Annotated in this window: 131 protein-coding genes (1 of these 131 running past the window's edge); 24 read left to right on the plus strand and 107 right to left on the minus strand. The window is 44.6% G+C overall.

The features are described from left to right. Positions 1-194: 194 nt before the first annotated feature. Both GCA01S_RS00005 and GCA01S_RS00010 read left to right on the plus strand, forming a co-directional pair. Positions 195-890: a helix-turn-helix transcriptional regulator gene (locus GCA01S_RS00005; RefSeq protein WP_042406218.1), complete on the plus strand. Its 696-nt coding sequence runs from the start codon at positions 195-197 to the stop codon at positions 888-890. Positions 891-1,155: 265 nt separating this feature from the next. Continuing rightward, positions 1,156-1,398 carry a DUF2626 domain-containing protein gene (locus GCA01S_RS00010; RefSeq protein WP_017435099.1) on the plus strand — a complete coding sequence of 81 codons (243 nt, stop codon included), beginning with the start codon at positions 1,156-1,158 and terminating at the stop codon, positions 1,396-1,398. A gap of 47 nt (positions 1,399-1,445) precedes the next feature. On the opposite strand, the gene GCA01S_RS00015 is transcribed toward GCA01S_RS00010, so the two are convergent. Continuing rightward, positions 1,446-2,582, minus strand: coding sequence for a class I SAM-dependent methyltransferase (locus GCA01S_RS00015; RefSeq protein ID WP_042406222.1), 1,137 nt, complete (start codon positions 2,580-2,582; stop codon positions 1,446-1,448). A gap of 223 nt (positions 2,583-2,805) precedes the next feature. After that, on the minus strand, positions 2,806-3,438 hold the full coding sequence (locus GCA01S_RS00020) for an MBL fold metallo-hydrolase (protein WP_017435097.1): 633 nt from the start codon (positions 3,436-3,438) through the stop codon (positions 2,806-2,808). Between the two features lie 446 nt (positions 3,439-3,884). Between GCA01S_RS00020 and GCA01S_RS19090 the strand changes: the two genes are divergently transcribed. Next, positions 3,885-4,061, plus strand: coding sequence for a DUF2759 domain-containing protein (locus GCA01S_RS19090; protein ID WP_017435096.1), 177 nt, complete (start codon positions 3,885-3,887; stop codon positions 4,059-4,061). Positions 4,062-4,108: 47 nt separating this feature from the next. Here GCA01S_RS19090 and GCA01S_RS00030 read toward each other — a convergent pair whose 3' ends face one another. From GCA01S_RS00030 to GCA01S_RS00045, 4 genes are all read right to left on the minus strand, one after another. After that, positions 4,109-5,272 (minus strand): M14 family metallopeptidase, encoded by a 1,164-nt coding sequence (locus tag GCA01S_RS00030; protein ID WP_017435095.1) that lies wholly within the window; start codon positions 5,270-5,272, stop codon positions 4,109-4,111. A 126-nt stretch (positions 5,273-5,398) separates the two neighbouring features. Then, positions 5,399-6,355, minus strand: coding sequence for an ROK family glucokinase (locus GCA01S_RS00035; RefSeq protein ID WP_017435094.1), 957 nt, complete (start codon positions 6,353-6,355; stop codon positions 5,399-5,401). Positions 6,356-6,362: 7 nt separating this feature from the next. Next, complete coding sequence (locus GCA01S_RS00040; protein ID WP_017435093.1) at positions 6,363-6,575, minus strand: YqgQ family protein; 213 nt, start codon at positions 6,573-6,575, stop codon at positions 6,363-6,365. A gap of 115 nt (positions 6,576-6,690) precedes the next feature. Further along, positions 6,691-8,154, minus strand: a complete 1,464-nt coding sequence (locus GCA01S_RS00045; RefSeq protein ID WP_017435092.1) for a spore germination protein — start codon at positions 8,152-8,154, stop codon at positions 6,691-6,693. Positions 8,155-8,283: 129 nt separating this feature from the next. Here GCA01S_RS00045 and GCA01S_RS00050 point away from each other — a divergent pair, with 129 nt between their 5' ends. Next, positions 8,284-9,156 carry a hypothetical protein gene (locus tag GCA01S_RS00050; protein WP_017435091.1) on the plus strand — a complete coding sequence of 291 codons (873 nt, stop codon included), beginning with the start codon at positions 8,284-8,286 and terminating at the stop codon, positions 9,154-9,156. On the opposite strand, the gene GCA01S_RS00055 is transcribed toward GCA01S_RS00050, so the two are convergent. From GCA01S_RS00055 to rpmG, 6 genes are all read right to left on the minus strand, one after another. Continuing rightward, on the minus strand, positions 9,153-10,328 hold the full coding sequence (locus GCA01S_RS00055; RefSeq protein WP_042406225.1) for a rhomboid family intramembrane serine protease: 1,176 nt from the start codon (positions 10,326-10,328) through the stop codon (positions 9,153-9,155). The two genes, GCA01S_RS00050 and GCA01S_RS00055, sit on opposite strands and share 4 nt — an antisense overlap. Beyond that, on the minus strand, positions 10,325-11,068 hold the full coding sequence (locus GCA01S_RS00060; protein ID WP_042406227.1) for an HAD family hydrolase: 744 nt from the start codon (positions 11,066-11,068) through the stop codon (positions 10,325-10,327). Before GCA01S_RS00060 ends, GCA01S_RS00055 begins: the two co-directional genes overlap by 4 nt. 10 nt (positions 11,069-11,078) lie before the next feature. Beyond that, a complete protein-coding gene (locus tag GCA01S_RS20445; protein WP_017435088.1) occupies positions 11,079-11,255 on the minus strand; it encodes a hypothetical protein in 177 nt (58 codons plus the stop codon). A gap of 156 nt (positions 11,256-11,411) precedes the next feature. Further along, positions 11,412-12,185 (minus strand): DUF92 domain-containing protein, encoded by a 774-nt coding sequence (locus tag GCA01S_RS00065; protein WP_017435087.1) that lies wholly within the window; start codon positions 12,183-12,185, stop codon positions 11,412-11,414. Further along, the gene (locus tag GCA01S_RS00070) at positions 12,178-12,747 is read right to left on the minus strand and encodes a 5-formyltetrahydrofolate cyclo-ligase (protein WP_042406230.1); all 570 of its coding nucleotides are present in this window, start codon (positions 12,745-12,747) and stop codon (positions 12,178-12,180) included. Before GCA01S_RS00070 ends, GCA01S_RS00065 begins: the two co-directional genes overlap by 8 nt. A gap of 81 nt (positions 12,748-12,828) precedes the next feature. Beyond that, positions 12,829-12,978, minus strand: a complete 150-nt coding sequence (rpmG, locus tag GCA01S_RS19095) for a 50S ribosomal protein L33 (protein WP_071532933.1) — start codon at positions 12,976-12,978, stop codon at positions 12,829-12,831. A 166-nt stretch (positions 12,979-13,144) separates the two neighbouring features. Between rpmG and GCA01S_RS00075 the strand changes: the two genes are divergently transcribed. Together GCA01S_RS00075 and GCA01S_RS00080 are read left to right on the plus strand one after the other, a co-directional pair. Next, on the plus strand, positions 13,145-13,501 hold the full coding sequence (locus GCA01S_RS00075) for a hypothetical protein (protein WP_017435085.1): 357 nt from the start codon (positions 13,145-13,147) through the stop codon (positions 13,499-13,501). Then, positions 13,498-13,965, plus strand: a complete 468-nt coding sequence (locus GCA01S_RS00080; RefSeq protein ID WP_174407464.1) for an endolytic transglycosylase MltG — start codon at positions 13,498-13,500, stop codon at positions 13,963-13,965. Before GCA01S_RS00075 ends, GCA01S_RS00080 begins: the two co-directional genes overlap by 4 nt. A gap of 28 nt (positions 13,966-13,993) precedes the next feature. On the opposite strand, the gene pstB is transcribed toward GCA01S_RS00080, so the two are convergent. From pstB to sodA, 4 genes are all read right to left on the minus strand, one after another. After that, on the minus strand, positions 13,994-14,809 hold the full coding sequence (gene pstB, locus GCA01S_RS00085; RefSeq protein ID WP_017435083.1) for a phosphate ABC transporter ATP-binding protein PstB: 816 nt from the start codon (positions 14,807-14,809) through the stop codon (positions 13,994-13,996). 218 nt (positions 14,810-15,027) lie between these two features. Beyond that, on the minus strand, positions 15,028-17,163 hold the full coding sequence (locus GCA01S_RS00090; RefSeq protein ID WP_017435082.1) for a peptidoglycan D,D-transpeptidase FtsI family protein: 2,136 nt from the start codon (positions 17,161-17,163) through the stop codon (positions 15,028-15,030). 93 nt (positions 17,164-17,256) lie between these two features. After that, positions 17,257-18,543 (minus strand): MFS transporter, encoded by a 1,287-nt coding sequence (locus GCA01S_RS00095; protein WP_017435081.1) that lies wholly within the window; start codon positions 18,541-18,543, stop codon positions 17,257-17,259. Between the two features lie 151 nt (positions 18,544-18,694). After that, positions 18,695-19,309: a superoxide dismutase SodA gene (gene sodA, locus GCA01S_RS00100; protein ID WP_017435080.1), complete on the minus strand. Its 615-nt coding sequence runs from the start codon at positions 19,307-19,309 to the stop codon at positions 18,695-18,697. A gap of 224 nt (positions 19,310-19,533) precedes the next feature. On the opposite strand from sodA, the gene GCA01S_RS00105 reads away from it, so the two are divergent. Together GCA01S_RS00105 and GCA01S_RS00110 are read left to right on the plus strand one after the other, a co-directional pair. Next, positions 19,534-21,264, plus strand: coding sequence for a methyl-accepting chemotaxis protein (locus GCA01S_RS00105; protein ID WP_042406234.1), 1,731 nt, complete (start codon positions 19,534-19,536; stop codon positions 21,262-21,264). Between the two features lie 122 nt (positions 21,265-21,386). After that, a complete protein-coding gene (locus GCA01S_RS00110) occupies positions 21,387-22,163 on the plus strand; it encodes a DUF1189 domain-containing protein (RefSeq protein WP_017435078.1) in 777 nt (258 codons plus the stop codon). 28 nt (positions 22,164-22,191) lie between these two features. On the opposite strand, the gene pstA is transcribed toward GCA01S_RS00110, so the two are convergent. Genes pstA through GCA01S_RS00125 form a run of 3 tightly spaced genes read right to left on the minus strand, consistent with a single transcriptional unit; the run spans position 22,192 to position 24,961 of the window. Continuing rightward, positions 22,192-23,112 (minus strand): phosphate ABC transporter permease PstA, encoded by a 921-nt coding sequence (gene pstA / locus GCA01S_RS00115; RefSeq protein WP_042406238.1) that lies wholly within the window; start codon positions 23,110-23,112, stop codon positions 22,192-22,194. Between the two features lies 1 nt (position 23,113). Next, entirely contained in the window at positions 23,114-24,004 is an 891-nt protein-coding gene (gene pstC / locus GCA01S_RS00120; RefSeq protein WP_017435076.1) for a phosphate ABC transporter permease subunit PstC, read from the minus strand. Between the two features lie 60 nt (positions 24,005-24,064). Continuing rightward, positions 24,065-24,961 (minus strand): phosphate ABC transporter substrate-binding protein PstS family protein, encoded by an 897-nt coding sequence (locus tag GCA01S_RS00125; protein ID WP_017435075.1) that lies wholly within the window; start codon positions 24,959-24,961, stop codon positions 24,065-24,067. Positions 24,962-25,137: 176 nt separating this feature from the next. Between GCA01S_RS00125 and GCA01S_RS00130 the strand changes: the two genes are divergently transcribed. Both GCA01S_RS00130 and ispG read left to right on the plus strand, forming a co-directional pair. Next, entirely contained in the window at positions 25,138-25,467 is a 330-nt protein-coding gene (locus GCA01S_RS00130) for a LysM peptidoglycan-binding domain-containing protein (RefSeq protein ID WP_017435074.1), read from the plus strand. Positions 25,468-25,677: 210 nt separating this feature from the next. Beyond that, the gene (ispG, locus tag GCA01S_RS00135; RefSeq protein WP_017435073.1) at positions 25,678-26,775 is read left to right on the plus strand and encodes a flavodoxin-dependent (E)-4-hydroxy-3-methylbut-2-enyl-diphosphate synthase; all 1,098 of its coding nucleotides are present in this window, start codon (positions 25,678-25,680) and stop codon (positions 26,773-26,775) included. A gap of 24 nt (positions 26,776-26,799) precedes the next feature. Here the strand turns inward: ispG and GCA01S_RS00140 are convergent, their stop codons facing one another. Then, the gene (locus GCA01S_RS00140; RefSeq protein WP_017435072.1) at positions 26,800-27,147 is read right to left on the minus strand and encodes a hypothetical protein; all 348 of its coding nucleotides are present in this window, start codon (positions 27,145-27,147) and stop codon (positions 26,800-26,802) included. 203 nt (positions 27,148-27,350) lie between these two features. On the opposite strand from GCA01S_RS00140, the gene GCA01S_RS00145 reads away from it, so the two are divergent. Further along, positions 27,351-27,917, plus strand: coding sequence for a nucleotidase (locus tag GCA01S_RS00145; RefSeq protein ID WP_017435071.1), 567 nt, complete (start codon positions 27,351-27,353; stop codon positions 27,915-27,917). Between the two features lie 18 nt (positions 27,918-27,935). Here GCA01S_RS00145 and GCA01S_RS00150 read toward each other — a convergent pair whose 3' ends face one another. The 4 genes from GCA01S_RS00150 to GCA01S_RS19990 all read right to left on the minus strand — a co-directional run bounded on the left by GCA01S_RS00150 (position 27,936) and on the right by GCA01S_RS19990 (position 30,232). Further along, the gene (locus GCA01S_RS00150; RefSeq protein ID WP_042406244.1) at positions 27,936-28,361 is read right to left on the minus strand and encodes a Fur family transcriptional regulator; all 426 of its coding nucleotides are present in this window, start codon (positions 28,359-28,361) and stop codon (positions 27,936-27,938) included. Between the two features lie 6 nt (positions 28,362-28,367). Next, the gene (locus GCA01S_RS00155; protein WP_017435069.1) at positions 28,368-29,201 is read right to left on the minus strand and encodes a metal ABC transporter permease; all 834 of its coding nucleotides are present in this window, start codon (positions 29,199-29,201) and stop codon (positions 28,368-28,370) included. 15 nt (positions 29,202-29,216) lie between these two features. Continuing rightward, positions 29,217-29,975: a metal ABC transporter ATP-binding protein gene (locus tag GCA01S_RS00160; protein WP_017435068.1), complete on the minus strand. Its 759-nt coding sequence runs from the start codon at positions 29,973-29,975 to the stop codon at positions 29,217-29,219. A gap of 80 nt (positions 29,976-30,055) precedes the next feature. Continuing rightward, positions 30,056-30,232 (minus strand): hypothetical protein, encoded by a 177-nt coding sequence (locus tag GCA01S_RS19990; RefSeq protein WP_155835547.1) that lies wholly within the window; start codon positions 30,230-30,232, stop codon positions 30,056-30,058. Between the two features lie 52 nt (positions 30,233-30,284). Between GCA01S_RS19990 and GCA01S_RS00165 the strand changes: the two genes are divergently transcribed. Next, positions 30,285-30,545: a DUF2624 domain-containing protein gene (locus tag GCA01S_RS00165; protein WP_042406247.1), complete on the plus strand. Its 261-nt coding sequence runs from the start codon at positions 30,285-30,287 to the stop codon at positions 30,543-30,545. A gap of 21 nt (positions 30,546-30,566) precedes the next feature. On the opposite strand, the gene GCA01S_RS00170 is transcribed toward GCA01S_RS00165, so the two are convergent. From GCA01S_RS00170 to GCA01S_RS21430, 3 genes are all read right to left on the minus strand, one after another. Then, positions 30,567-31,463: a deoxyribonuclease IV gene (locus tag GCA01S_RS00170; RefSeq protein WP_017435654.1), complete on the minus strand. Its 897-nt coding sequence runs from the start codon at positions 31,461-31,463 to the stop codon at positions 30,567-30,569. A 26-nt stretch (positions 31,464-31,489) separates the two neighbouring features. Then, positions 31,490-32,797, minus strand: coding sequence for a DEAD/DEAH box helicase (locus tag GCA01S_RS00175; protein WP_017435653.1), 1,308 nt, complete (start codon positions 32,795-32,797; stop codon positions 31,490-31,492). A gap of 190 nt (positions 32,798-32,987) precedes the next feature. Beyond that, a complete protein-coding gene (locus GCA01S_RS21430) occupies positions 32,988-33,209 on the minus strand; it encodes a hypothetical protein (protein WP_017435652.1) in 222 nt (73 codons plus the stop codon). Here GCA01S_RS21430 and vrrA point away from each other — a divergent pair. Together vrrA and GCA01S_RS00185 are read left to right on the plus strand one after the other, a co-directional pair. Further along, entirely contained in the window at positions 33,157-33,519 is a 363-nt protein-coding gene (vrrA, locus tag GCA01S_RS00180) for a VrrA/YqfQ family protein (protein WP_303620915.1), read from the plus strand. The genes GCA01S_RS21430 and vrrA overlap by 53 nt on opposite strands. A 90-nt stretch (positions 33,520-33,609) precedes the next feature. Next, positions 33,610-34,566: a 4-hydroxy-3-methylbut-2-enyl diphosphate reductase gene (locus GCA01S_RS00185; protein ID WP_017435650.1), complete on the plus strand. Its 957-nt coding sequence runs from the start codon at positions 33,610-33,612 to the stop codon at positions 34,564-34,566. Between the two features lie 41 nt (positions 34,567-34,607). On the opposite strand, the gene GCA01S_RS00190 is transcribed toward GCA01S_RS00185, so the two are convergent. The 21 genes from GCA01S_RS00190 to rpsU all read right to left on the minus strand — a co-directional run bounded on the left by GCA01S_RS00190 (position 34,608) and on the right by rpsU (position 51,746). After that, positions 34,608-35,729: a Nif3-like dinuclear metal center hexameric protein gene (locus GCA01S_RS00190; protein WP_042406253.1), complete on the minus strand. Its 1,122-nt coding sequence runs from the start codon at positions 35,727-35,729 to the stop codon at positions 34,608-34,610. Beyond that, entirely contained in the window at positions 35,726-36,430 is a 705-nt protein-coding gene (locus GCA01S_RS00195; RefSeq protein ID WP_042406256.1) for a tRNA (adenine(22)-N(1))-methyltransferase, read from the minus strand. The genes GCA01S_RS00190 and GCA01S_RS00195 overlap by 4 nt, the downstream gene beginning before the upstream one ends. Positions 36,431-36,512: 82 nt before the next feature. Beyond that, a complete protein-coding gene (cccA, locus tag GCA01S_RS00200) occupies positions 36,513-36,875 on the minus strand; it encodes a cytochrome c550 (RefSeq protein WP_042406260.1) in 363 nt (120 codons plus the stop codon). A 136-nt stretch (positions 36,876-37,011) separates the two neighbouring features. Next, positions 37,012-37,551, minus strand: coding sequence for a hypothetical protein (locus GCA01S_RS00205; RefSeq protein WP_042406262.1), 540 nt, complete (start codon positions 37,549-37,551; stop codon positions 37,012-37,014). A gap of 88 nt (positions 37,552-37,639) precedes the next feature. After that, the gene (rpoD, locus tag GCA01S_RS00210; RefSeq protein WP_017435645.1) at positions 37,640-38,767 is read right to left on the minus strand and encodes an RNA polymerase sigma factor RpoD; all 1,128 of its coding nucleotides are present in this window, start codon (positions 38,765-38,767) and stop codon (positions 37,640-37,642) included. Positions 38,768-38,801: 34 nt separating this feature from the next. Next, positions 38,802-40,604, minus strand: a complete 1,803-nt coding sequence (gene dnaG / locus GCA01S_RS00215; RefSeq protein WP_042406265.1) for a DNA primase — start codon at positions 40,602-40,604, stop codon at positions 38,802-38,804. 38 nt (positions 40,605-40,642) lie between these two features. Further along, positions 40,643-41,092, minus strand: coding sequence for a YaiI/YqxD family protein (locus tag GCA01S_RS00220; RefSeq protein WP_042406269.1), 450 nt, complete (start codon positions 41,090-41,092; stop codon positions 40,643-40,645). A gap of 309 nt (positions 41,093-41,401) precedes the next feature. Beyond that, on the minus strand, positions 41,402-42,202 hold the full coding sequence (locus GCA01S_RS00225) for a pyruvate, water dikinase regulatory protein (protein ID WP_042406273.1): 801 nt from the start codon (positions 42,200-42,202) through the stop codon (positions 41,402-41,404). A gap of 19 nt (positions 42,203-42,221) precedes the next feature. Continuing rightward, positions 42,222-42,851: a helix-turn-helix transcriptional regulator gene (locus GCA01S_RS00230; RefSeq protein ID WP_255212249.1), complete on the minus strand. Its 630-nt coding sequence runs from the start codon at positions 42,849-42,851 to the stop codon at positions 42,222-42,224. Between the two features lie 207 nt (positions 42,852-43,058). Then, positions 43,059-43,868, minus strand: a complete 810-nt coding sequence (gene recO / locus GCA01S_RS00235; RefSeq protein ID WP_042406278.1) for a DNA repair protein RecO — start codon at positions 43,866-43,868, stop codon at positions 43,059-43,061. Positions 43,869-43,897: 29 nt separating this feature from the next. Continuing rightward, the gene (locus GCA01S_RS19100; RefSeq protein ID WP_017435639.1) at positions 43,898-44,041 is read right to left on the minus strand and encodes a YqzL family protein; all 144 of its coding nucleotides are present in this window, start codon (positions 44,039-44,041) and stop codon (positions 43,898-43,900) included. 97 nt (positions 44,042-44,138) lie between these two features. Beyond that, on the minus strand, positions 44,139-45,047 hold the full coding sequence (gene era / locus GCA01S_RS00240) for a GTPase Era (RefSeq protein ID WP_017435638.1): 909 nt from the start codon (positions 45,045-45,047) through the stop codon (positions 44,139-44,141). Then, positions 45,040-45,438 carry a cytidine deaminase gene (locus GCA01S_RS00245; RefSeq protein WP_017435637.1) on the minus strand — a complete coding sequence of 133 codons (399 nt, stop codon included), beginning with the start codon at positions 45,436-45,438 and terminating at the stop codon, positions 45,040-45,042. The genes era and GCA01S_RS00245 overlap by 8 nt, the downstream gene beginning before the upstream one ends. A 115-nt stretch (positions 45,439-45,553) precedes the next feature. Next, entirely contained in the window at positions 45,554-45,913 is a 360-nt protein-coding gene (locus GCA01S_RS00250) for a diacylglycerol kinase family protein (RefSeq protein ID WP_017435636.1), read from the minus strand. 2 nt (positions 45,914-45,915) lie between these two features. Next, positions 45,916-46,386 (minus strand): rRNA maturation RNase YbeY, encoded by a 471-nt coding sequence (gene ybeY, locus GCA01S_RS00255; protein ID WP_042406284.1) that lies wholly within the window; start codon positions 46,384-46,386, stop codon positions 45,916-45,918. Further along, complete coding sequence (locus GCA01S_RS00260) at positions 46,383-48,488, minus strand: HD family phosphohydrolase (protein WP_042406287.1); 2,106 nt, start codon at positions 48,486-48,488, stop codon at positions 46,383-46,385. Before GCA01S_RS00260 ends, ybeY begins: the two co-directional genes overlap by 4 nt. A 55-nt stretch (positions 48,489-48,543) precedes the next feature. After that, positions 48,544-49,506 carry a PhoH family protein gene (locus tag GCA01S_RS00265; protein ID WP_017435633.1) on the minus strand — a complete coding sequence of 321 codons (963 nt, stop codon included), beginning with the start codon at positions 49,504-49,506 and terminating at the stop codon, positions 48,544-48,546. A gap of 2 nt (positions 49,507-49,508) precedes the next feature. Then, positions 49,509-50,696 carry a sporulation protein YqfD gene (gene yqfD, locus GCA01S_RS00270; RefSeq protein WP_042406289.1) on the minus strand — a complete coding sequence of 396 codons (1,188 nt, stop codon included), beginning with the start codon at positions 50,694-50,696 and terminating at the stop codon, positions 49,509-49,511. A 21-nt stretch (positions 50,697-50,717) separates the two neighbouring features. Continuing rightward, complete coding sequence (gene yqfC, locus GCA01S_RS00275) at positions 50,718-51,002, minus strand: sporulation protein YqfC (protein WP_017435631.1); 285 nt, start codon at positions 51,000-51,002, stop codon at positions 50,718-50,720. Positions 51,003-51,102: 100 nt separating this feature from the next. Then, positions 51,103-51,558, minus strand: coding sequence for a GatB/YqeY domain-containing protein (locus tag GCA01S_RS00280; protein ID WP_042406293.1), 456 nt, complete (start codon positions 51,556-51,558; stop codon positions 51,103-51,105). Between the two features lie 14 nt (positions 51,559-51,572). Next, positions 51,573-51,746, minus strand: a complete 174-nt coding sequence (gene rpsU / locus GCA01S_RS00285) for a 30S ribosomal protein S21 (protein WP_008879912.1) — start codon at positions 51,744-51,746, stop codon at positions 51,573-51,575. Between the two features lie 152 nt (positions 51,747-51,898). Between rpsU and GCA01S_RS00290 the strand changes: the two genes are divergently transcribed. Further along, entirely contained in the window at positions 51,899-52,831 is a 933-nt protein-coding gene (locus tag GCA01S_RS00290; RefSeq protein ID WP_042406296.1) for a Na/Pi symporter, read from the plus strand. Here the strand turns inward: GCA01S_RS00290 and deoC are convergent. From deoC to gpr, 13 genes are all read right to left on the minus strand, one after another. Further along, a complete protein-coding gene (deoC, locus tag GCA01S_RS00295) occupies positions 52,828-53,499 on the minus strand; it encodes a deoxyribose-phosphate aldolase (RefSeq protein ID WP_017435628.1) in 672 nt (223 codons plus the stop codon). The genes GCA01S_RS00290 and deoC overlap by 4 nt on opposite strands. Before the next feature lie 123 nt (positions 53,500-53,622). Then, positions 53,623-54,978 (minus strand): tRNA (N(6)-L-threonylcarbamoyladenosine(37)-C(2))-methylthiotransferase MtaB, encoded by a 1,356-nt coding sequence (mtaB, locus tag GCA01S_RS00300; RefSeq protein WP_042406301.1) that lies wholly within the window; start codon positions 54,976-54,978, stop codon positions 53,623-53,625. Positions 54,979-54,989: 11 nt separating this feature from the next. After that, a complete protein-coding gene (locus tag GCA01S_RS00305) occupies positions 54,990-55,739 on the minus strand; it encodes a 16S rRNA (uracil(1498)-N(3))-methyltransferase (protein WP_017435626.1) in 750 nt (249 codons plus the stop codon). 18 nt (positions 55,740-55,757) lie between these two features. Next, positions 55,758-56,693: a 50S ribosomal protein L11 methyltransferase gene (gene prmA, locus GCA01S_RS00310; protein ID WP_042406413.1), complete on the minus strand. Its 936-nt coding sequence runs from the start codon at positions 56,691-56,693 to the stop codon at positions 55,758-55,760. A 5-nt stretch (positions 56,694-56,698) separates the two neighbouring features. Then, entirely contained in the window at positions 56,699-57,841 is a 1,143-nt protein-coding gene (gene dnaJ / locus GCA01S_RS00315; protein WP_017435624.1) for a molecular chaperone DnaJ, read from the minus strand. 146 nt (positions 57,842-57,987) lie between these two features. Then, complete coding sequence (gene dnaK, locus GCA01S_RS00320; protein WP_042406306.1) at positions 57,988-59,814, minus strand: molecular chaperone DnaK; 1,827 nt, start codon at positions 59,812-59,814, stop codon at positions 57,988-57,990. Positions 59,815-59,838: 24 nt separating this feature from the next. Further along, positions 59,839-60,507 carry a nucleotide exchange factor GrpE gene (grpE, locus tag GCA01S_RS00325; RefSeq protein WP_017435622.1) on the minus strand — a complete coding sequence of 223 codons (669 nt, stop codon included), beginning with the start codon at positions 60,505-60,507 and terminating at the stop codon, positions 59,839-59,841. A gap of 97 nt (positions 60,508-60,604) precedes the next feature. Continuing rightward, positions 60,605-61,639 carry a heat-inducible transcriptional repressor HrcA gene (gene hrcA / locus GCA01S_RS00330; protein ID WP_042406309.1) on the minus strand — a complete coding sequence of 345 codons (1,035 nt, stop codon included), beginning with the start codon at positions 61,637-61,639 and terminating at the stop codon, positions 60,605-60,607. 83 nt (positions 61,640-61,722) lie between these two features. Continuing rightward, the gene (hemW, locus tag GCA01S_RS00335) at positions 61,723-62,865 is read right to left on the minus strand and encodes a radical SAM family heme chaperone HemW (protein WP_081160190.1); all 1,143 of its coding nucleotides are present in this window, start codon (positions 62,863-62,865) and stop codon (positions 61,723-61,725) included. Positions 62,866-62,935: 70 nt separating this feature from the next. Further along, on the minus strand, positions 62,936-64,765 hold the full coding sequence (gene lepA / locus GCA01S_RS00340) for a translation elongation factor 4 (protein ID WP_017435619.1): 1,830 nt from the start codon (positions 64,763-64,765) through the stop codon (positions 62,936-62,938). Between the two features lie 162 nt (positions 64,766-64,927). Further along, positions 64,928-65,269 carry a YqxA family protein gene (locus GCA01S_RS00345; protein WP_042406314.1) on the minus strand — a complete coding sequence of 114 codons (342 nt, stop codon included), beginning with the start codon at positions 65,267-65,269 and terminating at the stop codon, positions 64,928-64,930. Between the two features lie 14 nt (positions 65,270-65,283). Further along, entirely contained in the window at positions 65,284-66,483 is a 1,200-nt protein-coding gene (gene spoIIP, locus GCA01S_RS00350) for a stage II sporulation protein P (RefSeq protein ID WP_017435617.1), read from the minus strand. A gap of 77 nt (positions 66,484-66,560) precedes the next feature. Further along, positions 66,561-67,679: a GPR endopeptidase gene (gene gpr / locus GCA01S_RS00355; protein WP_042406315.1), complete on the minus strand. Its 1,119-nt coding sequence runs from the start codon at positions 67,677-67,679 to the stop codon at positions 66,561-66,563. A 207-nt stretch (positions 67,680-67,886) separates the two neighbouring features. On the opposite strand from gpr, the gene rpsT reads away from it, so the two are divergent. Further along, positions 67,887-68,156, plus strand: coding sequence for a 30S ribosomal protein S20 (rpsT, locus tag GCA01S_RS00360; protein ID WP_042406317.1), 270 nt, complete (start codon positions 67,887-67,889; stop codon positions 68,154-68,156). Between the two features lie 49 nt (positions 68,157-68,205). On the opposite strand, the gene holA is transcribed toward rpsT, so the two are convergent. Next, positions 68,206-69,240: a DNA polymerase III subunit delta gene (gene holA, locus GCA01S_RS00365; protein WP_017435614.1), complete on the minus strand. Its 1,035-nt coding sequence runs from the start codon at positions 69,238-69,240 to the stop codon at positions 68,206-68,208. A gap of 286 nt (positions 69,241-69,526) precedes the next feature. Here holA and GCA01S_RS19105 point away from each other — a divergent pair, with 286 nt between their 5' ends. Next, positions 69,527-69,661: a YqzM family protein gene (locus GCA01S_RS19105; RefSeq protein ID WP_017435613.1), complete on the plus strand. Its 135-nt coding sequence runs from the start codon at positions 69,527-69,529 to the stop codon at positions 69,659-69,661. A 46-nt stretch (positions 69,662-69,707) separates the two neighbouring features. Here GCA01S_RS19105 and GCA01S_RS00375 read toward each other — a convergent pair whose 3' ends face one another. The 3 genes from GCA01S_RS00375 to GCA01S_RS00385 form a co-directional block, all read right to left on the minus strand. Continuing rightward, entirely contained in the window at positions 69,708-71,993 is a 2,286-nt protein-coding gene (locus tag GCA01S_RS00375; protein ID WP_042406320.1) for a DNA internalization-related competence protein ComEC/Rec2, read from the minus strand. Between the two features lie 34 nt (positions 71,994-72,027). Then, on the minus strand, positions 72,028-72,483 hold the full coding sequence (locus GCA01S_RS00380; RefSeq protein WP_017435611.1) for a ComE operon protein 2: 456 nt from the start codon (positions 72,481-72,483) through the stop codon (positions 72,028-72,030). Positions 72,484-72,587: 104 nt separating this feature from the next. Beyond that, on the minus strand, positions 72,588-73,193 hold the full coding sequence (locus tag GCA01S_RS00385; protein WP_042406322.1) for a helix-hairpin-helix domain-containing protein: 606 nt from the start codon (positions 73,191-73,193) through the stop codon (positions 72,588-72,590). 98 nt (positions 73,194-73,291) lie between these two features. On the opposite strand from GCA01S_RS00385, the gene comER reads away from it, so the two are divergent. Beyond that, positions 73,292-74,113 carry a late competence protein ComER gene (gene comER, locus GCA01S_RS00390; RefSeq protein ID WP_017435609.1) on the plus strand — a complete coding sequence of 274 codons (822 nt, stop codon included), beginning with the start codon at positions 73,292-73,294 and terminating at the stop codon, positions 74,111-74,113. A gap of 185 nt (positions 74,114-74,298) precedes the next feature. Here the strand turns inward: comER and GCA01S_RS00395 are convergent, their stop codons facing one another. From GCA01S_RS00395 to GCA01S_RS00430, 8 genes are read right to left on the minus strand one after another with little or no spacing between them, the layout of a single operon-like run. After that, complete coding sequence (locus tag GCA01S_RS00395) at positions 74,299-75,042, minus strand: class I SAM-dependent DNA methyltransferase (protein ID WP_042406324.1); 744 nt, start codon at positions 75,040-75,042, stop codon at positions 74,299-74,301. Then, positions 75,039-75,395: a ribosome silencing factor gene (gene rsfS / locus GCA01S_RS00400; protein WP_017435607.1), complete on the minus strand. Its 357-nt coding sequence runs from the start codon at positions 75,393-75,395 to the stop codon at positions 75,039-75,041. The genes GCA01S_RS00395 and rsfS overlap by 4 nt, the downstream gene beginning before the upstream one ends. Further along, entirely contained in the window at positions 75,392-75,970 is a 579-nt protein-coding gene (yqeK, locus tag GCA01S_RS00405; protein ID WP_017435606.1) for a bis(5'-nucleosyl)-tetraphosphatase (symmetrical) YqeK, read from the minus strand. Before yqeK ends, rsfS begins: the two co-directional genes overlap by 4 nt. Next, the gene (locus tag GCA01S_RS00410) at positions 75,939-76,529 is read right to left on the minus strand and encodes a nicotinate-nucleotide adenylyltransferase (protein ID WP_017435605.1); all 591 of its coding nucleotides are present in this window, start codon (positions 76,527-76,529) and stop codon (positions 75,939-75,941) included. The genes yqeK and GCA01S_RS00410 overlap by 32 nt, the downstream gene beginning before the upstream one ends. Positions 76,530-76,568: 39 nt before the next feature. After that, positions 76,569-76,862 carry a ribosome assembly RNA-binding protein YhbY gene (gene yhbY / locus GCA01S_RS00415; RefSeq protein WP_042406328.1) on the minus strand — a complete coding sequence of 98 codons (294 nt, stop codon included), beginning with the start codon at positions 76,860-76,862 and terminating at the stop codon, positions 76,569-76,571. Positions 76,863-76,866: 4 nt separating this feature from the next. Beyond that, entirely contained in the window at positions 76,867-77,700 is an 834-nt protein-coding gene (aroE, locus tag GCA01S_RS00420; protein ID WP_017435603.1) for a shikimate dehydrogenase, read from the minus strand. Between the two features lie 36 nt (positions 77,701-77,736). Further along, entirely contained in the window at positions 77,737-78,843 is a 1,107-nt protein-coding gene (yqeH, locus tag GCA01S_RS00425) for a ribosome biogenesis GTPase YqeH (protein ID WP_221198210.1), read from the minus strand. After that, entirely contained in the window at positions 78,843-79,358 is a 516-nt protein-coding gene (locus GCA01S_RS00430; protein ID WP_017435601.1) for a YqeG family HAD IIIA-type phosphatase, read from the minus strand. Before GCA01S_RS00430 ends, yqeH begins: the two co-directional genes overlap by 1 nt. A gap of 338 nt (positions 79,359-79,696) precedes the next feature. Between GCA01S_RS00430 and GCA01S_RS00435 the strand changes: the two genes are divergently transcribed. After that, positions 79,697-79,837, plus strand: a complete 141-nt coding sequence (locus GCA01S_RS00435; RefSeq protein WP_017435600.1) for a sporulation histidine kinase inhibitor Sda — start codon at positions 79,697-79,699, stop codon at positions 79,835-79,837. A gap of 21 nt (positions 79,838-79,858) precedes the next feature. On the opposite strand, the gene GCA01S_RS00440 is transcribed toward GCA01S_RS00435, so the two are convergent. Beyond that, positions 79,859-80,638, minus strand: coding sequence for a phosphatidylserine decarboxylase (locus GCA01S_RS00440; protein WP_042406329.1), 780 nt, complete (start codon positions 80,636-80,638; stop codon positions 79,859-79,861). Between the two features lie 123 nt (positions 80,639-80,761). Here GCA01S_RS00440 and pssA point away from each other — a divergent pair, with 123 nt between their 5' ends. The 3 genes from pssA to motB all read left to right on the plus strand — a co-directional run bounded on the left by pssA (position 80,762) and on the right by motB (position 83,024). Beyond that, positions 80,762-81,301: a CDP-diacylglycerol--serine O-phosphatidyltransferase gene (gene pssA, locus GCA01S_RS00445; protein ID WP_042406331.1), complete on the plus strand. Its 540-nt coding sequence runs from the start codon at positions 80,762-80,764 to the stop codon at positions 81,299-81,301. A 177-nt stretch (positions 81,302-81,478) separates the two neighbouring features. After that, complete coding sequence (motA, locus tag GCA01S_RS00450; protein ID WP_017435597.1) at positions 81,479-82,270, plus strand: flagellar motor stator protein MotA; 792 nt, start codon at positions 81,479-81,481, stop codon at positions 82,268-82,270. Then, positions 82,263-83,024, plus strand: coding sequence for a flagellar motor protein MotB (gene motB, locus GCA01S_RS00455; RefSeq protein WP_017435596.1), 762 nt, complete (start codon positions 82,263-82,265; stop codon positions 83,022-83,024). Before motA ends, motB begins: the two co-directional genes overlap by 8 nt. A gap of 61 nt (positions 83,025-83,085) precedes the next feature. On the opposite strand, the gene ytvI is transcribed toward motB, so the two are convergent. From ytvI to gltP, 3 genes are all read right to left on the minus strand, one after another. Further along, positions 83,086-84,111 (minus strand): sporulation integral membrane protein YtvI, encoded by a 1,026-nt coding sequence (gene ytvI / locus GCA01S_RS00460; RefSeq protein WP_017435595.1) that lies wholly within the window; start codon positions 84,109-84,111, stop codon positions 83,086-83,088. Positions 84,112-84,230: 119 nt separating this feature from the next. After that, positions 84,231-84,824 carry a DedA family protein gene (locus GCA01S_RS00465; protein WP_017435594.1) on the minus strand — a complete coding sequence of 198 codons (594 nt, stop codon included), beginning with the start codon at positions 84,822-84,824 and terminating at the stop codon, positions 84,231-84,233. Between the two features lie 144 nt (positions 84,825-84,968). Next, a complete protein-coding gene (gene gltP / locus GCA01S_RS00470) occupies positions 84,969-86,234 on the minus strand; it encodes a glutamate/aspartate:proton symporter GltP (RefSeq protein ID WP_042406334.1) in 1,266 nt (421 codons plus the stop codon). Positions 86,235-86,427: 193 nt separating this feature from the next. Here gltP and sigK point away from each other — a divergent pair, with 193 nt between their 5' ends. Then, entirely contained in the window at positions 86,428-87,138 is a 711-nt protein-coding gene (gene sigK, locus GCA01S_RS00475) for an RNA polymerase sporulation sigma factor SigK (RefSeq protein WP_017435592.1), read from the plus strand. A gap of 330 nt (positions 87,139-87,468) precedes the next feature. Here sigK and GCA01S_RS00480 read toward each other — a convergent pair whose 3' ends face one another. From GCA01S_RS00480 to GCA01S_RS00500, 5 genes are all read right to left on the minus strand, one after another. After that, positions 87,469-87,699: a YrhC family protein gene (locus GCA01S_RS00480; RefSeq protein ID WP_042406337.1), complete on the minus strand. Its 231-nt coding sequence runs from the start codon at positions 87,697-87,699 to the stop codon at positions 87,469-87,471. Positions 87,700-87,762: 63 nt separating this feature from the next. Then, positions 87,763-88,899 (minus strand): bifunctional cystathionine gamma-lyase/homocysteine desulfhydrase, encoded by a 1,137-nt coding sequence (locus GCA01S_RS00485; protein WP_042406340.1) that lies wholly within the window; start codon positions 88,897-88,899, stop codon positions 87,763-87,765. Between the two features lie 2 nt (positions 88,900-88,901). Then, the gene (locus GCA01S_RS00490; protein WP_042406342.1) at positions 88,902-89,825 is read right to left on the minus strand and encodes a PLP-dependent cysteine synthase family protein; all 924 of its coding nucleotides are present in this window, start codon (positions 89,823-89,825) and stop codon (positions 88,902-88,904) included. A 64-nt stretch (positions 89,826-89,889) separates the two neighbouring features. After that, positions 89,890-90,588 carry a 5'-methylthioadenosine/S-adenosylhomocysteine nucleosidase gene (gene mtnN, locus GCA01S_RS00495; protein WP_042406345.1) on the minus strand — a complete coding sequence of 233 codons (699 nt, stop codon included), beginning with the start codon at positions 90,586-90,588 and terminating at the stop codon, positions 89,890-89,892. A gap of 15 nt (positions 90,589-90,603) precedes the next feature. Beyond that, positions 90,604-91,251: a class I SAM-dependent methyltransferase gene (locus tag GCA01S_RS00500; protein ID WP_042406348.1), complete on the minus strand. Its 648-nt coding sequence runs from the start codon at positions 91,249-91,251 to the stop codon at positions 90,604-90,606. A gap of 243 nt (positions 91,252-91,494) precedes the next feature. On the opposite strand from GCA01S_RS00500, the gene GCA01S_RS00505 reads away from it, so the two are divergent. Continuing rightward, positions 91,495-91,701: a YrzA family protein gene (locus tag GCA01S_RS00505; RefSeq protein WP_013400339.1), complete on the plus strand. Its 207-nt coding sequence runs from the start codon at positions 91,495-91,497 to the stop codon at positions 91,699-91,701. Between the two features lie 36 nt (positions 91,702-91,737). On the opposite strand, the gene GCA01S_RS00510 is transcribed toward GCA01S_RS00505, so the two are convergent. The 25 genes from GCA01S_RS00510 to GCA01S_RS00625 all read right to left on the minus strand — a co-directional run. Continuing rightward, complete coding sequence (locus tag GCA01S_RS00510) at positions 91,738-92,373, minus strand: YrrS family protein (protein ID WP_042406350.1); 636 nt, start codon at positions 92,371-92,373, stop codon at positions 91,738-91,740. Positions 92,374-92,445: 72 nt separating this feature from the next. Continuing rightward, entirely contained in the window at positions 92,446-94,224 is a 1,779-nt protein-coding gene (locus GCA01S_RS00515) for a peptidoglycan D,D-transpeptidase FtsI family protein (RefSeq protein WP_017435585.1), read from the minus strand. Positions 94,225-94,273: 49 nt separating this feature from the next. After that, positions 94,274-94,750 carry a transcription elongation factor GreA gene (gene greA, locus GCA01S_RS00520; RefSeq protein ID WP_017435584.1) on the minus strand — a complete coding sequence of 159 codons (477 nt, stop codon included), beginning with the start codon at positions 94,748-94,750 and terminating at the stop codon, positions 94,274-94,276. Positions 94,751-94,877: 127 nt separating this feature from the next. After that, a complete protein-coding gene (udk, locus tag GCA01S_RS00525) occupies positions 94,878-95,513 on the minus strand; it encodes a uridine kinase (protein WP_017435583.1) in 636 nt (211 codons plus the stop codon). Between the two features lies 1 nt (position 95,514). Then, positions 95,515-96,783 carry a peptidase U32 family protein gene (locus GCA01S_RS00530; RefSeq protein WP_017435582.1) on the minus strand — a complete coding sequence of 423 codons (1,269 nt, stop codon included), beginning with the start codon at positions 96,781-96,783 and terminating at the stop codon, positions 95,515-95,517. A gap of 60 nt (positions 96,784-96,843) precedes the next feature. Next, complete coding sequence (locus GCA01S_RS00535) at positions 96,844-97,773, minus strand: peptidase U32 family protein (RefSeq protein ID WP_042406353.1); 930 nt, start codon at positions 97,771-97,773, stop codon at positions 96,844-96,846. After that, complete coding sequence (locus GCA01S_RS00540; protein ID WP_017435580.1) at positions 97,770-98,423, minus strand: O-methyltransferase; 654 nt, start codon at positions 98,421-98,423, stop codon at positions 97,770-97,772. Before GCA01S_RS00540 ends, GCA01S_RS00535 begins: the two co-directional genes overlap by 4 nt. Before the next feature lie 139 nt (positions 98,424-98,562). Next, complete coding sequence (mltG, locus tag GCA01S_RS00545) at positions 98,563-99,657, minus strand: endolytic transglycosylase MltG (RefSeq protein WP_042406356.1); 1,095 nt, start codon at positions 99,655-99,657, stop codon at positions 98,563-98,565. Between the two features lie 124 nt (positions 99,658-99,781). Continuing rightward, on the minus strand, positions 99,782-100,069 hold the full coding sequence (locus GCA01S_RS00550; protein WP_017435578.1) for a DUF1292 domain-containing protein: 288 nt from the start codon (positions 100,067-100,069) through the stop codon (positions 99,782-99,784). Between the two features lie 16 nt (positions 100,070-100,085). Next, positions 100,086-100,502 (minus strand): Holliday junction resolvase RuvX, encoded by a 417-nt coding sequence (ruvX, locus tag GCA01S_RS00555; RefSeq protein ID WP_017435577.1) that lies wholly within the window; start codon positions 100,500-100,502, stop codon positions 100,086-100,088. Between the two features lie 3 nt (positions 100,503-100,505). Next, the gene (locus GCA01S_RS00560) at positions 100,506-100,772 is read right to left on the minus strand and encodes an IreB family regulatory phosphoprotein (protein WP_017435576.1); all 267 of its coding nucleotides are present in this window, start codon (positions 100,770-100,772) and stop codon (positions 100,506-100,508) included. Positions 100,773-100,842: 70 nt separating this feature from the next. Further along, entirely contained in the window at positions 100,843-103,476 is a 2,634-nt protein-coding gene (gene alaS / locus GCA01S_RS00565; protein WP_017435575.1) for an alanine--tRNA ligase, read from the minus strand. Between the two features lie 318 nt (positions 103,477-103,794). Continuing rightward, positions 103,795-104,856, minus strand: coding sequence for an AI-2E family transporter (locus tag GCA01S_RS00570; protein ID WP_017435574.1), 1,062 nt, complete (start codon positions 104,854-104,856; stop codon positions 103,795-103,797). A gap of 96 nt (positions 104,857-104,952) precedes the next feature. Further along, positions 104,953-105,087 (minus strand): YrzQ family protein, encoded by a 135-nt coding sequence (locus GCA01S_RS19115; protein ID WP_017435573.1) that lies wholly within the window; start codon positions 105,085-105,087, stop codon positions 104,953-104,955. 12 nt (positions 105,088-105,099) lie between these two features. Then, on the minus strand, positions 105,100-105,291 hold the full coding sequence (locus tag GCA01S_RS00575) for a hypothetical protein (RefSeq protein WP_015864601.1): 192 nt from the start codon (positions 105,289-105,291) through the stop codon (positions 105,100-105,102). 16 nt (positions 105,292-105,307) lie between these two features. Next, positions 105,308-105,781, minus strand: coding sequence for a PRC-barrel domain-containing protein (locus GCA01S_RS00580; RefSeq protein WP_042406361.1), 474 nt, complete (start codon positions 105,779-105,781; stop codon positions 105,308-105,310). 35 nt (positions 105,782-105,816) lie between these two features. Beyond that, positions 105,817-108,171: an SF1B family DNA helicase RecD2 gene (gene recD2 / locus GCA01S_RS00585; RefSeq protein ID WP_017435571.1), complete on the minus strand. Its 2,355-nt coding sequence runs from the start codon at positions 108,169-108,171 to the stop codon at positions 105,817-105,819. 18 nt (positions 108,172-108,189) lie between these two features. Beyond that, a complete protein-coding gene (locus GCA01S_RS00590) occupies positions 108,190-108,852 on the minus strand; it encodes a tetratricopeptide repeat protein (protein WP_017435570.1) in 663 nt (220 codons plus the stop codon). Between the two features lie 145 nt (positions 108,853-108,997). Beyond that, a complete protein-coding gene (gene mnmA / locus GCA01S_RS00595) occupies positions 108,998-110,113 on the minus strand; it encodes a tRNA 2-thiouridine(34) synthase MnmA (protein WP_042406364.1) in 1,116 nt (371 codons plus the stop codon). Positions 110,114-110,129: 16 nt separating this feature from the next. Then, positions 110,130-111,272, minus strand: coding sequence for a cysteine desulfurase family protein (locus GCA01S_RS00600; RefSeq protein WP_017435568.1), 1,143 nt, complete (start codon positions 111,270-111,272; stop codon positions 110,130-110,132). Positions 111,273-111,290: 18 nt separating this feature from the next. Further along, positions 111,291-111,707: a cysteine metabolism transcriptional regulator CymR gene (cymR, locus tag GCA01S_RS00605; RefSeq protein ID WP_042406365.1), complete on the minus strand. Its 417-nt coding sequence runs from the start codon at positions 111,705-111,707 to the stop codon at positions 111,291-111,293. Between the two features lie 10 nt (positions 111,708-111,717). Next, positions 111,718-112,377, minus strand: coding sequence for a YczE/YyaS/YitT family protein (locus GCA01S_RS00610; RefSeq protein ID WP_017435566.1), 660 nt, complete (start codon positions 112,375-112,377; stop codon positions 111,718-111,720). A gap of 48 nt (positions 112,378-112,425) precedes the next feature. Continuing rightward, entirely contained in the window at positions 112,426-113,736 is a 1,311-nt protein-coding gene (locus tag GCA01S_RS00615) for a replication-associated recombination protein A (protein WP_017435565.1), read from the minus strand. A gap of 38 nt (positions 113,737-113,774) precedes the next feature. Further along, a complete protein-coding gene (locus GCA01S_RS00620; protein WP_042406367.1) occupies positions 113,775-114,668 on the minus strand; it encodes a TetR/AcrR family transcriptional regulator in 894 nt (297 codons plus the stop codon). Between the two features lie 110 nt (positions 114,669-114,778). Beyond that, positions 114,779-115,343, minus strand: partial view of an efflux RND transporter permease subunit gene (locus tag GCA01S_RS00625; protein ID WP_042406369.1) — the 3' end only. The gene runs 2,486 nt beyond the window's last position; 565 of the gene's 3,051 nt are visible here — the last part of the coding sequence; its start codon lies beyond the right edge, outside the window; it ends in the stop codon at positions 114,779-114,781.

Genomic DNA, 115,343 nt, shown 5'->3' on the forward strand with positions numbered 1-115,343 from the left:
CAGGAATGCTCCTTTCACTGTATTGCTACATATTTCGACTTGCTCTCGCCTTTTTCCTGCATTACAAATAAAAAAATTTCATGAACATTTTATGAAATTTTTACGATATTTATGTTGGTAGTGATAAATATCATTCCTTGCCGAAAATCATTTTATTATAATGACCATAGGAATATTATTTAGGAGGAACCGTTATGGAACAAACATTAAAAATTACAAACGTATTGGCTGACCCGACGCGCTATCATATTTACGAGTATATCGCCAAAAAACATAAGGAAGTATCTGTTCAAGAAATTGCTGACGTATTTAACATCCACCCGAATGTCGCCCGTCTTCATTTAACAAAGCTGGAAGATGTCCATATGATTGTTTCCGAAACGCAAAAAACCGGAAAAGGCGGACGGCCAAGCCGCCTTTACCGTCTATCGGATGAAGTCATTCAGCTTCATTTTCCGTTTCGCGATTATCAGCTCCTTGCCAAAATCGCGATTCAAGCGATGATGAAGCTTGGTGATGCGGGCAAACAGGCGCTTTACGAAACAGGAAAAAACTTTGGCAAAGAACTTGTCGTCCAGCGCATTCCACATGATCAATCCCCACAGCAGCTAACGTTTGCCGAAAAAGCAGCCATCGTGAAGGAAGCAGCAGAAACGGCAGGATTTTACCCGACGTTTGAATATAATGAAAAAGAAGAAAAAATATATTTACAAATTTTTAACTGTCCGTTTAAAGAAATCGCCCTTCAAACGCCGGAAGCCGTTTGCCAAATGCATCGCGCGTTTTTGCAAGGAATGTTTGAAGTGCTTTTCCCAAACATAGAACTAGTAGAAATGGAGAACATGACAAACGGCTGCGATTATTGCTTGTATCGGGCAAGTTTGACCTAATAAAACAAGGACATGATGCACCGCTTTTCTGTCAGTATCGGCAGAAAAGCGCTTTTATGTTCTATATAGTTGCAGCCTAATGGTTCGCCTTTTGTACCTTTTACAGAATCATGAGGCTGCCGGATGTAAGTCTGCGCCTTGTCGCTGCCGGCAACACAACGGCACAATATGAGGGCAGATAGGGAAAGCGTTATTTACATTTGCCATTATTGTACATTATAATAAGTAAAGATGGGGATTTGCACTTAAAAAGGAGGGATACATAATGGATCGCATGTTCCGTGTCCTAGCATTTTGGACGGGAATTTTCGCAGTCATGTTTTATCTTGGGCATATGCACCAAACATCGCTTATTTTCTTTGGTCAAACCGTATTTTTCCTCTTTCTCGGTTATTTAAAATTAACAGAAAGAATGTACATTTATATTTTCGGGGCATACTTAACCATTTTCTTCGCGGCCTTTACGTATTGGACAACATTTATGATGATCCCGGGAATGGGAGAATGAAGAACGAGCAGGAGTCTGTTTCTCCTGCTCACTCTCTTTGCCTTTCATTAGGAAAACAGCAAAAACTCTTGCTGCACCCATATATCATCCCAGCAAAGCTGCATACCTTTTTGTTGGATCATCACATGAAAGGCGCTGCTTATTCCTTCGTCCATGATCAAGGACCGAAGCGCCCGGTTTTGTCGGTTTTTAGAAGAAAATGGATTGGTGTCATCGTGTGTTACTAAATATTCCAATATTCCAGCCGCAAGCAAAAAGCGGTCCTGCCTGACGAGCGCAACATACTCCCATCCCGCCTGTTCCCCGTACATTCGCAGCGCGTCCCACTGCACGTGCGCTGTTATATCCATCTCCCCAGGATACATAAGCGGATCGGTGATGAGACGGTGGCGATAATATCCGCGCAAGCTTCCCTGCTGTCTTGCTGGCCATTGCAACTCCTTGTCCGTATAGCCGTAATCAATCGTTATCATTACACTATTCTGAAAAAACGCAGAGGTTTGCAAAAGAAACTGTTTTATCGCAAGCGGTACTTCTAAACGCTGCCCGTTCGCTAAATAAAGCTGCCGCTCATGTAAATATTGAAAAATATCTTCATTATCTAGCGGGTATTTTTCCTCGATCAGCTTGCCGTCGTTCACGGTGACAAAACATTCATATATTTTTCCATTTTCCTTTGCGATTACGTGCACCGGAAACGCATCAAAAAATTCGTTGCTAAAAACGATTCCCGTAAACGAAGGCATATGTTGTTTGAGTTCCTTTAGATCTTTATACTGCATCACTTTTTCTGCAACATCGCCAAGCGTTTGCAGCTGCTTTGCCCGCTGGAAAGGACTTGTTTCGACAATGATATAAGATAGTTGCTTGTATGTGTGCGGACTTTTTCTCTTCCATTCCTCTAAGACCGCGCGCGCAAATTTGCCGTCTCCGCCTCCAAACTCGCAAATATGCGGCAACACGCCTCCTTTTTCTACTAAACGAAGAAAAAAAGAAGCAAACAGCTTGCCAAATAGGTCGGAAACATAGCTGTTCGTAAAAAAGTCTCCATCTTTTCCAATTTTCGTTCTTTCGCTCATATAATACCCGCACCGTTCATCATATAAAGCAAGCCTCATGTAGTCGGCATACGAGATGCGCCCAAGCGGCGAGGCATAGATCGCTTCATAAATCGCCTTTGCCATATCTATTTCCTTTCCCGTTTTTTGTTTTTTACTATTGACATAGTAAAAACGCTGTTATATTGTTATAGTAGTAGCTTAACTATATCCCCTCCCATTATATGGATAGAACATCCCCCAAAAAACCCTTCTTTATCGAAGAAGGGTTTTTTGTTTGCGGAAAAGCAAACGTGTCATTTGCCAACCGCGGCCGGCACGTTTGCTTTTTTGTGGCATTGGTTTCCTTTTAAAATCCATGCAAAAACGGATTTGTATCCATTTCCGCTCCGATTGTTGTCTCCCGCCCATGTCCGGATAATACTACTGTTTCCTCTGGCAATGTAAGCAGCTTATCGTGGATGCTGCGCAATAGCTGTTCATGGTTTCCTCCCGGCAAATCGGTGCGTCCAATACTTCCAGCAAAAAGTACATCTCCGGAAAACACCGCTTCAATCTCTTTGCAATAGTAAGAAATGCTGCCCGGCGAATGTCCAGGTGTTTCCAGTAAATCAAAGGCAAACGCTCCGATTTGCAACGTTTGTTCTCCCGTTATGCATGTCGGTTCACATCGGACGATGACTTGACCTCCGCCGAAATATGCCGACCCGTTTAAAGCAGGATCGGTTAGCCACTCTTTTTCTCTCTCATGGATATAAATTGGAAGCTCCCATCGCGCTCTCACTTCATGAATGCCGCCGATATGGTCGAAATGAGCATGGGTTAATAAAATCGCCAGCGGAGTGAGCTGCTGTTTTTCAATATACCCGACAATTTTATCCCCCTCTGCGCCCGGATCAAAGATGACACAAGTACCATCCGTATGGGATAGTATGTAGGCGTTGGCCTGAATCGGTCCGACTGGAATGCGCTCCCACTTCATGATTATTCCTCCTCCATTTGTTGGCACTATATCGTTTCTACTATGCCGGCAAAAACGTCACTATCTCCTAGACGTATCTTTCCAAATCGCTATACCGCTAATTACTATTATTTTATCGCAACATGGCCAAGTTTGTCATTTCGCTCATGTCCTTTACCAAACCATTCTAAATAAGAACAGAATAATATAGAAGAAAGTGGGACACAATGATGATAAATGCAAGAACGCTTCCGCCTCTTCTCCCGTCCTGGAAAAGCACATAACCAAACATGATGGTAGAACTGTCCGTTATTTCGAACCGCCTAAAAAATTGCCGATGCATATCGTATGTTGATTCCTATTTTTGACCTCGACAAATAAATAAAAAAAGATTACAATGAAAAAGAATTAGTCGGTTTCTTACATAAATTTTATCACAAGGATTTATTTCACAAGGGGGTAAGACAATGGGAACAGTCATTATTTTTGCATTAGTAGCGCTGTTGGCGCTTTACGGAATTGTGCGCACCTTGCGCGAGAAAAATATACTTGGGTTTCTTTTCGGACTTGGCGCCTTCGCCGTATTCGGCTGGTTTACCGTTATGACAATATTGCATCACGGTTTTCCAACAGGCACGCATTAAAGCGCAAGAGGCATTTCCAAAGCCTCTTGCGTTTTTATTTCTTTGCTTCATGCCATATACAACGCCGCCAGAAAAATGCCGAGACTATCTTCATAAATCTCAGTAAATTGGGAAATTGGCAACGGATTTACTCCTTCTCCTAGTTCCACCGTGTATCCTCTTCGTCTCCATGTTTGAATAAACCAGTCGCGATACCCAGCATGGCTGTCGATATACCGTACGGCTCGATAGCCGCTTGCTTTGGCAAACTCATTCACGGTTTCTTCCGCTTCCGGCGGTTCCAGTCCTTCGTACCCCCAATATATTTCTTTTCCTTGTGTGTGAAAGGCTAAAATCATGGAAAAATCGCTTTCCTCGGTCAATGCGGCCATCGCTTTTGTTTCCGGTTCTGTGAGCGGCGCGAACCCTGGAAAATCGCGAGGCGCCGGTGCTTTTGGAACTTTGCGGGCCTGCTCCACCTCCCATTTGGCCGGAAATTGATTATTTAAATCAATGCCGCGGATATTTGCCTTCCACTGTGAAAAATCATAAGATCCTTCGTTCATGCAGATCACTTCGCTCCGATATGGCTCTTGTTCCGGCGGTCCGTGCAAAACAAGGTTCACTCCATCAGGATTGACCATCGGCACAACGGAAAGCGTCACCTTGTTATAATAGTCTAGCATTCGATGGCCGCGCAGCGTTTGATCGTTTGTCACTGCCAGCAAATATTCATTCAAAAAGGTCATAATTACCGCCGTTGTAATCCATTCATTGGCATGAAAAGACCCATTGAAATGGACGCGGATCGGCCCGCGGCCAATCTGCAGCTCGATTAATGGCAATCCGAGCACACTATATCCAATCGTTCGTGTTCGCACAAACGGAAAATAGCGGCAAAGTGTCTTGATATCCTGCTGCAGCGTGGAAAAATCGTACGCTTTTTGCCCTTGAACCACGCGGGAAACGATCCGCTTGGGCAGCTGCACTTCCCCGCTTGTGATCTTCGTTGTACCTTTCATGCGCTGCAATGCCATTTCGTGTACGGAAAAAAAGCCGGCCAGCTCTTCCCATGATTGGACCGCATCATATCCCGGAATGCAAACAACCTCTCCCAGCTTCAAATGTTCGTTTTTGATATGCGGGTTGGCGTCCACCAATAACTCGTAAGGCACAGAAAACCATTCGCTGTACATGGCCAGCGTATCGCCCAAGGAAGCATATATATTCAAACGCCGTCTCTCCTTCCTTCTATTCTACCTTCAACATATGAGACAGAACGACGAAAAATGAAAAATAAAAAACGATTCATCGAATAATCAGCCTTTCGATGAACCGTTTTAGACATAGATATCCTTTTATGCTGGCAATGACGTTTTGGCCAGCCATGCGCTGCCGATAACTCCCGCATCATTGCCAAGCGTCGCCAATACAATCGCTGCGCCTTCAGCAACGCGCGGAAACGCAAAGCGGCGGAAATGGGTGGTGACACGTTCTACTAATATATTCCCCGCCTTCGAAACCCCGCCGCCAATGACAATTTTCTCCGGATTGGAAACATTGGCAGCATTCGCTAACGCTAAGCCAAGATAGAACGTTACTTCTTCGACAATTTCTAAAGCCAATGCATCTTCTGCTTTCGCGGCGTCAAATACTGCCTTAGCCGTTACAGCGTCAGGGCGAAGCAGCGTCTGCCGGTCCGATGTTGCTAATTTTTCTTTTGCGATCCTTACAATTCCCGTGGCCGAAGCGATGGTTTCCAAACAGCCGCTTTTTCCGCAATTGCACGGTGCCCCGCCGCTTGGAATCATCGTCATATGGCCGATTTCGCCGCCGGCGCCATTGACGCCATGCACAATTTGGCCGTTGGCAATCACTCCGCCCCCGACACCAGTGCCAAGCGTAACGCAAATCAAATCGCGCGCTCCACTGCCAGCCCCCTTCCACATTTCGCCAAGAGCAGCGATATTCGCATCATTATCTACCGCGACAGGAAGAGACATTTCCCTCTCTAATTCTTCTTTCAACGGGTAATTTTTCCAGCCTAGGTTCACTGCTTCATAAAGCATTCCCGTTTCCATATGCACCGGTCCCGGCGCACCGATGCCAATGGCTAAAAGCCGGTCTTTGTTTTCCCCTAAACGATGCAATGTTTCTTGCAGTGATCGGGAGATATGTTTGACAATGTTTTTTCCTTGATTCGAAAGATCAGTATCAATTTCCCATTTATGTACAATATCCCCGTCTGTCGTTACAAAGGCCATTTTTGTCGTTGTGCCGCCCAAGTCGACGCCAACAAGCCATTTTTCTGCCATCGTCTCTTCATTCCTTTTTCATTCGTTTTTCTCTTTCGATCTGCGCCTCATGCCGCAAAATAAAAAGCGCCATTTGAAAATCTTTTACGTCAATCAATTGCGATTGGTATAACTCTTTTAACTCTTCTTCCATCAACTCTAAGTCGGCTAGACGGTCTCCTACATAGATGATCGTCCCAAACCGTTTTAAAAGCTGCTGTACGTCATAGACCGTTTTCATTATTTTCACCTGCACCTCTTTTTACCCAATATAAATGTATAAACAAACCACTGCTTCCGTCAAGCAGGAAAAAAGAAAAACAGGCTGCTTGAGCAAAACGCTCGCATAGCCTGTTTCACCGGTCCGGATCGCGCGGATGCAGCACGGTCGGCCGCCGGTTTTTCAGCGGCATCGGGGAGCGGATGAGCACATCGCGCATCGCCCGATAGGAAAAAGGAATAAACGGCCATAAATACGGCACGCCGAACGAGTTCATGCGCGCAAGGCCAATGATCCACATCGCAATGCCAACCACATAGCCGTATAGATCCAATACTCCGCTCAAAACTAACAACCCAATTCTAACAAGACGATTGGCAAGCCCCATTTCATAGCTTGGTGTCGCGAAACTCCCAATAGCAGCAATCGAAAAATATAAAATTACTTCGTTCGAAAACAGACCGACTTCTACCGCAATTCCGCCGATCATCAGCGCGGCGACCAACCCCAGTGCCGTCGCTAAAGATGAAGGGGTATGGATCGCCGCCATCCTCAGCATATCAAGGCCAATTTCAATCATGATAATTTGCGCAAATAACGGAATATCACCCAGTTTTGCCTTCGCTAAAAAAGAGAGGGACGACGGCAATAACTGCGGTTCTGTCATCATTAAATACCAAAGCGGCAATAGAAAAATAGAAGCCCAAACCGCTAAAAAGCGCACAAGCCGCAAATAGGCGCCAACAATCGGCTTGTTGCGGTATTCCTCGGCGTGCTGGAGATGGTGCCAAAACGTCGCAGGCGTAATTAACACACTTGGCGAACCATCGACAATGACGAGCACATGACCTTCATATAAATGCGCCGCCGCCGTATCCGGACGTTCCGTATAGCGGACTACTGGATACGGATTCCAATGCCTTCCTGAAATAAACTCTTCCACTGTTTTCTCCGCCATTACCAGCCCATCAGTATCAATTTTGGCAATCGATTGTTTCACACGCTCGACTAATTCCGGATCGGCGATTTCTTCAATATAGCAAATGCAAATATCGGTCCTCGAGCGGCGTGCCACTTGCAAATATTCCATGCGCAAAGATGGGTCGCGGACGCGGCGGCGAATCAGCGCCGTATTGAATACAAGCGTTTCAACAAAGCCATCGCGCGCCCCGCGCACGACCCGTTCATTATCCGGCTCTTGCGGACCGCGAACCGGATATGTACGCGCATCAATCAAAATAATATAATCGACGCCGTCTACCACCAACGCAGTCGGCCCGGCGAGCACCGCACCGACCGCTTCTTCCAGATCATTGGTTTTGCTTAACTCTACGTACGGAATATACGTTTTTAATAGTTGTTCAAGCGGATGTATCTGCAATTCTTCTTTTTCGAGAAACGATAATCTTCTCATTAAATAATGTAAAATATCGTCTTTGACAAACCCATCGATCATAAAAAACGACATTGCCCTTCCCGCATACTCGACGTCAAGCTGTATGACATCAAAACTCTTCCCGACGCCAAGCCTTTGCTGCAAATAGGCAATATTGTCTTGTATGTTCCGGGAAACGAACCGTTTGTTTCTGCTTTTTTCCAATGTGATCCCACCTGCATTTCCTTGCAATCTTGATACCATTCATCTTTGACAGCCGCAAACAAATTCATACATAAATTTGCCTTTGTAAGCATATATTGGTGAAAACCTTGTCCATCGTGGGGGGGTTCTATGAGAAAATGGACCATTCCAATCATGACGATCGCAGCAGCGTTTTTATGTTTGATTCCGTTATTTTCCCTTTATTCCCACAATTCAACAAAAGAAACGATTATCTTTTTCCCGATCCACCCGCAAGCTACATTTAAGGAAGCAAAAACGACGTTGCAGCTGCAGCCGCAAAAACGGAGGGGAAAATATTCACTGCTTTGGTCAACGTCCTCTTCCTTAGACAGAACCGCCTATTTACGCCAGGATATTTCTTTGCTTTTTGCGGATGGCCGTCTTATCGACCGTCTTTCTAAATGGGAGAGTCATAGGAAAACGTTAACACAGCGAAAGAAAGTAACAGCCAAAGATAGCCGTTTTTTTCAAACGATTTCGTTTCACTATGGCGAACTCCATGAAGGAAATGCCATTACGAGCAGCCAGACGATGACAAGCGATTATTTATATGTCATCGATTCGCCGTACCACCCGCTCACGTCGTTTCGCCGAGCGACAACAGAAGAGGAGAAAGAGTGGCAACGAATATTAAACAAAACAACAAACGGATATCTTCAGCATAAAGCCCAATCGCTTTTATCACACTTTTCCATCCAAGCGCAGCAATATTATTCATTATATTTACCTGACTTAATTATGTATAATGAACAGCCGTTGCCAGACCTTTCGATGAAAAAAACACAAGAAATCATCGGGAAGCTTTGGGAAGGAATGTATAAATCTTATTTCCTCGGCATAAAAAAAGAGGATGGTTCCATCCTCTCGCCAATCGGCAGCACCGTACCGCTTATTTTAATAAGCAAAGACTACTCCCACTTAATTGTACTGATCGAGGCGGAAAACGGGGAGAAATTTCAGTTAATCCAAAAAATAACCTAAAGGCGGAATCCGATCAATAAACCTAAAGCAGCAATGCTTACCGTGACAAATAAGGAACGAGCTTGCCGCTTCCAAGCAACATGATTGGGCAAATGGACGATACCGGCGGCAAGAAATCCGCCAATCAACCCGCCAATATGGCCGGCATTATCAATTCCGGGAACAACGATTCCAAATAACAGATTGATAATAATCAGGCTGATAATATTCGTCCCGATCGTTTGGAAAAAAAGATGCCGATATACCGTCCCAAAGTAAAGCAAGGCTCCAAATAAGCCAAAAATGGCGCCAGATGCCCCCGCGGAAAGGGACGACGTGAACAAAAAGCTGCCAAGCGTCCCAAAAAAACCGGCAATCATATAGATGCAGAAAAAGCGCCACGATCCGTAAAGACGTTCCACCATCATGCCTAAATAGTAAAGCGCAAACGTATTCATCAATAAATGCAAAAACCCGATGTGCAAAAAAATCGGTGTAAAAAAGCGCCACCATTCCCCTTCCCAAATAAGGGGATTAAATTTTGCCCCATATCGAATCAACACTTCGGGATTCGTGCTGCCGCCGCTCCATTCCATCAACAGAAACAACGCTACTTGCAAAACGATAAAAATATAGGTAAAAACAGGCTTGCCGTATTCAAACAACCTTCTTTCTCGTTCCTGTTGTTCCCTTACTTCCTGGAAAATACGGTGTTTCAGCCGCTCCGCTTCGAAAAATGGATCGCTGTCATCACTGATAGGAGAAAGAACAATAGGCGTTTCGATCGTGTCTGTTAGCTGTTGCAGCGAATGCTCGATGTTCCCCGAGTGGATCAAAAGCGTCCGGAATACGCCGTTCCGCCGCTGCGGAAGCGGAAGCGGCTTTGCGATCAAAAATTCCCAATCATCAACAGGAGGATAGGTGGAAATATAAATATTCACCACTTGGTCCGCTTTACCAATTTTCCGCCTCGGTAGTTGCCCGACAACACGCCAAGCATATTCCATATCCCGTTTCAGCTGTTGTCCCCAATCGATATCATCACGCACGATGCGGACGAGCGGAACACGCCGATTCTCCAGTGACTCCAGCCAAATTTCATTCACGCGGTGGGATAGTTGGACAATCCGGTAACGCTGTTTTATAAAAAAATAAATGAGCTGCCAAAATAGCCATTCCATTTTCCCATTCAACGTCTCCTCCCCCTTTTTTCCATAACATGAGGCTCCCCCAGCAATATGGAAGCTAACTGTTCCACACTAAGGCAGATGACGGCAGATGGCGCCGAAACGGCGGAAACAGGTTGCTGCTGGAAATAAATCGCCCGCCATCCAGCATGAAGCGCTCCCATCACATCCAGCTCCCAAGAATCACCGATATATACCGGCTGTTTTCCAAACGGCAATCGACGTTGGGCGCAGCGGAAAATCGCCACATCAGGCTTTTCACATCCAACCTCCTCGGAAATAACCACTGCGTCGTCGGAGAAAAAGCGGCGCAACCCGGCGTACGCAATTTTCTCACGCTGAATGGCACTTTCTCCATTGGTTATAATACCAAGCGGAAGCGAAAGGCTTTGCAACCGTTCGAGCAGCGAAATAATTCCTGGCAGCGCAATTGCAAAACGGCCGACTACTTCATCAAAATAGGCGTGAAACTCATCTGCCGTTTTCACACTTATCTTTATATGAAAAACACGCATCGTCTCAAGGAAGCGAAGGCGGCGATACTCCTTTCTCGTCAAGCGCCCTCCCGCATAATCCGGCCAATAGCGATCGCAGTATGCTTTAAATACACGAAACCATGGCAAAAAAGAAACAGCTTGGTTTGGGAAAAACGTTGTAAAGCAATGGTAAATGGCCGTGCGGAATGTCCGCTCATAGTCAATAAGCGTATCGTCAAGATCAAACCAAATGGCATCCCACTGTTTCATTGTACCACACTTAGCGTAATATCTGGGAAATCATTGCATTGCGGACAAACGGAACACTCATGGATGAGCGGACAAACCACTTCTGCAAAATTCGGACACTTAATAAAGCGTTTACCACTCGATAGCGGTAGCGGTATATCACTATGCCGGCTATAATCGCCAATAACAGATAGACAAACTTGTTCATCGTTCCACTCCCTCTATTATACAAATTCCTCTTTATTCTTTTTCCCATTCATTGATAAATTATGAAATAATAGCAACAGCTAAAAAAGAAAAAACGGACCAAAAATGGGCCGTTTTTAGCAAAAAACTTCCGTCGTTCATATATCATCTGCCTTTTTCAGAAAATGGATAAAACGACGTAAATCAATGTGGAACAGGCAATAGATAAAACATTCACCACATCATTGTTGACAAAACGGTACCCTTTCATATGCACCGTTTTTTGTCCACAATGTTCCTTTCGTTCCGTTTGCATCCCGCATATCGGACAGCGGTGCACCGCCTGCCAGACCGCACCAAACCATGTATCAAACAAGCTGCCAAGCCACCCGAAAAAGGCGATCGTCATAACAGAAATGTTTTCCCATTGAACAGCGCCTGCAGCAGCGATAAAAGCAGCCCCGAAAAAGGCGGCAGCCGTGCCGAGCAATGTCACCGCCCCCGATGTTCCTGCTTCCACTTTTTTGAAATTTGTCAATAATCTTGGCGGCTGTTTGCTTAAACTGCCGATTTCCGATGCCCATGTATCCGCGTTGGCGGCAGCAACGGAAATAAGAAACAAAGGGAGCCAGGACGGTGATGGGTGGAATAAGGAAAGGAAGCTGATCAAGGCAGGAATCCCCCCGTTTGCGAACACTTGTATATAGTCGCGGCACTCCCCTTTTTCTACTTTTTCCATTAGCTTTTTTTTCTTGTTTTTGCCGATTTTGCTCCACATGCTGGAACTGACAAAAAATAATCCTAACAGTATTAATCCGTTCCATGAAAATCCGATTCCAACAATCGTGCCAACAATGATAGTCGCGATTGCTCCGGAAATGGAAAGCGAACGGATAAACCACCCTCCGAGCGCCACAATAGCGGAAACGATGATATATTGCCATTCATTCATTACATTGTATAACCCCTTCGTTTGTAATAATCATTTGCACAGGAACGTCATGTTCTTCTATAGGCAGAGAGTCGACGACTTGGAAAGAATAGGCCAATGAAATCGTCGGCACTGATACATGCCGCAAATAGCGGTCATAATATCCTCCGCCATATCCAATTCGATAACCATTCTTGGAAAAGCATATTCCCGGAACGATGATGATATTCATATCGCTTTTTTTTACTTCGTTCGTCAACGTTTCGATTGGCTCGCGCAGACCGAAATATACCGACTCAAGCTGGGAAAAAGATACGATCTTCCGGAATACCATCGTCTTTGTTGCCGGATCGCATTTTGGCACGCTCACCGTTTTCCCTTCTTGCCAGGCCCGTTCAATGATGGGAATGGTGTCGACTTCTTTTCCTTTCGAAATCGTGATGCCAATGACGCGGGCATTTTTCCACTGCGGCAGTTCATATAGCTTTTCTGCGATTTGTTTATCATATGCTTGTTTTTCCTCATCGGTTAATTGCTCCAGCTTTGCTTGCATCCGTTTGCGGATTTGCCTTTTTTCCTCCATTTTCCTTTTCCTCCCTTATCCACATTCCGCCTAAGTCCACCATAAAAAGACAAAAAGCAGCAGGAACTTATTTCCTACTGCTTACTTCGTTTCACGATGAAGTAATGTCTTTTTACATCTTGGGCAATATTTTCTTAATTCAAGACGATCTGGATTGTTGCGTTTATTTTTGGACGTAATATAGTTACGTTCACCGCATTCTGTACAAGCCAATGTAATGTTCACGCGCATGTATCTTCCCTCCAAACTACTTTAGTTGAACTTATTATAATCAGACCTTTCTATGATAGCATTTTTTTATGGCGATTTCCACATCTAAATTGCATCTTTTTCGCTTGATCAATGAAGTATTTCTTGAATAAACGAGCTATGGTATAGTGAAGTAGGGTGATAAATGATGATCGAATATGTGATGATCGCTTTGGCCGTCCTATCTATTTTTCTCTTTATTGTTTCTTTTTTTGGCAAAGATGAAATAAACCGTCTTGAAGAACAAATCGACCATCTCACCATTTCGCTGGCGCAGGAAACCTATCAAATCAAAAAACGGCTGCAAGTGTTGGAAGAAGAATTGCTTATTCCGCATGAGAATGGATCGAACGCCATGCCTATCCGCCATGATGGGCTGCTTTCTTCTTCCCAAAAGCGCGTGCTGTTTCTTTACAAACAAGGACTCTCTCATGAACAAATCGCCCGCGAAACCGCCCTTACAACGGAAGAAGTACGCATGATTTTAAGGGGATTGGCACGATGATGACGAAGCAAACGATACGCTCCATCGCTCTTGGAATGCTATTTGCTACTTCCGTCATTGGCGCTGCTTACTACATGGAATCCGACACGTTAACAACGACAAAACTTCATGAGTCACTGAAAAAAGAAGGGCTGATTGCGATAAGTGAATCAGAATATAAAAAGTTAAAAGAAGCAGCTAAACAGGATAGGACTCCTTCTGTTTCAAGCAATCCACCTTCATCCAAAACCGTATACGTTTACTTGCTTACGATTCAAAAAGGCGAAGCGCCAAACGACTTCGCGCAAAAATTAGAAGATGCCCATATTGTTCCCGATGCTGATGCATTTGTAACCTATTTAGAAACACATAGGCTAACCCGCGACGTTCGTGCCGGTACTTACAAGGTACATAGCGGTATGAGTTATGGAGAAATAGGCAATCTTATCACGAACAAATCCGATAAAAATGGGGTTATTCCCTAAAACAAGGGAATAACCCCATTTACGATGTTTATCCAAATCGTCCTGTAATATAATCTTCTGTTCGTTTATCTCTCGGATTGGAAAACAATTGACGCGTATCTCCAAATTCGATTACTTCTCCGTTTAGAAAAAATGCAGTTTTATCCGAAATACGTGCCGCTTGCTGCATATTATGAGTAACGATAATAATGCTATAGTGTTCCTTCAACTGTTGCATCAGTTCTTCAATTTTTGCTGTTGACACTGGGTCCAATGCAGAAGTAGGTTCATCCATCAAAATAACATCCGGTTCGACCGCCAAACAGCGGGCGATGCATAACCGTTGCTGCTGTCCCCCTGAAAGCATATGTGCATGCTCATGAAGGCGATCTTTTACTTCATCCCAAAGTGCTGCGGCACGTAAACTTTTCTCGACAATGTCGTCTAACGTACTTTTATTTCGTATCCCATGAATGCGTGGACCGTAAGCAACATTATCATAAATGGATTTAGGAAACGGGTTCGGTTTTTGGAAAACCATTCCCACATGCATCCGTAACTCTTCTACGTGGTAAGAAGGATCAAAAATATTACGGCCGCGATAAGTAACTTCGCCAGTAATGCGGACATTTGGCGATAATTCAATCATTCGGTTTAGCGTCTTAATATAAGTGGATTTTCCGCAGCCAGATGGGCCGATAATCGCTGTAATTTCTTTTTCATAAAAAGATAAGTGAATATTTTTTAAAGCATGATGCTCTCCGTACCATACATTTAGTTGGTTTGTATGATATACCGTCTCCTTTTTCGCGGTTTCTCTTAATATATTCATATGAGTTCGTTCCATTGCTACCGTTGCACCCATAAATGTCTCCCCTTTTATTTTTCTATAAAAAGGTAAAACCCACCTTTGATTCGCTATCGCTTTCACAAAAAACGTTTCTATCACTTGCTTAATAAACCTTCTAAACTTAGGATAAATCGAAACTATTAACGATGTTTTAATTAAATGTTAAGCTTTTGTTAAAATAAATTAAAAAAAGAAGGCACCGTACGGAAAGTGCCTTCTTTTCCCGATATTTATTAGTTGTTATTCATTTCTTCCGTGTTTGTCTCTGTGTTTCCGCTTGTTGTATTGTTTGCAATATTTCCTTTTGCTCTCTCGGCTTTCAGCTTAAAATACGCATCTAAAATTCGTCTGCCGATTCTATCGTTAATGCCGTCGCTCTCTCCTTGCGTCGCCCAAGGAACGACAACAGCAAACGCCACTTCCGGATTATTATACGGAGCATATCCAACTAATGTCAAATTATATGTTGGATCATTTCGTCTGCTTTGGATCGGTCCGTCATAAAATGCTTCCGCTGTTCCCGTTTTGCCAGCCGGCTTATATGGCGCATTGGCGAAATACGCATACGCTGTTCCTTTCGGCATCTGCATCACCCGGCGGAATCCTTCCTGCACCCGTTTAATATACTCTGTCTTCATATCGATACGATTCAATACAACCGGTTCAAATCGCTGGACAATCGGCCCCAATTCCTTTGCATTATCCGTCGCCTTGCGAATCTCTTTGACAATTTGCGGCTTCATCCGATAGCCGCCGTTGGCAATGGTTGATACATATTGCGCCATTTGCATCGGGGTGTACATATCGTATTGGCCTATGGCAAGGTCTAGCAATAGCCCGGCTCCCGTTGCTTTTCCTTGAAAGCCGCTGAGCTCGTTTGGCAAATCAATTCCCGTCTTTACTCCCAGCCCGAATTGGCTAAAATACTTGCGAATGGTCGTGAACGCTTCCGGATTAACGCTTAATGACCGATGTGGGCGATACTTCCCGCCGCCGATGGCAATCGCCGTTTTAAACATATACACGTTCGAGGAACGCTGCAGCGCGGTCAACTCATTGATAGTCCCCATCGTCTGCCATGACTTTTTAGGGGGCGTGCCTTTGATATATAATGGTTCGTCAACGATGTAAGTATTCGGATGCAATACTCCTGTTTGAAAGCCCGTCAGCACCATCGCTCCCTTGACTGCTGATCCCATGGCATAAGCTGAGGTGATGTTGCCAATAGCATAATCAACAAATTGTGTTTTTCCATGTTCATCCTTTGTGAGCAGTTTTCCAGCCATGGTTAAAACTTCTCCCGTTTTCGGGTTCATCATCACCACAAACGCCCGATCAAGCAGCGGGGATCGTCCCTTCCGCTTTGTTGCCATGATTTCTTCTTCGATGATTTTTTCCACCTGCTTCTGAAGTTCGATGTCGATCGTCAGTACAAGATCCTTCCCGCGCTCTCCATTATATATTTGCTCTATCGAAGTCACATTGCCGGACTTGTCCACGACATTTTTGATTTTTGCCTTTTTGCCATGCAAGACATCCTCGAATTGCGCTTCAAGGTAGCTTTTCCCAACCCGGTCATTGCGGCTGTAGTCACGTGCCAGAAAATAGTCGATCCGTTCGCGCGGAATTCCTTCACCATCTTTCGTCACATTGCCGAGTACAGAACGAAACGTATTTCCATATACATAGTGACGGTCCCAGTCGACGGTCGTATTTACTCCTGGCAATTCCTCTAAATGCTCACTCACCACTGCATATTCTTTATCTGTTACATGATCATTTTTCACCGTCTGCGGCGTTAGTGCATAGCCGCTGTCCATTTCATGTTTGATAGCAATGATTTCCAATTCTTTTTTTGTAATTTCAGCTAAATCAGCTGGCGTAATGCGTTTTAATGTCAGCTCATACACTTTTTTATCGATTTCCTTCTGCGACAATCCTTGTTGTTCGAGCTTTTTCCGCTCTGCTTTACTTACTTTTTTTTCCGCTTTCTCTTTTCGCGTCAAAATCCAATAGTCTTTCATGTCGCGTTCCGTTACTTTATCAACCGGTTTGTCGATATATTGCGCCAGCTTGCGCGCCGCTTTCAGTGTATCTTCCGGTGTCGTTGTCTTCGAACGCGTATAGGTGATCGCTTTTCTCGGGATATTATCTACGATCACCTGATGATAGCGATCGTAAATTTTTCCACGCGGCACCGGCGTGCTGACAATTTCATCTTCCGTGCGCTCGGCCTCCTTCCGGTAGTCTTCTCCATAAACAATCTGTACGACACCGAGCCGTAAAATAAGCGCCGAAAACAGCAAAAACACAACAAAAAAAAGAATATTTAACCGAAACGGCACTTGCGCCCGTTTTTTCTTTTTCAACCCGCTTCCTCCTTTTCCTCGCCCATTTTCTTCTTATATTGTAAAAGAAACAGGCCAACTTTTCTAGAAAAAAAACATGGCACAGGGGGCTGCCTATGCCGGGGAGCCCCCTTCTTCATTAGTGAACTTTGGCTGCAGAAACGACCGCCTTGCTTCCTCTGTTTCATGGTCATCAAAATGAATGCGGCGGATAAAAAAGTAAATAATGAAATGCCCCGCTCCAAGTATTAACATTAAAATCGGAATTCCCGTTTTTTCCTCAAAAAAGGTGATCGTCGCCAAAAACGACAGAATGGATACAATCCGGCCGCCGTTTAAAAACAATTCACGGACGACGATATACTCAATCCGCATTTCCGCCGATTTCCAGCTTCTCCCTATTACATCAAACGTTAACGAAGAATACGGAACAAGCAACAACGGATAAGCAATGGCGATCGTGACCGCATACAAAATCAAGCGCGGATAAGAGACGTGAAAAACGATTAGAAAAATGGCGCCATATAGCAATAAACCGCCGCATAAAATCGCTTTTTTCCGATATTTCCGTTTCATCAGCCGGGAAACAACGTAATAAGCAATGAATGAGGTTAGCGAGTTCACAAAGCCAAATTTCCCCAATGCCAACTCGCTTTTCGAAGTAATATACACCAATACGGAAATGACAAAGACAAATGTTCCTTCACGCAACCCTTGAAAAAAATGAGCGTTCGTAATTAATCTCCAATTTTGATTATAATTCCGCTCTTTTAAAATGCGAAGAAACAAATAGTTTCCATCTGCCGGTCGCCGATGTAGAAAAAAGCTTAAAATGACGGCAATGATAAACAGGATGAGGGAAATGGAAAAGATCAGCGTATATCCCCGCGTATTGGCTAAAGAAGAAATAATATAGCCGGCAGCGATTGGTCCAATCATTCCGGCCATCGAAGTAAGAATGCCGAAAAACCCGTTAAAAAAATCACGAGTTTCCGGTTCGGTAATTTCAAATGTTAATACGTTAAAGGCAAGCCAGTAAAATCCATACCCGATCCCTAAAAGGGCGCCTAGCAAAATCAAGTAATAATGAGCACGACTGCCGACAAGCAAAACAGTAATAAAAAAAACCGCCAAAAACGATACACCTAACCGCAATACAATAATGCGGTCTACTTTTTTTGCCAATTTTCCAGCGAAAATAAACGTTATCGGCTGTAACGTAACAACTGATAAATTGTATAGAGCCAAATCACGAAACTCTCCAGACTGTTTCCATAAATACACATTGACGAACGTATTGGAAAGAGAAACACTCAATGCATAAAATCCGCCGATGCATAGCAGCAACACTAAATCCCGCGTAATTTGTTCTTGACCAGTAATTTTTTTGATGATTGCCATGGTAAACTCCCCTTTTCGTCTAAAGGGTAGTGTTGCAATTTTTCGCTGTTCTATGCATCGGGGATGGAAAAAGGAAAAAATCACTATCCTTTGCAAAAAAGATTGGGCTAAAAGTTTCCTTTTAGCCCAATCTCTGTATTGCATCAGTTCATTATTTCGCTTTTGCTTCGCTGTAGCGTTTTGCTACTTCGTCCCAGTTGACAATGTTCCAGAATGCGGCAATGTATTCCGGACGGCGGTTTTGATATTTCAAGTAGTAGGCATGTTCCCAAACGTCCAGGCCAAGAATTGGAGTTTTCCCTTCCATTAATGGAGAATCTTGGTTTGGCGTGCTTGTTACTTCAAGTTCGCCATTGTTCACTACAAGCCAAGCCCAACCAGAACCGAAGCGAGTCGCAGCTGCTTTTGTAAATTCTTCTTTAAATGCAGCAAAACTGCCAAATTTTTTATTGATAGCCTCTGCTAGTTCACCTGTTGGCTCACCGCCGCCGTTTGGTGAAAGAATGGTCCAGAATAAAGAGTGGTTAGCATGCCCGCCGCCATTATTGCGAACCGCTGTGCGGATGCTTTCTGGAAGTGCTTCCAAATTGCTGAGCAATTCTTCAAGCGATTTGTTTTGTAAATCCGGATGGCCTTCTAAAGCGGCATTTAAGTTTGTTACATAAGTGTTATGGTGTTTTGTGTGGTGAATGTTCATGGTTTCTTTGTCAATGTGCGGCTCTAACGCATCATAAGCATAAGGTAATTGCGGTAATTCAAAAGCCATACTAACTCCTCCTTTTTTGTTTTTATGTACCCGAACGCAAAATAGTATAACCATTATGCGTTCGTTTAAAATTAGCTTACCAAAATTGCCACAATGTTTCAATTTATTTGCTTATAGCTCCCATTGCTTAACATACTTTACACATTCTCTTAACAAAATATTAAAAATAATTCGTTACATTGGGGGATGACCAGATTTCATACGGATAAAGGAGCGAATAAAGAATGAAACGACATAAACAGACCTGGCCGAAGTTTTTCTCACTTCCATCTACGATAAATAATGTGCGTTTCACACCGTTTTCCTTGATCAGCAGCCGGAACCTACAGACCATTTTAGTATTCGTCATTGTTTTTATCACGTGCATCTCCTCCTCGATGATCGCTTATATCGGTTATGAAAAAAACAAACAAGTCGTCATCCGCTCCATCGAACAACAAATGCAGCTGTCCACTGAATTAATGATTGAAAAAATTTCAATGTTAAAGTCTTCAACTACCAATGAGGAATTTTATAAAAAGCTGCCCTACGTGCTAACGCTGAACCAGCGCAAGTTTCATTCCCTCGGCTTGCGACCGATGCAATTTGTCATTACAAAAGAAAAAAGAGCTGAAAAGTTAGGAGGGCTTTCTAGCCCGTTGCCGTCTTTACCTCGTTCTGTCATCAAACAAATCGAAAAACAAAAGCAAGGAATCCTCCATTTTCAAGGATTGACTTTATCATTTGCGCCTTCTATTGATTTAAACGGGCAAATATATGTTTTAGCTCTCCAAAAAGAAGACTATTTGCAATCCGTTTTTGAATATAGACGGATTAGTATTCTAGTTTCGTTGCTCACCATATTGTTCACTAGTTTTATCGGTTTTTTTATTATCCGCCGATTTACTCAACCGATTGCTTCATTAAAGCAGGCGATGCGTCAAGTAGGAAAAGGAAATTTGCAAACAAGAGTGCAGCTTGCTTATTCTAGCAAAGATATCCGAACATTGGCAGATGGATTTAACCAAATGGTTGACAGCCTTACTACGCTCATTGAACATGTAGATGCAAGCTCGAAACATATCACCGCATCTTCGCAAACGTTGCGGCGCACCTCCCATGAAACGAAAAAAGCGTCAGAGCAAATTGCCATCGCCATATGCGAAGCAGCAAGCGGCACCGAAAAACAAGCGAGCTCTTCCATAAAAATTTCGCAATTTTTCCATGAAATCGCAAATGGAATGGAACAGGCGGCCGCTTCCATCGCTGATGTAGAAGTCTCGACAAACAAAGCAAACGATCAGGCATACGCAGGAAACGAGCTGGTGAACCAAACGGTAAAGCAGATGAGTGTCGTACAAAAAACAGTAGGAGAAACAGCCGAAGCTATCTATATGTTAGGACAAAAATCAAATCGAATCGACCAAATCGTCTCCTTAATTAGCAATATCGCGGATCAAACGAATCTTCTTTCGCTCAATGCTGCTATCGAAGCGGCTCGGGCTGGGGAACATGGCAAAGGATTTTCGGTAGTGGCCAATGAAATCAGAAAATTGGCTTCTCAAACTGGCCAGGCTTCGAAACAAATTCAAACCATTATTAAAGAAATTCAGCGTGAAGTAGACCGAGCGGTACAATCAATGATCCATGGTTCACAAGTGCTCGAGCACGGAATGGAAATGATCTATCAAACGGAGGCAGCGTTTAAAGGGATTGCCCAAGCAGTAAACAGCGTTTCGCAACAGTCGAAAGAAGTATCCGCCATTGTTCATGACGTCAGTGCTCAAACAAAACAAATGTCCACGAGCATGGAAGAGATTGCTTCCATCGCTCAGCAAATCGCTGGAAACATGGAACATGTGGCGGCCGTTACCCAGCAGCAAAGCGCTTCAATGGATGAGGTTTTGCGTGCTTCCCAATCATTAACCGAACTCGTCCATCAACTGAATGGATTGCTGCAAACGTTTAAAATATGACCCATGTTTGTCCTAGGAACTAAAACATTCCTAGGAGATTTTTTTATTACCTGCGTCTTTAGTTGAATTATCAACGCGCACAATATACAATGAACATGGAGAACAGGAAGGGTGTGTCAAGGATGAATATGTTTGTGCAGCTATGGAAAAGTTTATACTCGCCGAAAGATATCGCACGTTTTCGCTTTCAAGGAATCGGAAAAACGATTGGATATGTATTTTTGTTAACCTTTCTTTCCATCTTGCCGATGTTCTATTACTTAACTACTTCTTTTGTGGAAGGAATTCGCAATACAAGCGCTCTTTTACAAAATGACCTTCCTTCGTTTACGATTGAAAACGGTCAATTGCATTCTTCTGCAAAAAAGCCCATTCATATTGATCAGCACGGCTTTACCATCATTTTTGACAGCACCGGCCAAGTCACAAAAGAAGACGTAGAGAGTTTTAGCAACGCCATCGGGCTTTTAAAACATGAAGCTGTATTAGTTGCTAATCATCAAGTGCAATATTATAGCTATTCAACGTTTCCAGATATGAAAATAACAGATGAAGATGTCCATTCCTTTATCGAAACCATGCAGTCACTGTTGCCTGTTTTCATCCCACTGTCGTTGCTCATTATTTATTTATTCGCAAGCGCAAGTAAATTTATCGGCATCTGTATCCTTGCCTTCTTCGGATTAATTTTGTGCAGCACTCTTGATAAAAAACTGCAATACCGCCATACTTGGATTATGTCGGCATATGCCGTCACTTTATCAACGGTGTTTTTCACCGTTATGGAGGCGTTGCAAACGGTTGTGCCATATGCCCCATTTATTCATTGGTTCGTCTCGATTGTCGTGCTGTTGTTGGCGATCAAAGAAGTTCCTTCAGCAAAACCGCAAAACGAATAAGCCACTATCGCTTCCGATAGTGGCTTTTTTATGCAACATTGCTCATTTTCTTTTTGGTTGTTCTTCGGCGATTCCCTGTAAAATAGCGCTGCAATGCAGCGGACGCAAAACGAGCGGTAATATTAAACAAAAGAACCATTATCACTAATATCGCTGCGGATTTCGCTGCAATGATTTTGGCATCTGGAACAATTCCCTCTGAATTTAATTTCCAAATGTGTACGGTTAACGTTTCTGCTGGTCGAAAAACATTCAATGGGTGTGCTTTGCTTGATAAATCGGCAGCAAAGTTTAATAACGGCGTCGTCAATCCTGCTGTATAAATTAACGCAGCTGCCTCGCCAAAAATTCGTCCCGCCGCTAAAATAACCCCTGTCATTATTTGCGGGAGAGCGGACGGAAGAATTACTTTCACTAACGTCTGCCACCGCGTCGCTCCTAACGCAAGACTGCCTTCTTTTATGCTCGAAGGCACATCTAAAATCGCGTTCTCACATATACGCGTCAATCCAGGCAAATTTAATATCGTAATCGCCAACGCGCCGCCAATTAACGTGTAGCCCCATCCTGTTAGCGTCACAAACGCCAATAATCCAAACAATCCAACGACAATCGATGGGAGAGACGCCATCGTTTCGATGCACAGCCGAATAAAGTTAAGCATTCTTCCTTGTTTGGCGTATTCCGCTAAATAAATTCCTGCCCCTAATCCCAACGGAACAGAAATCAATAACGTAATGACAAGCATATAAAGCGAGTTAATAAGTTGCGGGCCAACTCCTCCCCCTGCTTGCGTGTTGCTCGGTTTTCCAAACAGAAAATCTGGCTGCCAAAATCCCCAGCCTTTCGACAAAACCGTCACAAAAAAGAAGATAAGCAAACTAATGACGAATGCAGCAATGACATAGAATATACTTGTCCAAACTTTATCAACCACTCTCGATGTCATCTTATCGTTCCCCTCTTTGCCCGATCATTCGTATAAGCACAATAAAGAAAAAGGAAATAAACAACAAAATCATCGCCAATGTCCACAATGCATTGTTCCAAGCAGTACCGTTTATCGTATTCGACATATCCATCGTTAAAATTCCTGTTAGTGTCGCTGTCGGACTATATAATCCTGAAGGGAGTTTCACCGTGTTTCCGATTACCATTTGCACCGCCAATGCTTCGCCAAACGCTCTCGCCAATCCAAGGACGATACCTGTTAAAATTCCTGTTCGTGCTGCTGGAACGATCACCCGGCTGATCGCCTGCCATCTCGTTGACCCAAGTCCGTATGACGCTTCTAAGTAAGAAAACGGAACGCCACTAAGCGCATCTGACGCGATGCTTGTTATAGTCGGTAAAATCATAATGCTTAATACGATAATTCCAGCTAACAAACTAAATCCTACACCGCCGAACCATTCACGAAGAAGCGGAATAAGAAGAGTAACACCTAACCATCCGTAAACGACGGACGGAATGCCGACAAGCAGCTCTAAAACAGGTTTTAGTACGGCTGAACCGAATTTTGGAGAAATAAAATTCATAAAAATAGCAAGGGCGATCGCAATCGGTGTGCTTAACAACACCGCTCCAATGGATACGAGCATTGACCCGACGATAAAAATAACGGCGCCATATTTTGGATGCGAATCACTCGGCTTCCATTCTGTTGAAAACAGCATTTCCTTTAGAGAAATTCCGTTTTCTGTAAATGACTGGATTCCTTTTCCGCAAATAAACGCAATGATCGAAAGAGTAGTAATAACGATCAATAGGCCGCAAAAAGTGACTAGGATCCTTCCGATATATTCGTTTTTCCAATAATTCAGCCTTCTTTTCTCTTTCATCCTTCCATCACCTCATGAAGAATAAGACTGGCCAAACGATGTAGCCAGCCTTTAATGGAATTACTCTAATTCGGACATAGGAATGTAACCCATTTCTTTTACTTTCGAAGCAAATTCTTCGCTTTTCACGTAATCGATAAATCCACGCACGGCATCTTTCGGCTCGCCTTTGGTAATCATGTATTCATAAGACCAGAAAGGATACTTTTCCGTTTTAATATTTTCGATCGTCGGTTCTACTCCATCGATTTTTAGCGTTTTTAAATCTTTATTTTCGCCGATTAAGTACGACATCGCAACATAACTAATCGATCCTGGCGTCGAGTTAATCGCTTGTTCGACAGCGCCATTGGAATCTTGAACAGTTCCAATCGCTTCGTTTATTTTTACGTCTTTCATCACCGTTTTTTCAAAAGTAGCACGTGTTCCAGAGGAAGCAGGACGATTAATGACGTTAATTTTTTCGTCTTTTCCGCCAACATCTTTCCAGTTTGTAATTTTTCCAGAGAAAATATCTTGAATTTGTTTTACTGTTAAAGAATCGACATTGACATCTTTATTCACTACAAGCGCAAAAGCAATTCCTGCTACTTTATGATCAATGAGCTCTCCTGCTTTCGATTTATCTTCTAATTTTTCTGCAGATGGAACATCTGAGTTTCCGATTTGTACAGCACCAGCGGCAACTTGGTTAACGCCTGTTCCGCTTCCTCCCCCTTGTACAGTAATCGAAACATCAGGGTATTTTTCCATAAATTGATTTGCAGCCTCCTCTGCAAGCGGTTGAAGAGCAGTGGATCCAGCTAGCGTAATCGTTCCAGAATACGATTCTTCTTGCTTCGTGTCTGTATTTCCAGCATTTTCTTCTGTTGTGTTATTCGCTTTTCCACACCCCGCAAGCATCCCCGTTATTAACAATGCCGCAATTCCAAATTTCATGGATTTTTTCCACATCATCGATTGACCCTCCTATTAGTTTCTGTTGCCCTGTACAAGTTCATTGTAAAGGAGGAGTTTTATGCCTTTATTAAGCAAATGTTAAGTTTCCGTAAAACGGGCCACCATATTTTACATATTTTTTTTGGGACAAGCATACATAGTTACTAACAACGCGTTCATTGGAGGAATCATGCGTGAAAAAAGCAATCATTGCCTTCGTCCTGTGTCTTTCCATCTATATCATTTATCATGATGTAACAACTGGAACATTGATCACCTCCACGGGAGCAACAGCAGCGCCTGAATATGCGGCATCCGGAAAAACAAACGTCCATATTCCGTATCAAACGGTGACCGTCAAACCTGGAGATACACTATTGTCCATTATGGAAAGGCAGCAAAACGGACCGCTCCCTGTTCCCATTGACAAGGCGATCACCGATTTTGAAACGTTGAATCCAGGTGAAAAAGCACAAGCATTACGAATTGGGAAAAAATATAAAATACCGGTATATAAACGATGAACCTTTCCCACCTTCATTCCATGAAGAGGCGGGAGTTTCTTACTACCCCATCGAAGAAGCTTCTGCATAGAAAAAGGCGGTCTCCTTCTAATCAATGCCTGCATTGGAAGTCTTCCTGATGAATAGCGAATTTCTTGTCAAGTGACGATAAACATTGTTACAATAATTCAGAAAGCGACATGAACTTGTTTCTTAAAGGAGCGAATTTACGTGGGTGAAATTATTCATCGTTCAAAAACTCGTCCTGTTCGCGTTGGCAATTTAACGATTGGCGGCAACAACGAAGTTATCATCCAAAGCATGACGACGACGAAAACGCACGACGTCGAAGCGACCGTCGCCCAAATCAAGCGGCTGGAGGAAGCGGGCTGCCAAATCGTCCGCGTCGCCTGCCCGGATGAGCGTGCGGCCAACGCTATTCCGGAAATTAAAAAGCGCATTAACATTCCGCTGGTGGCGGATATTCATTTTGACTATAAACTAGCCCTGAAAGCGATTGAAGGCGGAGTCGATAAAATCCGAATCAATCCCGGCAATATTGGGCGCCGTGAAAAAGTGGAAGCCGTTGTCAAAGCAGCAAAAGAGCGCGGCATACCGATCCGCATCGGCGTCAATGCCGGTTCATTGGAAAAACGAATTTTGGAAAAATACGGCTATCCTACGGCAGACGGCATGGTCGAAAGCGCGCTATACCATATCCGCATCTTAGAAGAGCTCGATTTCCACGATATTATCGTATCGCTAAAAGCGTCGGATGTGCGGCTGGCGATCGAGGCATATGAAAAAGCGGCGCGCACGTTTGATTATCCGCTCCATATCGGCATTACCGAATCCGGTACGCTATTTGCCGGAACGATCAAAAGCGCCGTCGGGCTCGGCGCAATTTTAAGCAAAGGAATCGGCAATACGATCCGCGTCTCGCTTAGCGCGGATCCGGTTGAAGAAGTAAAGGTGGCAAGGGAAATATTAAAAGCGTTCGGTTTGGCATCGAATGCAGCGACGCTGATTTCCTGCCCGACATGCGGACGCATTGAGATCGACTTGATCAGCATTGCCAACGAGATTGAAGAATATATTTCGAAAATAAAAGCGCCGATTAAAGTAGCAGTGCTGGGCTGTGCCGTCAATGGACCAGGGGAAGCCCGCGAAGCAGATATTGGCATCGCTGGAGCGCGCGGCGAAGGTTTATTATTCCGCCATGGCAAAATTGTTCGCAAAGTTCCAGAAGAAAAAATGGTCGAGGAGCTGAAAAAAGAAGTGGACAAATTGGCGGAAGAATACTTTGCCAAACAACAGCAAAAAGCTTGACGCTTAAAGCGCCAAGCTTTTTTGTTAACTATAAAACGGCATGATGAACAGGCGGACGATAATCGCTACAATTCCAATCCCGATGGCCCATGCACCCAGCGTCTCAGCACCGCGCCGGCGTGCAATAAAGCCGACAATAATGCCTGCTGCTCCTAATAAGACAGGCCAAATAAATAAGGAAATAATGGAAAGGGCGAGCGCTAGCCAGCCTAACCCTGCTCCATCGGCTTCTTCTTCGCCACGTTCATCATTGCGCCGAACTGGCTCAGCTATTTCTGCCGCCGTTTCTTCCATAAAGTCGCGTTCTGGTTCGTCTTTTCCAATCGATTGCACGTAGCTTTCGTTATACGTGCGTTCGCGGTCATCCACCATGTGCTTCCCTCGCTTTCCTAAAGTAAGGAGCATTTATTAGTATGAAAAGTTTATGCAAAATTATAGATGTGAATATTTTCTATAGATGTTAAAATGATTGAGGCTATCGGCGGCAAACCTTTGCTTTGCTTCGGCAAACAAGCTCTTTTGCTGATTTTATCCACATTCCTACGGTTTTATTTCTAGGGGAGGCAGAAACGAACATGAAAAAACGGCTTGGAATTGATATCGATGGAACCGTTACTTGTCCGAGCACATTTATTCCATATTTAAACAAGTCTTTTCAAAAAAATTTAACGCTAAAAGATATCACCCAATATAATTTAGCTCCTCTGTACGATACAACGGAAGAGGAAATGGACCGCTGGATGGAGAAATATGAAGCCATGATTTACGAACGCGCCCCGTTGGCCGAGCATGCGCTGGAAGTGATCAACAGCTGGAAAAACAAATATGAGCTGTTTTATATCAGCGCGCGCGGCAGACATTTATATGACTTAACGGAGCAATGGTTTCAAAAAAACGGCGTCCATTATCATCATATCGAATTGATCGGCTCTCACGACAAAATTGAAGCAGTGAAAACATATCGCATTTCCGCCTTTTTTGAAGACAAATACGATAACGCCTGCGATATCGCCGAGGCATGTCAAATCCCCGTTATTTTATTCGATACGCCATATAACCAAGGCCCGCTTCCAAAGCAAGTCATTCGCGTCAAAGACTGGTTGGAAGCAAAACAGCATGTAGAACGGCTTTTATCAACATAAAGAAAAGGGATATCTCTTTTATGTAGAGATATCCCTTTGACATTCCGGGCATTTTCCATATATTTCAAATTTATGATCGGATATTTGATAACCTGGCAGCTGCTCAGCCAGCTCATCCATCGGGCAGGAGGAAATTTCCTTTGTTTTGCCGCATTGCACACAAATAAAATGATGATGGTGATGATGGGTATCACACGCGAAACGAAAATGTTTCTCCCCTGACAACTCCGTCATTTCCAAAATACCAAGTTCTACAAACAGTGATAAATTGCGATAAATCGTATCAAAACTTAATCCCGGATAATCATCGCGCAGCGCCTCCAGCACATCTTTGGCCGTTAGATATTTATCCGTGTTTGCAAATAGCTGCAGCATATCTTTCCGCTTGTCTGTATGTTTAAATCCTTTTTCCTTTATCAAGCGAATGGCTTGTGCGACATTCATCCTTTCTTATCCCCTTTTCCACTTGTTCCACATTAGTGTGGCAAGCAAAATGAACACAGCAAGCATCACAATCGTGCCGCCAGGAGCCAAATCGAGCTGATAGGAAAGCAACAGGCCAACAACGACCGATATTTCTCCAAATAAAACAGAGTAAACGATCGCCTGCTTAAAGCCTTTGGCAATGCGAATGCTCGCCGCCACCGGAAGCGTCATCAACGAAGAAATAAGCAAAACGCCGACAATCCGCATCGATGCAGCGATCACCAGCGCCACTAATACGATAAATATAAAATGAATCAGCTTGGCGCGAATCCCGGAAATGACCGCATATTCTTCATCAAATGAAAGAAGAAACAATTCTTTATACAACAATAAAATCATGGCAGTTACGAGGCAGGCGATGGCAAATATTGTCCATGCGTCCTGGCGGCTAACAGCACTAACACTGCCGAACAAATACGAAAACAAATCCGTATTAAAGCCGTCTGCCAGCGAAATAAAAATGACGCTAAGGCCAATGCCTCCCGAAAGAATGATCGGAATTGCCAGCTCCTGATAATGTTTATAGACGGCCCGCAATTTTTCAATAAAAAGCGAACCAAGGACAGAAAATCCCATTCCGATATAGAGCGGATTCCAGTTTGTAAAGTAAGGAAAATTTTTGCCGAGCAGTAAACTAGCAGCAATACCGGCAAGCGTCACATGGCTGAGCGCATCGGCAATAAGCGACAGACGCCGCACTACAATAAACACGCCAAGAAGCGGAGCAGCAAATCCAATTAATAATCCCGCAATAAATGCGTTGCGTAAAAATTCATATTGCCATATCGCTTCAAACATTGTGTCATTCCTCCATCAGTGCTGATGAGAAAGCACATGAAGCGAATGCCCGTAAAATTTCGATAATGCGTCTTCCCCGAGCTTTTCAAATTCTTCTGCTTTCCCATGGAAATATAAATGCTTATTCAAACAAGCAACGTGCGTTACTTTTTCGGTAATCGTTCCAATATCGTGTGTGACAAGAATAAGGGTAATGCCAAGATGCTCATTCAACTCTTCAAGCATGTTGTAAAAACTTTGCACGTGGTGAACATCGACACCAACCGTCGGTTCATCTAAAATAAGCAGTTCCGGTTTGCTGACAATCGCCCGGGCAATAAAGACACGCTGCTGCTGGCCGCCGGATAATTCGCCAATATTCCGTTTGGCAAACGCGCTCATGCCAACTGCTTCAATCGCTTCCGACACCGCTTGTTTATCATTTTTCGTAAAAAAACGAAACATTCCTCGCTTCGCGGTCAACCCGCTCGCCACCACTTCATAAACAGTGGCAGGAAATCCACTGTTAAAACTGTTGGCCTTTTGCGAGACAAAGCCGATCCGATGCCACTCTTTAAACGATTCAATCGGCGTTCCAAATAAAGAAATATGGCCTTGCTGCGGCTTTAACAAGCCTAATACGCATTTTAATAACGTCGATTTTCCTGAACCGTTTGGACCGACTAGCCCTAAAAATGCACCTTTTGGCACGGCTAAATTAATATCTTCTAATACATTTTCTTTTTCATAACGAAACGATACATGTTCCATTTTCAGGACATATTCTGTTTTCATCGCGTTCTCCCCTGCTAATTCATAATAATTACGATTTAGCTACGAACGTAGTATAGCCGATGGAACGCCGTTTGTAAACATTAATGAACGAGCGATTTAAACCGCGCTTCTCTTACTTTATGTTTATTGACGATGGATGCGAAAGCGCCAACAAAAATAAAACTGAGACGATAAATAACATAGCTAAACGGTCCTTTTTTATGCTGTTTCTGTGCCAAAATACCACGGTTTCTTTTTTCTTTTAGTATACCATACACTTTCCGTCTCTTCATTTCATATGATGCATAGCAAAAGAGGAGGCGTTAAAAAATGAACTTTTATCAGCAGCTCGTTCAACAAAAGCTCAAAACGATTACTCCGGAAGAATTGGTGTCATATAGCCGTGACTACAACATCCCGCTCACGGTCGAACAGGCAAAAAAAATTCTCCATATCGCCCGAACGAATAAAATCAATGTGTTTGACCCGCAGGAAAGAAAAAAATGGGTAAAAGAGCTGGCGAAAATTACATCGCCGCAAGTGGCGAAAAAAGCAAATGAATTATTTTTAAAATTCGTCAATAAAAAATAAAAGGGCTCTATTTTTGCCCTTTTACTTTTCTTCTATAATTTTGCTTAACATGTCTTCATCAAATGCTTGCGCGCGCAGCATGGCAATTTCGTGTTTGTACGGCGGCTTTTTATGATTTTTGTCCTCACCGACATACGGTGTCTCCAAAATTTTTGGAATATCGTCAAGCTGCGGGTGGTGAACGATATAATTTAACGCAGCAAAGCCGATATGTCCAAAGCCGATGTTTTCATGACGGTCCTTCCGGCTTCCGCGCGGATTTTTGCTGTCGTTAATATGCAGCACTTTGAGCCGCTCAAGTCCAATAATGCGATCAAATTCCTCTAATACGCCGTCAAAATCCTCGACAATGTCATAGCCGGCATCATGCGTATGGCATGTATCAAAGCAGACAGACAATTTTTCATTATGTGTAACGCCATCGATAATTTGCGCAAGCTCTTCAAAGCTGCGGCCGCATTCCGAACCTTTTCCCGCCATCGTTTCTAGCGCGATTTGCACCGTTTGCTCGCGCGTCAATACTTCGTTTAATCCTTCAATAATTTTACGGATACCGGCTTCCGGCCCCGCTCCGACATGCGCTCCCGGATGCAGAACGATTTGTTTGGCGCCAATCGCTTCTGTCCGTTCAATTTCTGAGCGCAAAAATTCTACGCCAAGTCGAAACGTATCGGGGTTTTTCGCATTGCCAATATTAATGATATACGGAGCATGAACGACAATTTCTTCAATGCCATGCGCTTTCATATGAGCACGGCCTGCTTCAATGTTGAGCTCTTCAATTTTTTTGCGTTTTGTATTTTGCGGCGCCCCGGTATAAATCATAAACGTATTTGCTCCGTATGAAACAGCTTCTTCACTTGCCGCAAGCAGCATTTTTTTCCCGCTCATCGATACGTGTGAACCGATTTTTAACATTCCCCTTCTCCCTTTCCGTTACATCATTACCGTTTCTTTAAGCGGCGCAACCGCTTTTTTTGTTTTTCTATTTCAGCAAGCAATTTTTTCTTATATCCCGGTTTCACTTGCTTCGGCTTTTTCATCTGCGCCAAAAGCGGTGCAATCTCGCCATCTTGCTTAGCCCGCTTGCTCCGCCGGTTCCAAGGCGGCAAATCGACCCATTCGCCGCGCACAAGATCGCGGTGTTGAAACTCAATCCCCATTTTTTCTAATTTGGTAATCGCATCTTGATCGGACGGCTCATAAATGGTTGCCGCAATGCCGGTGTAGCCGGCGCGTGCCGTGCGTCCGACACGGTGAATATAAAACTGCAAATCACGCGGCAGCTCATAGTTGATGACATGGCTCACTCCCTCAATATCAATGCCGCGCGCCGCTAAGTCAGTCGCGACAATATATTGAAATTCTAAATCGCGAATTTGTTTCATCATTTTTTTCCGCTCACGCGGCGACAGATCGCCATGTAAAACCCCGATCTTTAATCCCTTTTCCACCAAGCTGTCCGCCAATTCGTCAGCCATTTTTTTCGTATTTGTAAACACGATTGCTAAGTACGGGTTATAGGCAACGAGCATATCGTACAGCAGCTTCACTTTGTCACGGCTGCGAAGCGGCACAAGAACATGTTCAATCTTTTCTGCTGTCACCTGTTTTGGCGCAACATGAACATATTTCGGGTTTTCCATATATTTTTTCAAAAACGGCTTTAATTTTTCCGGAATCGTCGCCGAAAAAACAAGCATTTGCAATTCTTTCGGCATGCGCGCCGCAATTTGGTCCACATCGACGATAAACCCCATATCAAGCATTAAATCGGCCTCATCGACAACCAGCATCGTCGCCGTGTGCACATTTAAGGCTTGCTCGCGAATAAGATCATTAATTCTTCCCGGCGTTCCGACAACAATATGCGGCTGTATTTTTAGTTTTTCCAGCGCTTTTTGCTTATCGGTTCCGCCAATAAAACAACGCGCCGTAATTGGCCGGTCGCTTGGACAAAATTTTGTGATTTTTAACACTTCATGATAAATTTGCGTCGCCAGCTCGCGCGTCGGCGCCGTAATCACCGCCTGCACCGCCTCGCGCTCCGGATCAATCTTTTCGATAATAGGCAATAAATAAGCATGGGTTTTCCCTGTCCCCGTCTGCGACTGGCCGATGACGCTTTCCCCGCGAAGAATGCTTGGAATAATGCGTTCTTGAATTTCCGTCGGTTTATAAAAACGAAGCTCTTTAATGGCTTCCATAATAAACGGCTGAAAGGCAAAACGTTCAAATTGCGTTTCCTTCATTCACCATTACTCCCTTCTGCTCCGACTTTGCCGAAAGCCGAATAACTCGATTTATCATTATATCTAATTTTTGCGCGGTACCGCAACTTAAGACGATCAGAAGAAGAAAAAACATTTCCCGTTTTTCCGCATACTTTATGAAAGAGAATACTCTCTTATTTTAGCCTAGAAAGGAGGAAAATGAGATGATCTACAACCGGCCACCGATATTTCCTTCTTCCCCGATGCCACGCTCTTTTTTAAGGATGCCGCCTTCTTCCTTTCCTGCCATGAGAACACCCGCTCCCCGTCCCGGATTTGGCGGCTTCCTATCGCGCTTATTTTCAAGAGGGCAGCCGATCGCTCCTTCATCCCCGTGGATATCGCCAATGATGCAGAACGCCGTCGCTAGCACTGGCGCCGGCGCAAACACAGGCGGAGGATTTCTCGGAATGTTGACGAATGTGCAAAAAATGCTTGGCATTGCACAAAACGTCATGCCAATGGTGCAGCAATACGGCCCGCTAATTAAAAATCTTCCTGCGATGATCCGCATATGGAAAGAATTAAAACCGGCGGATAAAGAAGAAAGTATGGAAGAGAGCAAAACGGAAAAAAACAAGAAAAAAACAGCGCCCTCAACCAAAAAACGGACCGTGCCAAAAGCAGAGAAAACAAATGAAAACAAGGGGGCAGAATCGGGAAAAACGCCAAAACCATCCACCCCGAAGCTATATATCTGAAACGTAGTTATTCTTTGTATTCCCCCTTTTTCTCCGATATAATGTAAAGGAAAGCAATTGTTTTATATGCCGAATTTAGGAGGAAACAAAATGGAAGTGATCAAAATTACCCCGCGCGGCTACTGCTACGGGGTTGTCGATGCGATGGTCATCGCAAGAAATGCCGCCTTAGATCCAACGCTGCCAAGACCGATTTATATTTTGGGAATGATCGTTCACAATAAACATGTTACTGATGCATTTGCCGAGGAAGGAATTATTACGCTAGACGGAGAAAACCGGCTAGAGATTCTAGAAAAAATCGACAAAGGGACCGTCATCTTTACCGCACACGGCGTATCGCCTGAAGTGAAAAGACGTGCGCGCGAAAAAGGGCTGGTTACGATTGATGCGACCTGCCCAGACGTCACCAAAACGCATCATTTGATCCAAAAAAAGCTAGCGGACGGCTACGAAATTATTTACATCGGCAAAAAAGGACATCCCGAACCAGAAGGAGCGGTGGGGATTGACCCGACTCGCATTCATCTTGTTGAAACGATCGAAGATGTAGAGCGTCTGGCGATCAAAAGCGACCGCATCATGGTGACAAACCAAACGACGATGAGCCAATGGGATGTTGCCGATATTATGGAAAAAGTAAAAGAAAAATACCCGCATGTCGAAATGCATAAAGAAATTTGCCTCGCCACCCAGCTCCGTCAAGAAGCGGTGGCAGAGCAAGCGAAAGAAGCCGATGTCACAATTGTTGTCGGCGATCCGCGCAGCAATAACTCCAACCGCCTCGCCCAAGTATCGGAGGAAATTGCCGGTACAAAAGCATATCGCGTTGCTGATGTAACGGAAATTGATATTAACTGGATTAAAGATGCGAAAAAAGTCGCTGTTACCGCTGGTGCTTCCACCCCTACCCCGATTACAAAGGAAGTCATCGACTTTTTAGAGCAATTTGATCCAAACGATCCGACGACATGGAAACGGGAACGAAACGTACCGCTGCAAAAAATTTTGCCGAAAGTAAAAGCAAAAAAAGAAACGAAGCAATGAAAACAAGGCTGGCCCCGCGTTGCTTGGGCCAGCCCTTTGTTTTACACAAAGGTAAACGGATCGGTATGCACTTTGGAGATATAAACATCCGCTGCAAACTGCCGTTTGGCAAACTCTGCTTCTAAAAAGCGGGCGACGCCTTGTTTCATCACTTTCTCGACATTATGGCCTGGATCTACAATATTTAACCCCAGCATCATCGCATCATGCGCAACATGGTAATATACGTCTCCGGTGACGTACACGTCCGCGCCAGCCGACTTAGCCTGCGAAATATACTTGTTTCCGTCCCCGCCAACGACTGCCACTTTTTGTATTGTATCTTGCAGGTTGCCGACAACGCGGACAGCTGAAACGTCCAACGTTTTTTTCACATGCTCGGCAAACTCGGCAAGCGTCATTGCCGATGACAAACGGCCAATTCTTCCTAATCCGAACGTTTTTCCTTTGTTTTCAAGCGGATAGATGTCGTATGCCACTTCTTCATACGGATGAGCCTGTAGCATCGCTGATATAACTTTATGTTGCAACGAGGCTGGAACAATTGTCTCGATACGCACCTCTTCTACTTTTTCCAGCTCTCCTGCCTTTCCGATAAACGGATTGGCTCCTTCTAAAGGCAAAAACGTGCCGATGCCGTGGCCATTAAACGTACAATGGCTGTAGTTGCCGATATGGCCCGCCCCCGCGTTGCCGATCGCCTCCCGAACAAGATCGGCATGCGTCTTTGGAACATAAACAACCAATTTTTTCAGCGGTTCTTCATATGTTGGAACGAGCACCTCTACTTGCTCCAATCCTAGCGCTTCCGCTAGCCAGTCATTGACTCCTCCGTTGGCAATATCTAAATTCGTATGGGCAGCATAAATAGCAATATTATGTTTTAGGCATTTTTCTATCATGCGACCTTGCGCCTGATCGGTAACGAGCTGCTTTAATGGCCGGTAAAGCGGAGGATGGTGGGCGATGATGAAATCGACTCCTTCGGTGATCGCTTCATCGATGACTTCCTCCAACACGTCTAAAGCGACCATCACTTTTTTCACCGGTTTATTTAACGTTCCGATTTGCAGACCGATTCTGTCGCCTTCCATTGCCAGATGTTTCGGAGCGAGCCGTTCCAACAGTCCGATGATTTCATAACCGTATGGAAGTTTGTTCACTGTAATGCCTCCTCTACAAGCTTGATTTTTTCTTCCAGCTCCCTTTTTTTGGCCAGCGCAGACTCCGTTTCTCCCTTTTCAGCCAGTTGACGGACGATCCGCTTCCATTGTTCCAATTCATGACGCCACTTCTCTAAAAACACATCATTTTTTTCCTTCAGCAAAAACGGACCTAATAATAGTTCTGCCTTCATATTGACATATGGCTTTTTTCCATCGCCTTTTTCAGCCACGAGCACTTCATAAATTCTCCCATCTTCTTTTAAGATTCGTTCGGCAATCAGCTCCCAGTCGTTACTCATCATCCATTTGCGCACGATATCGGCCCCGACATTCGGCTGCAAAATAAGCCTTTTTACACCGGAAAGCTTATTTTTTCCGGCTTCCAAAATATTCGCAATCAACGTGCCGCCCATTCCGGCAATCGTAATGCAATCGACTTCGCCAGGAGCGATCACCGCTAAGCCATCACCTTTCCGTACGGAAATGATATGCGAAAGCCCCGCTTTTTCCACTTGCTGTTTCGCTGAACGGAGCGGGCCATCCGCTACTTCTCCTGCTACTGCCTTTATAATATATCCATGCAAATAGGCATAGCACGGCAAGTAGGCGTGATCAGAGCCGATATCAGCAAGCGTCGCCCCTTTTGGAATGAAAGAAGCGACAGTTTCAAGGCGTTTCGACAGACGAAATTCATTCATCGTTGCTTTTCACATCCCTTTTCTTCTGTGTATTGTACCACAAACAAAAAATCCCTTCACCTAAGGCAAAGGGATTTTTTGTTTATTTCAGCTTAGAAAGCCATTTTGCCATTTCATCCGCTTTATCCGCCGGAACAAGGCCTGCAGGCATATTGCCGCGACCATGCTCAATGACGTCTTTAATTTGGTCAAGCGAAAGCCGTTGACCTACTCCTTTTAATGACGGACCAACCCCGCCTTCATAATTTTGCCCATGACAGCTGCTGCAAGTTTGTTGATAAAATTTCTCTGGAGTGAACTCTGCGGTTTGTTCGGTTTTCTCGCCGCCTTTTTTCTCTTTTGCGAGCTCTTTCGCATCACCGAGCCCTTTAAATGAAAGACCAAGAGTAAGTGCGATCCCGAACGCCATAATGATAAAAAACGGGATTAACGGGTTTCGATTCATCTCTTTTTACCTCCCTTATGTATGACCATTGTTCGAAAAATAGAACCGCTACAAACAATTTTATTTTACTGTAAATTATCGCGGAGGAAAAGCCCTAATCTGATTATCCATGGCAAAATCGCCGCATTGGAAAAGGCTAAAACAAAAGAAAAGCAATTAAAATGCTCATCCCAATTATACCCGATAGAAGAAAATAAAGTAGGCGAAATCGTTTTCCCATCCATATCCACCATAAACAATTTATGAAAATGGTTAATGCTGTAACCGCTTTTTGTTTCGGAAAATAATATTCACCGATTTTTATGGATGCAATAAGGAAAATAAACGCGCCGCTGATGAGCGGAATATGAAGAATATTCCCTTTTCCCTTCCACAGCCGTATAGCGACAAGGCATAGAAAGAAAAAAAGGGCGTAAAGGAGCATTTGCAAAACGAATGACAATTCAGTAAAATAAATGACAAGAGTACTTGCTGGCAACAATAGACAAATCATTCCCGCAAGAAGAAAGGTGAACACCGTTCGTCGTCGGTCTGAACCCCGACCATGCGGACGTTTTTTATCATCACCTTCCGTATATAATGCCAGCAAGTAATTGCAATATTGCTCTGGAAGGAGGCGAGAGCGCTTCCAATATTCAATTTCCCGCACAATAATTTCACGTCTTCGTTCGTCCATGCACATCCGCCTTTCGAAAAGAAAAAGAAAAAAGAAAAAATAGTTTACTTCTCAAGGGATATGAAGAAGTAAACTATTGTAGAAAAGATTACTCTAAAAAGTCTTTCAGCCGTTTGCTGCGGCTTGGATGACGCAACTTGCGGAGCGCTTTTGCTTCAATTTGCCGAATGCGTTCGCGGGTGACGCCAAATACTTTTCCAACTTCTTCCAGAGTCCGTGTTCGGCCGTCATCTAGCCCAAAACGCAAGCGCAAAACGTTCTCCTCGCGGTCAGTAAGCGTATCTAACACGTCTTCGAGCTGTTCTTTTAGCAGCTCATACGCCGCGTGCTCGGATGGAGATGTTGCTTCCTGATCCTCAATGAAATCGCCTAAATGCGAATCGTCTTCTTCGCCAATCGGTGTTTCGAGAGACACCGGTTCTTGGGCAATTTTTAAAATTTCGCGTACTTTTTCCGGAGTCAAATCCATTTCCTCAGCAATTTCTTCCGGAGTTGGTTCACGACCAAGATCTTGAAGCAATTGCCGCTGCACGCGGATCAGTTTGTTAATCGTTTCAACCATATGCACCGGGATGCGGATCGTCCGTGCCTGATCGGCAATGGCGCGCGTAATCGCTTGGCGAATCCACCATGTTGCATAAGTGCTGAATTTATATCCTTTACGATAATCAAATTTTTCGACGGCTTTAATTAGCCCCATGTTTCCTTCTTGGATTAAATCGAGAAACAGCATCCCGCGGCCAACGTAACGTTTGGCGATGCTGACAACAAGGCGCAGGTTAGCTTCTGTCAAGCGGCGCTTTGCTTCCTCGTCGCCTTGTTCAATCCGTTTTGCCAGCTCGATCTCTTCTTCGGCAGACAAAAGCGGAACGCGGCCAATTTCTTTTAAATACATGCGTACAGGGTCGTTAATTTTAACGCCAGGAGGAACGGATAAATCATTTAAATCAAATTCTTCTTCTTCTTTTGCTAAGTCATCGATATCAGGATCTGCTTCTAAATCAGATTCGCTAATGACCTCGATTCCTTGATCAGCCAGATATTCGTAATATTCGTCCATCTGATCAGAATCTAGATCAAAGCCAGACAAGCGCTCAGCGATTTCTTCATATGTTAAAATACCGCGCTTTTTGCCGAGCTCTGTTAGCTGTTCTTTTACTTGCTCAAGAGTTGCATCCGCATCGGCTTGTTTAGAACGGGCTGGTTTTTCAGCCATTTCACTACCTCCTTTTAAAACTTATACCACCATGTTATGAAGAAGATAACATCTTTTTCATATCAATAATTTCTTTGGCAATGCGCGCAGCAGTTAAAAAATCCTTTTTTCGCTCTGCTTCCGTCTTTTCTTGTTCTTTTTCTTTTAGCATTAACCATTTTGGATAATTCAACACATGTCTTATATAATCATTCAGTTCCTGATCGGAAATTTCATCCGTGATCAATAATAGCGACAGCTCGGTTGCCAGCGGCTTCAAATCATCAGGAAGACGCGAAATCAGCAAGCTGACATTCGGTTCATTTCCTTCTTCGTAAAAAGCATAAATATAAGCGGCAATCGCTCGGTGCTCTTCGAGATTGAATCTGCCCGCGATCTTTTCCTGAACAACCATCGCTACATCGCGGTTTTGCAGCATATGGGCAAGCAGCATTCGCTCCGCGTTTTGAAATGCAGGGAGAAGCTTTTTTTGCAGCAGCGGTTTTGGTGCTGCTTCCCGGTCTATATGATCAGAATGCTTGACTGTGCCTTTATAGCGGTTTAACTGCTCCTGCAAGGCGGACAGTGAAAGGGAAAACTCCTCGGCCAACTGCCGTAAATAGTAATCCCACTCAATCGGATTCGGCAGCTTGCTGATTTCGCGAAGCACTTCCTCAATATAACGGATTTTATCATTCTCGTTCTGCAAGTTTTTTCCCCTGCGGAAATACATCATTTTAAACGTCATCAGCGAGCTGCTAGCGTCAATAATATCACGCTGAAACCGCGCTGCACCATATTTCTTTATATATTCATCCGGGTCGAGACCATCAGGAATTGTGGCGACTTTCACATGGCAGCCTGCATCCGCCAACAGCTTTGCGGCGCGGAATGTCGCTTCTATTCCCGAAGCATCGCCATCATAGCAAATAATGACTGTATCGACATTGCGCCGAAGGATGCGCGCATGCTCTTCCGTCAACGCTGTGCCCATCGTTGCCACCGAATGGGCAACTCCTGCCTGTACGGCAGAAATGACATCAGCGAATCCTTCCAATAAAACGGCTTCTTGATGCTTTCGAATATGTAGGCGCGCTTGATGAAAATTGTATAAAATGCTCCCTTTATGGAAAATCGGTGTTTCCGGGCTGTTTAAGTATTTCGGCTGACCTTCCCCAAGCAGCCGGCCCGAAAAGCCGACAGCATCTCCGTGATGATTATGAATGGGAAACATGATGCGGTGGCGAAAACGATCGACATAGTCGCCGTTTTCTTTGCGAATGATCAACCCTGCCTTTTCCATCAGGCTGGGTGAAAAGCCGCGCCCTAGCAAAAGTTTGACAGCGAAATCGCGTGAATCAGGCGCATAGCCGATTTCAAACTGATCGATCATTTCCCTTGTCCATCCACGCGTTTGTAAATAATCAAAAGCTTCCTGTCCTTCCTTTGTATTGACAAGCAAATGATGGTAAAATTTTTTCAAAAGCGCATGTGCTTCGATCATCATTTTTGTTTCGCCTGCGTCGGTGCGACGGTGCTTATCAACGTCGTCCAACTTGAAAGCGGACAAATCCACGTTTGCCTTTACGGCCAGCCGCTGGACCGCTTCAATAAAGGATAGACCTTCTATGTCCATTAAAAACGAGAATACATTTCCGCCAGCACCGCAGCCGAAACAATGAAAAATTTGTTTCTCTGGAGAAACCGAAAACGACGGGGTCTTTTCCCCATGGAACGGACATAACCCAAAATAGTTACGTCCTTGTTTTTTCAACTGGACGTAATCGCTAATCACATCGACAATATCGATGCTACGGCGAATCGCTTCAATCGTTTCTTCGGGAATACGGTATCCCATATGAACAGCTCCATATCTTATTATTCTCGGGTCTATGTCTATTTTCCTGTAAGTTTCGACAAAATTTTTTCGAAATTTTGCCGAAAGCGGCGACGATCCTGGTCAGAAAATTGTTTCATTCCTTTCGGATATACTCCTTGCCTTCGCAGTTTCGCATGAAAATAGCGATGGTAAAGAGCATTTGCCATCTCTTCCTCTTTATACACCTTTCCGCGCGGAGAGATGACATGCACGCCGCGGCTCACCAGCATGCTTGCCAATCCCACATCCTGGGTCACCACCACATCCCCTCGTGCCGCATGATTGAAAATGTACAAATCCACCGCTTCCTTTTCTGTATCAACGTATACCCACTTCATTTGTTGCAACGGTGAAAAGTGATTGTACGACGAAATAAACACACTTGGTATATTATATTTCGCGGCAAGGGAGAAAATTTCAATTTTTATCGGGCAAGCATCCGCATCTACAAAAACCGTCGGTCCCACTGTCTATATCTGACTGCTATCGCCGTTCATCGCGCGTTGTCTAGAATAGGCTAATGAAGCAACCAGATTTACACCTCCTATTATTCTACACCATTCTCAAAAATCCTTCTTTTTCCCCCCCGTATAATGAACGAATTTTGTCGAAAAAAATTTTACACTTACCCTTGACAAATAACTATAAATAGTTTACTCGTCTTTTACACGCTCTAAACCTATATTGTGCATTTTTCTCGCAATTTTTTATTATAATATAAACATTGAAAATATGCTACAAAAAATAAAAGCACAATTCACATGAACGTGAATGTGCTACAGTTTTCTTTTCTTCATAATAATGCTTGCTGTTTCTTCGACTGCTTTATTTGTCACATCGATCACATCGCAGCCGATTTTCGCGACAATTTCATCGAAATAAGCAAGCTCTTCTTTAATGCGGTCCATATTGGCATAAATAGCCTGGTCATTTAATCCAAGCGACTTTAGACGCTCGCGGCGAATCGAAAGCAGCTTTTCCGGACTAATTTTCAAACCGAAACATTTTTCGCTCGACACCTGAAACAGCTGCTCCGGCGGCTCTACTTCCGGTACGATCGGCACGTTGGCCACTTTTAACCGCTTATGGGCCAAATATTGTGATAGCGGCGTTTTCGAAGTGCGCGATACACCGATTAAAACGATGTCAGCGCGCAAAATTCCCCGCGGGTCGCGCCCGTCATCATATTTGACCGCAAATTCAATCGCTTCAATTTTCTTAAAATAATCCTCATCCAATACACGCACTTGTCCTGGTTCATACCTTGGCGTCAATTGAAACAGATCGCTCATTTTTTCAATCAGCGGCCCGATAATGTCATACGCTATCACTCCTTCGCGCGCTGCTTCCTCAAGAAGAAACTGGCGCATCTCCGGAACGACGAGAGTAAAGGCGATAATTCCCTGATTCATTTTCGCTAGCGCCACCACTTCGGCCAGCGTCGTTTTATCTTCTACATACGGTACGCGTTTGATCTGAATATGGGAGCTATAAAACTGGCTTGCTGCCGCTTTCACTACAAGTTCCGCTGTTTCCCCTCCTGAATCGGAAACAACATAAACAAGGCGTTGATTCATCTTTCTCCTCCTTTTTCTCCTACAACAAATCGTCTTTTGCTAGCGCAACGAACGCCTTTGTCATATTGGTTTTCGTTATTCGTCCAATGACTTCGTACCCTTTCTCTGTTTTCCGCACTACCGGCATGGCATCGATTTGCTTTTCGATCAGCCGTTCTGCTACTTCAATAAGCGGATCATCTTTATAGCAAACCGCTATATTCGGCATTCTTGTCATAATGATATTGACTGGAATCGCCGTTAACTCCTGTTTACCGATGCTTGCACGCAGCAAGTCTTTCCGTGATAGTACACCGACTAACAGCGATTCATCGTCAACGACAAACAAGGTGCCTACATCTTCGAGAAACATCGTCACAATCGCATCATATACGCTTACATTTTCATTGACAACCACCGGAATTGACTGGTAATCAGCAACCTTTATCTTTTTTATTTTATCAGCCAGCAGCTGCGATCCCGTTTTTCCTGTATAAAAATAGCCTACCCGAGGCCGCGCTTCCAAATAGCCGGCCATTGTTAAAATGGCCAAATCCGGACGCAATGTGGCCCTTGTTAAATTCAACTTCTCGGCAATGCTTTCGCCGGTAATCGGGCCATGATCTTTCACAATTTGCAAAATTTGTTCTTGGCGTTTATTCAGTTCGATCGTTGCTCACCACCTTGCTTAAAAGCTATATAAGTTTAACTTGAAGATTAGACCTCTGATGATAAAAAAATTTGTCATAGATTTTCGACTGTCACGCATTAGCGTGACAGTCGAAAAACATCGTGATCCTTTGATAAAAGGCAAGTTCTATAATTTATTATACTATACTCCGTTTCTAAGGAGAAAATTTTGTATCTGGAAAGATAACTAATGATCGCTTGTTTTTTCGTTGTTTTTATTGTGGTTTCCCATGTTTTGGCCAGATGAACTTATCTCTTTTAATTCATCGATTTGAGTTAAAAAACGTTTCGTTTTCAGCGATAATCCGGAATATTCATCATAATAGGAAGAAATGGCGGTACGGAGTTCTCGCTTCGTTTTTTCTTTTACAGAAATAGTTCCTAGCCTTGATACATCGATGTAATAAAACAAGCGCAACAGTCGGACAGCGGCTGCGGAAAGGGGAATGCGGTGCGGATCGGCAGACTCGCAGCGATGACAAAGAAAACCGGCTTCCTTCACTGAAAAAGAAAAATTCCCCTCCGTTCGACTGCATATTGCACAACGATCTAATGTCGGGGGAATCCCCATCACCGATAACATTTTTACCTCATAAATACAAGTAAGAATCTCTAAATCTCGCCCTTCGTTCATATATTGTAATGTCTGCAGAAGCAGTTCAAATAAATATGGATTGCGTTTTTGCTCCTCGGTAATTTTATCTGTCAGCTCTACAATATAGGATGCATATGCTGCAGTGAAAATATCCTCGCGGATGGTACGCATCGAATCGATGATTTCTCCCTGATGCAGCACGCCAACCCCACGGCTTCTGCGGATTAAGTAATGGCCGTATGTAAACGGTTGTGTAACGGCAGAAAGGCGGCTGCTTGGCTTTTTCGCTCCCCGTGCCATTGCAGCCACCTTTCCCCATTCTCTCGTGAAGAAAGTAACGATTTTATTTGTTTCGCCATAATCAATGGTACGAATGACCACTGCTTCACATTTTTCAAACAATCGTATCACCACCGATTTACGAACGCTCATTAAAAAATGGGCTGATCAACTTCCTCCAGTTCCGCTTCTTGTTCATCGCCGCTAAGCTGTTGCTCTCTTTCCAGCTCTTTAAAAAGAAGATATGTGTCGATATTGCCTGTTTGGCTAAATAATTTCCAAGTGAATTCAAGCATGGAACCACACCTCTTTCCGCCTGCAGCATTGCTTGTTTTTCCGTCTAATAATAGGTTGACTCCAACAGAAATGTTTATGTTACATAAAATTTTCTAATTAATACTCCTCTTCCCGGAATCCGAAATCGCGCAACTGGGCAAGGCGATTGCGCCAATCCTTTTGCACTTTGACCCATAGCTCCAAAAATACTTTTGACCCAAGCAGGGCTTCAATATCCATGCGCGCCCGCTGTCCAATTTCTTTTAGCATCCGTCCTTGCTTTCCAATAATGATCCCTTTTTGCGAATCGCGTTCTACGATAATGACGGCACCGACATAAACGGTGTCACTATCCTTGCGCCGCTCAATGCTTTCCACCACGACAGCAATAGAATGCGGAACTTCCTCACGCGTTAAGTGAAGCGCTTTCTCACGAATCAACTCCGCGATAATAAACTGTTCCGGATGATCGGTGATTTGGTCAGGCGGATAATATTGTGGACCTTCCGGCAAATATTTTTTAATTTGCTCGATCAAATTTTCCACATTATTTCCTTGCAATGCGGAAATCGGAACGATTTCAGCAAATGGATAAAGATCTTTATATTGATCGATAAGCGGCAACAAATCATCCGGATGGACTTTATCAATTTTGTTCATGACTAGAAACACCGGAGTGTTTACCTCTTTCAGCCGTTCAATAATAAATGCATCACCGCGTCCAAATCCTTCTTCGACGTTAACCATAAACAAAATAAGATCGACTTCCCTTAACGCGTTCAGCGCCACCTTCATCATAAAGTCGCCAAGCTTATGTTTTGGCTTATGCACTCCTGGCGTATCAATAAAAATAATTTGTGCATCTTCTGTCGTGTAAACACCTTGAATTTTATTTCGCGTCGTTTGCGGTTTATCGCTCATAATAGCGATTTTTTGGCCAATGACACGGTTTAAAAACGTAGATTTTCCAACGTTTGGTCTACCGACAATTGCTACGAATCCTGATTTATATCCTTCCTTATTCATGGATATCCTCCGCTGAAAAAGCTTTTGGTAATAGTTCTCCCACTGTTAGTTCCATTATATCGCCGTTTAAATTTGCCAATATTACTTTCATATCGCTTGGACATAGCTCGAAAATAACTTGACGACAGGCGCCACAAGGGGATACCGGCCAGGGTGTATCGGCAATCACCGCAAGGGCGGCAAATTCCGTGTCCCCTTCCGAATACGCCTTAAAAAGCGCCGTTCGTTCCGCACAATTGCACATGCTGTAAGCAGCGTTTTCAATATTGCAGCCGCGGTACACTTTTCCGTCTTTGGTTAATAAAGCGGCGCCAACTTTAAATTTCGAATACGGAACGTAGGCATATTCTCGTGCTTTTTTTGCTTCTTCAATGAGTTCATTCTTTTTCAATGTTTCTCTTCCTTTCTCGGCTTGGAAGGCAATGTACCTCTTCTTTTATTTTACAAAAAATCTTTATAAATTTCATCTCTCGTCATGAAAATGTAACAGAAAAATTAGAATTTTCCTACTTATCTATCATATATGGCAGAAAGATGATGATTCCAATGGCCACTGCAACGATGGCGGCGAACAAAACAGCGGCCGCCGCAATATCTTTTGCCGCTTTTGCCAACGGATGGAAGTCGGTTGTCACCAAATTGACAACACGCTCGATCGCCGTGTTGATAAGCTCTAACGTAATCACGCTCCCGACGGTCAGCAAAAGAATAAGCCATTCCCATTTAGAAATACGAACGACAGCAGCAGCAGCAATGGCAACAACAGCTAGGGCGATATGAACGCGCAGATGCTCCTCTTCTTTAATTGCGGTCCTCATTCCTGCCCATGCGCAAGCAAACCGTTTTTTTTCCTTCTGCCAATTCATAGCTATCTCCTTAATCCGAATTGCTTTAAAATCTCTTCTTGCTTAGAAAACATCGTTTTCTCTTCTTCCTCCGTTTGGTGATCGTAACCTAACAGATGCAAAAAGCCGTGCACCGCCAAAAAACCGAGCTCGCGCATGAACGAATGCCCGTATTCTTCGGCCTGTTCTTTTGCCTTTGGAATAGAAATAATAATGTCGCCAAGCAATGGCGGAATATCGGCGCCGATAATTTCAATCTCTCCTTCTCCTTTTTCCTCAAGCGCGAAGGAAATCACATCGGTTGGCTGGTCTTTTCCACGGTAGTCGCGGTTGATGATGCGGATTCGTTCATTGTCGACAAAGGAAACGCTCACTTCTGCCCCTTGAGGGACGCCTTCAATTTCCGCCGCATGGTTTAGCAACCGCTCGATCATCATTATTTGTTCTTCTGTAACTTCATTCGTTTCGTCGATAAAATCGATGTGAAGAATCATGCGTGTTTCACCTTTTCCTTTCTTATCTCTGGATATTCAATGCGCGAATGAAATACACCATTTAGCGTCTCACAAAACGAACGGGCGACAATTTCTAATTCTTTTAACGTAATATCACATTCGTTCAATTGGTTGTCTTGCAAACGGTCAGCAATAATGGCGCGCACAATTTTTTCGATTTTTTCCTGGGACGGGCTAGAAAGCGAGCGCACTGCCGCCTCCACGCTATCCGCAATGCTAACAATCGCCGCTTCCTTCGTTTGCGGCTTCGGCCCCGGATAGCGGAATTCTTCCTCCAGTACAAAGCCCGTTTGTTCCAGAGCTTTATGATAAAAATATTTTAACAAAGTTGTACCGTGATGTTGTTCGGCAATGTCAATAATTTCCTTTGGCATGCGGTGTTTTTTTAATATTGCCACTCCATCTGCTACATGAGCAAGAATAATATTTTTGCTTAACTGCGGCGATAAATGATCGTGCGGATTCCCGCTGATTTGATTCTCGATAAAATAGCGCGGCCGTTTCGTTTTTCCGATGTCATGGTAATAGCAGGCGACACGCGCCAGCAGACCGTTCGCACCAATCGCTTCGCACGCAGCTTCGGCCAAATTGGCGACCATAATGCTATGATGGTACGTTCCCGGCGCTTCGATTAAAATTTTGCGAAGCAGCGGGTGATTCGGGTTAGACAGTTCAATTAGTCTGATCGATGATAAAATCCCGAATGCCGCCTCCAACATTGGCAATAGCCCGATCGTCAAAATGGCGGAAAAAATGCCGGAAGCAAGCGCCATTAGCAGGAACATTCCAATTTCCGAAAGCGAATAATGACCGTTTTTTAGCAAGATCATGGCCAGTATCAATACCATATTAATAAAAGCAACAAATAATCCAGCCTGCCAAATTTTTGCCTTGCGCAGCTGTTGATGCAAAAAGAAGCTGCCTGCCAAACCGCTTGTCAGCAAATAAATCGCTAACGAAACTTGTACCGTGCCGTTTGCGCCTATTTCCTCATTAAACATCAAACTTCCGCATACAGCGCAAAGAATTGCCGTCATGATCGCTATTCGTTCCCCAAGCAAAATGCGCACCAGCATGGTGCCGAAAGCAATCGGCACCAGATAGCCGGTGGAAACAGTATCTCCTTGCGGCAAGAGGCGGACAAGCTCCATTATCAGCATAGTGATGGTAAATATCGTTGTAAATAGAAATAAATCCGTGTTGGTCCGTTCGCGTCCAAAGTAATAAACAAGCGGAGAAAGCAATAATAGCACAAGCATGGAAAGGCCGATCAACGGATGGAAAGAATGGTCGTTTTGCAATAAGCCGGCAAGCTGCAGCTGGTGATAAATTTCATTCGTAATAAACTGTCCTTCCTCTACGATCACTTGTCCCTGCAAAATTTTTACCGGCTTAACCTCATCCATTACCTGTCTCCGCTTTTCTTCCGTAGCCGCCCGGTCATAAACCACGTTTGGAATGACAGCCTGTTTTGTAAGCTTTATAACGATTTCTTTTAATGACGGCGAAAGCATCGCATACTTCAATTCATCTGCTGCTTTCTCTCTTGCCCTATCTAATTCCTCCTGCGTAATTCGTTCCCTCATAATCAAATGGACGGCCGTTACCGCTGCTTCTTTCGCAGTTTTTATATCTTCTGGAGCCGCATGAAGCAGCGCTTCCCACTCGTTGGCCGACAAATAAGAAAACCATTCCGGCGGCAGCCGCTCCTGCAGCGCGCCGACCATGTCCGTCTCCACTTCGTTTTCCCTTTTTGCTTGTTCCTGTATGTCCACAATGGCTGTAAATAAGGACGAAATTAAATCGACACGGTTTTCCGCATACTCTTTTTTTAATGTATAAATATCAGCCACTTTATTGGCCGCTTCTTCTTTCAGCCGTTCGGTCGCCTCCTTATCTTCGATCGTAATCGGCGACCGGATTGTTTCTTTCGCGACGTCAAACAGGCGCAGCTCATATTGGCGCGGCTTTACATGCCAGTAAAGGACGGAAAACAGCATTAGCCCTAAAAACAAAAACAAAAGATAGCGGACAAAACGAACACGGCTCGTATGCTTTAGAAAAAAGCGAATCCTTTCCAACGGTTTTCCCCTCACTTTAAAGAAAAGACCCTGCGGGAAACGGGTCTTTTTTTATCTATAAACCTGCCTGATTATACGCTTCAATAATTTTCGCCACGAGCGGGTGGCGCACTACATCTGATTGCTCGAGAAAAACAAATGAAACACCGCTGATGGTAGCCAATATTTCTTTAGCTACGGCAAGGCCTGATTTGACTCCCTTTGGCAAGTCCACTTGTGAAATATCGCCGGTAATGACCATTTTTGAACCAAATCCTAGCCTCGTTAGAAACATTTTCATCTGAGCCGGCGTTGTGTTTTGCGCTTCATCTAAAATGACAAAAGCATCTTCTAACGTTCTCCCGCGCATGTAAGCGAGCGGAGCAATTTCGATCGTTCCGCGCTCGATAAGGCGCTGCGTATGGTCTACCCCCAACACATCGTGCAGCGCATCGTAAAGCGGGCGTAAATACGGATCTACTTTTTCTTTTAAATCTCCCGGTAAAAACCCTAAACTTTCTCCCGCCTCCACCGCCGGACGAGTCAAAATAATGCGCTTCACTTGGCCGTTTTTTAGCGCCCGAACAGCCATGACTACCGCCAAGTACGTTTTCCCGGTTCCAGCTGGACCGATACCGAAAACCAGATCATGCTGCTTAATGGCGGTTACATAATGCCGCTGTCCTAGCGTTTTGACACGAATCGGTTTTCCTTTTGCATTTTTCGTTATTTCTTCCTCATATAAACTGACCAAATAGTCGAGTGCTCCCTTTTTCGCTAACTGTATCGCATACATCACGTCCCGCTCGCTAATCGTAATTCCCTTGCGGATGATGATCAATAAGTGGCGCAGCAAGTCATCCACAAGCTGTACTTGCTCGGGGGTACCGGAAACACTCACTGTTTCCCCTCTTGTTACAATGGAAACCCCCAATTCCTCTTCCAATCGTTTGAGATGGGCATCATGAATGCCGAACAAGGCAATGGCTTCGTTTGCGTTTTCTAATTGCTGACTGATCGTTACAAACTCCTCTAACATTCTCAATCTCCTTGAACGATAGGTTGTGGTATTGCGATATTTTCAATCACTTGATAATGCAATTCTACCACTACTTTACCATTCTCTTTCGTCTGATGCAAAACTTTTTCGCCTTTTATGGAAGCATCATCAGGCAGTTTCTCTTTTAATTCCTCGCGGGCAAGTTCCTTTGCCTTTGCAAACGCTTCTTCCCACGTATAGCTCCGCTTTACTTCTGCTGTTTCCCGGAAAATGACGCGCTCATAATATAAGGGCAAGTCCCATTTCCAAAAACGAAACGGCCTTTTTTGTACATTGATTTCATAATTGGTAAACTTCGGCTTTTCCCATCCCCAAACTGGAAGAGAAATATTTCCTATTTTTATATAATGTTTTTCCATATATTTTCCTGTCAAGACGCGAAAAGTGGCATCAAGCGGCAGGACAACGGTAGACTTGTACCATGTTTCGCCAAAAATTTTTCCCTTTGCCGGCACTAATTTTGTTTGCCCTTCTTTCCCGATAATTCCAGACACGAGCAGCTGCCCCTTTGTAACATGGTCATGAACGGAAACAAGCGGCTGTCCTTCTTCAACAAACATATCAGTAATAATCGCCTTCTTTTTCGCCACTAAATGCTGCGCCCCTATTTTTTTCGGCTCTTCAGGCTGTTCTTTTTCCACCACCCGAAAATAAAGCGTTGTCCCTTCCCATTCTACACCAACCCATGTAATCGCATCGATGCGATCTGTCAATTTCTTTTGAATCGTTTCCGGATCATCAACGAGAAATTGAAACGCTCCTTTTTCTATCCCCATTCTTTTTAATTCTTTCCAAATCCGGTATTCCGTCTCCGGCTTTGCCCCTTTGATTTCAATCCCCCATATCATGTTGGAAAGTAAAAAAACAATAACGAAAAATAAACATATTCCGAGCAAAAACCCGGTGTTCGACAACGCTTTTTTGCAGAAAAAAGGAAACCCTGTTTTTCCGACAAAATAAAGCTTGCACTCGCTTCTGCGGGCGACGATGCGCAACCGCTTCACATCGCTTAACTTAATAAAAAACGTCACAATATGGTCGCTATGCTTTTTCACATTCCAAATGACAATATCGTTGCGCACACACGCGTTCAGCAAACGTTCCACACCTTTTCCTTGTGCTTTCACCCTTACGCTGCCAATCAGTATGTTCATCCATTGATTTTTCATCGTATTTCCTCCCGTGAATGGTTATTCATCTATATAAATCACTTGGTTGATTTTCCCTTCCAACAAAATTTCTTCTGGCAAAATCGTTTTGATGACAAACTTTTCGCCGCGAACAAGCAGCTGCCCTTGCTTCAAAAGAAGGCGCAGTTCTTTATCGCTAAACGTCAACAGCCCTCGGTGATTTTCAATATAAATATGTATTTGCCCAACCATCGTAATGCGGGGAAGGTCCATCACAATGTCAGCGGGAAGCTCCAGTTTATCGGTAATCCATCTTTTCATCTTCTGGCGCCACTTTTTCACCATAAAAAAGAACCCCCTTTCATCTCATATGTATGAGAAGAAAAGGGGTTATAGCACCTGTTTTGCAAAAACAAAGGGCGCCCGTCTACACGGAGCACCCTGTTCATCGTGATTGTGAAAGTTGTTGTTGGACAAGTTTATTGACGAGAGAGCCATCCGCTTTTCCTTTTACTTTCGGCATGATCGCTCCCATCACTTTCCCCATATCCGCTTTCGAGGAAGCTCCTACTTCGGCAATCGTCTGTTTGACAATTTCCAAGAGCTCTTCCTCTGTGAGTGGTTTTGGCATATATGATTGAACAATTTCCAATTCTACCTTTGTTTTTTCGACAAGGTCAGCACGGCCTGCGTTTTCGAATTCCTGGAGGGAGTCTTTACGCTGCTTTAATTCTCGAGAAAGAACGGTTAGCTCTTCGTCTTCCGATAATTCGCTTTTCCCTAGTTTAATCGCTTCGTTTTGCAACGCCGCTTTCAACATGCGAAGAACGGAGAGTTTTTCTTTTTCTCTGCTTTTCATCGCCTGCTTCATGTCGTCATTTAAACGATCGAGAAGACTCATATATACACCCTCTTTTAATGCTTGCGCTTTCTAGCCGCTTCAGATTTTTTCTTCCGTCTGACGCTTGGCTTTTCATAAAATTCGCGCTTTCTTACTTCTTGCAGTGTACCCGTTTTGGAAACGGCACGTTTGAAGCGACGAAGAGCGTCGTCAATAGATTCGTTTTTTCGAACGATGGTTTTTGACATCCTGCTTCCCTCCCTCCGAGCAACAACCATTACATTTTGTTACTATGCGTGTACTTGTCAATTATAATACATGCTTGCGCCAAAGGTCAATAAAAAACTGTCATTGTTCACCTTCCTTGCCCATACAAATAGGATGAAAGGGGGAAGGACAAGTGGTGCAATTGCTCATCTGGTTTTCGGTTTATACTGGCATTTTTCTTCTTGGCATGTTTATGATGAAAGCAGGATTTTACACTTTATCTGGACACCGTCTAAAACACTGGCTATTACGCTTTACAGGCACCCCATGGCAAGGATTTCTCACCGGAACGGTGACGACTGCCCTTATGCAAAGCAGCTCTGCCGTCATGGTAATTACAGTTGGGCTCGTCTCCACCGGCTATCTTACATTCCGGCAATCGATCGGCATTATTTTAGGAAGCAATATCGGCTCTACCATCACGACAGAAATCATGACACTCCATGTTGGCGACAACGTCATTCCATTGCTTTTCGTTGGCGCGATTCTCGTCTTTTTTGGGCGTTACCGTCCTGCCTATAGCATCGGAATGATTATGGTCGGGCTCGCTTCTTTATTTTTTGCCATGAACGGGTTTAGCCAATTGTCAAAACCGTTGGCCGCTTATCCGATCATTGACGAGTGGCTGAAAAAAACGAACAATTCCCCGCTTGCCGGAATCATGATCGGCATTATTTTTACAGCCATTATTCATTCGAGTGCGGCAATGATCGGCATCGCCATGGGGTTTTTGAATGAACATCTATTAACATTGCCAGCCGGCATCGCCATTTTGCTTGGCGCGAATATCGGCACATGTATAACCGGCCTCCTTGCCAGCATCGGTTCCGCATATGAAGCAAAATTAACGGCGTATACTCATTTATGGTTTAATGTCATCGGCGTGATCATCTTTTATTTTTTTATTGACCCGCTCGCTTTCGTTGCTGGCAAGCTAAGCAATTCCCCGGATGTGCAGCTGGCTCATGTCAGTGTCCTGTTTAACGTTATTTGTTCGTTGGCGGCGCTGCCATTTGTCCGCTGGATCGAAGCGGCTATATTATTTTTCCACGGCCGGCGTTTTTAATAATCAGAGCGGGCTGTTTTCCCTTCGATAATCGCTACGCCCGAACTTGTGCCGATGCGCGTCGCCCCTGCTTGTATCATGGCGTTTGCACTTTGTATGTCACGGACGCCGCCGGAAGCTTTCACCCCGATGGACGGGCCGACCGTTTTGCGCATTAATGCCACATCTTCGACTGTCGCACCGCCGGTAGAAAATCCGGTCGACGTTTTGACATAATCCGCGCCTGCTTTCACCGCAAGCTGGCAAGCACGCACTTTTTCTTCTTCTGAAAGCAGACATGTTTCAATAATTACTTTGACAAGCGCTTTTCCCTTCGCCGCTTCGACAACGGCGCGAATATCGCGTTCCACAAGCTCATCGTTTCCATCTTTCAGCGCGCCGATATTGATCACCATATCGACTTCCGCCGCCCCGTTTTCAATCGCGTTTTTCGTTTCGAACGCCTTTGTTTCCGGCGTATTGGCTCCGAGCGGAAAGCCGATTACCGTACATACTTTCACATCCGTGCCTTTTAACAGTTCGGCGGCGGTTGCCACCCATGTCGGATTGACGCAGACGGAAGCAAATCCATACCGTTTTGCTTCTTCACACAGCTTTACAATATCGTTTTTTGTTGTATCCGCTTTCAACAAGGTATGGTCAATCATTTTGGCAATATTTGTTTCCAACTTCATCAATCTCCTTTCATGTATAGAGGTCTGACCTCTATCATCATACCATTTTGAACAAAAAAAAACTAGTCTACAGCATATTTTTATAGTAAACAAAAACCCAGCTCTGTACTAGCTGGGTTATGAGCTTAATTTGACGGATTGCGGGATGTCGTCCGTCACGACGCGGACAAATTCGCCTTCATTATACGGATATCCGGCTTTTTTAATTTTTACTTTAACGATTTCACCGACCATTTCTTCAGTAGCCGGGAATTTTACTTTTAAATAGTTATCGGTGTAGCCGATATACAGACCGCTTTCCGGATTTTCTTTGTCCCGTTCTTCCGGAATTACTTCCAGCACTTGTCCTTCAAATTGCGAAGCATATTCTTTCGCCAGCTGATCAGACAGCGCAATTAAACGGCGGACGCGATCGTGTTTCACATCCTCATCCACTTGATTTGGCATGCGCGCGGCCGGCGTGCCTGTCCGTTTGGAATACGGGAAAACGTGGAGTTCGGAAAAGCGCTGTTCGCGCACAAAGTTGTACGTTTCCATAAACTCTTCTTCCGTTTCGCCTGGGAATCCGACGATCACGTCTGACGTAATCGCCAGTTCAGGGAACACTTCACGCAAACGTGCTAGCCGCTCGGCAAAAAATTCGGTTGTATATTTGCGGCGCATCCGTTTTAATACGGTATTGGAGCCCGATTGAAGCGGAATATGCAAATGGCGCACGATCTTATCGGAACGCCGCAGCACTTCGATCACTTCATCGGTAATTTGGCTCGCTTCAATCGATGAGATGCGGAGCCGTTTCAGACCGACAACTTGCTCGTCCAAATCGCGGAGCAGCGCCGCAAAGTTATAGTCTTTCATATCCGTTCCATAACCGCCTGTATGGATGCCCGTTAAAACAATCTCTTTATAGCCGGCGTTAACTAGCTGCTGCGCCTGGCGGATGATTTCTTTCGGATCGCGGGAACGCATTAATCCGCGCGCCCATGGAATGATACAAAAGGTGCAAAAGTTATTGCATCCTTCTTGAATTTTTAAAGAGGCACGCGTCCGGTCGCTAAACTCCGGAACGTCCATTTCTTCGAACACGCGTGTTTTCATAATGTTGTGAACGGCATTAATCGGCTGGCGTTCACGCTGAAACTGTTCCACATATTCTAAAATTTTTCCGCGGTCTTGTGTGCCGATGACGATATCCACCCCCGGAATCGCCATTACTTCCGCCGGAGACGTTTGCGCGTAGCACCCCGTCACGCACACAACCGCATCCGGATTCCGGCGAATGGCGCGGCGAATGACTTGGCGGCTTTTTTTATCGCCTGTGTTCGTTACCGTGCAAGTATTGATGACATACACGTCAGCACGGCTTTCAAAATCTTTCCGTTCATAGCCTGCCTTTTTAAACAATTGCCAAATCGCTTCCGTTTCATAATGGTTGACTTTACATCCAAGCGTATGAAATGCAACGGTTGGCATTTGCTTTCACCTCACTGTAGTTCAAATTGGTACGAAGCAGCCGCTAACAAATAAAGCGGCGCCGTTTCGGTCCGCAAAATCCGCGGGCCGAGGCTGCAGGAAAAAAAGCCATGCTGCCTCAGGAGGTCAACTTCTTCATCGGAAAAGCCTCCTTCTGGTCCAAACACGGCAAGGAGAGACTGGCCTCGCTTCATTTGTTGAAAAATAGCAGCAAGCGTTTGATGATTGCCGCGCTTCGCCTCTTCTTCATAGGCAACCATTCGGCAATCCATCGTTTTCGCAAACTCGATCAGCTCATGGATCGTTAGCGGAGCGTGTATATCGGGAATTTGGCTGCGATGAGCTTGCTCTGCCGCCTCTTTTGCGATTTTTTTCCATCGATCTATTTTTTTATCCGCCTTTTTTGCGTCCCATTTGACAACAGAACGAGCCGCCAAAAAAGGAAGGAAAGCGAAAGCGCCGAGCTCCGTTCCTTTCTGAATCACAAGCTCCAGCTTATCTCCTTTCGGCAGTCCATGGGCAATATAGACGCGAATAGGCAGTTCCGTTTGTTCTTCTATCCATTCTACAACACGAGCTATTACATTCTCACTGGTAATTTGTTCAATTTCGCACCGAGCCGTTTTGCCGTTCGAAAGGACGCAAATCAATTTGCTTCCCTTTCCCATGCGCATCACGCGGACAATATGGTGGTAGTCATCGCCGCCAATGGCAATCCGGTCATTCGCCTGTTGATTGTCGGGAACAAAATATCGCTGCAACGCAATCCCTTCTTTTCATCATTTTTTGGCGATAAATGCCACCCAATCTTCCATCACTAACGTTTCCTCAATGACAAATCCTGCCGCTCTTAAACCATCTTTTACTTCCTGCTTCTTCGCCTGAATAATTCCAGACGTAATAAAATATCCGTCTTTTTCAAGAAGGCGATACGCGTCATCAACAAAGCGCAAAATAATTTCCGCCAAAATATTGGCAACAATAATGTTTGCCCGTTCATCGATGTGGTCAAGCAGATTGTTTTGCGAAACAGTCACGATATGCTGCACCTTATTTAGCTTGACATTCAACCTTGCACTATCGACGGCCACCGGATCCAAGTCAAGAGCACGGACGGATTTGGCGCCTAGCATTGCTGCGGCAATGCTTAAAATGCCGGAACCAGTGCCGACATCAATGACCTTATCCCCAGGCTTTACATATTTCTCCAGTGCCTGAATACACATGACTGTCGTCGGGTGGGTTCCTGTGCCAAACGCCATGCCCGGGTCCAATTCAATAATCAATTCGTCGCTCGACACTGGCTCATAAACTTCCCACGTCGGAACAATCGTAAATTTTTCTGATATTTTCACAGGATTATAATATTTTTTCCAGGCGGTTGCCCATTCCTCTTCATTTACTTCGCTAATGGTAATCTTATTTTTTCCAATATCAATATCGTACAATAATAAATTGTTAATCGCCTGTTTAATTTCTTCCACCGTTTCTCCGAGAAAGCTGTTGACCGGCAAGTACGCTTTAATAATGACGCCTTCTTCCGGATAATCGTCCGGATTCAGCTCATATACTTCCCCAAACCAATCTTCTCTTTCTTTTATTAAATCATACGGGTCTTCGATCACGACCCCTCCTGCCCCTGCTTCGTGCAAAATATTCGAAATCGCCTCGACTGCCTCGTGCGTCGTATGGATGCTGATTTCTGACCATTTCATAAAATTCATGATTCTCCTTTAAACGCTTTTTTTACCTTATCAAAAAAGCGGTCATGTGGTTCATGGTGCATGCTGGCACCACCCAATTGGTCAAATTCACGCAGCAATTGCTTTTGCTTTTCTGTCAGCTTCGTCGGCGTCACAACGCGGACGATAACATGCTGGTCGCCATAGCCGTAGCCGCGCACATTTGGCACTCCTTTTCCTTTTAAGCGGAATCTCGTTCCTGTTTGCGTGCCTGCCGGGATTTTTAACTTCACTTTTCCATGCAGAGTCGGGACTTCGATCTCATCCCCAAGCGCTGCCTGCGCAAATGTAAGCGGCACTTCGCAATAAATATCATCGCCGTCGCGTTCAAAAAATTCATGTGGCTCCACATGAAAGATAATATATAAATCTCCTGGCGGCCCTCCGTTAATCCCCGGCTCTCCTTGGCCGGCAACGCGCAATTGTTGTCCGTCATCAATTCCAGCCGGGATTTTCACATGGATTTTTTTCCGTCGTTTTACGCGGCCGGTGCCGCCGCATGTCGTACATTTTTCCTTAATATATTTCCCTGTTCCGCCGCAATATGGACATGTGCGGCGATTGACGATGCGCCCAAACGGGGTGGATTGCTCCGTGCTGATTTGTCCAGCCCCGTGACAATGCGGACATGTTTCCGGCTTTGTACCCGGTTTTGCTCCGGTGCCATGGCAAGTGTCGCATGTTTCTTCGCGCGGAATTTCAATATCGGTTTCTTTGCCAAATGCTGCTTCCTCAAATGTCAATGTCATCGTATATTGCAAATCGGCTCCAGCTCTAGGAGCATTCGGATTACGCCGGCGGCCGCCGCCAAAAAAGGTGTTGAAAATATCCTCAAAACCGCCGAAGCCGCTAAAACCGCCAAAATCAAAATCATCGCTGCGGAAGCCACCGAAACCTTGATTTGGATCGGCGTGGCCAAACTGATCGTAATGGGCCCGCTTTTGGTCATCGCTTAACACTTCGTAGGCTTCTTTAATTTCTTTAAATTTTTCCGCCGCATCGGGCTCTTTATTCACATCTGGATGATACTTTTTCGAAAGCTTCCGATATGCTTTTTTAATCTCCTCTTTTGTCGCATTTTTGCTGACTCCGAGAATTTCATAATAATCTCGCTTCGCCATGATGATCATCCACTCCCGATTCACTCACATGAAGATAATTTTAGCATTTCTCTCTTTTTGATTGCAACAGATTTAAGCCGTCATCTTCTTATTAGCAAAAAAGTCAAAGCCAAGACAGGCCTGACTTTGACTTTTTCACCAATGTATTATTTGTCATCTTTTACTTCTTCGAATTCTGCATCAACTACATTATTGTCTTTCTTCGTCGCGCCGTCAGCTCCCGTTTGCTGATTTTGCGCTTGCTTTGCTGCTTGTTCGTATAGCTTCATCGATAGCTGCTGCACCGCTTCTTGCAGCGCTTCTTTCTTTTTGCGGATTTCATCGAGATCGTTTTTCTCAAGCGCCGCTTTCAGCGCATCTTTTGCTTCACGCGCTTTTTTCATTTCCGCTTCGTCTACTTTTCCTTCCACTTCTTTTAACGTCTTCTCCGTCGTAAATATTAAGTGGTCGGCCTCGTTGCGCAGTTCGGCCGCTTCTTTCCGTTTTCTGTCCGCTTCAGCGTTTTCTTCCGCCTCTTTAATCATGCGCTGAATTTCTTCTTCGGAAAGACCGGATGACGATTTAATGGTAATCGATTGCTCTTTGTTCGTGCCTAAATCTTTGGCTCGGACATGGACAATGCCGTTGGCGTCGATATCAAACGTTACCTCAATTTGCGGTACGCCACGCGGTGCCGGCGGAATATCCGTCAATTGGAAACGGCCAAGCGTTTTGTTATCGGCCGCCATTGGGCGCTCCCCTTGCAACACGTGAATGTCGACCGTTGTCTGGTTATCTGCTGCTGTCGTGAAAATTTGTGATTTGCTTGTCGGGATCGTCGTATTGCGTTCAATTAATTTCGTAAATACGCCGCCCATCGTTTCAATTCCAAGCGACAGCGGAGTAACGTCAAGAAGAACGACGTCTTTTACTTCGCCAGCGATCACACCGCCTTGGATCGCTGCGCCGATCGCTACCACTTCATCCGGGTTGACCCCTTTATGCGGCTCTTTTCCAAGTTCGCGTTTAATTGCTTCCTGTACAGCCGGGATACGCGTAGAACCACCGACAAGAATGATTTTATCAATATCTGCCGGTGTTAAGCCCGCATCTTGCAACGCTTGGCGAACCGGTCCCATCGTACGTTCGACAAGGTGGGCGGACAACTCTTCAAATTTTGCTCTTGTTAATGTTGTTTCTAAATGGAGTGGACCGCTTTCATTAGCGCTGATAAACGGCAAGGAAATTTGCGTTTGCATGACGCCGGAAAGTTCTTTTTTCGCTTTTTCGGCAGCGTCTTTCAATCGTTGCAGCGCCATTTTATCTTTGGATAAGTCGATGCCGTGCTCCTGCTTAAATTGGTCGACTAAATAATCGATAATTACTTGGTCAAAGTCGTCCCCGCCAAGATGGTTATCGCCGGCCGTCGCTTTTACTTCAAACACGCCGTCTCCAAGTTCAAGAATCGATACGTCAAACGTACCGCCCCCCAAGTCATAAACGAGGATCGTTTGATCTTCTTCTTTATCCAAACCGTACGCAAGCGCGGCGGCCGTCGGCTCGTTAATGATGCGTTCTACTTGCAAACCCGCAATGCGTCCGGCATCTTTCGTCGCTTGACGTTGTGCATCGTTAAAGTAAGCCGGAACGGTAATGACTGCTCTTGTCACCGGTTCTCCCAAATAATCTTCTGCATACGATTTTAAGTATTGCAAAATAATTGCCGAAATTTCTTGTGGCGTATATTTTTTGCCTTCGATTTCTACTTTATAGTCCGTTCCCATATGGCGTTTAATGGAGATGACGGTATTTGGGTTCGTAATCGCTTGTCGCTTCGCTACTTCGCCGACTAAACGTTCTCCGTTTTTAAACGCCACAACAGAAGGAGTAGTGCGGCTTCCTTCCGGATTTGGAATGACCTTCGGCTCGCCGCCTTCTAATACGGCAACACAGGAGTTGGTTGTTCCTAAGTCAATACCGATAATTTTGCTCATTACGATCACCCTCCTAATACTCATTTACTGACTTACTTTTACCATTGCTGGACGAATGACACGGTCTTTCAGTTTATAGCCTTTTTGAAATTCTTCCACGACCGTGTTCGGTTCATAGTTGCTGTCTTCTACTTGCATCACCGCCTGATGCAAATGCGGGTCGAACGGTTTGCCAACCGCTTCGATCGCCTCGACCCCTTCTTTTTTTAAGGCGTCTAATAGGGAGCGGTAAACCATTTCCATTCCTTGTAAAATAGATTTCGCCTGTTCGTTTTCTGTCTCTATTTTTAACGCGCGCTCAAAGTTGTCCAAAGCCGGCAATAGATCGCTCACCAAACTTTGGGCGCGGTACTTTTCTGCTGCTTCCATTTCTTGTCGCGTGCGGCGACGGAAGTTTTCAAAATCGGCATATAAACGAAGATAGCGGTTTTCCATTTCTTTTATCTTCGCTTCAAGTTCCGCAATTTTCGCGTTTGCCGCCGCCAGCTCATCGTTTTGTCCTTGCTCCGCTTTTGGCTGTTCTTCTTCAGGTGCTTCTTGTTGCGCTTGCATATTTTCCTGCTGCGCGTTTCCCGCACTTTCCTCCTGCTGTTCATTTTTGGCGCGCTCTTCTGCTTTCCCCTCTTGCGGTTCTGGCGCTGTCCGCTCTTGTTCATATGTAGGTTTTTCTTGAGTTGCTTTTTGTTGTTCCATCGGTTTCACCTCCCTTTAAAGCAGCATGTCTATGTATAAATGGTCACAAGGAAAGGATGGATTGCACCCATCCATCCATTATCCAATATGACCATTGCTAACTATTTTGATACCATTTTGTTAACACGGTGGATAAATCGGAAGCCACCCTATTTAAAATGGTAATGGCGCGGGAATACTCCATTCGTGTCGGTCCAAGAATCGCAATGGTCCCCAACTGCTCATCGCCGATCGAATACGTCGCTGTAATCAGGCTGCAGTTCTCCATTCCGCTTAATTGATTTTCACGGCCGATCGTCACTTGAATGCCTTTACGGTTATGTTTGCGCAACAAACGATAAAAATCTTTTTCCTGTTCAATCATTTTCATAAGCGGACGAATTTTTTGAATGTCGCTGAACTCCGGCTGGTTAAGCATATTCGTTTTCCCGGCAAAAAACATCTTTTCTTCCTGCGGGATGTCCAGCGTTTCGACAATCGTTTTCAACATGCTATCGTAGTTATGAATATGCTTGCGCAGCACATCAGCCACTTCTTTATAAATTTTATCCTTTAAATCGATCAGCGGGACGCCAATTAGCCGTTCGTTTAAAATATTCACCATTTTTTCTAGATCCGATGGGTTCACCGACGCAGGAACGGTAATAACATGGTTTTCTACATGTCCCGTATCGGTAACAATAATTGCCACAGCGGTTTGCTGGTTCAACGGAATGATTTGGATTCGTTTTAATTTATTCTCTTTCACCGCCGGCCCAAGAGCAATCGACGTATAATTCGTCAAATCGGATAAGATTTGCGCCGATTTTTGCACCACTTTCTCCAATTCGTAAATTCGCTCAGCAAAAATAGACTTGATTTTTTGAATATCTTCTTTCGTTAAACGCTGCGGCGATAACAAATGGTCGACATAATAACGATATCCTTTTTCCGACGGCACCCTACCGGAGGATACATGCGTTTTTTCGATATATCCAAGCTCCTCTAAATCTGCCATTTCATTGCGGATCGTCGCCGAACTTAAAGCAATTTCATGTTTTTTCGATAACGTCCGCGACCCGACAGGCTGTCCGGAGCGGATAAAATCATCAATAATCACTTGCAAAATAAGCAATTGGCGCTCCGTTAACACGCTCATCACCTCTGTTAGCACTCAAATACACCGAGTGCTAAATCTATTATTAAGGTATCAAATCCATATGCTAATGTCAATGTTTACATTCCGGTGAGAAACGCTTGAAACACCTCGTTGCCAAGGAGTCGTCCGCGGCGAGTCAGGCGCACGTGCGTGTCTGTTTCCTCAAGCAGCCCCTTTTGCCGTTCGGCACGAATGGCTGCCCCAAACACATCATGCATGTCTCTGCCGAACTTTTCGGAAAAGCGCCGTTTGGATACTCCTTCTGTTTTTCTCAGTCCCAAAAACATTTCTTCTTCCATTTGTTCCATCCATGTGACACGATGAACTTCACGATACGGCAGTCCTGTTTCCTGTACTTTGGCGATATATTGTTTAATCGGGCCGATATTAACGCGGCGAACGCCGTCTACATAGCTGTGGGCTCCTGCACCGATGCCGTAATATTCTTCATTGTTCCAATACGTTAAATTATGGCGGCTTTGAAAGCCCGGGCGCGCATAGTTGCTAATTTCATATTGCTGATATCCGTGAAGTTCCATCTGTCGCATCGCTTCCTCATACATTTCTGCTTCTTCCTCTTCGCTCGGTAACGGAAGCGTTCCTTTTCTCCACAGATTGTAAAAAATCGTTTTTGGCTCAATGATGAGAGAATAAGCGGAAATATGCTGAATATCAAGGGAAAAGGCGATTTCCAGGTCCTCCTGAAACTGCTGCAGCGTCTGGTTGGGCAACCCATACATTAAATCAATGCTGATATTATCAAAGCCGGCTTCTTTCGCTAATGAAATCGTACGCATGACATCGCCATAGCGATGTGTCCTTCCTATTGTCTTTAATAAGGAATCATGAAACGTTTGCACCCCGAAACTTAGGCGGTTGACCCCCGCGGCTTTTAACAGCTGCAGCTTTTCTTTTGAAAGTTCATTTGGATTCGCTTCAAATGTAAATTCCACTTCGTCTTTGGAAAAACGGAAGTGTTTATAAATGCTTTCGAGCAAAAAATCAAGCTGCTTCATTTCTAAAACAGTCGGAGTCCCGCCGCCGACAAACAAAGTATCAAGCCGCTCGGCCGGAAAGACTTCCACCGTTTTTTTCATTTCCCGCTCCATCGCTTGCAAATATTCATCCACCGGTTGGCCTTGGAAAAACACTTTATTAAAATCGCAATAGTAACAGATTTGCGCACAAAACGGTATGTGGAAATACGCGGATTTCACCAACATAAACATCCTTTCCTATAAATAAACAAGGCTATCCCGAAAAAGGAAGAGACAGCCTTGTACATACAGATTATTTTTTATTATCATCGATTTTTAAGACCGCCATAAACGCTTCTTGCGGAACTTCAACCGAACCGATTTGCTTCATCCGTTTTTTTCCTTCTTTTTGTTTTTCCAATAGTTTGCGCTTCCGTGATACGTCCCCGCCGTAACATTTCGCCAGCACGTTTTTGCGCAGCGCTTTAATGGTCGAACGGGCAATAATTTTATTGCCGATGGCCGCTTGCACCGGCACTTCAAACTGCTGGCGCGGGATTAAGTCTTTTAATTTTTCGACAATCACTTTCCCCCGCTCGTACGCCGCGTCGCGGTGAACAATGAACGATAACGCATCAATTTTTTCGCCGTTTAAAAGAATATCCATTTTCACTAAGTTTGACGGCTTATAGCCAATCAGTTCATAATCAAACGAAGCATATCCTTTTGTGCTCGATTTGAGCGTATCAAAGAAGTCATAGACAATTTCCGAGAGCGGAATATCATAAATTAAGGTGACGCGTTTTTCATCTAAATATTGCATATCGACAAAGTTGCCGCGTTTCGCTTGACACAGCTCCATCACCGGCCCCACATAATCATTCGGCACCATAATGGTCGCTTTGACGTATGGCTCCTCGACATGGTCAATTTTTTGCGGTTCCGGCATATTGGACGGATTATCAACTTCTACTTCCGTTCCGTCTGTTAAGTGCACTTTGTAGACGACGCTAGGCGCTGTTGTGATTAAATCAATATTAAATTCACGTTCAATGCGCTCTTGAACGATTTCCATATGCAATAACCCAAGGAAGCCGCAGCGGAAACCAAACCCGAGCGCTTGCGATGTTTCCGGTTCAAAATAAAGTGCCGCATCATTTAATTGCAGCTTTTCTAACGCTTCGCGCAAATCGTTATAGCGGGCTGTATCGATCGGATACATGCCGCAAAAGACCATTGGGTTTAGCTTGCGGTATCCTGGCAGCGGCTCGGAAGCCGGATTTTCTGCATCGGTGATCGTATCGCCGACGCGCGTGTCGCTTACATTTTTAATGGAAGCCGTTAAATAGCCGACATCGCCGACCGTTAATTCGTCGACTTGTTTTGGTTTTGGCGTAAACACACCGACTTCGACGACCTCAAACTCTTTGCCAGTAGACATCATCTTAATTCGCTGCCCCGGCTTCACCGTTCCATCGACAACGCGAATATAGGCGACAACGCCGCGATAGGAGTCGTACAGCGAATCAAAAATAAGCGCCTTTAACGGTGCGTCCGGGTCGCCGGATGGCGCTGGAATTTTCTCTACAATTTTTTCTAAAATTTCTTCAATGCCAATGCCGACTTTTGCCGAAGCCAGCACCGCATCCGATGCGTCAAGCCCGATTACTTCTTCAATCTCCTGGCGAACGCGTTCCGGTTCGGCGCTTGGCAAATCGATTTTATTAATGACCGGCAAAATTTCTAAATTATTATCGATCGCTAAATAGACGTTGGCCAGCGTCTGTGCCTCAATGCCCTGGGCCGCATCGACGACAAGAATCGCTCCTTCGCAAGCAGCAAGGCTTCGCGACACTTCATACGTAAAATCGACATGGCCAGGCGTATCGATTAAATGGAAAATATATTCTTCCCCATCTTTTGCTTTATACTTTAACTGAACCGCATTTAGTTTAATGGTAATGCCGCGCTCCCGCTCCAAATCCATCGAATCTAGCATTTGCTCTCGCATTTCCCGCTCGGAAAGCGCACCTGTTTTTTCTAAAATGCGGTCCGCGAGCGTCGACTTTCCATGGTCGATATGAGCAATAATGGAAAAATTGCGGATCCGATCGCGCCGTTTTAATCTTTCTTCTCGATTCATCTCTCTCACTCCTACTATTTCCCGAAACTACACTAGCTTTGATTATAGCAACAGAGCAAGCAAGATTCAATGACATAGTTTCGCAAACGCTCTCGTTATAAAGAAAAACATTGGCGAACCGTTTTCCTGCGTTTCGCCAATGTTCTTTTATCTTTCTGATTGTCACTTTCCGAATAGTTTGGTGAAAAACGAAAGCAGCTGTTCCATCAACGTCTCGATTGCGTTGGCAAATTGTTTGCCAAGCTCGGAAAAAAGGTTGAACGCTTTTATTTTTTCGATCTCTTCTTTTTTCTCCTGTAGATCATCTACTTCCACTTTTTTTCCGAATACAGACGCCTCGATTTCTCCGCTTTGGTTTTTGGAAAGATGGAGTACAGACGGCAGCGACGTGTCCTCATATCCTCTCATCTTTTGCATTCCTTCATTTGCCTGCTGCATGCCGAGCAATACGCCAAAAAAGAGGATCAGCACAGCAAAGCAAAATTGAACGATAAATTTGGCCATGCCACTCCGCTCCTTTATCGTTTTTCTGCCGGTGCGGGTGCCTGAACTTTTTGCGCCTGCCAATAATACTCGCTAAACGCATCGGCAAGCGCGGATGCAGACCGAAACAGCTCTTCAAAGGTATTATCCACTCCACCGACTTCAATTAAAATCGCATTTTGCGATAAATCTTGATTAAATTTTCCGTTCGTCCCGGCTCCTTTTTTCTCGATCACCCCGCGGCTCAGCCCAGGATATTTCTTTTGCAGCAATTGATGAAGCTGTGTAGCAAGCTGCAAATTTTTTTCATACTTCGCGTTTTCGCCGCCGATAATAAAAGCAACGCGTGCATAATCGACGCCATTAATCGTGACGGTTGTGTATTTTCGCCTGCGCGAATCGCGATGAATATCGATGAAATATTGCAAATCGTGGTTTCTGCCCATTGCTTCGACGACGGTTTTTCTCGACATATCATAAGCTTGATAATATTTCATTCCTTTTTTTTGCAGTTCCGCCTCAATATCCACCTTGCTTACTTCCGCTCCAATACCGCGTTTTTCTAATTCTTCCGCCAATTTTTCTCCTACTTTTGTCACATTTACCGTCCGATGGAACGCTAAATCAGGATCTGTCACTCCTTTTAAGGCAGGTAAGTATGATTCACGTGTATGTGTATGGTAAATATATACAACCCTTCTGCCGCCTGTCGTTTGCGTTGGTGGGGGAACTTGCTTCTCCTCATGTTTTTTATCTGCCTTCTCTAGGTCTTCGAGGGAAGCTTGCCGTTCTGCAAGCATCACCTCAAGCGGCGGGGCAGATTCGTACGGCATGTTTGTGTAGTCCGTTCCTTCTCCGGCAACGATAATTTTGCTGTCATATAAAGCAAATCCCGGAAGCTCGCTGCCGAGCAAGCTGCGCGGGTCGTCCGGATTCACGCTTGTTGCCATGCGAAACAACATGGCCGAATAACTCACCCGCTGCCGCTCCTTTGGCAGCATTTGCGAAAAATAATGGTTTTCAAAACTAAATAAGCGGACAAATGTCTCATTCGGAAAATGATTCGTTACGTAATTCACGGACGAAGAAGAAATTCGGTATTCGGGGTTTAATGATGTAATCGCTCCTACCAGCGTAAATACCATCATGCAGCCCAATACCGCTAAAATCATGATTTTTTTAAGGCTGGCTCCCGGAACGGCAACGATCATGTGCGGAGAACGCCACTTTTTCATGTTTTCACCCTTTCCCAGCTTGTCTACTAATTTAACGTATGGCCAAGCTGGAAAAGATAGAACTTCTTTTTTCTCTATTAATGGGTGTAGGAACCAGTATTATGTTGATCGATTTGCTCATGCAATGCAGCATTAAGCCCGCTTGCTAATAAATTGGCCATATCGCCAATAAACATATCGACTTCTTTTGGCGTCACCATTAAATTATGGCCAAGCGGAGCAAGCACTTCATAAATCAAGCGGCGCTTTTCCTCTTCCTCAAGCGTGCCGATCATGCCAAGAAATGTCGAACGCTGCTCCGGCGACGGCATGTCCTCTTCTGCCAGCTTCTTTTTCTTGCCAAATGTCCATCCCGCTGGAGCAAGAGCGCTAGACGGCCGGTTTCCTTCACGCAGTTCTCTGCCAAAATGCTTCAAAATAAAATCAATCGTATCACTTGTAATCGATACCGCATCGACCACGGTCGGCACCCCAATGGAAATAACAGGAATCCCTAACGTTTCTTTGCTTAATTCCTTTCGTTTATTTCCCACCCCCGAGCCTGGATGAATTCCGGTGTCGGAAATTTGAATCGTTGCATTGACCCGTTCGATTGAACGGGACGCTAAAGCATCAACCACAATGATAAAATCTGGATTTGTTTTTTTGACAACCCCATCGATAATATCGCTTGTTTCAATCCCTGTTGTTCCCATTACCCCCGGAGCAATTGCGCTTACCGGACGAAACCCTTCTTCGACGCTTTCCGGCTCAAGATGAAATAGATGCCTTGTAATCAGCAAATTTTCCACCGTCAACGGCCCTAACGCATCCGGTGTTACGTTCGAATTGCCCAAGCCAACAACAAGGCAGCTCGCTTCTTTGCCAATGTGCAATCGCTGCAAAAATTGGCTTAACTCCTTGGCGAATATTTCTTGCACTTTCTGCTGCAGCTCCGTATTATGTTCGCGAATACCCTGCGCCTCAATCGTCAAATAATTTCCTGGCTTTTTTCCAATCGATTTTGATCCTTCTTCCGTTACTTGTACATACGACAGCTTAACCCCATCTATTTCGCGGTCGCGAATCATGACGCCTTCAATCGGGGAGGCGCTTTCTTTCTTCTGTTGCAGGCGTTCCTCTACGGCGATTTCATGAGCTTCGATCGCTAAATCTGTCCGCACCGAATACATGCTTAAATCCACTGACTGATCCATATCGTTCCTCCTAAAACATATCGTTTTTCTTTTAGTGTCGCCGCTTTTTACACTTCTCATTCGTTTTTTGCACCATCAGTAAAGCATTTTTGCTTGAATGCTCTTGCATAATTAGACCTCGTTTGATAGAATAACACTTGTTCTTACTGTTCTTTAATACGGAAATAATATAAGGACAGAGATGGCAGATGACGGAGGTGAAAGAACGTGGCAAATATTAAATCGGCTATTAAACGTGCAAAAACAAGTGAAAAACGCCGTGCTCACAACGCTTCGATGAAATCGGCAATGCGTACAGCGATCAAAAAATTTGAAGCGTTGGTTGAATTAAAAGATGTAGAAAAAGCCCAAGAAGCATTCATTATTGCTTCCAAAAAGCTAGACAAAGCGGCAAGCAAAGGCCTCATTCATAAAAATACAGCTAGCCGGCAAAAATCCCGTCTAGCGAAAAAGCTAAACAGCATTATCGCATCCTAATAAAAAACGACCTGATGGCAGGTCGTTTTTTATATCGGCAAAAATATGATTATTCGGCTTTAGTGAACATTCCTTCATTCCAGCGCATCAGCAGCAGCTCCATTACCAGCTGCCGGTCCATCGCCCCGCTTTTCATCTCATAGTCCGCCTCGGCAATCTGCCTTACAGCCGCCGCCAGCTCTTGTTCGGAAAACAGCGCCGCTTGTCCCATCGCCAGCTTAACGCGAAACGGATGCACTTTCAAAATAGAAGCGATTTGCTGCTGGCCATATCCTCTCGACATCAGCCATTTTACTTGATATAAAAGGCGGAATTGACTGGCAAGGAGCGCCAAAATTTTCAGCGGCTCCTCGTTATTTTCGAGCAAATCGTAAAACACCTGCAGCGCCTCGGCGATTTGCCGCTTCGTCACTTTTTCCACTAATACGAACACGTTTTGCTCTAATGTGCGGGAAACGAGCATTTCCACCGTCTCTTGCTGGATCGTTCCTCCCGATCCGACAAACAAAGCAAGCTTGTCTAACTCGTTGGCAAGCGTTGTTAAATTCGTTCCCGCCAGCTTTAACAAAGTATCAATGGCATTTTCCTCTATCGTTACATTGTCCTGTTTTACTCTCTCCGCGATCCATGCGCGCAGTTCTTTTTCTGCAAGCGGGGCGGCCACTAAAACCTCGGCATGTTCCTTTATTAATTTCGTTATTTTTTTACGCTCGTCCAATTTTTCATACGGACCCGCGAAAATGACGATCGAAAAAGAAGAAGGAGACAATATGTACGATTCTAATTTTTTCAAGTCATGCTCCACTTCTTTTTCCTTCTCCGCTGTAAAAAAGTAAGGGTTTTTAATGAGAATGACGCGTTTCTCTCCAAAAAACGGAAACGTTTCTGCGTCTTCCAACGCCGTTTGCACCGGAGTCTCTTCGCAATCGTACACCGATGCATTCCATTCCCGTTCCTCTTCGGCTAATGCGGTGCGAAGCAAAAGTTCATATGTTTCCGTTAATAAAAACGATTCGGTGCCATATAATAAATAGAGGGGAGACAGACGACCTTTTTTGATTTTTCCCCAAAAGTCAACCACCATATTTCTCTTCTCCATTTCTGTCAACAATTTTTCTCTGTTGAAAAGATACAATGTTTTTCTTATTTTTACAAGGGAACCGGTTAGCGGGAAAACCGGCTCCCCTTTATATAAACGTTGACAAATAAGTCCTAGGACCTTATTTGTCAACGGGTTATTTTTATATTTTCCCGGGCGCAAAAAAGTATTTGTGTCAACTGTTGTTAACAAAGGAAATGGACAAGGGGATATAGATTTTTTTTTCTTTTTCGTCTATACTAAAAATGATTGCACGAGGAGGGGTAAAAGGATGAACGTATTTGAAAAAGACGTACAAAGCAAACGCAATGACGCCGTTGACTCTGCTGTTGGTTTTATCGTTTCATTCGGCTTTTTTGCAACGATGTTCATTATTGCCACATTAATTAAATTTTTCGGATCGTAAAGAGATTGCTTACATAAGCAGTCTCTTTTCTTTTTCGTACTATATGTTATGGCAACATGACAGAAAAGGTTCCGTGGTTTTTCACATAAGTATAGCGCACCGCACCATGCTGATCCGTCCGCAAAATAAGCGTATTTCTTTTCTGCAAACGTTCGATCACGGACGGAGAAGGATGGTGGTAACGGTTATGTTCGCCCACCGAAATGACTGCTATTTTCGGCTGGATTTGGTCCAAAAATAATTCTGTTGTCGAAGTGGCGCTTCCATGGTGCGCGACTTTTAACACGTCCGCTTTTAACCGCGGGAATGCGTTAACCAACTCTTTTTCCCCAGCTTCTTCTATATCCCCCGTAAACAGCCAGGATACGCCGCCAAGTTTTGCATATAATACAATGGAATTATTATTATCCTTGGCATCCGTCGCAGACGGATGGAGAACGTAAAAAGAAGTTCCGCCCGCACTCCATCGGTCTCCTCTTGCCACGTTCAACACGTGAATATGTTTTTGCCGCGCAAGTTGAAGGAGTTTTTCCTGCAGCGGCGAATGGTTTCCATCCCCCTTACTGACTAGCAGCTCCTTGACGGCAAATGTACGTATGATTTCTTCTGCCGCTCCAATATGATCCACGTCTTCGTGTGTAGTAATCAGCTTATCAAGCGATCTTACTCCGTTTGATTTTAAAAAAGGAATAACAACATCTTTGCCCACGTCCCATTTTCGTTTTCGTTGTTGCCACGTTTCCCTTTGCTGCGGCAATGTTCCGCCGGTATCAATTAGATACACCGCTTTGCGATAGGGCAATTCGATATAGATGCAGTCTCCTTGTCCGACATCTAAAAAAACAACCTCGCCATAACGGTCGATATACGGGCTCAACGCATGAAGCGCGATCACGATGAAAACCCATCCGATTCCCCAATAACGCCGCTTCTCCATTTGCACAAAGGCAACCAAAATGGCCGCAACATAGCCAATGAGCAGAAAAAAAGAAGGGCGGCCGAGCGTAAGCGATAGCGGATAGGAAGAGGAAAACAAGAGAACAACTTTGTCCGACCAAACAATCACCTTTTGCAGCAACCACATGAAAGGAACGGAAAAAAGCGGATTCATTGCACACACGGCAACGGATATCACAGAAAGCGGCAAAATAATAAAGGAATAAAGAGGCACAAAAATCATATTAAGAATGATGCCCCATAGCGACATTTCAAAAAAATAGTAGACAAGAAGCGGCAGTGCGCTCAATTGGGCAATCAACGCCGGCCAGAATAGGCGCCACAGTGCGGAATCGCAGAACATAATCACCCGCGAGGATAAAATAAGGGCAAACGTCACCGTAAACGATAATTGAAATCCGACATCCCATAACATATAAGGATCCGCGATGAGCATAAGGAGAAAAGCGATGCTTAACGTGTCCAGGGGCGGCAATGTCATCTTTCGGTAATTGGCTGCTAAAAAGAGCATCGCCGTCAAACAAGCGCGAATCACCGAAGGGGAAGAACCGGTTAACACGACATATACAGGCAGAAGAATCAGAAGCATAATTGTAGCCGTTTCCCTTGTGAACAAACGAATCAATAGAAAAAATACCGCTCCAACCAACAAGGTGACATGCAACCCGGAAATGGCCAACAAATGGATTAAGCCGAGCTTCTGATACCCTTCTAACAGCGCCTCATCCAGCTGTTTCCGCTCTCCATATATCAGCGCCTGCACAATGCCAACCGTTTCCGCCGGAAAATGGTCTTCAATTTGCCGGATTCCTTTTTCACGAAGAGAAAGAAGCTGTTCGTATATGGTAGGAGAAGAAAGATGGCAGTTTTGTGAAAGGATGGATTGTGGGGTTAAAATCCAATGAATGTGGTGAAATCGCAAATAACGGCGGTAATGAAACGCATTGGGGTTGCGCGGCAACGCCGGGCGCTCAAGCGTTCCCTTCACTTTACAGATGGTTCCGGGAGTCAAAAGCGACGAAAGCAATTGTTTTTCCCTTGAAGACTTTATGTAATACACAAGCTGAAGTTTCTCGCCGTTCACATTGACGATAGTCTGCAGCCGATCTCCCTCTATCGTAATAGGGGCAGTCAAACGAAACAAAAATACCGTCATGTTATACGAGAGATGCGTGTTATTTTGCTGATCCATATAAACGAAATGAAGGTAAAAAAGACAACTCGCAACGACAGAAACAAGAAAGAGGCGCCTTTTGCGGATGAAGAGAAACAAGACATAAAGAATGAGAAACAGCCAAGCAACAGTAGACCGCGCATAGGCAGCCGTTATGGAAAAAATAGCGGCTACAGCTATATAAACAACATTCCCCCTCACGTCTGCGCCCCTTTCTATGCATGATTCCGTCTGTTTATTTTTGTAAAAGTGACAATATTTTTTGATCGAATGGCACCTGTTGTACGTGGACTTCCGCTTGTTCAAACAACTCAAGCGCATATGGATGGTTTTTATAATCTTTCGCATAATATACGGCGCGAATTCCGCTTTGAATGATTGCCTTGCAGCAATGCAAGCACGGAAAATGCGTGACATACATTTCTGCTCCCTCTGTCGGGACGCCAAACTTGGCGCATTGCAAAATCGCATTCATTTCCGCGTGGATGGTACGAACACAATGTCCATCAATAACGTAACATCCCTCATCAATACAATGGGCGCCGCCAGCGATCGAACCGTTGTATCCTCCGGCAATAATCCGCTTATCACGGACGATCGTCGCCCCCACTGCCAGCCGTGTGCATGTGCTGCGCAAGGCTAGCAAATGGCTTTGTGCCATAAAATATTGATCCCATGTAATCCGCTTCATATTTTCTCCCCCGCTTGTCCATTGCAAATCGGTTTTTTCATGTTTATATGACATGTGGGCATATTTTTAGTGTAATCGCACAGCCAGCAACGCGTCAACGCCCGTTATGGCACAACAATATACTCTTTTATCTTTTCGAGCGTCTTTTCGCCAATGCCTGTCACGTTTAATAAGTCTTCCGTCTTTTGAAAAGGGCCATGCTCTTCGCGGTACGCAATAATCGCCTGCGCTTTTGTTTTTCCAATCCCCGGAAGCTGGGATATTTCTTGCTCTGATGCGGTGTTAATATAAATTTTATTGGAATCATCCGCCTGGAGCGATGGGACAGCGGAAGGCGCATTCGTTTCTTCTCGCACCGGCACGTAAATCATCATTTCATCATGCACCTTCGCCGCTAAATTTACCTTTGTCTCGTCTGCTTCCCTTGTAAATCCTCCCGCTAAAGCGACGACATCATTCACCCTCGCCGTGTTCCGTATTTCATACACCCCCGGGTGCACAACCGCTCCCTTTATATCAACCATTACTGTCTTTGTTTCCTCTTTTCTTTCCTGCACTGCATCCGGAACATGTTGTTTTACTTCCAATATCGGCTCCTGTTCTTTTTCCGCTATTTCGTTATTTCTAAACAGCATAATGGCGCCGGCGGCTAACAGCACCAAAAGCAAGCCGTACCATCTTTTATCATATTTTTTGATCGTTTCCCACACGGGCATCATCCTTTCCGTTTAGTCATAAAATAGATAAAGCGCTCATACATATCGTTGAAGAGACATATAGGTAATGCCAGGGAGGGGGGAAGCAAAGCATGAAAATTGGCGTTATTGGCACGGGAAATATGGGAAGGATTTTAATTGAGGCATTTCTCGAATCGGGTGCGGTCAAGGAAGATGAGCTGATTATTACGAACCGCACATTGAAAAAAGCGTTAGACATAAAGCAGACTTATTCCGGTGTATGCGTTGTTGCCAGCGCAGAAGAAGTGGTGCAACGGGCAACAATCGTATTTTTATGCGTAAAACCGTTAGATATTCACCCCCTTTTACAACGATTATCTTCCTTTTGGACAAAGAAACATTGTCTCATATCCATCACCAGTCCGATTAGCGTAGAGCAGCTCGAAGCTGTCGTACCTTGCCAGGTTGTTCGTGTCATTCCAAGCATTACAAACCGCGCGTTCGCCGGCAGCACGCTGATCACAGTTGGAAAACGCTGCTCTTTGCAATGCCGAAACTATATTGAAACACTGTTCCGTCACATTTCTACACCTTCTTATATCGACGATGAAATTACGCGGATCGCTTCTGATATCGCGAGCTGTGGCCCCGCCTTTTTCAGCTATTTGTTGCAGCGTTTTATCGATGCGGCCGTTGCAAAAACCGCAATCACAAAAGAGCAGGCAACAGCATTGACAACGGACATGATCATCGGACTAGGGGAGCTACTGAAGCATAATCTTTACACACTTCCGACACTACAGGAAAAAGTTTGCGTCAAAGGAGGCATTACTGGAGAAGGAATCGCAGTACTGGAAAAAGAAATGAAAGGGGTATTTGAGGAAGTATTCGATAAAACACATGAAAAATTTAAAGACGACATCGAAAAAGTAAAAAAGCAATTTGGTTGTTAAATTCGACAAGAAAAGAAAAAATCCTGCCTAAACTTCAAAAAGTGTTGGATGAAAATGAAAACTGCACTCATCGATCATAAGCTTTTCGGCCAAAGCCCGATAAAGACATGGACTGCTCTGGGCTTTGGCCGAAAAGCTAAAATAGCAGGCGCGGCACGTTATCTTTTGCAGAAACGGCCGTCATTTTATTTTTGTGCAACAAAGAAAATGCGTTCAGACGTTTCCGTTGGTGCTTCGTCAGTAAAGTCCGCAGTTATTTCCAGCACCGTAAATCCCGCTTCCGTTAACCATTGTTGATACTGAATCACTTCGTAAGTGCGCTGCTGATGGAACTCATCGTACCGCTCATATTTTCCATCGCCGCCGCGGACAAAAAATGTCAGCTCATGCTCAACGCTATGCGGAAAGGAAAGCGGGTAGCACGACCAAATATAACTGATTTCTTCATCATTGCTGGTAAACAAGGCATCGCGAAAAACGCAATCCATTTTATACGGTGAATGAACGTCAAATAACAGCAAGCCGTCTTTGCGCAGCAGTTTATAAATACAGGAAAATGTTTGCTGCACTTCTCTTTCTTCTAATAAATAGTTAAGGGAATCGCAAAATATCGTCGCACAGTCAAAGTCGGAAAATCCCTGGAGATCCGTCATGTTTTGCTGAAAAAATTCAACTGTTACCTGCTGCGCTTCCGCTTTGGCTTGTGCAACCGCGAGCATATTTTCCGATAAATCGACACCGGTAACGGCAAATCCTGCTTTTGCCAATCGAATCGCCAACTCTCCGGTGCCGCACCCAATATCGAGAATGCGAGCTGCACCGCGACGCCCATATTGCTGCAGTTTATGTTGCACAAATGATTGCCACGCATCGTACGGCGCTTCTTCCATTAACGTATCGTACCAATAAGCAGATGACTCATATGTCATTGCTGCAACACGCTCGCCACATCTTCAAGCGGCGCATCTCCCCATAAACGCTCTAAATTATAATAACTGCGTTCTTCCTTATCAAAAACATGGACAACAATATCGCCTAAGTCGACCAACACCCATTTCGCCTCATGAAAACCTTCGATTCGTTTCACCGGGATATGGTGTTCTTCCGCTTTTTCTTTTATTTCCCGCGCAATCGCCTGTACTTGTTTTTCCGAATTGCCATGACAAATAACAAAATAATCGGCGACAAGGGAAATTCCTTTCATATTAAGGACAACGATGTTTTCTGCTTTTTTATCGTCAGCCGCGCGAACCACTAAGCTCAATAGTTCCTGTTCCGTCATTTTTCCCATTCCCCCTTTATTTCCATTATTAAAGAATTATAGGTGTGAATCGTATCCGGGTAAATAAGCTGATTTTTCTTCAATAAAAATTGAATGGTGTTTTGCACTGCTCTGATTAGCGCTTTATTCAAATCTTGTTTGGCAAGGTCGCGGACTTCCTCCACCCCTGGGAATATACGCCCAGGTTCAATATAATCAGCCAGGTAAACGACCTTTTCCAATACCGTCATATTGGCGCGGCCGGATGTATGATAACGAATCGCATTTAATATTTCTTCATCGCTAATGCCGACTTCCGTTTTCACCAAATAGGCGCCGACTGGCGCATGCCATAGTTCGGTGTTATAGGAGAGCAAATCTTTTGGCATATTTTGCTCCAAAATAATTTGTTTCATTTCTTCTTTTGGCCGAAACTTGGCATAATCATGAAAAATCGCTGCCAACTCTGCTTTTTTTACATCAGCTCCATATCGCTTCGCCAGCTCGATCGCTGTTTCCATGACGCCAATCGTATGCTGGTAGCGGTGTTCAGTCAATTGCTTTTTAACGATAGTTAACGCTTCTTGTCGCTCCATATAACTTCTTCTCCTCAATGTAAAGTCTTACGCATTCCGGTACTAAGTAGCGAATGGTTTGTCCGTTTCTTACCCGCTCGCGAATAAAAGAAGAAGAAACAGAAAACTGCGGTGCTTCCACTTCGATAATCGGATAGGTTGTTTCCATGGAAAAGCCAGGGCGTTTGACGCCGACAAATGTCACTAACTTGATTAGTTCATTGATGTTATACCAGTTCGGCAAATATTCAACCATATCCGCACCAATAATAAAATAAAATTCATCATTCGGATGCATAGAAAGAAGTTGACGCACCGTATCATACGTATAGGAAGGTCCTTCTCTTTCCAGCTCGATCGTTTCGATATGAAAGTGCGGATGACCGGCAATCGCTAATTCAAGCATGCGCAAACGATCTTCACTTCTTGTCACTTGTTCATGTTGTTTGTGAGGTGGGATCCGGTTTGGCATAAACCAAATTTCCGACAACTGAAGGGCGTGCAGTACTTCGTTCGCCATTAATAAATGCCCGCAGTGAGGCGGATCAAACGTCCCTCCAAAAATACCAATTTTTCTCATCGTTCTTCCCTCCGCCGTCTCTATATGCGGCTTTGCTGTTTAGCGCGGTAACACAATTTGCTTGTTTTCTTTTGATTCTTTATACAATACAATTGTATTCCCAATTACTTGTACAAGTTCCGCTCCCGCCCCTTGTGCAAGCTGATCGGCGACAACATGGCGATCTTCTTCGCAGTTTTGCAGCACGCTTACTTTAATCAGCTCGCGCGCTTCCAGCGCATCGACAATTTGTTTAATCATATTTTCGTTTACTCCGCCTTTTCCAACTTGGAATATCGGTTTCAAATGATGAGCTTTCGCCCGCAAAAACCGCTTTTGTTTTCCTGTTAACATTAGGTTACCTCCTAAGCTGTTCCATCACAATTTTTTTCATCCGCTCTACATCCGGAAATATTCCTGTCCACTTTTCAAACGCCAGCGCTCCTTGATAAATAAACATACCGACGCCGTTTTGCACAATGGCATTGCGCTCCCGTGCTTCCTTTAACCATTTTGTTTCTAGCGGATTATAAATAATGTCGGAAACAATCGTTCCTTCTTTCAGGTTGGCAAGCGATAGCGGCATTTCTTCCATGTTTGGATACATGCCGACCGACGTTGTATTAATCACAATATCATATTCCCCTAAACGTTGTTCCGCTTCATTTAGAGAATAAGCGGCTGATGAAACTGCAGCATCGCCTTCCTCAATAAGCTGTTTTGCTTTGGGTACCGTGCGGTTGCAAATATCGATCTGTTTTGCCCCGCGATCGATAAGCGAAAAATAAATTCCTCTTGCCGCTCCACCGGCGCCGATGAGCAAGATGCGCTTGTCCTTGATTTCGACGTTTGTTTCTTCTTCGAGCGCCCGGACGTATCCAGGGCCATCTGTATTATAACCGATTAAGCGTCCATTTTCATTGACGATCGTGTTCACAGCACCGATGCGGCGCGCCTCTGCATCGATATCATCGAGCAACGGCATGACAGCTGTTTTGTGAGGGATCGTTACATTTAACCCGGCAATCCCGAGAGCCCTCACCCCGGCGACAGCATCCTTCAAGTATTCCGGTTCTACATGAAAGGCATGATAGTGGGCGGCGATGTTCATATGACGAAACGCATCGTTATGCATAAGCGGCGACAAAGAATGATGAACCGGACAGCCAAACAGCGCGTATAGTTTTTCCATTTTCTCCCCTCCCGTTTATGATGCTTACACAGGCCACTAAATCAATGATTTTCTGATGAAAATGTCGACTCCTTTTGGGGCATAGGCAATCACTTGCGCTCCTGGATCATGGCAAGTTACCCAGCCAAGCCCGGAAAATACGATATCGGTTTTTCGTTCTTTGATGGTAAATGCATGCGCCTCTAGTGGCGGAAATTCCGCGGCATAATGTTTGTTTGGCGGCGAAAGAAGCTCGCCTAATTGACTGGCATATAATGCATCTGCTTTTTCTAACTTTGTCCGATGAATCAGTAATTCATTGGAAAAGTAACAGACGAAAGGCCGACGTCCTCCTTTGATGTAGTCAAGCCGGGCAAGGCCGCCGAAAAATAACGTTTGCTGTTCATTTAACTGATATACCCGAGGATGGATTTCCCGCTTTGGCGTAATGGTTTTTAAATCTTTTTTATCCACAAAGTGCGCCATCTGGTGATGGTTAATAATTCCCGGCGTATCGTAAAGCGTAGCTCCATCCTCTAATGGAATTTCGATCATATCTAACGTTGTTCCCGGAAAATAAGAAGTAGTAATGACATTGCCTTTGCCTGTGACTTCTTGAATAATCCGGTTAATAAACGTCGATTTCCCGACATTCGTGCAGCCAACGACATACACATCTTTGCCGAACCGGTATTTCTCGATGGCTTCCATCACTTTCGCCATTCCGATTCCTTTCACCGCGCTCACTAAACAAATATCAACCGGTCTTAAACCGAGGTCGTTTGCCGACTGCTTCATCCAGTGAATCAGCTTCGGGTATTTCACGGATTTCGGAAGTAAATCTACTTTATTACCAACAAGCAAGATCGGATTATTGACTGCAAATCGATGCAAACCTGGAAGCCAGCTTCCATTAAAGTCAAAAATATCGACGATTTTAACGATTAGTGCGTCCGATTGTCCGATACGGTGCAAAATTTTTAAAAAATCATCATCAGTCAGAGAAACATCTTGTACTTCATTATAATGTTTCAAACGAAAACAACGCTGACAAATGACTTCTTCTTTCTCTAGCGCACTCTCCGGGGCGTATCCAGGCTTTGTTTGATCCTCCGATTGGATGACTGCTCCGCAACCAATGCAACGAATTTGTTGTTCCACCATCATTCCTCCCAGTAAACCATCCCTTTTTTACGCATCATATTTAAAATTTTCCGTTCTATCTTGCGATTAAATCGGGTCCACAGTCCGTCTGTCTGCGCGACAGGAACGACCAAAATCGTATTTAACCCCAAACGATTGCCGCCAAATACATCTGTCAGCAATTGATCGCCAATCACAACCACTTCCTCTTTGCGCAATTGCATCGTCGCTAATGCCTTTTGAAAGGCACGCGTCAGCGGCTTTCGGGCTTCAAAAATAAAGGGAATTCCAAGCGGTTCCGCAAAAGATTGCACCCGCCTTTTGTTATTATTCGATACAATCATCACCTTAATGCCTTCCTGCTTCATCTTTTCAAACCACTCTGTTAGCTCTGGAGTAGCGCACGGCCGATCCCATTCGACAAGCGTATTATCCAAATCGGTAATGATCCCTTTAATCCCTTTCTCTTTTAACTCGCTAGGGGTGATATCCAATACGCGTTTGACAAACTGATTTGGCAAAAAATAATGAAACACACCAATCACCTTACCTTTTGGCCTTTTCTTTGCCTTTCCTCATCATACATAATTTTTGTGTACCTTTCAAAACAAACTTTGACAAATATATACACAGAAAAAAATTTTTTCGACAAAATCCCTTATCCACAAAAATGTGGATAAGTTTTACCCACATCATTCACAAGCTAATTATCATGCTTTTACAATCTTATAAACATGTTTTCCACATGTTATCCACGAGTCGTTGTGGATAACAGAACGGTTGTTCTATTTCGGAAATCATGATACAGTTAAAGTAACTTACCATTATATGTATCAATTACAAATTATATTCCATTGCTGAAGGAGGTTTCAGCATGAAGCATCTATCCGATGAGCTGTTGATCGAATCGTATTATAAGGCAAAAGAGCTGAATTTAAATCCTGAATTTATTGCGCTCATCGAAAAAGAAATCCAGCGCCGTTCGTTAAGTCATAAAATTAAACTGTCATCCTGATTTCGCCTCAAGGCTTTTTTTTTATTTTAAGTACCCAAGCCGTTCCCCAACTTTAATTCCCATGGGCACAACGATCCGTTCATCAAGCTCAATGCTATCTTTTTCAAATAATAAAACAACAGTAGAGCCAAAAGAAAAGTAGGCAATTTCCTGTCCTTTCGTCAATTCTTTGCTTGCATGAGTAAGCTCAATACTGTTGACAAACATCGCACCTATTTTTACAATCGCAACTTGTTTTCCGTTTGCGGCGATTTCCGTGATCATACGATAGTTCTTCGATAGCGGCTGTTTCCCGTACTTCAAGCCAAGGCGATTGACAGGATATGATTTTTTTCCAAGCGCCCATTGCCTCTGCACCACTCCAGATATTGGACTGTGGATGCGGTGATAATGGCTTGGGCTTAAATATAAAATAATAAATAATCCGTTTAAATATTTTTGGGCGGCCTCGCTGCTGCCAAGCATCTCCGCAATCGAATACGTTTTGTTTTTCACAACGATCTCACTATTTTCATGAATGATGCCAATATCTTCAATAATGGCATCGACCGGACTAATCACACTGTTTTCGGCTTCGTCAATCGGTCTTGTCCCTGCTTTTAGCCTGCGAATAAACAATTGCTGCAACGTTTTATAATGTTTTAAGTTTTTTTCCATCTCTTCTTGATTAATATGATAAATTTTTGCATACGATGGAATAAGTACTGCACTTAAACGGGATTTCGTAAAAATGGCAATGATTTTTGACGAAAGCCAATGGTTCGTCAATTCAATCATCAGGCGATACAACCATTTCAGCAAACATATTCCCTCCAATTTGTGGCGATAGTGTTTTTTGCTACCTTTCATATTACAAGTAAAATGAGTATAATGGTAGTAGATTTTGCCGCCCGTGTTTTATGGCGAAAAAAGGAGTGAGGAGAAATGTTTTTATCCGATTATTTAGATTACACATTAAAAAAATTAAAAGCAAACATGGCAAACATCTTAACCATGACTAATTTATCGCTTGGCGGCTTCTCCGTCCTAACGACGTTAAAAGGACAGCTTCATGTCAGCTTGCTCCTTGTTTTTTTAGCGGCCTTAGTCGATCGCTTTGATGGAGCTGTTGCGCGGAAACTAAACATTGAATCGGACCTCGGCAAACAATTGGACTCGATGAGTGACATCATATCCTTTGGAGTGGCCCCTGCATTGCTAATGTATCAGGGTTTGCTGTACGAATTTGGCGCACCAGGTGCATTTTTCACTATTTTATATATCGGCTGCGGCGCCTTTCGGCTTGCGCGGTTCAATATTACAGAAAATAACGGCTATTTTTCCGGGCTTCCCATTACGGCAGCAGGAGTGCTGCTGACGTTAAGCTACTTAACGATTCATTATTTTCCCCCGCAGTTTTTTATTTTCCTAATGATCACCCTATCGTTTTTAATGGTCGGAACATTTAAGTTGAAAAAAATATAAAACATAAGCAAGGCTGTCCTTTCCAACAGCGAATCATAAACGGATTGGGCAGCCCTTTTGTTTTCTTATCACAAATTTTCCCTTTTCAATCTTTGTTATTAATTATATGATAAATGTGGATTTATTATAAAGCACAAAAATGGAATATTGTGTTTTTCATGTAACGGGGGGATTTCATTGGATAAAACATCGATTATTGGAATTCTTCTTGGCATCATTGCTGTTGCCTTAGGAATGTTCTTTAAAGGGGTCAATCTAAGTGTATTAATTAACCCAGCAGCAATTTTCATTATTATCGTCGGAACGATCGCTTCTGTTACCATCGCGTTTCCGGCCCGCGAAATAAAAAAAATACCGAAGTTGTTAGCCGTCATTTTTAAAGAACAAAATATTCCAACGGTGGAAGAACTGATTCCGTTGTTTGTCGACTGGGCGAACATAGCCCGGCGTGAAGGGCTGCTCGCCTTAGAAGCGAAATTAGATGAGATTGACGATCCATTTTTACGAAACGGTTTAAGCATGGTGATTGACGGGCAAACGCAAGATTTTATTCGCGATGTCATGACCGAAGAAATTGAAGCGATGGAAGAGCGACACGAGGCAAATGCATCTATTTTTTCACAAGCAGGTACATATGCGCCGACACTTGGAGTGCTTGGTGCAGTCATCGGACTCATTGCGGCACTGGGGAATATAGAGCATATCAGCGAAATTGGCAAGGCGATTAGCGCGGCATTCGTCGCCACCTTGCTTGGAATTTTCACTGGATATGTGCTATGGCATCCATTTGCCAATAAATTAAGAAGAAAATCAAGGGAAGAAGCAAAAATACGGCAAATCATGATAGAGGGAGTCCTTTCTATTTTGGAAGGACAAGCGCCGCGAACGATTGAACAAAAGCTTGCTTCCTATCTTTCGGAAGGCGAACGTCGGAAACTGATGGAACAGGGAGAAAAAGGAAATGAGTAAGAAAAAGAAAGTGAAGCAGGCAGGGAATATGAACGAATCCTGGCTGATTCCGTACGCTGACTTATTAACGCTATTGCTTTCCCTTTTTATCGTTTTGTTTGCGAGCAGCCAAATCGACCAAAAAAAATTCCAGGAAATTTCCCGCTCATTTAGCGCCTCGTTTACTGGCGGGACGGGTGTCCTTGATTTTGAAAGCCCGGTTGAGCCAAAACAGCTTCCTTCGTCGTCAAAGCAAGACCATAAACATAAAAGCGCACTCGATAAACAAGATAAAGAAGAATTACAGAATGTAAAAGAAAAAATTGATGAGTACATCGTGCAAAATCATTTAAACGGGAAATTGCAGACCTCTTTAACGGAAGAAGGATTGGCGATCACCATATTAAACGATATTTTATTTGATTCGGGAAGTGCAGAAGTACGGGTAAAAGACCGGAGGCTCGCTAAAGAAATTTCCCAGCTGCTCGTCATGAATCCGCCGCGCAATATTATTATTAGCGGGCATACGGATAACGTGCCGATTCATAATGCTCAGTTCGCTTCCAACTGGGAACTAAGCGTGATGCGGGCGGTAAATTTTATGAAACTGTTATTGGAAAACCCGAAGCTCGATCCGCGCTCGTTTAGCGCAAAAGGATACGGGGAATTTAAGCCGGTTGCATCAAATGATACTCCTGAGGGGAGGATGAAAAATCGGCGCGTCGAAATTTTAATTTTGCCGCACACGAAAACATCACCCCATTCCCTTCACTGAAAACTATCGTTTGCACACCGAAGCAAAACAGGCTGGCAAATATGTGCCAGCCTGTTTTTGCTTAAAGCTTAAAAGAAAATTTGATCACTCCAGCTTTTACCATTGTTTCTACTAAAATCACCAATGCCGGTCCAATAAACAATCCGATGAAACCCAGCAGCTGAAACCCTAAATAAACGCTGATTAATGCAGCCAAAGGAGAAATGCCTAAGTTCGTTGAAAACACTTTTGGCTCAATAATTCGGCGCACTACGGTAATAATGACAAACAATACAATAAGACCGATGCCAAGCCCGCTATGGCCATTGGCAATGCTGATGACTCCCCAAGGCACCAGCACAGAACCGGTTCCTAAAATAGGCAAAATATCTACAATCACAATAATTAATGCCATAACAACAGCATAATCCACTTTTAACAGCAATAAGCCGGCCAAGGCAATAAAAAAGGTGATCAAACTGAGCAAAAACTGCGCTTTAATAAAGCCAATGCCGGCTTTGCTTAACTGCGCCACCACCATCGCCAGCCGCTGATACGTGCGCTCGGACAAGTATTTTCTCGTTCCCCTTTTTAGTTTCGGCAAATCTAAACTAATAAGAAACAACGCTACTAAATATACTAAGAAATGAATAAGAAAACCGGGAATAAGCGTGATATAATGAACAATCGACTGCGTTAAATTAGTGGCAAACTCTAAGAGCAAATGTTGAATTGTTTTTACACTGTTTTCCAATGAATGAATAATTTCTTTAGGAATCGAACTCGAGTACGACTCCCACATCTGAATTAAGTCATCTAAAACTTTCGTCGTCTCACTCAAAAAGTGCGGCAGTTTTTGCGAAAAAGTCATCATTTGCTGTACAAGGATGACGATCAAGAAGTAAAAAGAAATGCCAACGATGACAAGGAATAACGAAAAAATCGCCGTTACCGCATGCGCCCGTTTCAACCGATAATGGATTTGCAAGTGCTGCACTGACGGCTCCAGTAATAACGCCGTCGCTAATGCGAAAACAAGCGGCAAGCTGTATGGTAGCAGAAATAATACTACGGCGAGAATGAAAGCAATAATAATAAACTTTTTCACTATCGTACCCCATTCAATTAGATTTTTTTTGAGCAGTCCCTATCATAAATATAGGGAATGGAGATAAAACAATCAACCATCGTGAGCTCCCCATCACAGCTTCGTTTGATTGTAAGAGATCACATCCGCTTGCGCCGATACATTTGGACGCCGATATAAACGACAATAGCAATGACCGCTGCCGCCATAATCGGCCGCAAATACGGGCGAGCAATTTGATCAATCTCCTGCCAGTGGCTTCCTAGTCGTTCCCCTAAATAAATAAAGAAAATCGACCACGGAATAATCGCGCACGTTGTATAGAAAGTAAATTTTTTCCACGACATTTTCGCGATGCCCGCCGGGATCGAAATAGCGTGGCGGACAACTGGAATGAATCTCGCAGTAAATATGACGCCTGGACCGTATTTTTCAAACCATTGTTCCGCTACATCAAGATGTTTCTTTTTAATCAACAAATATTTTCCGTATTTATCAAGAAACGGTCTGCCGCCATAATACCCCATCCAATAAAGAAACAGCTGGGCGATCGTTCCGCCGATCGTTCCCGCTATCACCGCTCCAATCAAGGATATTTCTCCACGCGATACCAAATATCCCGCATAGGCAAGTACAATTTCGCTTGGAATAATTTCAATCATTAATGCCAAGGCGACTCCGAAATATCCTAAATCCGCCAAAAAGGTAAAAACCGTCTGTACCAACTCGTGCATCGTTCTCCTCCTATGTATGTATATTAAAGCCAAGCCGTCCATTACAACCCTATTCCGCAACCAATTATACTATACTGCATGGCAGAAAAAAATAAATTTATCCATAGAAAAAAAAAGCTGTCTTTTTCGGACAGCTTTTCACCATCATGCACTTTGCTGCAGCTCGGAAATATATTGTTTTGCTTTTTCTTCGTTATATTGTCCTTCCCATTTGGACATAACGACCGCCGCCAGCGAGTTGCCAATGACGTTGACAACCGTGCGGGCCATATCCAAAATGCGGTCGATTCCGGCAATAAACGCCAATCCTTCTACCGGAATGCCAACCGTTCCTAGCGTCGCGAGCAACACGACAAACGAGACGCCCGGCACTCCGGCGATTCCTTTTGATGTTACCATTAACACAAGTACAAGGGAAATTTGTTGCGAAATCGGCATATCAATGCCGTACAGCTGTGCGATAAAAATGGCAGCCAGCGCCTGATATAACGTAGAACCGTCTAGGTTAAACGAATAGCCTGTCGGAATGACAAACGATGTAATCGCTTTCGGGCAGCCAAATTTCTCCATTTTCTCCATAATTTTCGGAAGAACCGTTTCCGAACTCGCTGTACTGTACGCCAGAATCAATTCGTCCTTTAAAATTTTGATAATATTAAAAATATTTATACCAACAAGCTTAGCAACTCCACCAAGCACCGCAACAATAAAGAAAATCATCGTTGCATAAACGAGAATGACAAGTTTGCTAAGCGGAATGAGCGATTCAACCCCAAATTTCGAAACTGTTACACCGATCAGCGCAAACACGCCAAACGGCGCAAATTTCATAATTTGGTTTGTCACATAAAACATCGCTTCCGCCGTACCTTGGAAAAACTGCAACACCGGCCTCCCTTTCTCCCCGATTGCTGCTACGCCTAAACCAAACATAACCGAGAAGAAAATAATCGGCAACATATTCCCAGTTGATAACGATTCAAAAACGTTTTTTGGAACAATATTGACAAATGTTTCAACCATCGAATGGTGTTGCACTTCGTTCGTTGTATCAATATAGCTTTGAATATCTGTTTTCTCCAACGATTTCATGTTCACGCCGGCTCCCGGCTGAAAAATATTCGCCGCCAATAAACCAACGACAATCGCGATCGTCGTGATAATTTCGAAATAAATAATCGTTTTTCCGCCTAGTTTTCCAAGCTTCTTCAAGTCTCCAACATTAGCAACGCCTACAACAAGGCTTGAAATCACAATTGGAATGACAATCATTTTGATAAGGCGAAGGAAAATATCTCCAATCGGCTGCAAATAAGTAGCTACTTTTGGATTTCCATAGAAAATAGCCCCAACAACAATCCCCAGAACAAGACCGATAAAAATTTGCCAAGCTAATCCAATCTTTTTCACCTCATCGCCTCCTTTGGATAATTTTTAGACAAAAAACGACAAAATTATTTTACTATTACAACATTCGTACGTCAATAATATTTGTTATTTACGTACGCTTCTTTCTTTTTTTGTTCAAACACGTACAACCTCCTTCCGTCATATACATAAAATAGGCCATTGCCTACAACGACATAGGGTGGGGGGTGACAGAATGTCCGGCATTTTATCAGCGTTTGCGTTTCTAATGAAAGAATTAATGTTTTTAGTATCATACATTAAAAACAACGCATTTCCCCAACCGTTAAGCCCCAAGGAAGAAGAAAAATACTTAGAGCTGATGGCGAAAGGAGATAAACAGGCCCGCAATATTTTAATTGAACATAACTTACGTCTTGTTGCCCATATTGTAAAAAAGTTTGAAAATACCGGCGAAGATGTGGAGGACTTAATTTCCATCGGCACCATCGGCCTGATTAAGGCGATCGAAAGCTACTCGTCCAGTAAAGGAACAAAACTGGCCACATATGCAGCCCGCTGCATTGAAAACGAAATTTTAATGCATTTGCGCTCATTGAAAAAAACAAGAAAGGACGTCTCCTTGCATGAGCCGATCGGGCAGGATAAAGAAGGAAACGAAATTAGCTTAATTGATATTTTAAAATCCGAAGGAAACGATATTGTGGATGAAATTCATCTGAACATGGAACTCGAACAGGTGAAAAAATACATCGATGTGTTGGATGAACGAGAAAAAGAAGTCATTATTAGCCGGTTCGGCCTTGATATGCAGCAGGAAAAAACACAGCGCGAAATCGCTAAAGAACTTGGCATCTCAAGAAGCTATGTATCCCGAATCGAAAAGCGCGCATTAATGAAAATGTTTCATGAGTTTTATCGGAATGAAAAAGAAAAGCGGAGATAAGTATGGAAAAGGTGTCCCAAGATGACTATTGGGACACCTTTCCTTTTTCTTCTTATTTTGTTAATTTTCTGCTTCCACACTTACTTCCGCTGTTATAATCAATGCTATCGCTGCAGTAACCACAATCCCCATCACCATTGCGAACATCCCTTGTTCCCCTCCTTGCAGTTCTTCCTCTTTCATTTTACACGGAGGAACAATCGGTTTCTTCGCATGGTTGTGAACAATTTATGAAATCACAGAGGTAATTATATCCAACTGGAATATGTTTACAAACAGTTTTTGGTAAAAACGGTAATAAACCTGCCTCTCCAACAAGAAAAGGCAGGTTTATTTGTCCATTTCCCGCAATAAGCGGATATATTTGATCGCTCGTTGAAAAAAGGAAAACGCGCCTATTAACAATATCACAATGAAACTAAGCAAATACGCCTTTTTCTCCGGCGCAATCGTAGGAAGAAGCGTGCCAATATACAAAAAGACACTTAACGCCAGCAATACGCCAGCAAACATTTTGTAATCAGCCGCTTTTTCCTTCCATTGTTGCTTTTGCCGTTCCATCGCTATCCCCCACTTTCCATCCTTAACTGTATCATACAGGACAGCAAATGTGGGGATGTAATTTTAACCATGCAATGCTTGCGCTAAATCTTCAATTAAATCTTCCACATCTTCTAATCCAACAGAAATGCGAATCAACCCATCAGTAATTCCTAATTGTTCACGACGTTCTTTCGGAATGGATGCGTGCGTCATTTTCGCCGGCAGCGAAATTAAACTTTCCACCGCTCCCAAGCTTTCCGCGAGCGTAAAATAGCGGACACGGTTTAACACTTGATCGGCTTTCTCCGCACTTCCGACATCAAAGGAGACCATGCCGCCAAATCCGCGCATTTGCTTTTTGGCAACCTCATGGTTTGGATGTGTTTCCAATCCTGGATAATATACTTTTTGGATTGCTGGATGATTCACTAAAAATTCAACGATTTTTCTTGTGTTTTCTTCATGCTCCTCCATGCGCACGCCAAGCGTCTTGATGCCGCGCATAAGCAGCCATGAATCTTGCGGACCGAGAATTCCTCCGGTGGAGTTTTGAATAAAATGTAGTTTTTCTGCTAATTCTTCTGAATTGACAACCGCCAAACCAGCGACCACATCGCTATGGCCGCCTAAATATTTCGTCGCGCTATGGACAACAATGTCGACGCCAAGAGCAATCGGCGTTTGCCAATACGGGGTGCTGAACGTGTTGTCGACGATCGTAAGCAGGCCATGCTTTTTGGCGATGGCGGAAGCAGCTTGAATGTCAGTAATTTTTAAGAGCGGGTTGGTTGGCGTTTCAATGTAAAGCGCTTTCGTGTTCGGCTGGATATGTCTTTCGATGTTTGAAAGATCGCTTGTATCAATAAAAGTCGATTCAAGCCCTAGGCGGTTTAGCACTTTTGTCATAACGCGATACGTGCCGCCATACACATCGTCGGTTAAAATGACGTGATCCCCGCTGTTAAACAGCATCATGACCGCTGTAATCGCCGCCATTCCGGAGGCAAATGCAAAACCGGCATATCCTTCTTCTAAATCTTTAATCAGTTCTTCTAACGCGTGGCGGGTTGGATTGCCGGTGCGCGAATATTCAAAGCCTTTATGACCGCCAACACCTTCTTGTTTATATGTGCTAACTTGATAAATCGGAACAGAAACCGCTCCCGTATACGGATCACCTGAAATGCCGCCGTGAATGAGCTTTGTTTTTCTTCTCATTATCATATCCCACCTTCATAAATTTTTTTGCTTAAATAGCGCTCGCTGCTGTCCGGAAAAATGACGACGATATTCGTTCCCGGCTTTGCTTTTTCCGCTTCGAGCAATGCGGCATGGAACGCGGCGCCAGAAGAACTGCCAACGAGCAATCCTTCTTTGGCAGCGAGCTCTTTGACGCGGCGGAACGCATCTTCATCACGGATCGTATGAATCGCATCAAAGTAGCTCGGATCCATATAGTCCGGCAAAAATTCCATGCCGATTCCTTCTGTTTTATGCGGTCCCGGCTCTCCGCCGTTTAAAATCGACCCTTCAGGCTCGACAATGACCGTTTTAATGTTAGGATTTTTTTCTTTTAGAAACGTTGCCGTTCCCATAAACGTTCCGCCCGAACCGGCTCCGGCGACAAATATGTCGATTTGTCCGTCAAGGTCTTCCCATAGTTCCGGGCCGAGCGTTTTATAATACGTTCTTGGGTTAGCAGGGTTGGCAAACTGCTGCGGACAATAGGAGTTCGGAATCTCACTGGCCAGCTCTTGCGCCTTGCGAATCGCTCCTTGCATTCCTTCGCTCGTCGGTGTGTGGACAATTGTTGCACCGAGCGCTTTCATGATTTGCTGCTTTTCAATGCTGAATTTTTCAGGCACGCAAAAAATTACGTTGATGTTTTTGCCAATCGCCGCCAGAGCCAGCCCAATGCCGGTGTTTCCCGCCGTCGGCTCAATGATCGTTCCACCTTCCTTTAATTTTCCTGTTTCTAATGCGTCGCGCAATAACTCTTGGCCAAGACGGTCTTTAATGCTTCCTCCCGGGTTGAAAGATTCCAATTTTGCAAATACGCGGACTCCTTCCGGCAGAGGAAATTGCGTAATTTCCACCACCGGCGTATGTCCAATCAGCTCGTGCACATTTTTGGCCACTCGCATTTTTGTCACTCCATTTCTTAACAAACATAGAAAGAGGAAGGGACGCCTTCCTCGGTTTATTGGTTTATTTTTGCAATAATGACAGCATCGATGCGACTAAACGGGCGGAATGTTTCGCCGCCGTATCTAAAAATTGTTCAAATGAGATATCCGATTCCTTGCCGGCAATGTCGGAGAGTGCACGAATAATCACGAACGGCACAGCAAATTGTGTGCATACTTGGGCAATCGCTGCCGCTTCCATTTCGACGGCGCAAAGCTCCGGAAACTTGCCTCGGACAAACTCGACGCGCGCCGGATCGTTCATAAACGAGTCACCAGTGGCAATGAGGCCTGTGACAACTTGCACATCGTTAATTTCTTGGGCGCTGCGTTTGGCAATGTCTATTAATGTCTTGTCCGCTTGATAACGCGCCGGCATTCCCGGCACTTGCCCATACTCATATCCAAAAGCCGTCACATCGACATCGTGATGCACCACTTCACTGGAAATGACGATATCACCGACATTTAACGCCGCTAAAAATCCTCCCGCTGAACCGGTATTAATGACGTAATTCGGCCGGAACCGCTCCAGCAAAATAGCCGTTGCCATCGCCGCGTTTACTTTGCCAATGCCCGATTTCAACAAAATGACATCGACACCGTTGATCTGGCCCGTTGAAAATTCGCAATTGGCGATGACCGTTTCTTCCCGTCCTTCCATTTGGTCACGCAAAATAGTTACTTCTTCTTCCATTGCCCCGATAATCGCTACTTTCATGTTTCTCCCTCTTCCTTATTTTTCTTGTTTTACCGCCTCCATCACCCATACAAATGCATTTTTTTGTGTAAATGTGACGGAAAAGCCGTGTTCTGCAAATAGTTTTGTCAATACGTCCAATGTCGTATAATATTCACGTTCGAGGTCTTCAGCCAAGTTATGAAAACCGCGCGCCCTTGCCTCCTGTATGGCCTGCTGAAACGCTTGCTTGTCACGGAAAGCAGTGTCAGCAAACACTATTTTATCACCTTTTTTTAATAACTTGCCATACTTGGCAATTGCTTCGCCTTTTTCCGCATCGGTAAGATGGTGAAAAGCATATGTGCTGACAACCGTATCGATCGGCTCTGGGGGGAGCGGAAACTGCAAAAAATCCCCGTCCACGATTGACACGTGTGCCCCTAGCTTTTCGCGTGCTTTTTTTCGCATCGGTGCAGACGGTTCTACACCGTACACTGTTTTGCCTTGTCCGATTAGCTTTTGCGTTAAATTTCCTGTGCCGACGCCGAATTCAAGCACGACATTCCCTGCCTTATCGGCGACTGTATTTAAAATATCATCATAATTTGCAAACACCTCGCGGTATTCTTCGTCATATCCTTCCACGGATTGATCATATGATTCCGCCCATTCTTCAAACAAATCAAGAAACTCTCTTCCCATGGTGTCACGCTCCATAATTTTTATAATTCCTATAAATATACTATGTTTTATACCTCAAATCTGTTCTCAATGTATCATAAGTTTTTATTTTCTTCAATGATAAATTTTTTTCGTTTTACCCATTCCTCTATTTTTCCCAGACAAAAAGGCCAGCTTGCGATAAAAATCGCAAATGTTTTCCGCGCCCGAATAGATTATAACGTGAAAATCTGCTACACTTGGCGGTGAAAGGAGGCTTGATCCATGAACATTTCTCTCGATCTCATTGAGGATAAAATCGAATTTTTTGAGGCCGATGATTTGCAGACGCTCGAGAAAAAAATTAACGAACAAATCGAGCATAATAAGGCGCTTTTGCTTCACGTCCACCATGTTTCGCATCAAATGCATGTAGCGGAAAACGGAAAAAGGTTTTACAGCGCTGTCGTCCATTTCAAAGCAAAAAAATAGGCGGATTTCCATCAACACAGGAAATCCGCTACTTTCTTATTCCTTTTCTTTCAGCTTTTGCACTTTCGTCGGTTTCCATCCTTGGTTTTCGACCCATTCGATATATACCTTGTAGTGCTGTGTTTGATCTCTCGTAGAAATGGTGGCCACCGCTTTGTTCGGTCCATTATTGCCAATAAACCACACGATCATATCCGATTGGGAAACTCCGGTCGCGTAACTGACCGCGTCGAGCATTTCCTTCCAATCTACCGAATCTTTTTTAAATTGGGTGACATGCGGCTCCGACTGCGTCGTGCCAATCGGCTGCCATGCCGGATTGACGATTTCTTTCTCGATGTTGGAACCAGGGGCTCCTGGCGTTTCTATCACTTCTTGTTCTTGTTCTTCTTCCTCGCTCGTCTCTTTCTTGTCGGATTGCTCACTTTCTTCATTTATTTGCTGCTTATCCCCCATCTCCACCTCTACTTTTTTATCATCATGATTTTCTTTCGTTTCCGTTTTTGCCGATGTGTTCGCCGCTTGCTTATGCGGCTCGTCGTCACCAGCAAATAAATTCCACGCCACCACCACAATCAACAAAACGACGACGGCAATGGCGGCATTGAGAATGCGATTGATTTTCCGGCGCTTTGCCCGTTGTGCGAAACGCGGTCCAATTTCTTTTGCCAACCGTTGACAACCTCCCTCATTTAGCTGCTTCTATTGTATCATGGCGACCCTTTCTAATAAACTGTTTCGTCGTTATTCCGATTTTTTGTCCTGTTTGTCAAACTCATATATTTTTTGTACGAGATCGAAAAAGATATCGTTCGTTACCGTCCGTGAACTGTGGCAGTCCAGCTCGACGACGACAAGCGCGTATTTCGGGGCATCGGCAGGGAAATAGCCAGCAAACCATTTATTCACAAGTTCTTCATTGGCAAGTTTTTTTCCGGTTTCTGCCGTACCCGATTTTCCGGCGACCGCATACGGAAGCGATTGAAAACGCCGTCCCGTTCCCTGTTTATCCGTCACCACTTTGCGCAATAACCGCTGCAATTGATTGGCGGTAACCGAAGAAATCGGCGGTTCATCGGAAAACGTTTGCTGCGGAAACGTGAACAAGGTCGTGCCGTTTTTATATAAAATTTTGTCTACCGCCCTCACTTGCCTTGCCTCGCCATTGCGGGCAATTGTTGCCATCATGTTGGCGACCCCCAGCGGCGATACGCGCACGTCTTTTTGTCCAATTGACGTTTGCGCAACGGCAAGCGGCACATGTTTATCACGCTCATCATGCCATATCGTTCCTTTTCTCTCCTCTGGAAATTGTTTAAAATCCGTTTCATGATAGACATCGCCTCGCCATCCGGCGAGCGGATATAAGCCAAGTTTTTTCGCATACGTTTCCAAAATGTCCGGCTCTTGTTCAACAAGCTTTTTCCCAAGCGTCGCAAACGCGTTGTTGCAGCTGACCGCAAAACTTTCCTCAAACCCTAGCGTTCCGTAATCATGATCTCGATCCGGCGTTACTCCATCAATTTTTTTGCCGCAATCAAACATTTCCGTTGACGAAACCATCCCTTTTTCCAACGCAGCGGCGGCAACGACGGTCTTAAATACGGAGCCTGGGATTTGCGGCAACACCATCTGGTTTTCCGCGCCGTGGTTTTTATACGGATTGCTCGGGTCCATATCAGGACGGCTGACCATTGCGAGAACGCTGTTTGTTGGGATATCCAATAGTACAATGCCACCTTTCTTTAAATGATGCTCATCAGCGGCCCTTTCGGCAATTTTTTGCAAATCGCGGTCCATTGTCGTTTTTACAGAAACAGGATAAAATGGATTGCTAGGATCACTATACTTTACGTCAAGGCCAAATAAAGGGCCTCCTTCCGCATCAACATGATACAACAGCTTTGTTTCTCCTTCAGGGATTAAAAATTCGTCAAATGCCTTTTGCAGGCCATGAATGCCAACTTCCGTATGCGGAGGAAGATGCCGCTTTGGGTAGCGGGAACGCAAAAGGCGGCTGTCCGCTCGGGTAAATCCGATTAAATGCGGCGCATATACTTTTTCAAGCGGATACTGCTTGTTTACCGCAAACACGCCTGGAATATGCAACTGGTTGATTTTTTCCATTTGTTTTTCGCTCAGCACAAATGGATGGCTGTCCATAGTCAATACAAACGGTTCTTTTGCTTTTTGCAGCTGATCAATGATGACTTGCGGTGAAATGTGAAGAATGTTTGCCACTTGCTCGACAGGCCATTCCATCGTTTTTAAAAACGGGAACAGCACAAGAGAGGGGATATACTGTTTCGTGAGCGGTTTCCCGTTTCGATCCGTAAACATTCCCCTCCCGTCGTCAATCATTAACTCTTGTGTCCGTTGCGCAACGCTTTCCTCAATCAAATTGACTTTCTTCACGGAAAACGACTCTGTGCTCACTAACTGGATTTGAACAAGCCTGCCGATGAGAAGAAAAATGCTGATTTGGATAAGAGCAAGCACCACCATTACTCTTTTTTTCCACATAAATAAAACACCTCATCTTCATTTTCGACGAGGTGTTTTATTTTGAAACCTATTTAACGGCAACAATTTTTACGAGCATTTCGCCACCTGGTGTTTGCACGGTGACTTCTTCGCCAACTCTTCTGCCAAGCAGCGATTTTGCGATCGGGGAGTCATTGGAAATTTTTCCTTCAAATGGATCGGCCTCTGCGCTGCCGACAATCGTGTATGTTTCTTCTTCCCCGTCCGGAAGTTCAATAAATGTCACTGATTTTCCTAAGGAAACGACATCCGGATTTTCCTTGTCTTCTTCAATGATCACCGCATTGCGAATCATATTTTCCAACGTTTGAATGCGCGACTCGACAAATGCTTGTTCATCTTTGGCGGCATCGTATTCCGAGTTTTCCGACAGGTCCCCAAAACCGCGGGCAATTTTAATGCGTTCCACTACTTCCTTCCGCTTTACCGTTTTTAAATATTCAAGCTCTTGTTCCAGTTTCTCTTTTCCCTCTTTTGTCATCGGATATTGCTTTTCATTTGCCATCATCTTTCACTCCTCTATATATTTTTCTTTTTCATGATGTGTATGTAAAACGTACGAACAACGGAAAACGCTGTTCGTACGTTTACTTGTTTATATATATTTATATTGTTTTATCTATGCTATGTTATTATAAAAACGATTTTTGTTCAAGAATTGTGCGAATTTTTGTGACCAGTAAATCAATGGCGACATGATTTTGCCCGCCTTCCGGAACAATGATATCGGCATAGCGTTTCGTCGGTTCGACGAATTGATTATGCATTGGACGGACGACGGAAACGTACTGTTCGATGACGGACTCGAGCGTGCGGCCGCGTTCTTTAATGTCGCGGAGCAGGCGGCGGATAATGCGGATGTCCGCATCGGTATCGACGTATACTTTAATATCCATTAAGTTGCGCAAACGCTCATCCTCTAAGACAAGAATCCCTTCTAAAATAATAACATCTTTTGGCTCGACGTGGATGACTTTATTCGACCGTGTGTGAAGTTTGTAATCATACACCGGCTTTTCAATCGGCTCATACTGCAACAATTTATGAATATGCTCAATTAACAAATCATTATCAAACGCAAGCGGATGGTCGTAATTCGTTTTCAGCCGTTCTGCAAACGGGAGATGGCTTTGATCCTTATAGTAAAAATCTTGCTCAAGCACTAAAATCGAGCGATCGCCAAAATGCTCATAAATTGCCTTTGCCACGCTCGTTTTCCCCGAGCCGGATCCACCGGCTACGCCGATGACAACAGGCTTCTTCCCCATGTTAGTTCTCCTTTCTCATCATGTTGTACGGGAAGACTTCGCGCTCTACTTTAAACTTGACGATTTGCAGCGGGTGGCGCGCCGCGTCCAATTCGTTCCCATTTTCATCCCAAATTTTATCTACGACTTGCGTGAAGTTTTCAATTTCCGGACCAAAAAATTCCACTTCATCACCTGGTTTAAAGAAGTTACGCTGCTGCAATGTCACCATTTGCGTTTCTTTATCATAATCGAGAACAAGGCCGGCAAATTCATGGGTCGTTTTGCGGCTGTGCGAACCGTACATATGATCGTTGTATCCTGGCATGCCAGCAAAGAAAGACGGAGCTGTATCACGGTTGGCGCATTTATCAAGCTCTTTTATCCATTCCTCGCGAATGACGAAATGGTCGGGATCCGCGCAATACGCATCAATCACTTTGCGGTATACGCTCACAACCGTCGCCACGTAATGGATCGATTTCATCCGTCCTTCAATTTTTAAGCTGTCGATTCCTAATTCAATCATGGCTGGAATGGCGCGAATCAAATTCAAATCTTTAGCGCTCATGGCAAATGGTGCGTCGTTTTCATCAAAGAGCGGAATCTCTTTATCCCCTTCTAATTTATATAAATCATAATCCCAGCGGCACGATTGACAGCAGCCTCCGCGGTTGGAATCACGCGCCGTCATATGGTTGCTTAACACGCAGCGGCCGGAGTACGCCGAGCACATCGCTCCGTGAATAAACGCTTCAATCTCAATATCGACTTTTTCTTTAATTTCGCGGATTTCTTGCGCGCTCGTTTCACGCGCGAGCACGACGCGCTCTAATCCTTCCTCTTTCCAAAATTGCACCGCTTTCCAATTAGCGAGCGACTGCTGCGTGCTTAAGTGCACTTCCAATTTCGGCGCCACCCGGCGCGCCGTTTCAATAATAAGCGGGTCGGCGACAATAATGCCGTGAACGCCGGCCTGCTCTAACGCCTGTAAATATTCCTCAAGGCCGGGAATGTTTTCGTTATGGGCATAAATGTTGGCCGTTACGTACACTTTGGCGCCATATTGGTTTGCAAACTGAACGCCTTCTTTTATTTCTTCGATCGTAAAGTTATCGGCGTTCGCGCGCAAGCTGTATTCTTGACCGCCGATAAACACCGCATCTGCGCCGTAGTGCACGGCGATTTTTAGCTTTTCCAAGTTGCCGGCCGGAGCGAGAAGCTCGGGTTTTTTCACGATTACGCGTTTGCCGTCAATGATTTCGGAAATTTTATCATTTTTTAGCAGCATCCGCTCATTCCTCCTTTTCTTATTGCTTAGCGCGATGCAACGCATCGCTCGTTTTTGTTGTTAGTAAACCGTTTCTTTAAAGAAAAATCCCGTATCCAATGGGCGGTGTTTCGGCTGAATCGCTTCGATTTTCGCCAGCAGCTCGTCCTTTTCTTTTTCGTATTGCGCACGGTTTTCTGCACATAAATCAACGGCGCGGCGATACAGTTTAGTCACTTCGGTAATATAGCTTTGTTCATGCAGCACTCCATCGATTTTAAAGCTGTCAATCCCCGCGTCTACCATCTCGCTCAATTCATCAATGATGCAAATATCGTTTGGACTCATAATATGTGTGCCGTTTTCGTCCTCGAAAATCGGATATTTATTGTCGCGTTCTTTATCATATAAAAACATGCCTTTTTCATATTTTTTTCGTTCGATTTCCATCACTTTTCCTTGATACTCAAAATAGTTGCCGATCAATGAACGCTTCGACTGATACATGCACGTCATTCCGTGCACTTGCACTTCGATTTCTACTTCCGCATGCTTCTTAATTTCCAAAATCGCCTCCATATTTAATTCACGGGCGAGAACGGCGCGCTTTGCCCCCTTTCTCCCCCAGTAGTTGCACGTATACCAGTTTGTCGCCGTCGTTTCCGTATTCCAGTGCAGCTTCATATGGGGAGCGACTTCACGCACCGTCATTAATACGGCCGGATCGCCAAAGACGATCGCATCGGCGCCGACCTCGGCAAGAAAACGAATGTAATCGCCAAGTTCATCGACTTTATCGTTGTGAAAAATGGCATTCATCGCGACATATACTTTCATGCCGTATTGGTGCGCCGCTTTCACCGCTTCTGCTACATCCGCGCGGGAAAACTCTCCGGCGAGGCGCAGACCGTAACGCTGTTCGCCGATCATCACCGCATCGGCGCCGGCATTGGCTAAATCATGTATGTGGGAAACGCTCGTTGGCGTCACTAACAATTCTGGTTTTTTCATTGCCTTTCACCTCGTTTTCTTGATATTGCCACCCCATCCCCAACCGGAAGAATGATCGTTTCGTAATCGTTGCGGCCTGCAAGCCATTCGTTATAACGGCGAATTTTCGCCGCTAACTGGCGCATGCGCTTGTTTTCAATTGGCTCCTCTGTTGCAACAAGCCCCTTGAACAATACATTATCCGTAATGATCAAGCCGTTTTCTGCAAGCAGCGGCTCATACAGTTCAAAAAAGCGCTGGTATTGTCCTTTTGCCGCATCAATAAACAAAACATCAAATGGGGCGGCTTTCGCGACATCGCTATAGACGTTGAGCGCATCTCCGAAAATGACGCGGATTTGCCCGCTTGTCCCTGTTTGGTTGATATAAAAAAGGGCTCGTTCATATCGCTCCTTGTCTCTTTCAATCGTAACAATTTCGGCGGCGGGAAGCGCTTTTGCCATGCGGATCGCCGAATACCCTATCGCTGTGCCGATTTCCAAAATCCGCTTTGGCTGGGCGATTTTCAATATGTGCAGCATTACTTCTATTCCCGTCACTTCCATAATGGGAATATCATATTCTTGCGCGTAACGCTCCATCTCTTTTATTTGCTTATCCCGCTCCGGAATAAACTGCTTAATATATTGGACGATTTCTTTCGATATCAAAAGAGCCCCTCCTCGAAAAAATAAGAGTCACTGAAGGACTCTTATTGTAGGATAGCGATTGATAACTTTATATATACTACCACAAAACATGCGAAATGCGAAATATTTTCGCCCGTCGTCCAGCAATTCACATTCGATTCTATTGTTTTCCAATATATTTCTCCTTCTGGCGATTATGTTCTTCCAATGTTTTGGTAAAAACAACATCTCCGCCTGGTGTAGCAAGAAAATAGAAATAGTCCGTTTTCGCAGGTTTCAATGCCGCTTGAATCGACATCATCCCGGCATTGGCAATCGGCCCAGGCGGGAGGCCTTTGTAGATATACGTATTATATGGGGATTTTACTTCTAAATCTTTATAATAAACGCGATCTTTATGCTTGCCAAGCGCATACAAAACGGTAGGGTCTGTCTGCAATGGCATGCCCTTGCGGAGGCGGTTGTAAAACACGCTCGCAATTTTTTGGCGATCCGCTTTTTCCGTTGCTTCCTCCTCAATTAGAGAGGATATGGTTAACAGCTGGTGCGGCGACATATTTGCTTTCTTCATATCCTGTTCGTATTTCGCTAACACCTCTGCTGTTTTCCCCAACATCTCCTCAATAATGTCGGAAATAGGGGGCTTTTTTTCATCAAACGAATACGTAGCAGGAAACAAATAGCCTTCTAGCGGATAACGGATGTTTTTATTAAAAATATCCTTCGACAAAACGGTAGGGTATTTTTGCATCAAATGTTCAATATAAGCACGGTCATTTAACTGCTTTAGCACCTCTTCCTTCTTGTATCCCGTTTTTTCGGCAATGATGGCCGCGATTTGCGTTATTTGCGTCCCTTCCGGAATCGTTAGTTTAAGTCCGGCTTTTTTCGTTATCTTTCCCGTTTTTAAAACTGCAATAATATCGTCAACGGACATGGAACGATTTAGTTTGTATTCCCCTGCTTGGAAATCCACATGATTTTTAAATTTGACGTAATAGCGAAACACCGTTGCGCTTTTGATCAGCCTCTTTTTTTCCAACAGATTGGCAATCTCATTCACGGAAGAGCCGATAGGAATCGATATATGAACAGGCTTTTTGTCCTGTGGATCGACTGGTTGCAACGCCGACTTGATATAGAAATAGCTGCCTACCCCTATCGCGATACAAGCAATCAATATAGCAGCACAAACGAGCAACACGATTTTTCGTACAATTTGTGCATCTTTTTGTAAAAATTGGTTATTGTCCATTGGAAACCTCCTTTCACTCGTGATATTATACTACAAATTTTTGCATTTTTCGCTATTCGTTTGTCTTTTTTTCAATAAAAAAGATGGCCCAGTATACCGGGCCATCTTTTTCATCCTACTTCTCTCATTCTTCTTGTTCGGCGCAGAACGTATTCCATACTTCTTCAATCATTTCCCATTCTTCTTCCGACTCAATTGGCAGCAGTTCCCCTTCCTGCTCTCCTTCACCAGGAATAAATGCCGACACATGAATTTCCGTTTCTTCGTCATCGTCTTCAAATTCTGCACCTACCGGATAATAAAACACATACGATTTTCCAAAGTCCTCTGACTCAAACGTAAACAATATTTCACATAATTGCTCATTGCCGTTTTCATCGACAACAGTAATATGTCGATCGCCATGTTCCATATTTTTCTCCTCCAATTTACTGTTTACTATCCAAATACGACTGCAAAATGACGACAGCCGCCATTTTATCAATGACCTTTCTGCGCTTTTTTCGGCTGAGATCGGCGGCGATTAACATCCGTTCCGCCGCCATAGTGGATAAACGCTCGTCCCACAATATGACTGGAAGGGAAAATTCCCGTTTGAGCAATTCTGCGAAGCGCTGGCTCGCCTCCGCCCGCGGACCAACGGTTCCATTCATATTTTTTGGAAATCCGACGACAATCGTTTCGACCTGATATTCATCAATAATTTCGCGAAGCCGCTTCAGCCCGTATTCTCCTCGCTCTTCGTCGATTGCGATCGTCTCCAGTCCTTGCGCCGTCCAGCCCAGTTCATCGCTAACTGCTACTCCAAGCGTTTTTGTACCTAAATCAAGTCCCAATATACGCATCGGTTAATCCTTTCGTTGCCCTTGTAAATAGAATTTCACCAATTCCTCAATTAATTCATCACGCTCCACTTTTCGTATTAACGCGCGCGCATCTTTATGGCGGGGGATGTAAGCAGGGTCGCCAGATAATAAGTACCCGACAATTTGATTAATCGGATTGTATCCTTTTTCTTGCAGAGCGTCATACACCGTCAGCAGCACTTCGCGAATATTTGTTTCGGCTGGCTCTTCCGAAAAATGAAACCGCATCGTTTGGTCAAACGAGCTCACCGTCTCCACCTCGCTCTCCGTTCTGGCATCTCCCTATCTTACATCCATTGTACACTATCTTTATCAATTATCAAACGGATTTTATCCATTTTTCGACATATTGCAATGCTTCTCCGACTTTGCTTGGGTCTTTTCCGCCGGCCTGTGCCATGTCAGCACGACCGCCGCCACCGCCGCCGCAGCGAGCGGCCACTTCTTTAATTAATTTTCCAGCATGGTATCCTTTTTCCACTAAATCGTTCGTGACACCGGCGATCAAGTTTACTTTTTCTTCTTGCACAGCAGCCAACACGATAATAGCGGATCCTAGTTTTTGCTTCAAATCGTCTACCATCGTCCGCAAATGATTCATATCTGTTGCATTGACTTTGCTAGCTAATACCGGAATGCCGTTTACTTCTTTGACTTTATGGACAAGATTAGCCGCTTCTAAATTGCCAAGACGGGCCGCAAGTGATTCATTTTCGCGCTGCAATTGACGGATTTCGTTCATTAATGCGTCTAGTCGCCCCATTATTTCTCTCGGGTTCGCTTTTAATTTTTGCGCTACTTCTTGCAAGAGGGCGATTTGCTCATTCATAAAGCGGTACGCCGCTTCGCCTGTAACGGCTTCAATCCGGCGGGTGCCGGCGCCGATTCCGGACTCGGAGACGATTTTAAACAAACCGATCGCCGAGGTATTCGGCACATGGCAGCCTCCACAAAGCTCTAAACTGTAATCGCCTACTTGCACGACGCGGACAATCTCGCCGTATTTTTCGCCAAATAGCGCCATCGCCCCCATCGCTTTCGCTTCTTCAAGCGGCTTATAGAAAATGTCGACCGGAATGCTGCGCCAAATTTTTTCATTGACAATGGCTTCAATTTGCTCTAGCTCCTCTGGCTTCACTTGGCCAAAGTGGGTAAAGTCAAAGCGCAAGCGGTCTGGAGCGACTAACGATCCTGCCTGGTTGACATGTGGCCCGAGCACATCCTTTAACGCCTGGTGCAACAGATGGGTCGCTGTATGGTTTTTAATAATATTGGCCCGTTTTGCCTCATCAATTTGCGCTGTATATGTTTCTCCTTTTCTCAATGTTCCTTTTTCGATGACGACATAATGCAGGTGCTGCCCGTTTGGCGCTTTTTGCACATCTTTTACAAACGCTTTTGTCGTTTCGTTTTCAAGCCAGCCTTGGTCGGCGATCTGTCCGCCGCTTTCCGCATAAAACGGAGTTACATCTAATATAATTTGCGCTTCGTCTCCTTCTTTTACTTCATCGACAAGCTGCCCGTCTTTGACAATAACGGCGACCGTAGAGGCGGTATGGAGCTGATCGTAACCGACAAACTTGCTTTCTACTTTAATATCGCCGAGCACGCCGCCTTGCACCTGCATCGAGTCGACGTCCTGTCTAGCGGCACGGGCGCGCTCACGCTGCCGCTCCATTTCCCGTTCAAATCCGTCGTGGTCGACTTTCATTCCTTCTTCTTGCGCATATTCTTCCGTTAGTTCAATTGGAAAACCATAGGTATCATAAAGGCGAAACACATCTTCTCCGGAAATGACATCGCTTCCCCGTTCTTTTTCTTTTTGAATGACGCTTGCTAAAATCGCCAACCCTTCATGAAGCGTTTCGTGGAAGCGCTCTTCTTCATTTTTGATCACTCTTTGGATGAACTCGGCTTTTTCTTTTACTTCCGGGTAGAAATCGCTCATGATTTCGCCGACAACCGGCACCAATTCGTACATAAACGGCCGCTCGATACCGAGCTGCTTAGCATAGCGAACCGCACGGCGCAATAACCGGCGCAATACATATCCGCGCCCTTCGTTTGACGGCAGCGCGCCGTCGCCAATCGCGAATGTGACCGCGCGAATATGGTCAGCGATCACTTTAAAAGCCACGTCTTTCTCCTTGTCCACACCATATTTTTGTCCGGAAATTTGCTCTGTCGCGCGAATGATCGGCATAAACAAATCGGTTTCAAAGTTAGTCGGCACTCCTTGCAAAATCGAGCACATCCGCTCCAGGCCCATGCCCGTGTCAATGTTTTTCTTTGGAAGCGGCGTGTACGTGCCGTCTGGATTATGGTTGAATTGCGAAAATACCAAGTTCCACACTTCTAAATAGCGGTCGTTTTCCCCGCCCGGATACAATTCCGGATCATTCGGATCGTTTCCAAATTCTTCGCCGCGGTCATAGAAAATTTCTGTATTTGGTCCGCTCGGTCCTTCGCCAATATCCCAGAAATTTCCTTCCAACCGTATGATTCGTTCTTCCGGAATGCCGATTTCTTTATGCCAAATTTCAAACGCTTCCTCGTCTTCCGGATGAACCGTGACAGACAGCCGCTCCGGCTCAAAGCCAATCCATTTTTCGCTCGTTAAAAATTCCCATGCCCAATGAATCGCTTCCCGTTTGAAATAGTCGCCGATGGAAAAGTTTCCGAGCATTTCGAAAAATGTATGATGGCGTGCGGTTTTGCCGACGTTTTCAATGTCATTGGTACGGATCGATTTTTGCGCATTGCAAATGCGGGGGTTCTCTGGAACAATGCGGCCGTCGAAATATTTCTTTAACGTCGCCACCCCGCTGTTAATCCATAACAGCGACGGATCGTCAACAGGAATGAGAGAGGCGCTTGGCTCAACGGCATGGCCTTTCTCCTTAAAAAACTCTAAAAACATTCTCCTTACTTGCGCAGAAGTAAGCTTCTTCATGATGATCCTCCCTTTCTATGTAATATATAAAAAACTCTCATCCCCTTCAGGGACGAGAGTTATGCTCGCGGTACCACCCTGTTTATGAACGGCAGAGCGTTCATCACCTCATTAGCCGTAACGTGGCTTAGACGTCAGGTTTTGCCTGCGCTCCGGATTAGCGTTCTGTTACCCTTCATCTGGAATTTCTTTCAGCCGCGGAAATTCCTCTCTGTGCGCGAATTCGCGCTTTAAGATGGACTGTAACATACTCGATCCGTCATCGCATTATGTATTCACTTTTTCAATGTATGATTATAGACAAGCCATATCAATTTGTCAACGCGGCTGGTAATGTTCTTTCCAATGAAGAAGAGCCACCTTCAATACTGCCAGAAGCGGAACAGCAATAATAAGGCCGAGCACCCCGGCAATTTCGCCGCCAAAAAACAAAGCAAACATAATCACGAGCGGATGCATATGCAAACTTTTTCCGACAATCAGCGGTGATAAAATATTTCCTTCCAAAAATTGAAGGAGAAAAATAATAGCAGCGACGATGAGCACCATTTTCAAGGAAACGGTTGCCGCTAAAATGACCGCGGGAATGGCGCCGATAATTGGTCCAAAATAAGGAATAATATTGGTGATGCCGATGATGCAGCCAAGCAACAGCGGATAATCCATTCCGACAAGCCACAAAGCGAGCGCGGCCACCGTGCCGATCACGGCTCCTACAAACAATTGCCCGCGGATATAGTTGCCAAGCGATTCGTCAACATCTTTCAAAAAGGCCATTCCCGGCTCCCGCCACCGTTTCGGCGTCATATACCATACCGCTTTTTTCAGCAGTTCGATATCCTTTAACATGTAAAATACAATAAATGGAATAAGCAGAAACAGAAACGCCGAATTGACCAACCCTTTTACACCATTCATCACCATCGTTAACGTATCGGCGGCGGTTCGTTCCATTAGCGTCAGCATCGCTTCAATTCGTGTATGAATTTCCATTGGCCATGTCGACGTCTGGTTATGAATGTCCTTCGCCCAATTCCGGTATGTTTCGATTAACGCCGGCAAGCTTTCGCTCAATTCTTTCAACTGTTCAATAAACAGCGGAATGCCTTTATACAAGCCGTAGCCGATGCCGCCGAAAAAAAGAAAATAGATCAATAAAATGGCTATCCAGCGCGGGATTCCCTTTTCATGAATGTATTCCACCAATGGATGCAATAAATAAGTAATAAAAGCGGCAATGATAAATGGAATCAACGCGGTAATCAATAAATCGACGGCAGGCAGCCACACTTCTTTCATGCGGACGACTAAATAAATAATAACCGTAATAAGCAGCCATTTGCCAATTCGAACAATCGACAACCACTGCTGTTCCCCCATCATAACACCCCCCTTACCGTTAGTGTAGGAGAAGGGAGCGGAATTATGCAAAAAAGCGCCAATTCCCGCTATGTTTACAGGAATTGGCGCCAGCTTTTAGCGAACGGCGCGGGCTAAACGGCGTTGCATTTTTTTCATTGTGCGGTTGTTCATCCAGTTATTGCGCTGTGCTACTCGATAGGCAGCAACGCCTAATCCTAATGCCAACAGAGAGGTCATTGTCCGATTCATGCACGTTCCCTCCTAAAATTGGATTGTGCGCTCGTGTTCATCAAACAAATCATCTAACGAGCTTAACGTCCCGTCTTCCTCGACTTGATGGGCGTGAATAATCCCTTTTGACACGGACAATTCAATAAAGCAGTCCCAACAATAGTATTGATTCACACCAATTTTCCCTAAATTTTTGCTTTTGCAATTCGGGCAAATGAGCACGAAACAGCCACTCTCCTTACATCGTTGTGTTTACAATAATCGCTTCTTCCCCCGCGGTGAAAGGGGCAGCAGCAATTCGCTTTTTTCCTTCCGTTAAATCGGCAAAAAAACCGTCTGTAATCTCATATCCTCCGATTATGCCCAATTGCCCGTGAAAATATACATCCTCTAATAATCCAAGTTTTTTTCCATCCGCCGTAATCACCGGTTTGCCGGCGATTCCGTGCTCACTGTAAAGAGAGTAGCCGGTTTGGAAAGAGGAAAATGGTTGTAAACAGGCAGCATCCTTTATGATAACCCCATCCGTTCCAACTGCTTGCACGGCCGAAAACGGGAGATAGCGATGGCGGGCAAACCACCCTTTGCTCTCTACTGCAAATCCTTGCACTTTTCCATGACTGGTAAAACAAATATCGCTGATTTTTCCAACGATCTTCCCTGTTTTTTGTTCATATACTGGAAGACCTTTCATATGAGAAAATGTTCGCAAAGATCTCCCCACCTTTCCAGCCATGCTTAGCTTGGCTAGCTGCTCATAAAATCATACGGTGAAACGTTTTCCATCCCTATGTTCGCATCTTCCATCGGCAGCTCTCCTTCGGTAAATGGCGCGAGAAACCGCTGCAATTTCTCCGCCAACGTCGTCTGCCGCGTCCCATCATCGCTGCGGGCGACTCCGAGCCGAAACGCCTCTTCCTCCCCGCATAAAATTAAAAACTGTTTGCTTCTTGTCACGGCGGTATATAGCAAATTCCGCTTCAGCATGCGGTAATAACTTTTGACAACCGGCAAAATAACAATTGGAAATTCGCTTCCTTGCGCTTTATGAATTGAACAGCAATAGGCATGGGTAATTTGCGACAAGTCTTGCCGCGAATACGTGACCTCGATGCCATCAAACGAAACAACGACCAAATCCTGCTTTTCCGTATTTTCTTTCGCGTAAAAAATGGCGACAATTTCACCAATATCTCCGTTAAACACGTTATCTTCCGGCTGATTGACAAGCTGCAGCACTTTGTCGCCGACCCTGTACACGACATCTCCGACAGAAAGCTCCCGCTTTTTTTCAGACTTTGGATTAAATAATTCTTGCAGCACTTGATTCATCCGGTCAATTCCGGCAGGTCCGCGGTACATTGGGGCGAGCACTTGAATATCTTTTACAGCAAAGCCTTTTTTGCGCGCATTATCGGCAATTTGCCGCACTACTTCGGCTACTTGTCCTGTCTGGCAACGGATAAAGGAGCGATCCGCTTTTTGGGCCGTTAAATCGGAAGGAACGAGGCCGTTTTTCATCTGGTGGGCCAATTCAATAATCGATGATCCTTCCGCCTGCCGGTACACTTCGGTCAGGCGAACGGTCGGCACCACTCCTGCCCTCAGCAAATCCTTTAACACTTGTCCCGGCCCAACTGATGGAAGCTGGTCTTCATCGCCAACAAGAATCACCTGCATGCCGTCAGGAATCGATTTAAACAGCTGATTCGCCAGCCACGTATCGACCATTGACATTTCATCAACAATTAAAAGCCTGCCGCTAATCGGTTCATCCTCGTCATGCGTAAAACCTTCCGCTCCGTTCCAGCCAAGCAGCCGGTGAATCGTTACAGCGGGAAGCCCGGTCGCCTCGCTCATTCGCTTTGCCGCTCTTCCCGTTGGTGCGGCAAGCAAAATCGGAAACGGACGGTCTTTCGTATAGTCTTTCGGATCAAGGGAAAGGCCATGCAAATCAGCAAATATTTCCACGATCCCTTTAATGACCGTCGTTTTCCCCGTCCCGGGCCCGCCGGTTAAAATAAAAAGCGAAGAGGAAAGCGCCTGGCGAATCGCTTCTTTTTGCAGCGGAGCGTATTGTACAGACAAACGCTCCTCCAATCTGCCGAGCGCCAGTAAAAATTCCGATTCTGGAAACGTCATGACCGCTTCCGTTTGCTGCAGCAAGCGTTTTACATTTGTCACAATTCCTTTTTCGGCAAAATAAAGTGACGGAATGTAAAACCTTTCCTCCTCCTCAATGAGTTTGCCTTCCTCGGCAAGCATGACCAACATTTGCTCAATCGTTTCGGCGCGGATTGTTTCACTGCGCTTTGCTTCTAAAAGCTGCTTCACATGTGCTGTCAGTTGGTCTTTCGTTATATATACATGTCCCTCTTGTAGGCAATCCTGTTCCAGCGCAAATAAACAGGCGGCGCGAATCCGCGCTGGGTGGCTTCCCGAAATGCCAAGCTGATATCCCAATTCATCAGCACGGCCAAATCCAATTCCTTCAACATCTTCAACAAGCTGGTATGGGTTTTGCTGAATAATGGAAAGCGTTTCTTCTTGATATGCTTGATAAATTTTCATCGCTAACTGCGGCCCAAACCCAAACTGTGAAAGGGCGATCATCGTTTGCTCTAATCCTTCGTGGGTGCGCAGCGTTTCATACAATTCTTTCGCCTTTTGCTTCGTTAATTTCGGAACGCCATCTAATACGCTTGGATCCTCTAAAATTTTAGAAATGGCATTTTCCCCGAGCGTTTCGACGATGGCCGTTGCCGTTTTTTTTCCGATTCCTTTAAATAAATCGCTCGCTAAATAATGAATGAGTCCCTCTTTCGTATTCGGGAACTGTTTGCGAAAATGTTCGACTACGTACTGCCGGCCAAATCTCGGATGGTTGTGAAATTTCCCATAAAAAATATACGTATCCTGTTCGTTCATTTTCGGAAAATATCCGGTCACTACTACTTCTTGTTCTTCACATGCTTCATTCGTTTCTTCCACACGGACGCGGATGACGGAATAAAAATTTTCCTCGTTATGGAAAATAGTAGCAACACATGTTCCTTTAATAAACGACGCTTCGTCTAATGCAAACGATTCCTGTTGGCGCAATGGGAATCCCCTGCCTTTTTATTGTTGTAGCTTCTTTTCCATCATCTTTTTTCCATATCCTGCTAATAGGTGATCCGGCTGAATTTCCAAAGCAGTAGAAAACATGTCATGGGCGGTTTTGATATCCTCTTTGTAGGCATAAATGACGCCTAAATTATAATAGGCATCCGCATGACGGGGATCTAGCTGAATCGTTTTCTGGAAATAGTCCATCGCTTCGTCTACCAATTCGAGATGGGCAAGGCATAATCCTAGTTGAAACACAGCCTCCACGTCGTTTTCCTTCAACTCCACCGCCCTTTGTAAATACGGAAGCGCCAGCCGCGGCATCTCCAGGTTGATTAGCGACATGCCGAGCATAAAAAAAGCATCCGCATCCTGTAATCCTTTTCGCATCGCTTGTTCAAACATGTTCTTTGCTTGCGTGAATTGCCCGCGTTTGTAATAGACGGAGCCTATTCCGTAATAAGCGGCAGCTGCATTATCATCAAGCTCGAGCGCTTTCTGGAAAAACTGCAGCGCCTTTTCCTCTTCTCCCGCCGCGGCTAACACCGTGCCAAAATTAATGTAGCCGACCGGATCTTTCGGATTTTCCTCAATCGCGTCGTGGAAGCATTGAATCGCCTCCTCATAATTTCCTTGCTGCATATAGGAAATTCCTTGTTGATTTTTATCTCCCATTGTTTTGTCACCCCTTACACCAATTGTAGCACATATGTTCGCAATTTTCTATCATTTACAAAAACACCTCAACCCAGGCAAGAGTTGAGGTGTTTCCTATCTGTCACCGCTTTTTTCGCTTTCCAAGGCCCAAGGCTATCATCCTTTAACCGACATACCAGAGCTTTTCACCATCGCGGAACACTTCATCAATGGTGCCGCCGCCGAGGCACTCCTCACCGTTGTAAAAGACAACCGCTTGCCCCGGCGTAACGGCACGAACTGGTTCATCAAACACCACTTCGACTCTTTCGTCATCAATCGGATGAACGGTAACGCCGGTATCCGGCTGACGATAGCGGAATTTTGCCGTGCAATGGAACGATTGCGTCGGTTGGCGATCCGACACCCAATTGACGTTTATGGCAATAAGGGAAGTGGAATATAAATATTTGTTGTTGAATCCTTGCGCTACGTACAAAATATTTTCTTTGACATTTTTTCCAACGACAAACCACGGCTCGCCGCTTCCGCCAATGCCAAGGCCGTGGCGCTGCCCGATCGTATAGTACATCACCCCGTCGTGTTTTCCTTTTACTTCACCATCCAGCGTTTTCATCACGCCTGGCTGCGCCGGCAAATAATTGCTTAAAAACTCTTTAAAATCGCGTTCCCCGATAAAACAAATTCCCGTGCTGTCTTTTTTTCCAGCGGTGGCAAGCCCCGCCTCCTTCGCAATTTGCCGCACTTGCGTTTTTTCGAGATGTCCGATCGGAAACATTACTTTGGACAGCTGCGCTTGTCCTAATTGGTTTAAAAAGTACGTTTGGTCTTTATTTTGATCAACGCCCCGCAGCATTTTATATTCGCCGTCGCGATACGCCACGCGCGCATAGTGCCCGGTCGCTACGTAGTCGGCTCCAATCGATAGCGCATGTTCTAAAAATGCTTTGAACTTAATTTCTTTGTTGCACATCACATCCGGGTTTGGAGTGCGTCCGGCTTTGTATTCATCCAAAAAATACGTAAACACTTTATCCCAATACTGTTTTTCAAAATTAACGGCGTAATACGGAATGCCGATCTGATTGCAGACGCGCACTACATCTTCGTAATCTTCCGTCGCCGTGCAGACGCCGTTTTCATCTGTATCATCCCAGTTTTTCATAAAAATCCCAATGACATCGTAGCCTTGCTGTTTTAAAAGCAGCGCTGCGACGGAAGAATCCACACCGCCAGACATGCCGACAACGACACGTGTATCTTTTGGTGCTTTATTCACCTGTTTCACCCCCCGCTTATTTGTTTGTTAATCTTTTCACAATTTTTACCGTTTCCGTTGCTGCCCGCTCAATTTGTTCTTTTGTATTTCCAAGTCCAAAACTAAAGCGAATCGACGAGCGAATTCGTTCTGATTCTTTTCCGAACATGGCGACGAGCACATGGGACGGATCAATCGATCCAGCGGTGCACGCCGAACCGCTGGAAGCAGCGATTCCCGCCAAATCGAGATTGACCAGCATCGACTCGACGTTTGTGCCTGGAAACGCCACATTGACGATATGCGGCAATCCGTCTTCACTTCCGTTTACTGCAAAATCGATGCCTGATTCGGCAAAAATAGATAACATGGTTTCCCGGAGCAAGCGATACTCTTCCTGCTTTTGCTTCATCGTTTCTTGGGCAATTTCCACCGCTTTCGCGAGCCCGGCAATGCCGGCGACATTTTCCGTTCCGGCGCGGCGTTTCCGCTCTTGCTCCCCGCCGTAAAAAAGCGGAGACAGCTTGACCGTTTCCCGGGCATATAAAGCGCCAATCCCTTTTGGGCCGTTTATTTTATGGCCTGAAACAGACAGCAAATCAATATGGTGCTCATTGACGTCCATCGGTACAAGTCCATAAGCCTGCACCGCATCCGTATGAAAATAAGCCTGGTGCTCTTTTAGCAATTCCCCGATTTCGCGAATCGGTTGCAGCACGCCTACTTCGTTATTCGCAAACATAATCGAAACCAGAATAGTGTCGTCGCGAAGCGCCGCTTTGACATCGGCTGGAGAAACCTTTCCATGTTCATCTACTGGGAGATAGGTGACATCAAACCCTTGTTTTTCTAAATATTGGCATGCACGCAATACGGCGTGATGCTCAATCGCCGTCGTTATAATATGGCGCCCGCGATCACGGTTTGCCATCGCGGTGCCGATGAGCGCCATATTATCCGCTTCCGTCCCGCCGCTGGTGAAAATGACTTCCGTCTCTTTCGCGCCAATGCTTTTTGCCACCAAAGCTCTTGCTTCATCCACGGCATGACGGCTTTGTCTGCCAAAATAATGAATGCTTGACGGATTTCCAAACACTTCGGTCATAAACGGAATCATGCGCTCGACCACGTCCGGATGAACCGGTGACGTAGCGGCATGATCCAAATAAATCCGGTCCAATGATCATTCTCCTTTCCATCAAATATAAAACATATATGCCTCATTATCATCTTCGCTATACTTCGCCAAATCTTCCAGCGTCGTGCTGTCTAGCACTTCCTCGATCGCATCGCGAATGCGAATCCATAGCTCTCGCTTGGCCGGCTCTTCTTCCTCGAGTTCTTCGACAGGCGTGATCGGCCCTTCTAGCACGCGGATCACATCCCCAGCGGTAATTTTCGCCGGATGATCCGCTAGCACGTAGCCGCCGTATGCCCCGCGGATGCTTTTGACAAGCCCGGCATTCCTAAGCGGTGTGACAAGCTGCTCCAAATAATGTTCAGATAAATTATTTGCTTTGGCGATCGAGCGCAGCGAAATCGGGCGGTCGCCATACTTTTTTGCCAACTCAATCATAATCGTCAATCCATACCTACCCTTTGTCGAAATCTTCATATTACTCCTCCTAACGACTTAAACCTTGTGTTTCCATATGAATTGGTTCCATGATGCGCTCGGTGATTCTTCGGCATTGCGGAAGGGCAACGCCAGCCACCGATCCGATTGTCACGCAAAAAATGAGCGTCCCTATCGATACCGGCCCGCCTAGCAGCCAACCGATCAATAAAACAAAAGCTTCCATCGCAATACGAATATATTGCACTTTCCAGCCGGTTAAATCCATCAGGGCAAGCATCAAGCTATCGCGAGGACCAGCGCCAACATCGGCAGAAATATAAAGTCCCATTCCATAACCGGCAATAACAATGCCAATCAGCAGCATCGCAAATCTTCCAGCAATTGTAGCAGGAGTTTGCAAATACGGAATCATCATATACATATCGATAAATACGCCGACAAAAAGCATATTCAAAAAAGCGCCGAGTTTTGGCAGCCGTTTGACAAGCAGGGAAGATAACGCCAAAATCACAATGCCGACAATAATTGACCATGTCCCAATCGTCAGCCCGAATTTTCGGTACAATCCGATATGCAATACATCCCACGGCGCACAGCCAACATCGGCTTTAATTGTCAGTACAATCCCGAAAGACATTACCAATAAGCCAATAAAATAAACTGTCCAGCGGAACAAAGATGCATATTTATAGTGAGAATGGGACATAGGCTCCCTCCATTATTGAACAAAGTAAACAAATCGATTGTCATTATATCATAAAATTTTGCTTCCTTCATTTTTGAAATTTTGCTGTTTTAATTGTTCCAGCCGTTCATATACTTTCGCATAATATTTTTCTTCCCCGTGTTCTTTCGGCATATAATATTTTACACCTGCCAACTCCTTCGGCAAATATTGCTGTGCTACCCAGCCGTTTGGATAATCGTGGGGATACCGATATCCTTTTCCGTGTCCAAGCACGCTTGCCCCATGATAATGCGCATCTTTTAAATGATCGGGAATATCGCCGATCTTTCCGGCGCGCACATCGGCAATTGCCGCATCGAGCGCTTTATAGGCAGAGTTTGATTTCGCGCTTAAACATAGCTCAATCGTGACGACTGAAAGCGGAATTCTTGCCTCCGGGAGCCCTAACCGTTCTACCGCGTTGACCGCTGCTTGCACTTTCACTCCCATCATCGGATTGGCAAGCCCGATATCTTCATAGGCGATGACAAGCAATCTCCGGCAAACGGCTGCTAAATCCCCGCCCTCAAGCAAGCGTGCCAAATAATGAAGCGCCGCATCGACATCGCTGCCGCGCACGCTTTTTTGAAACGCCGATAGAAGCGAATAATGCACATCCCCGTTTTTATCATGGGTAAATCCCCGGTTTGCTGTACACTCTGCTATCGTCTCCTCTTTGACATAAATTTGCCCATTGACTTCCCGCGAAGCATAGACGACCGCTTCTAACAAATTTAACGCAACGCGCGCATCTCCTCCGGACGCTTCAGCAATACGAAACAGCAGTTCTTCTTCGATCACAATGCGAAAGTTTCCTAATCCTCTGTCCGGATCTTGCAGCGCACGCCGTAAGAGGGCAACGATATCATCAGGCAAAAGGCGCTTCAATTGTTGAATTTGTCCGCAGCGGCTGCGGATCGCCGGATTTACTTCGTGAAACGGGTTTTCCGTCGTAGCGCCGATCAGCGTAATCAGGCCATTTTCCACGTGGGGAAGCAAATAGTCTTGCTGCGCCTTATTAAAACGGTGGATTTCATCGATGAATAAAATGACGTTGCCGATAAGCTTCGCCGTCTCCACTACTTCTTCGATATCCTTTTTTCCCGACGTCGTCGCATTAATGGCAAAAAACTCGCGCCCAGCCGTCCCGGCAATCGCATAGGCAAGCGATGTTTTTCCCGTCCCCGGCTCTCCGTACAGCAATAACGAAGGCACATACCCTTTTTGAATCATTTTGTACAAAGCGGTATGCGGCCCAATAATATGTTTTTGCCCGACGATCTCGTCAATATTCCGCGGTCTCATGCGGACAGCAAGCGGTTCCGCCGTAAAAAGCATAAAACGATCCCTCCGCTTATGAAAAGTATCGTTGTTCTTTAGCCGGCAGAGAACTTCTGCCTATCGAAATAGCGCTCTATTGCCGCCTTTAATTCATTGTATAAAGGCAAATCCCATTTCTCTAAATAAAGCAGCAGCGCATCCACCATAAACGGCCGTGCTTCTTCTCCTTTTTTCATCTCCAGTTTTAATGTTTCTAACGAGTAGCGTACATCCTCTTCCATTTCTCCATTAATCGGCACAGCGGCGATCATATGGTCAAGATAGGCGAGAATTTGTTTCTGCCTCTCCTGTTGATCGGTTTGCTCCGCGGAAAGATAATCGTGCATCGTTTCTATCGTTAATAACGGTTCTTCTTGTCCGGTCATGCTAGCCACTAGCGCATCGAGCCGCCGAAGCAAAAACGGCGCCATCTTGGCTAAAGGCAGCTGTTTTCGGTCAATCGCCATATAAAACAAATATTCTTTGAGCATTCCGTTAAGCATCGTCGCACAATCCAGCGAAAAACGGCGCACTTTTTCTCCGTATATTTCTTCGATGGCCCGGCGATACCAGTTGAGCATTTTCGCACGAATGCGAAACACGAGCCGATGAACTTCATCATTGACTTTTACCGTTTGTTCGCCCATATGCATTTGGACTAGCTCTTTATGACGGTAAAATTCCTCGATTTGCACAGACAGCTGTTTTTCAAATTTTTCCCGTGCTGACAATGCGGCATCATCGGCAATATCTTTCATTTTGTGAAAGAGAACGTCATAGTAATAACGCAAAATCGACACCGCAATTTCTTCCTTCGATTTAAAGTAATTATAAATTGAACCTTTCGCTATCCCGCTCTGCTCGGCAATTTCTTGCATCGATGTAGCATAATAGCCTTTCTGCGCAAACAGCTTCATTGCCGCCTGAATAATTTCTTCTTTCCGGTTCAATGTTTTCTCCTTCCTTATTCTTGTTTATGATTATTATAATAGATTCTTTTTTGGGAAAAAACGAAACAAAAACGATGGATGGCCCGTTGCAACATGGGCCATCCTTCCATTTACTGTTTCATCCGTTCTGCCTTCGCTTGGCGAATAAAGAATAACTCATACATCACAGGAATGAGAATAAGCGTTAACAAAGTGGAAGAAGTAAGACCGCCGATCACGGTAATCGCCAATCCTTTGGAAATCAATGTTCCGGACTCGCTCGTCAGCGCCAATGGAATCAGCGCTGTCACCGTTGCAAATGCAGTCATTAAAATCGGCCGCAGCCGTGTTTTGCCTGCTTCCATAATCGCGGCGCGAATCGTCATTCCTTTTTGTTCACGATTTTGTCCAATGCGGTCGACAAGAACGATGGCGTTGGTCGTGACAATTCCAATTAGCATTAATAGCCCGATCATGACACTGATGGACAGCGGCTCTTTTGCGATATATAAGCCAAGAAGCGAGCCGATCGGCACGAAAATAAGCGAAGACAGAATGACAAACGGGATGCGCGCTTTTCCGAATGTGACAAGCATCGTAATATAGACAAGGCCAATGGCAATGAGCATCGCAATGCCAAGCTCCTGGAACGTTTGCATCGTCTCATCGCTGCCGCCCCCTCCCTCTAATGACACA

Origin of the sequence: Parageobacillus caldoxylosilyticus NBRC 107762, assembly GCF_000632715.1 — a bacterium.
Classification (GTDB): domain Bacteria; phylum Bacillota; class Bacilli; order Bacillales; family Anoxybacillaceae; genus Saccharococcus; species Saccharococcus caldoxylosilyticus.

Coding starts and splice junctions, on each gene's coding strand:
- GCA01S_RS00005 (WP_042406218.1), top strand. CDS start 195: ATGGAACAAACATTAAAAATTACAAACGTATTGGCTGACCCGACGCGC.
- GCA01S_RS00010 (WP_017435099.1), top strand. CDS start 1,156: ATGGATCGCATGTTCCGTGTCCTAGCATTTTGGACGGGAATTTTCGCA.
- GCA01S_RS00015 (WP_042406222.1), bottom strand. CDS start 2,582: ATGGCAAAGGCGATTTATGAAGCGATCTATGCCTCGCCGCTTGGGCGC.
- GCA01S_RS00020 (WP_017435097.1), bottom strand. CDS start 3,438: ATGAAGTGGGAGCGCATTCCAGTCGGACCGATTCAGGCCAACGCCTAC.
- GCA01S_RS19090 (WP_017435096.1), top strand. CDS start 3,885: ATGGGAACAGTCATTATTTTTGCATTAGTAGCGCTGTTGGCGCTTTAC.
- GCA01S_RS00035 (WP_017435094.1), bottom strand. CDS start 6,355: ATGGCAGAAAAATGGCTTGTTGGCGTCGACTTGGGCGGCACAACGACA.
- GCA01S_RS00040 (WP_017435093.1), bottom strand. CDS start 6,575: ATGAAAACGGTCTATGACGTACAGCAGCTTTTAAAACGGTTTGGGACG.
- GCA01S_RS00050 (WP_017435091.1), top strand. CDS start 8,284: ATGAGAAAATGGACCATTCCAATCATGACGATCGCAGCAGCGTTTTTA.
- GCA01S_RS00060 (WP_042406227.1), bottom strand. CDS start 11,068: ATGAAACAGTGGGATGCCATTTGGTTTGATCTTGACGATACGCTTATT.
- GCA01S_RS20445 (WP_017435088.1), bottom strand. CDS start 11,255: ATGAACAAGTTTGTCTATCTGTTATTGGCGATTATAGCCGGCATAGTG.
- GCA01S_RS00065 (WP_017435087.1), bottom strand. CDS start 12,185: ATGAATGAATGGCAATATATCATCGTTTCCGCTATTGTGGCGCTCGGA.
- GCA01S_RS00070 (WP_042406230.1), bottom strand. CDS start 12,747: ATGGAGGAAAAAAGGCAAATCCGCAAACGGATGCAAGCAAAGCTGGAG.
- rpmG (WP_071532933.1), bottom strand. CDS start 12,978: ATGCGCGTGAACATTACATTGGCTTGTACAGAATGCGGTGAACGTAAC.
- GCA01S_RS00075 (WP_017435085.1), top strand. CDS start 13,145: ATGATCGAATATGTGATGATCGCTTTGGCCGTCCTATCTATTTTTCTC.
- GCA01S_RS00080 (WP_174407464.1), top strand. CDS start 13,498: ATGATGACGAAGCAAACGATACGCTCCATCGCTCTTGGAATGCTATTT.
- pstB (WP_017435083.1), bottom strand. CDS start 14,809: ATGGGTGCAACGGTAGCAATGGAACGAACTCATATGAATATATTAAGA.
- GCA01S_RS00095 (WP_017435081.1), bottom strand. CDS start 18,543: ATGGCAATCATCAAAAAAATTACTGGTCAAGAACAAATTACGCGGGAT.
- sodA (WP_017435080.1), bottom strand. CDS start 19,309: ATGGCTTTTGAATTACCGCAATTACCTTATGCTTATGATGCGTTAGAG.
- GCA01S_RS00105 (WP_042406234.1), top strand. CDS start 19,534: ATGAAACGACATAAACAGACCTGGCCGAAGTTTTTCTCACTTCCATCT.
- GCA01S_RS00110 (WP_017435078.1), top strand. CDS start 21,387: ATGAATATGTTTGTGCAGCTATGGAAAAGTTTATACTCGCCGAAAGAT.
- pstA (WP_042406238.1), bottom strand. CDS start 23,112: ATGACATCGAGAGTGGTTGATAAAGTTTGGACAAGTATATTCTATGTC.
- pstC (WP_017435076.1), bottom strand. CDS start 24,004: ATGAAAGAGAAAAGAAGGCTGAATTATTGGAAAAACGAATATATCGGA.
- GCA01S_RS00125 (WP_017435075.1), bottom strand. CDS start 24,961: ATGATGTGGAAAAAATCCATGAAATTTGGAATTGCGGCATTGTTAATA.
- GCA01S_RS00140 (WP_017435072.1), bottom strand. CDS start 27,147: ATGGTGGATGACCGCGAACGCACGTATAACGAAAGCTACGTGCAATCG.
- GCA01S_RS00145 (WP_017435071.1), top strand. CDS start 27,351: ATGAAAAAACGGCTTGGAATTGATATCGATGGAACCGTTACTTGTCCG.
- GCA01S_RS00150 (WP_042406244.1), bottom strand. CDS start 28,361: ATGAATGTCGCACAAGCCATTCGCTTGATAAAGGAAAAAGGATTTAAA.
- GCA01S_RS00155 (WP_017435069.1), bottom strand. CDS start 29,201: ATGTTTGAAGCGATATGGCAATATGAATTTTTACGCAACGCATTTATT.
- GCA01S_RS00160 (WP_017435068.1), bottom strand. CDS start 29,975: ATGAAAACAGAATATGTCCTGAAAATGGAACATGTATCGTTTCGTTAT.
- GCA01S_RS00165 (WP_042406247.1), top strand. CDS start 30,285: ATGAACTTTTATCAGCAGCTCGTTCAACAAAAGCTCAAAACGATTACT.
- GCA01S_RS00170 (WP_017435654.1), bottom strand. CDS start 31,463: ATGTTAAAAATCGGTTCACACGTATCGATGAGCGGGAAAAAAATGCTG.
- GCA01S_RS00175 (WP_017435653.1), bottom strand. CDS start 32,797: ATGAAGGAAACGCAATTTGAACGTTTTGCCTTTCAGCCGTTTATTATG.
- GCA01S_RS00185 (WP_017435650.1), top strand. CDS start 33,610: ATGGAAGTGATCAAAATTACCCCGCGCGGCTACTGCTACGGGGTTGTC.
- GCA01S_RS00195 (WP_042406256.1), bottom strand. CDS start 36,430: ATGAATGAATTTCGTCTGTCGAAACGCCTTGAAACTGTCGCTTCTTTC.
- cccA (WP_042406260.1), bottom strand. CDS start 36,875: ATGAATCGAAACCCGTTAATCCCGTTTTTTATCATTATGGCGTTCGGG.
- GCA01S_RS00205 (WP_042406262.1), bottom strand. CDS start 37,551: ATGGACGAACGAAGACGTGAAATTATTGTGCGGGAAATTGAATATTGG.
- rpoD (WP_017435645.1), bottom strand. CDS start 38,767: ATGGCTGAAAAACCAGCCCGTTCTAAACAAGCCGATGCGGATGCAACT.
- dnaG (WP_042406265.1), bottom strand. CDS start 40,604: ATGGGATACCGTATTCCCGAAGAAACGATTGAAGCGATTCGCCGTAGC.
- GCA01S_RS00225 (WP_042406273.1), bottom strand. CDS start 42,202: ATGAATCAACGCCTTGTTTATGTTGTTTCCGATTCAGGAGGGGAAACA.
- GCA01S_RS19100 (WP_017435639.1), bottom strand. CDS start 44,041: ATGCTTGAATTCACTTGGAAATTATTTAGCCAAACAGGCAATATCGAC.
- era (WP_017435638.1), bottom strand. CDS start 45,047: ATGAATAAGGAAGGATATAAATCAGGATTCGTAGCAATTGTCGGTAGA.
- GCA01S_RS00250 (WP_017435636.1), bottom strand. CDS start 45,913: ATGAATTGGCAGAAGGAAAAAAAACGGTTTGCTTGCGCATGGGCAGGA.
- ybeY (WP_042406284.1), bottom strand. CDS start 46,386: ATGATTCTTCACATCGATTTTATCGACGAAACGAATGAAGTTACAGAA.
- GCA01S_RS00265 (WP_017435633.1), bottom strand. CDS start 49,506: ATGTTAGAGGAGTTTGTAACGATCAGTCAGCAATTAGAAAACGCAAAC.
- yqfD (WP_042406289.1), bottom strand. CDS start 50,696: ATGAAAAATCAATGGATGAACATACTGATTGGCAGCGTAAGGGTGAAA.
- yqfC (WP_017435631.1), bottom strand. CDS start 51,002: ATGGTGAAAAAGTGGCGCCAGAAGATGAAAAGATGGATTACCGATAAA.
- GCA01S_RS00280 (WP_042406293.1), bottom strand. CDS start 51,558: ATGAGTCTTCTCGATCGTTTAAATGACGACATGAAGCAGGCGATGAAA.
- rpsU (WP_008879912.1), bottom strand. CDS start 51,746: ATGTCAAAAACCATCGTTCGAAAAAACGAATCTATTGACGACGCTCTT.
- mtaB (WP_042406301.1), bottom strand. CDS start 54,978: ATGCCAACCGTTGCATTTCATACGCTTGGATGTAAAGTCAACCATTAT.
- prmA (WP_042406413.1), bottom strand. CDS start 56,693: ATGAAATGGTCAGAAATCAGCATCCATACGACGCACGAGGCAGTCGAG.
- dnaJ (WP_017435624.1), bottom strand. CDS start 57,841: ATGGCGAAGCGAGATTATTATGAAATTCTCGGAGTCAGCAAAAATGCG.
- dnaK (WP_042406306.1), bottom strand. CDS start 59,814: ATGAGCAAAATTATCGGTATTGACTTAGGAACAACCAACTCCTGTGTT.
- grpE (WP_017435622.1), bottom strand. CDS start 60,507: ATGGAACAACAAAAAGCAACTCAAGAAAAACCTACATATGAACAAGAG.
- lepA (WP_017435619.1), bottom strand. CDS start 64,765: ATGAATCGAGAAGAAAGATTAAAACGGCGCGATCGGATCCGCAATTTT.
- GCA01S_RS00345 (WP_042406314.1), bottom strand. CDS start 65,269: ATGGCCAAATTTATCGTTCAATTTTGCTTTGCTGTGCTGATCCTCTTT.
- spoIIP (WP_017435617.1), bottom strand. CDS start 66,483: ATGAAAAAGTGGCGTTCTCCGCACATGATCGTTGCCGTTCCGGGAGCC.
- gpr (WP_042406315.1), bottom strand. CDS start 67,679: ATGGATCAGTCAGTGGATTTAAGCATGTATTCGGTGCGGACAGATTTA.
- holA (WP_017435614.1), bottom strand. CDS start 69,240: ATGGTGGTTGACTTTTGGGGAAAAATCAAAAAAGGTCGTCTGTCTCCC.
- GCA01S_RS19105 (WP_017435613.1), top strand. CDS start 69,527: ATGAACGTATTTGAAAAAGACGTACAAAGCAAACGCAATGACGCCGTT.
- GCA01S_RS00380 (WP_017435611.1), bottom strand. CDS start 72,483: ATGAAGCGGATTACATGGGATCAATATTTTATGGCACAAAGCCATTTG.
- comER (WP_017435609.1), top strand. CDS start 73,292: ATGAAAATTGGCGTTATTGGCACGGGAAATATGGGAAGGATTTTAATT.
- GCA01S_RS00395 (WP_042406324.1), bottom strand. CDS start 75,042: ATGACATATGAGTCATCTGCTTATTGGTACGATACGTTAATGGAAGAA.
- rsfS (WP_017435607.1), bottom strand. CDS start 75,395: ATGACGGAACAGGAACTATTGAGCTTAGTGGTTCGCGCGGCTGACGAT.
- yqeK (WP_017435606.1), bottom strand. CDS start 75,970: ATGGAGCGACAAGAAGCGTTAACTATCGTTAAAAAGCAATTGACTGAA.
- GCA01S_RS00410 (WP_017435605.1), bottom strand. CDS start 76,529: ATGAGAAAAATTGGTATTTTTGGAGGGACGTTTGATCCGCCTCACTGC.
- yhbY (WP_042406328.1), bottom strand. CDS start 76,862: ATGTTAACAGGAAAACAAAAGCGGTTTTTGCGGGCGAAAGCTCATCAT.
- aroE (WP_017435603.1), bottom strand. CDS start 77,700: ATGGAAAAACTATACGCGCTGTTTGGCTGTCCGGTTCATCATTCTTTG.
- yqeH (WP_221198210.1), bottom strand. CDS start 78,843: ATGGTGGAACAACAAATTCGTTGCATTGGTTGCGGAGCAGTCATCCAA.
- GCA01S_RS00435 (WP_017435600.1), top strand. CDS start 79,697: ATGAAGCATCTATCCGATGAGCTGTTGATCGAATCGTATTATAAGGCA.
- pssA (WP_042406331.1), top strand. CDS start 80,762: ATGTTTTTATCCGATTATTTAGATTACACATTAAAAAAATTAAAAGCA.
- motB (WP_017435596.1), top strand. CDS start 82,263: ATGAGTAAGAAAAAGAAAGTGAAGCAGGCAGGGAATATGAACGAATCC.
- GCA01S_RS00465 (WP_017435594.1), bottom strand. CDS start 84,824: ATGCACGAGTTGGTACAGACGGTTTTTACCTTTTTGGCGGATTTAGGA.
- sigK (WP_017435592.1), top strand. CDS start 86,428: ATGTCCGGCATTTTATCAGCGTTTGCGTTTCTAATGAAAGAATTAATG.
- GCA01S_RS00480 (WP_042406337.1), bottom strand. CDS start 87,699: ATGGAACGGCAAAAGCAACAATGGAAGGAAAAAGCGGCTGATTACAAA.
- GCA01S_RS00485 (WP_042406340.1), bottom strand. CDS start 88,899: ATGAGAAGAAAAACAAAGCTCATTCACGGCGGCATTTCAGGTGATCCG.
- GCA01S_RS00490 (WP_042406342.1), bottom strand. CDS start 89,825: ATGCGAGTGGCCAAAAATGTGCACGAGCTGATTGGACATACGCCGGTG.
- mtnN (WP_042406345.1), bottom strand. CDS start 90,588: ATGAAAGTAGCGATTATCGGGGCAATGGAAGAAGAAGTAACTATTTTG.
- GCA01S_RS00500 (WP_042406348.1), bottom strand. CDS start 91,251: ATGGGAAGAGAGTTTCTTGATTTGTTTGAAGAATGGGCGGAATCATAT.
- GCA01S_RS00505 (WP_013400339.1), top strand. CDS start 91,495: ATGAACATTTCTCTCGATCTCATTGAGGATAAAATCGAATTTTTTGAG.
- GCA01S_RS00515 (WP_017435585.1), bottom strand. CDS start 94,224: ATGTGGAAAAAAAGAGTAATGGTGGTGCTTGCTCTTATCCAAATCAGC.
- greA (WP_017435584.1), bottom strand. CDS start 94,750: ATGGCAAATGAAAAGCAATATCCGATGACAAAAGAGGGAAAAGAGAAA.
- udk (WP_017435583.1), bottom strand. CDS start 95,513: ATGGGGAAGAAGCCTGTTGTCATCGGCGTAGCCGGTGGATCCGGCTCG.
- GCA01S_RS00530 (WP_017435582.1), bottom strand. CDS start 96,783: ATGCTGCTAAAAAATGATAAAATTTCCGAAATCATTGACGGCAAACGC.
- GCA01S_RS00535 (WP_042406353.1), bottom strand. CDS start 97,773: ATGAAAAAACCAGAATTGTTAGTGACGCCAACGAGCGTTTCCCACATA.
- mltG (WP_042406356.1), bottom strand. CDS start 99,657: ATGGACAATAACCAATTTTTACAAAAAGATGCACAAATTGTACGAAAA.
- GCA01S_RS00550 (WP_017435578.1), bottom strand. CDS start 100,069: ATGGAACATGGCGATCGACATATTACTGTTGTCGATGAAAACGGCAAT.
- ruvX (WP_017435577.1), bottom strand. CDS start 100,502: ATGCGTATATTGGGACTTGATTTAGGTACAAAAACGCTTGGAGTAGCA.
- alaS (WP_017435575.1), bottom strand. CDS start 103,476: ATGAAGAAGCTTACTTCTGCGCAAGTAAGGAGAATGTTTTTAGAGTTT.
- GCA01S_RS00570 (WP_017435574.1), bottom strand. CDS start 104,856: ATGGGGGAACAGCAGTGGTTGTCGATTGTTCGAATTGGCAAATGGCTG.
- GCA01S_RS19115 (WP_017435573.1), bottom strand. CDS start 105,087: ATGAATCGGACAATGACCTCTCTGTTGGCATTAGGATTAGGCGTTGCT.
- GCA01S_RS00590 (WP_017435570.1), bottom strand. CDS start 108,852: ATGGGAGATAAAAATCAACAAGGAATTTCCTATATGCAGCAAGGAAAT.
- cymR (WP_042406365.1), bottom strand. CDS start 111,707: ATGAAGATTTCGACAAAGGGTAGGTATGGATTGACGATTATGATTGAG.
- GCA01S_RS00610 (WP_017435566.1), bottom strand. CDS start 112,377: ATGTCCCATTCTCACTATAAATATGCATCTTTGTTCCGCTGGACAGTT.
- GCA01S_RS00615 (WP_017435565.1), bottom strand. CDS start 113,736: ATGCTTTTTACGGCGGAACCGCTTGCTGTCCGCATGAGACCGCGGAAT.